Source organism: Streptomyces sp. NPDC006510, from assembly GCF_040611955.1.
GTDB lineage: Bacteria > Actinomycetota > Actinomycetes > Streptomycetales > Streptomycetaceae > Streptomyces.
In genome coordinates this window covers 1-87,136 of sequence record NZ_JBEXPH010000012.1, presented here as the reverse complement: position 1 = coordinate 87,136, position 87,136 = coordinate 1, and the positions used below count along the sequence as shown (strand labels likewise).

The window sequence follows — 87,136 nt, the reverse complement described above, 5'->3', positions numbered from 1 at the left end:
CGCCCGCCGGCGGGGCCCGGACGTGGGCCGGGGCCGGAGCGCGGGCCGCGGCCGGGCGAGATCTGGTGGGCCGAGGTGCCGTACGAGGACGGGCCCGGGGCGAAGGACCGGCCGTGCCTGGTGCTGTCGGTACGGGGTGATTCGGCGCTCGTCGCGAAGATCACCAGCAAGCATCACGAGGACCGGCCCGGGGTGATCGCGCTGCCCGCGGGAACGGTGGGGGATGCCCGGGGCCGGGTGAGCTTCCTGGAGACGGACGAGTTGCGGGAGGTCGCCGTGCGGGGGTTCCGGCGACGGGTGGGCGTTGTGGACGCGGGGGTGTGGGAGCGGGTGCGGGGGCTCGGGTGAGGAGCGGAGGGGCGGGGCGGAGTGCGCTCGGGCGCGGGCGGGGGCCGCAGGACCGCGTACGGCGTCGCATCGGAACTCGGCGCGCCCCGGGCGCGGGCGGGGGTGCCGTCCGCGCCCGGGGCGCACTCGTGAATCGGGCGGGCCCTACGCCCAGAGCTGGCCGTGCAGCGTCTCGATGGCGGCTTCTGTCGTCGGGGCGGTGTAGACGCCCGTCGACAGGTACTTCCAGCCGCCGTCCGCGACGACGAAGACGATGTCGGCCGTCTCCCCCGCCTTGACGGCCTTCTTTCCCACTCCGATCGCCGCGTGGAGCGCGGCGCCGGTGGAGACGCCCGCGAAGATGCCCTCCTGCTGGAGGAGTTCGCGGGTACGGGTGACCGCGTCCGCCGAGCCGACGGAGAAGCGGGTGGTGAGGACCGAGGCGTCGTAGAGCTCGGGGACGAATCCCTCGTCGAGGTTGCGGAGCCCGTAGACCAGGTCGTCGTAGCGCGGCTCGGCGGCGACGATCTGGATGTCCGGCTTGTGTTCGCGCAGGTAGCGGCCGACTCCCATGAGCGTCCCCGTGGTGCCGAGGCCGGCCACGAAGTGGGTGACGGACGGGAGGTCGGTGAGGATCTCCGGGCCGGTGGTCGCGTAGTGGGCGCCCGCGTTGTCCGGGTTCCCGTACTGGTAGAGCATGACCCAGTCGGGGTGTTCGGCGGCCAGTTCCTTGGCGACGCGTACCGCCGTGTTGGAGCCGCCCGCCGCCGGGGAGGAGATGATCTCGGCGCCCCACATGGCGAGCAGGTCGCGTCGTTCCTGGGAGGTGTTCTCCGGCATGACGCAGACGATGCGGTAGCCCTTGAGCTTGGCCGCCATGGCGAGCGAGATGCCGGTGTTGCCGCTGGTGGGCTCCAGGATGGTGCAGCCGGGGGTCAACCGGCCGTCCTTCTCCGCCTGTTCGACCATGTGGAGCGCGGGGCGGTCCTTGATCGAGCCGGTGGGGTTGCGGTCCTCCAGCTTCGCCCAGATGCGGACGTCGTCCGAGGGTGACAGCCGCGGCAGGCGGACGAGCGGGGTGTTGCCCACCGCGGCGAGCGGGCTGTCGTACCGCATCAGTTCATGCCCGCCCGTCGCCCAGCCACCGCCCCTGCCGGACGGGGCCTCGCCCCGGCAGCTCCTCCGGCGACGGCCGGGAGGATGGTGACGCTGTCGCCGTCGCTGAGCTTGGTGGAGATGCCGTCGAGGAAGCGGACGTCCTCGTCGTTGAGGTAGACGTTCACGAAGCGGCGGAGTTCGTCGCCGTCGACGATGCGCTCGCGGATGCCCTTGTGGCGGCTCTCCAGGTCCGTGAAGAGGTCGGCGAGGGTCGCTCCGTTGCCCTCGACGGCCTTGGCGCCGTCGGTGTAGGTGCGGAGGATGGTCGGGATGCGGACCTCGATGGCCATGGCGTGGGCTCCTGTCGGAAGCGGAGAGGTGACGTGGGCGCGCGGCTCGGCCCCCGCGCGGGGGTTGGTGCGTTACGTGTGGTGTTCGGGCCGCGAGCCCGGCTCAGGCCTTGCGGCCGGCGGGCAGGCGGCTCGTACAGATCGCGCTGGAGAGCCTGCACAGGTCGACGTGCAGCCGCGCGACGAGCAGCATGCCCGGCGTCTTGTCGCTCACGTCATGGGGAACCATGCGGTCATCGTATCGATTCCCGGTCCCTGATCCCGAGTGTGATCTCACCTGGTGGATGTCGGGTGTTCGACAGGTGGACGGGACCGTGATGGGCGCGGCCCCGTCCGGCCGGTGGGCGGCCTGCCGGTGTCCGGCGGTGCGGCGGGGTCAGGCGGGTTCGTACGCCTCGACGACCTCGACGTCCTCCTCGGTGATCTCGCCGTCCACGATGCGGTACGAGCGGAACTGGAAGGGGCCCGCGTCGTCGGTGTCCGCGGTGGAGACGAGGACGTAGTGGGCGCCGGGTTCGTTGGCGTAGGTGACGTCGGTGCGGGAGGGGTAGGCCTCGGTCGCGGTGTGGGAGTGGTAGATGATCACCGGCTCCTCGTCGCGGTCGTCCATCTCGCGGTAGAGCTTGAGGAGGTCGGCCGAGTCGAACTCGTAGAAGGTGGGCGAGCGGGCGGCGTTGAGCATCGGGATGAACCGCTCGGCGCGACCGGTTCCGGCCGGGCCCGCGACCACGCCGCATGCCTCGTCGGGGTGGTCGGCGCGGGAGTGCGCGACGATCTGGTCGTAGAGCGCCTGGGTGATGGTCAGCATTTCGCCAGGATAGGCATGCGGGCCTCCTCGTACCGAAGTGTGGTACGAGGAGGCCCGCATGGTGGACACGACGGGTAAGCGGCCGGTCGGCGGCTCAGTTCTTCGCGAAGGCCCTGTTCTCGGGGTTGCGGGCCCTGAGGACCACGTAGGAGATGCCGAGGAGCGCGGCCCAGAACGGGGCGCAGTACAGCGAGATCCTGGTGTCCTTGTCGATGCCCATCATCACGACGACCACGGCGATGAAGCCCAGGGCGAAGACGCTGGTGTACGGGGCGCCGGGGGCCCGGAAGTCCGACTGCGGGAGCACTCCGCGGTCGGCGAGGCGCCGGTAGCGGATCTGGCAGATCAGGATCATGATCCAGGCCCACATGCCGGAGATGGTGGCGAACGAGACGACGTAGGTGAAGGCGTCACCGGGCCACTGGTAGTTGATCCAGACGCCGACGAGCATCAGGGCGGCGGAGAAGGTGGTGCCGATGAGCGGGGTGCCGCTCCTGGTGAGCCGGGTGAAGAACTTCGGGCCCTGTCCGTTGAGGGCGAGGTCGCGCAGCATGCGGCCGGTGGAGTACATGCCGGAGTTGCAGGAGGAGAGTGCCGCGGTCAGCACGACGAAGTTGACGATGCCGGCGCCGACACCGAGCCCCATCTTCTCGAAGGCGGCGACGAACGGCGGGATGCCGGGCTGGAACTCGGTCCACGGGACCACGGAGAGGATCATGACGAGGGCGCCGACGTAGAAGACGGCGATGCGCCACGGCACGGTGTTGATGGACTTGGGCAGGACGGTCTTCGGGTCCTTGGACTCGCCCGCGGTGACGCCGACGAGTTCGACGGCGAGGAAGGCGAACATCACGATCTGCAGGGTCATCAGGGTGCCCTTGATGCCGTGCGGGAAGAATCCGCCGTCGGACCAGAGGTGGGTGACGGATGCGGTGTCCCCGGCGTCGGAGAAGCCGAGGGTGAGAATTCCGGCGCAGATGAGGATCATGCCGACGATGGCGGTGACCTTGACCATCGAGAACCAGAATTCGAGTTCACCGAAGAGTTTCACGGAGATCAGGTTCACGCCGTACAGAATGATCGTGAAGATCAGTGCGGACACCCATTGTGGAATGTCGAACCAGAACGTCATGTACTGGGCTGCGGCGGTGACTTCGGTGATTCCGGTGACGACCCAGAACAGCCAGTAGGTCCAGCCGGTGACAAAGCCCGCGAAGGGGCCGACGAATTCGCGGGCGTACTCGGAGAAGGAGCCCGAGACCGGGCGGTACATGAGGAGTTCGCCCAGGGCCCGCATGATGAAGAAGATCACCAGGCCCGCGACGGCATAGGCCAGGATGAGGCTGGGCCCGGCCTTGGCGATCGCCTTTCCCGCACCGAGGAAGAGTCCGGTGCCGATGGCTCCGCCGATGGCGATCATCTGGATCTGGCGGGCGCCGAGGGTCCGCTGGTATCCCTCGCCCGTCGTGCCGGCATCCGCGACCTGTGCGGCCTGCCGGCCGCCCTGCCCTTTGTCGACCTGCGCCGATGTCATGTGCTGCGCCTTTCTCCACGCCGATCCGCGCCGTTGAGGCTGCGGATCAGGTCCTGATCCCCCCGGATATGGATGGAGTGCCGCCGGCGGTTGCCGGCTCGTAGCGCCCTCGGGAACAAGGGTGGCGTCCCCGAGTGGTCGTGAAGATTTATCACGGGCACTCGGGTGATCCACCGGACATCATGTGACGCATGTCACAGGAAAAAGCGGACAAGAGTTTCTGTCCGCCGCAAAAAAGGCCATTCAGGTGACGCGATCGTTATCCGGATTTGAGGGTCCATTGAGCGAACGATCGACGCGCCGCTACGGCATCAGCGTCTCCACGAGCGTCTCCTGGAGCGCGCCGAGCCAGAGGTAGGCCATGACCATCGGCTTGCGCGGGTCGCTGTCGGGGAGCCGGTAGAGCGAGCCGGCCTCGCCCTCGTCCTCGTCGGAGACCTCCAGGCGGGTGCCGATGGTGAGCCGGAGGTCATTGAGGGCGCCGAGCCAGTGGCGGCATTCGTCGCCGGTCAGTTCGAGCACGGCGGAGCCGTTCCCGGCGACCGTGAGTCCGTCCAGGGTGCGTACGACGGCGAGGGCGTCGTCGCGCTTGCGGGCGCGCAGGTCGTTCTCGGTGAAGCGGCGGAACTCGGCGGAGGCGGCACGCAGTTCGCTGTCCTCGTTGCCGTACGCCTCGGGGAAGAGGCGGGCCAGGGCGGGATCGGTGGGCGGTTCACTGGGTCCCTCGGCGAAGAGGGCGGCGAGCGGGTCCTCGCCCTCGGCGGGTTCGTCGCCGGGGCCGATCAGTTCCAGCAGTTGGACGGCGAGGGAGCGCAGGATCGCGATCTCCACCTCGTCGAGCGCGACGGCCGCGCCGCCGCCGGGGGTGGCCTCGAAGTGGCCGGCCATGGGTTTTCTCCGATGGTGGGTCGGGCGGGGCAGGGGTCGGCGGGGCGGGCGGGGACCGGACCGGTCTAGTTGCGGTCCTGTGTGAGGGTGGCCCACAGCCCGTAGCCGTGCATGGCCTGGACGTCGCGTTCCATCTCCTCGCGGCTGCCGCTGGAGACGACCGCGCGCCCCTTCTGGTGGACGTCCAGCATCAGCTTGTGCGCCTTGTCCTTGGAGTAGCCGAAGTAGGCCTGGAAGACATAGGTCACGTAGCTCATGAGATTGACCGGGTCGTTGTGGACCAGCGTCACCCAGGGGACGTCGGGCTCGGGGACGACAAGACTCTCCTCGGCCGATTCGGGACGCTCGATCTCTGTGGGGGCGACGCTCACCCACCCCATGCTGCCACTCGGGAGGGTGCATCGCACAAACGACCCGAGATCTCGTCACTCTGACGAAATAGGGGTAGCATCCGGAACATGAACTCTGCGGACCTTGGGCGACGGGTCGGTGTGCCGTCGACCGCGCTCTTCACCGACCAGTACGAGCTCACGATGGTGCAGGCCGCGCTGAAGGCCGGCACGGCCGACCGGCGCTCGGTCTTCGAGGCGTTCACGCGCCGGCTGCCCGAGGGGCGGCGCTACGGCGTCGTCGCGGGCATCGGACGGGTACTGGACGCGGTGGAGAACTTCCACTTCGACGACGAGATGCTGACCTTCCTGCGCGAACAGCAGGTCGTGGACGGGCCGACGCTCGCCTGGCTGGCCGATTACCGCTTCAGCGGTGACATCTGGGGCTACCCGGAGGGCGAGGTGTACTTCCCCGGCTCCCCGATCCTGCGGGTCGAGGGCTCCTTCGCCGAGTGCGTGCTGCTGGAGACGGTGATCCTGTCGATCCTCAACCACGACTCGGCGATCGCCGCGGCGGCGTCGAGGATGTCCGCCGCGGCCGGCGGGCGCGGCCTGATCGAGATGGGTGCACGACGCACCCATGAACTGTCGGCGGTGGCCTCGGCCCGTGCCGCGTACATCGGCGGCTTCAGCACCACCTCCGACCTGGCGGCGGGCTTCCGCTACAACATCCCGACCGTCGGGACGAGCGCCCACGCCTTCACGCTGCTCCACGACACCGAGCGCGACGCGTTCCGGGCCCAGGTCGACTCGCTCGGCCGGGGCACCACGCTGCTGGTCGACACGTACGACGTCTCCGAGGCGGTCCGTACGGCGGTCGAGGTCGCCGGGACCGAGCTGGGCGCGGTACGGATCGACTCCGGCGACCTGCTCCTGGTCGCGCACCGGGTGCGGCAGCAGCTGGACGAGCTGGGCGCCACAGAAACAAAGATCGTGGTGACCTCGGATCTGGACGAGTACGCCATCGCCTCGCTGGCCGCGGCGCCGGTCGACGCGTACGGGGTGGGCACGCAGCTGGTGACCGGCAGCGGGCAGCCCACCTGCTCGATGGTCTACAAGCTCGTCGCCCGTGCCGGGTCCGCCGACCCCGCGGAGCCGCTGCGTCCGGTCGCCAAGAAGTCGCTCGGCGCGAAGTCGTCGGTGGGCGGTCGCAAGTGGGCCGCGCGCCGGCTGGACGAGCACGGAGTGGCCGAGGCCGAAGTGATCGGCACCGGCGCCGTACCGCCGGAGCTGGCCGACCGGCAGTTGCTGGTCGAGCTGATCAGGGGCGGCGAGGTGATCGCCCGGGAGCCGTTGGACGCGGCGCGCGAGCGGCACATCGCGGCACGGGCGGGGCTGCCGATGTCGGCGGTGCAGCTGTCGCGCGGGGAGCCGGTGATTCCCACGGAGTACATGTGACAGGGCCGTGCGCCGCGGTGGGCGGGCGCGCCCGGTCACCGCGGCGTCCCCGGTCGCCGTAGCGCCCCCGGTCGCCGCAAGGGCTCCATTCCGTCCCCTCCCTATCCGGCTCCGGAGTCTCTAGGCTCGAAATACACCCGCGTGACAGGCTCGAAATACCCCCGACCGCCGACCGTCCCCCACCGAAGGACACCCGCCATGCACCGCGCCTTGATCGTCGTCGACGTTCAGAACGACTTCTGCGAGGGCGGCAGCCTCGCCGTGGCGGGGGGCGCCGATGTCGCCGCCGCCGTCACCGACCTGATCGGCGAGGCCCAGGCCGGGTACCGCCATGTGGTGGCCACCCGCGACCACCACATCGACCCGGGCAACCACTTCTCCGCCGAGCCGGACTTCGAGCACTCCTGGCCGGCGCACTGTGTGGCCGGCACCGAGGGCGTCGGCTTCCACCCGAATTTCGCCCCCGCGGTCGCCTCGGGAGCGATCGACGCGGTGTTCGACAAGGGCGCCTACGCGGCGGCGTACAGCGGCTTCGAGGGCCTCGACGAGAACGGTGTGGGGCTGGCCGACTGGCTGCGGGAGCACCGGATCACCGAGGTGGACGTCGTCGGCATCGCGACCGACCACTGCGTGCGGGCGACGGCGCTGGACGCGGTCCGGGCGGGCTTCACCACGCACGTGCTGCTCGACCTGACCGCGGGGGTCGCCGAGACGACCACGGAGCGGGCGCTGGAGGAGCTCCGCAGGGCGGGCGTGAAGCTGTCCGGCAAGCCGGTGGTGTAGCGGGGCGGGCCCCGCGCCTCAGGCCGGCCGTCGGACGGGTACCGCCGGGCGGAGCAGAGCCCGGATCGGGTGCCAGAGCTCCTGTGCCTGTTCCGGTCTCGCGCGCCAGAGCAGCCCGTCGGGGTGGTGCAGCACGGCGGTGATCTCGTCGGGTGTGGGCGGCTCGGCGTTGCCGCGGAGGTAGACCGCGCGCAGGCCCACATTGCGCAGCCGGGTCAGGGCGCGGGCCCGGTTGGCCGCGTGCACCAGGAACCGGACCGGGTTGCCGGAACCGGCTCCGTCCATCGGACTGGGCAGGGTGATCGCCACCACCACAGTGCCGTTCGGCAACTTGCAGAATCCTCCGCCTGCCATGCTCCGCGCTCCCCCGTGAGACGTCGTGTCAATAAGCATCTGAACAAGACGCACCTAAACACGATCGGCCGCCGCCCGCTAGAGGGCGACGGCCGATCATGCTCTGACCTGCGGTTATACGGACCTACTTGTTCGAGGGACCGACCTTGACGGTGATCGTCGAGCCGCTGCGGGGCTCCTTGACGATCTGGATCCGGGTGTTCGTGTCAGGAACCTGAACACTTCCGGTCGGGTTCTCCTTGTACCAGTACGTGCCCTTGCGGTCGTCAAAGACCGGGACACCGTGCTGCGACTTGACCCGGACCGGTGCGTCCGCGTTGTGCAGCGTGAAGGCGTCGGTCGCGTACCAGCTGAACGGCGCGTCGAACGGCTGGATCTTGTTGCGCATGATCGTGCCGTCGGCCCACTCCAGGGGCTTGGCGTGCGCGTCGACCGGCAGGATCAGGCCCCGGCCCGGGTGGTTCGAGACGTTGTTGTCCTTCTGGGACTTGTCCCAGAGCCAGACGAGCAGACCGTTCTGGTACGGGTAGTGCTCGACCCAGTCCGGACGGGTCTTGGAGAAGCCGAAGTTGTACGGGCCGACCTCAAGGGTCTTGTCGTAGCTGACGTACTGGCGGTTCTCCGCGATGTAGTACTGCGGGTAGTTCTTGGTGAACGACTCGCCGACGCGGGAGAAGCCCTTGGCGGTCCAGCCGTTGTCGTCGCCCTCGGCGTTGTCCGAGAAGAGCACGGCACCGTCGGCGTTGACCGCGATGGTGTCGGCCGCGAAGCCGAGGCCGCCCGCGCCGCCGTCGGTGGCGTAGCGGAAGCGGATGTCGATCTTCTTGCCCGCGTAGGCGTCCAGCGAGTAGGAGAGCTTCTGGTACTTGCCGGAGACGTCGGTCAGGGCCGGCTTGTCACTGGCGTCGCGCGGGATCGCCTTGCCGTCGGCCGTGCCGTCGATCGCGGTCCAGCTGGTGCCACCGTTCTCCGACACCTCGGTGTAGAGGTAGTCGTAGTCCTTCTCGATGTCCCACCAGCCCGAAAGGTCCAGGGATGCCTTGGACTTGCCGGTCAGGTCGACCGAACGGGACAGCGTGTTGCTGAGGTTGTCGCCCATGTCGCTCCACCACTGCTTGGAGCCCTCCGCGGGCTTCGTGACATCGGTGGTGACGGGCTTCTCGGGCAGCGTGACGACGAGCGCCTGCTTGTTCTTGGTGTTGTACTCGGAGACGCCCAGCTTGTGGGTGGACTTCGTCGCGGCCTTGGCCTCGGCGTAGTCGAGCCAGCCCAGCTGGAGCTTGTCCCAGGCGGTCATGTCGCCGGGCAGGTCACCGATCGAGTCCTTGCCGGTACCGAGCCAGGAACCGGCCGACATCAGGGACCAGAAACCGACCGAGTTCTCGGCGGTGTTGGTGGTGTCGTACAGGTCCGGCAGGCCCAGGTCGTGGCCGTACTCGTGGGCGAAGACACCCAGGCCGCCGTTCTCGGGCTGCGCGGTGTAGTCGCCGACCCAGATGCCGGTGTCACCGATCTCGGTGCCGCCCGCCTTGTTGTCGGCCGGGCCGGTCGCGCCGGCGTTGGTGCCGTAGGCGTACCAGCGGTGGGCCCAGATGGCGTTCTTGCCCTCGGCGCCGCCACCCGCGGACTCGTCCTCACCGGCGTGGACGATCTGGAAGTGGTCGATGTAGCCGTCGGGCTCGTTGAAGTTGCCGTCGCTGTCGTAGTCGTAACGGTCCCACTGGTCGTACTTGGCGAGATCCGTCTTGATCTGCTCGGGCGTACGGCCCTTGGCCTTCTGGTCGGCGGCCCAGGCGTTCACGCCGTCCCGGATCATGTCCCAGGCGTTGGCGCAGTTGGTCGCGCCGCAGTAGTTGGAACCGTAACGGGCCTCGTTGTACGGCACCTTGACCCAGTCGGAGACCTCGCCGTCGACCGAGTAGCGCCCGGAGGACGTCTTCTCGTAGTACGTCTTCAGCGAGTCCTTGCCGGCGCCCTCACCGAAGTAGAGGTCCTGGAAGTGCGCCTGGTTGTAATCGGCCTGCCAGGCGGTGCTGTTGTCCTTCTTGGGGTCCGGCTTGGCTATCTTGTTGTGCAGCGGGCCGGGCGTGCCCCCGTACTTCGGGACGGCCGGCTTCGGGCCGTCGCCGTCCGGGTCGAACATGGTGGTGTTGTCGACCTTGTCGCCGAACTCCACCAGGATCGTGAAGATCTTGTCGGTCTTCTCGCGGCCGAGCTCGACGTACTTCTTGTCGTCGAGCTTGACGACCTTGGAGCCGTCGCGCTGCGAGACCTTCTTGTCGCCCGCTATGACCTGCTCCAGGGCGGCCTGACGCTGAGCGTCCCGCTGCTTGCTGAACGGGCCCTGGAGGTCGTGCTCGTTGCCCTTGGCCGACCCCGGGTCGCGGCGGTCGACGGTGGTGCTCTTGGCTCCCGATGTCTTGTCATCTGCCTGAGCCGTGGCGAAAGCTGACGCCGTGGCGGCAGTGGCGGCCATGGCCACGACAACCGCTGCAGCGCGAAGCGCCCGTCTGTTTGTGGTCACTTGATGTAGTCCTCCCCGGCACTCGCCGCTGCGGCCAGGGGTGATGTGGGGCCGCGCGCGAATACGCGTCACAAGTGACGACATTCGACCGGAGTTACGCGAGAAAAGACAGATCTTGACTTGAACAGGCCAAGTGCACTATGCAGGAGATCGTTTCCGTTATCCGAACGTTCATCAAACGGGTAACCGGCGCGTCATGGACCACGGTTGAAGCGGGGAATGACTCCGTGCGCCCCCTGTGCACCGGAACCGTGGGTTAGGCCACGCTTACCAGTGGCCCCTCTCGGGCATCCACCGTCGTAGAGTCGATTGACAGTGCGACCGTGTTGAGAGACTGCCCATCCGATGCCCCGAGGACGGATACCGCCATGCCGCGTCCCACTGCCGCACAGCTCTCCTACGGTTCGGTCACCGTCATCTTCTCGACCCTCGCCATGCTGCTGCTTTCCCGTACGGGTTCGGGCGTCGGTATCGCCGTCATCGGAACCGCGGCGCTCGCACTCGGCCTGCTGGTGGCCGTGACCGTACCCCACCCGTCACGCGCGAAAACCGCGCAGCCGGCGAGGGCCCGTTCCGCGGTCCGCGTGAACCAGGACGCGGTCTCCGCGGCCGTCGAGGCCGAGGGCCTCGCCCGTGACGGCGTCCGGGCCGCCCCGGTCCCCGCGCCCCGCGAGGCCGTACAGCGTGCCGCGACGCCCGCGGACGAGCGCGTGGGCCAGCACTCCCTTCGGCACTGACCCGACGTACGCGACAGCTCGGCGTACGGCGGTTCAGGACCCGGCCCGGTCCGTCGTCCGGGCCGGGCGGTACGGCTACGGCTACGGCAGGGAAGGGGCCGATGTGCCGGGGCCGTTCTCGTACGGAGTGGCGAACAGATCCCCCCAGGCGCCGGCGCCTGCCACGGCCTTGACCCGCCGGTCGTTCGCAGAACCGGGCCGTCGCCTACGGGACGCTCTCAGTTGGTCTGGACGACCACCGTCTTCGCCGCCTTGTCCTGCAGGCCCTGCCGGTACGGCTTGTCCGTGAACATGAGCACGATGTTGATCAGCCACCACAGGCACGGGCAGCACAGCAGCGCCGGCAGCCACAGCACCACGGCCCGCAGGAACGACGCACCGGTGTCCGGCACCCGGCCGTCGTTGAGCATCGCGACACGCAGCTTCAGCAGCCGCTTGCCGATGGTCCGCCCGTCCTTGTGCGTGAAGTACGTGTCGTAGGCGACGTACGCGACCAGACCGATCAGCGACCACACCAGCTGGTGCCCGCTGTACGTCTGGCTGAAGACATCGCTGACGCCGTTGCCGTTGCCGTTGTTGTCCGACACCTCGACGGCGCCGCCCCACGGCAGCGAGATCAGATAGAGCGGGATCGAGATGATCAGGAAGTCGATCAGCCGGGCCAGGATGCGCTTGCCCGGCTCCCCCAGCGGCGGCATGCCGGCCAGCGGATCCACACCGCCGTACGGTCCACCGCCGCCGTAGGGTCCCGGATCGTACGGCGGCGGAGGCGGGGGCGGGGGCGGCGGAGCGCCGTCGTTCGGCGAACCCGATGACGGCGGCGGCTCGTGCGGCTTCTTGAGGAACGGGTCGTCCTCGGGCGGCTGACCGGACGTCGGCTGATCGTTGCTCATGGGGGCAGTGCACCCCGGCCCGGAGGTGCCCGCAACGGCTCAGGTGCGTTCGGGGGAACGGGCCGGCCCCGACCGTCCCTCACCCGATGGGACGTCAGCCGAAGGGGTGCGGTCAGTCGGCCACGAAGGTGTGGGCCGCCTTGTCGTGCCAGCACTGGCGCCACGGCCGGTCGAACAGGCACCACAGCACATTGACCACCCCGATCACGAGGACACCCAGCACGCCGTAGACCAACCACCGGCGCAGCGCGGCGCCGAAGGACGGGGCGTCGTGGGACTCGATGTCCCGCACTTCGAGTCCGCAGAGCTTCTTGCCGAGCGTACGTCCCCACTTGGCCGTGGGCAGCGCCTCCAGCAGGACACCGAGCACGAGGAAGGCACCGAGCACCGCGCCGAACAGACCGGCCGTGGTGGAGTCCACCAGCCAGACGGTGACCGTCTCGCCGGACAGCTTCGCCGCGCTGATCTTCTCGTCGATGTGGTCCAGTGCCTGCGAGACGAGCGGGAAGCCGATCGCGCCGACGAGCGCCAGCAGCACGACGCTGTCGATCAACCGGGCGGCGAACCGCTTGCCGAGCCCGGCGGGCCTGGCCGCCGCCTGGGCCTGTGCGAGCTGCTGGAAGGGGTCGTCGACCGGGGGCTTCCAGGGGACGACGGGCTGGTCCGGCTGGGCCCCCTGCACACCGGACTGCGGGCGGGGCTGCTGGAACTGGGCCTGAGGATGGGGCCGGGGCTGGGGCTGGTGCTGCTGGACCGGAAGTTGGGGCTGGGACTGGGGTTGAGGCTGGAGCGGGGGCTGCGGCTGGGGCCGGGCCGACTGGGCAGGCTGGGCGAGTTGGGCAGGCTGAGAGGGCTGGGCGGGCTGGGCGGGCTGATTGGCCTGCTGCGCCCAGGGGGCGGGATTCTGTGCCGGGGCGGCGGGCTGTGCGCCCGTGCCGGGGGCGATCGCGCGGATCGCCATCGTCCCCTCCGCGGTCGCCGGTTCCGTCGTCCGCCGGGCGGGCGGGCGGCCGCCCTGGCCCACGGCCCGGATCGTGACCGTCCCGTCGGCGGGCGGGCGCCCCGCGTCGTCCGCGCCGGCATCCGTTCCGCCATCGCTGCCCGTACCGCTGCCGCCGGGACGGCCCTGGCGGCCGACCCGGATCGCGACGGTGTGCTCGGGGGCCTGGCCACCGGCATCACGCGCGCCCGGCAGCGCACCGCCCGCCGGGTCCGGCGCGGGGGAAGAGGACGAAGGAGAGGGAGAGGGTGAGGCGGCGGGCTGTCGCGGGTCCGCGGGGGCACGGTCGACGGGGGTACGGACCGCCGGGGCGCGGTCGTCCGGCACCTGGCCGGCCGGGGCGCGGTTCGCGGGCGTACGCGGATCGTGGCCGGACTCCGAACCGGCCCCGGACTCCGGCCCGGACGGCCGGGCCGGATCGCCCGGCAGGCCCTGTCCGCTCTTTCCGTCCTGTTCGCCGGGCTGCCCGGTGCCGCCCCAGGAGACCCGTCGGTCGCGTTCCCCGCCGAATCCGGTCTGCCGGGAGGCGTCGGCCTGCCAGGCGGTGGCCGGTTCGGGGCGGTTGCCCGCGTAGGGCTCCTCATCCAGGAAGACCGGACCGGTCTCGTCCACCGGCGCCGGGACCGACGGCTGCGGCTGCGGCTGCGGCTGCGGCTCGGCGGCCGGTTCGGAGGGTGCCGCTCCGGAAGGCGCCGCAGGCATCGACTCGCCCTGCTGAGGGGCGGGACGGCTCGTGCCTGGCACCCACGAGGCCCCGTTCCAGTACCGGACATATCCGGGAATGGACGGGTCGGGGTAGTACCCCTCGCGGGGGCTTTCGTCACCGGGTGCCGGGGTTGGGGCGCTCATCACCGTGGTCCCGTATCTCTTCGAGGCCTGAATACAACGGGTCCACATCTACCAGACGCCCGCGTACCCCTGGGCCACTCCAGGGGTTTGGGCCACTTTCCCGTCGCCCAGAAATTTTTTCGGAAGTCGCGTAATAGATGGCGGGGAGGGCGCTCTCTCCCTGTGCGGACCGGTCATGAGGCCGGCCCACAGGCACCGGAAGGACGCACTCATGCACACCGTCGTGGAACGCGAGCTGGAACTCAAGCTGGTCCTGTCGCCCGAGCGCAGCATCCCTGTCCCCGCCCGTCTGACGTACCGCACGGAGGACCCGTACGCCGTGCACGTGGCCTTTCACATCGGCTCCGACTACCCGGTCCACTGGACGTTCGCCCGCGATCTGCTGGTCGAAGGGGTGTTCCGGCCGTGCGGTCACGGGGATGTCCGGATCTGGCCGACCAAGGTCGACCGGCGCAACGTCATCTTCGTCGCGCTGAGCTCGCCCGACGGAAACGCGCTCCTGGAGGTGCCGTCCGCCGCGGTGGCCGCCTGGGTGGAGCGGACGCTGCGGGTGGTCCCGCCCGGCACGGAGGCCGAGCGGCTCGGGATCGACGAGGGCCTCGCCGAACTGCTCGCGCCGCTGCCGGCCGACGACCTGTGGCTGCGCGACCCGTGGCCGTCGGACGAGTCGCAGGACGGCGAGGCGTGAGCGGGCGCGGTTCCGCCCGGCCGTCAGAACACCTTGCCGGGGTTGAGCAGCCCCAGCGGGTCGAACGCCTGCTTGATGCCCCGGTGCAGTTCGACGCTCACTTCGCCCAGCTCGCGCGCGAGCCACTCCTTCTTCAGGACGCCGACGCCGTGCTCGCCGGTGATCGTGCCGCCGAGCTCCAGGCCGAGCGCCATGATCTCGTCGAACGACTCACGGGCCCGCCGGGACTCGTCGGCGTCGGTGTGGTCGAAGCAGACGACGGGGTGGGTGTTGCCGTCGCCCGCGTGCACGCAGACGCCGATGGTGAGGTCGTACTTCTCGGCGACGGCCGCGGTGCCCTCCAGCATGGCGCCGAGCTTCGAGCGGGGTACGCAGACGTCGTCGATCATCGTGGCCGACTTGACGGTCTCCAGCGCCGTGAGCGACATCCGCCGGGCCTGGAGCAGCATTTCGGACTCGGCGGCGTCCTCCGCGGGGACCACGTCGGTGGCGCCCGCGGCGGTGCACAGCTCGGCGACGGCGGCCAGATCGGCCGACGGGTCCGGGGTGTCGAAGGCGGCGAGCAGCAGCGCCTCCGTGGTGTCGGGGAGGCCCATGTTGGCCATCTTGTTGACGGCCTGGACCGTAGTACGGTCCATCAGTTCGAGGAGTGACGGAGTGTGACCACGCTCCATGATCCGGCAGATCGCGTCGCAGGCGGTCGCCGCGCTCGGGAACTCGGCGGCCAGGACCAGCTGCTCCGGCGGCTGGGGCTTCAGCGCGAGCACGGCCTTGACGACGATGCCGAGGCTGCCCTCCGAGCCGACGAAGAGCCGGGTGAGGTCGTAGCCGGCGACGCCCTTCGCGGTGCGGCGGCCGGTGCTGAGCAGGCGCCCGTCGGCGAGGACGACCTCCAGGCCGAGTACGTATTCGGCGGTGACGCCGTACTTCACGCAGCACAGGCCGCCGGACGCGGTGCCGATGTTGCCGCCGATGGTGCACATCTCCCAGCTGGAGGGGTCCGGCGGGTAATAGAGACCGTGCTCGTTGACCGCCCGGGACAGCACCGCGTTGATGACGCCGGGCTCGACCACGGCGATCCGGTCGACCGGGCTGATCTCCAGGATCCGGTCCATCTTCACCAGGGACAGCACGATGCAGCCGTCGGAGGCGTTGGCCGCGCCCGACAGGCCGGTACGGGCTCCCTGCGGGACGACCGGGACGCGCAGGGCCGTGGCCGTGCGCATCACGTGCTGGACCTGCTCGACCGTGCGCGGGAGCACGACGACCGCGGGCGAGCCCGCTTCGCAGAAGCTCGCCATGTCGTGGGCGTACGAGGCGGTGACGTCGGGATCCGTGATCAGGGCCTCGGCGGGCAGACCCGCACGCAGTTGTTCGAGAAGACCGTTCATGATCCAAGCGTGACACCCGGGCCCATTGGTGTGAACCCGTCTGCGGCGGCCTTCGCAAGACATAGTGGGCTCTTAGTGCTGACGCAGAGTGATCGGCATGGATGTCATGCCGCAGCAGCCTCCGCAGCCCCCCGATCCGAGCCGCCCACCCCATAAGACTTCCGATAATTCCAGCCCCTCCGACCCCTCCAGCCCCTCTGATCCCCCTGGTCCCTCCAGCCCTTCCCGCGCCTCCTGTCCCTCCGGCGCCTCCGCACTCTCCGCGCTCTGTGACCCTGCGTCACTGGCCGAGCCCCCGCCCGTCTCGCTGCGTACGACGCTGCGCAGGGCTGCCGTGGGCGTGGTGGCGGGTGCGGTGCTGGTGACGGGTGCGGTGGTGGCCGTTCCGGACGACGGGAAGAAGGCCTCGCCGCCGCCCGCGCCCGGCTCGGTCTCGCGTGCGCTGACGGCGACGGCCGACGGCTCACCGGCCTCGCTCTCCGATCTGACGGCGCTGATCGGGGACCGGCAGCAGTGGGTGGGCACGCATCCGTCCGACGCTCGGTCCTGGGCGGTGCTCGGTACGGCCTACGTGGAGTGGGGGCGGCGTTCTGCGGACGCGGCGTACTACGGCCGGGCCGAGCAGGCGCTGAAGCGCTCGCTGGATGTCGAGCCGGGCGAGAACGGGAACACGGCGGCCTGGGTGGGACTCGCGGCGCTCGCCGATGCCCGGCACGACTTCGTCACGGCGAAGAAGTGGGGCGAGACGGTACAGAAGCGGCAGCCGACGCAGTGGGCCGTGTATCCGGCGCTGATCGACGCGTACAGCGGTCTCGGGGACTACAAGTCGGTGAACAGGGCGGTGGAGAAATTCACGGCGCTGCGTGCGGGGGTCCCGGCGCTCATGCAGAAGGCACGGATGTACCTGGACCGCGGCTGGCGCGAGGACGCGCTGGCCAACGCGCAGGACGCGGCGGACCGGGCGACCACACCCGCGCAGAAGGCGGAATGCCTGTACCTGCTGGGCGAACTGGCCTGGGAGCGGGGCGAGCCGGAGGGGGCGGTCGCGCAGTACGGCGCGGCGCTGCGGACCGACCGCGCACACCATCCCTCGCTCGCGGGCCGGGCCAGGGCGCTGGCTGCGCTCGGCCGCACGGACGAGGCGCAGCGCGACTACCGGGCGGCGCTGGAGCATCTTCCCCGGCCCGAATACCTGCTGGAACTGGGCGAGTTGTACGAGTCGCTGGGGCGGGGCGGGGAGGCCGCAAAGCAGTACGCACGGCTCCGCGAGGCACTCGCCCATGACGACGGCCAGGGCGTGGACAACGCGCTCCTGCGCGGCCGTTTCGAGGCCGACCACGGGAATCCGGCGAAGGCGGTCGAGCTGCTGAACGCCGAGTGGGCGCGGCAGCACCGCAGCACGGCGGTGGCGGACGCGCTGGGCTGGGCCCTGCACCGCTCCGGCGACCCGGCCACCGCCCTGAAGTACGCGGCCCGCGCGGTCGACACGGGCGGGCAGAACGCCTCGTACGCGTACCACCTGGGCGTGATCCAGAAGGCGTTGCGGGACTACGGTCCGGCGCGCCGCAATCTGGAGGAGGCCCTGCGCACCAACCCCCGGTTCTCGCCCCTGGCCGGGCCTGCCGCCCAGCAGGCCCTGGACCGTCTGCCCTCTCCCCCGGCGGGCGGCCCCCAGGACATGCAGCCGGACCCGGAGCCCGAGCCGGTGCCCCCGGCCGAAACAGCCCCTCAGGCACCTCAGACACCTCAGGCCCCGCAAGCCCCACAGGCCTCACAGGCCTCACAGGCCTCACAGGCCTCACAGGCACCTCGGGCCCCAAAGACCTCAAGCAGCCGCTGACGGGCCCCGGAGCCGGTCACGCCCATCGCCGGACGGCCGATGTTTTTGGCCGTCCGGCGACTGTTCGCCATCGCACTCCGAGGAACCAAAGGGCTCGGAGTGCTCAGAGGGCTCCGAGGACTCAGAGGTTGCCGCGCTTCTCCTGCTCGCGCTCGATCGCCTCGAACAGGGCCTTGAAGTTGCCCTTGCCGAAGCCCATCGAGCCATGGCGTTCGATCATCTCGAAGAAGACGGTCGGGCGGTCCTGGACCGGCTTGGTGAAGATCTGCAGCAGGTAGCCGTCCTCGTCGCGGTCGACGAGGATCTTCAGCTCGCGCAGGGTCTCCACGGGCACGCGGGTCTCGCCCGCCCACTCGCCGAGGGTGTCGTAGTACGAGTCGGGCGTGTCCAGGAACTGGACGCCCGCCGCCCGCATCGCCCGGACCGAGGCGACGATGTCGTTCGTGGCGAGCGCGATGTGCTGGACACCGGCGCCGCCGTAGAACTCCAGGTACTCGTCGATCTGGGACTTCTTCTTGGCGACGGCCGGTTCGTTGATCGGGAACTTGACCTTCAGGGTGCCGTCGGCGACGACCTTCGACATGAGCGCGGAGTACTCGGTGGCGATGTCGTCGCCCACGAACTCCTTCATGTTGGTGAATCCCATGACCTTGTTGTAGAAGCCGACCCACTCGTTCATCCGGCCGAGTTCCACATTGCCGACGCAGTGGTCGATGGCCTGGAAGGTGCGCTTGGCGGGCGGCTCGACGATCGGCGCGGCCTGGACGAAGCCGGGCAGGTACGGGCCGTCGTAGCCGGAACGCTCGACGAGGGTGTGGCGGGTCTTGCCGTACGTGGCGATCGCGGCGAGCACCACGGTGCCGTGCTCGTCCTTGACCTCGTACGGCTCGTCGAGGCCGTGGGCGCCGTGCTCGACCGCGTACGCATAGGCCGCGCGGGCGTCCGGGACCTCGATGGCCAGGTCGACGACGCCGTCGCCGTGCTCGGCCACATGGTCGGCGAGGAAGCGGCCGTGGTCGGTGGCGGCCTTGATGACGGAGGTGAAGACGAAACGGGCCGATCCGTTGGTCAGTACGTAACTCGCCGTCTCGCGGCTGCCGTTCTCCGGTCCGGAGTAGGCGACCAGCTTCATGCCGAACGCCGTCGAGTAGTAGTGCGCGGCCTGCTTGGCGTTGCCGACGGCGAAGACGACCGCGTCCATTCCCTTGACCGGGAAGGGGTCGGCCTGCCGGGCTGTTTCGGGGGTGGTGTGCAGAGTCTCAGTCATGTCCGAAGGCTCTCGCCGCTTCGCAAGGTGCGCAATAGTTCATGGATTTGCTGGGCAATCTGTACAGCGGATGGGGATGATGAACGGGCTATCTGTACATGATGACCATCACGTCGACCTTCCGGAGAAGACCATGGCGATCGATCATCTGGACGGGCGGCTCATCGTGCTGCTGGCCCGCGAGCCCCGCATCGGTGTACTGGAAGCATCGCGCAGGCTCGGCGTGGCCCGCGGGACGGTGCAGGCCCGCCTCGACCGGCTTCAGTCGAATGGAGTCATCCGCGGATTCGGCCCGGCGGTCGATCCGGCGGCGCTCGGCTACCCCGTCACCGCCTTCGCCACGCTGGAGATCAAGCAGGGCCAAGGAGCCGATGTACGGGCTCACTTGACCGGCGTACCGGAAGTGCTGGAGCTGCACACCACCACCGGGCACGGCGACATGCTCTGCCGACTCGTCGCACGTTCCAACGCCGATCTTCAGCGGGTGATCGACCGGGTTGTCGGTTTTGATGGCATCGTCCGGGCCTCCACGGCCATCGTCATGGAGAACCCGGTTCCGCTGCGGATCATCCCGCTCGTCGAGCAGGCCGCGGAGGACAACGACTGAGCCGAGGAGGGGTGCGTGAGCTTCTGGGAGTACCTGGCCAACCAACACCAACAGCTGCTCACCGACGCGTACCAGCACGTCAGTGCCGTGTTCCAGTGCATGGTCATCGCCACCGTGCTGGGCATCCTGATCGGCGTCGTCACCTACCGCAGCGGCTGGGCGGGGTCACTGGCCATCACCTCTACCGCGACGATCCTCACCATCCCCTCCCTCGCCGCGATCGGTCTGCTCATCCCGCTCGTCGGCCTCGGGGTCGCGCCCACCGTGATCACCCTGACGCTGTACGGGCTGCTGCCCATCGTCCGCAACTCCATCGTGGGGCTGCGCGGCGTCGATCCGGCGCTGGTCGACGCGGCGAAGGGCATCGGGATGTCGCGTCCGGCCCGGCTCTGCCGGGTGGAACTGCCGCTCGCCTGGCCGCCGATCCTCACCGGCATCCGGGTCTCCACACAGATGCTGATGGGCATCGCCGCCATCGCCGCGTACGCCTCGGGCCCCGGCCTGGGCAACGAGATCTTCCGCGGCATCGCCTCGCTGGGCAGCGCCAACGCGCTCAATCAGGTGCTCGCGGGCACGCTCGGCATCGTCATCCTCGCCCTGATCTTCGATGCCGCGTACGTACTGCTGGGGCGGCTCACCATTCCGAGGGGGATCCGTGTCTGAGACCGTCACCGGGAACACGACCGCCGACGGCGCCGGAACGAAGAGAACCACGTCAGGCGCCACCATCCAGCTGGAGGACCTGACCAAGCGCTATCCGGGCAATCCGAGCCCGGCGGTGGACAGCGTCTCGATGGACATCAAGGCCGGCGAGACGGTGATCTTCGTCGGCCCGTCCGGCTGCGGGAAGTCCACCACCCTGAAGATGATCAACCGGCTGATCGAGCCGTCGTCCGGGCGGATCAGGATCAATGACGAGGACGTCACCGACATCGACCCGGTGAAGCTGCGCCGCAAGATCGGATACGCCATCCAGTCGTCCGGTCTCTTCCCGCACATGACGGTCGCCGAGAACATCGCCCTCGTGCCGAAGATGGTCGGCTGGTCGAAGTCGAGGGTGAAGGACCGGGTCGAGGAGATGCTCGATCTGGTGGGGCTGGATCCCCGCGAGTTCCACGGGCGCTATCCCCGCGCACTCTCCGGCGGCCAGCAGCAGCGGGTGGGCGTGGCGCGGGCGCTGGCGGCCGATCCGCCGGTGCTGCTGATGGACGAACCGTTCGGCGCGGTCGACCCGATCACCCGCGACCACCTCCAGGACGAGCTGATCCGGCTCCAGCACGAACTGCACAAGACGATCGTCTTCGTCACCCATGACTTCGACGAGGCGATCAAGCTGGGTGACCGGATCGCCGTGCTGCGGGAGCGTTCGCACATCGCGCAGTTCGACACCCCGGAGGCGATCCTCACCAATCCGACGGACGACTTCGTCTCGGGCTTCGTCGGGGCCGGCGCGGCGCTGAAGCGGCTCAATCTCACCCGAGTACGGGATGTGGAGATGGCCGCGTTCCCGACGGTGACGGTCGACGACCCGCTCCAGTCGATCTTCAACAAGCTGCGCAGCGGCATGCACAACGAGCTGTTGATGCTGGACCGCAGGAACCGCCCGTACAAGTGGCTGCGGCGCGGCGACCTGATGCGGGCCCGGGGCTCGCTGGCGCGTGCCGGGCAGCTGGTCCACGACACGGTGACGCGCGACGCCACGCTGCACGACGCGCTGGAGGCGGTACTGACCGACAGCGGCGGGCGGGTCGCGGTGACCGGGCGGCGCGGCGAGTTCATCGGGGTCGTCGACATGCAGACCCTGATGAACTCCGTCCATGAGCTGCTGGAGGCCGACCGGCTCGCCGCCATCGAGCACCAGCACGACCTGGAGGAGCTGCGCAGCCACCAGACCGAGGCAGAGCTGGAGGGCGGTCCGGGCTCATGACTCCCAACTCCCCGTTGAACCGTGAATCCTTCCGCCGGGCGCGCTCCGGGCCCCCCACACCCTCCTCCGACAAGGACCGCCCGCCCGGCGAGCACGACGTCAAGGGCCATGCCTTCCGGGACGAGGAGGAGGAGCCCGCCCCGCCACCGGCAGGTCCGCCGCGCCGGTTCACCTGGCGCAAGCTGGTGCTGATGCCGGTCGGGCTGGTGATCGTGCTGGTCATCACGTATCTGTGGATCACCAATGTCCAGCTCGACTCGATCGCGCGGAACTCACTCACCGGCGGCAATGTGCAGCTGCGCTGGTGGCAGCATGTGCGGCTGACCGCGATCTCGACGTTCTGGGTGCTGATCATCGCCATTCCGCTGGGGATCGCGCTGACCCGGCGCGGGCTGAGCAAGGGCGCCCCCGTGGTCACGGCGGTCGCCAACATCGGGCAGGCGACACCGGCGATCGGTCTGCTGGCACTGCTGGTGATCTGGCTGGGCATCGGTCCGTCGACGGCGATCATCGGCATGGTGATCTACGCGGTGCTGCCGGTCTTCTCCAACACGGTGGCCGGCCTCAAGGCGATCGAGCCGAACCTGGTCGAGGCCTCGCGCGGCATCGGCATGTCGGCGACGGGGACGCTCACCAAGGTCGAACTGCCGCTCGCCGTCCCGCTGATCCTGGCCGGTGTGCGCACGGCGCTGGTGCTCAATGTCGGCACGGCGACCCTGGCCACCTTCGTCGGTGGCGGCGGCCTCGGAGACCTGATCACCTCGGGCATCCAGACCCAGCGGATGCCGGTGCTGGTGCTCGGTTCCGTACTGACGGTGGTGCTGGCGCTGCTGGTGGACTGGCTGGCCTCACTGGTCGAGGTGGCGCTGACGCCGCGCGGACTGGAGGTGGGGTGATGGGTCCGCGGAAGCTGCGTACCGCTCTGGTGGGTGCGGTGGCGTTGGCGCTGCTGCTCTCCGGGTGCGGGCTGAAGAGCGGCTCGCCGATGGTGGACGACGTGGAGCCGGGCTCGGTCGGCCGGGGGAAGCCGCTGGACGGTGCCTCGCTGACCGTCACCTCGAAGAACTTCAGCGAGAACATCGTCCTGGGCCAGATGATCGGTCTGGTCTTCAAGGCCGCCGGCGCGGAGGTCCTGGACCGGACGAACCTGCCCGGCTCGATCAGCGCCCGCGAGGCGATCATCAAGGGCGACGCGGACGCGATGTACGAGTACACGGGCACCGGCTGGATCACCTACCTCGGCCACGCGAAGCCGATCCCCGACCCGATCGAGCAGTGGGAGGCGGTCCGGGACGAGGACCGGAAGAACGGGGTGACCTGGCTTCCGCAGTCCACACTCAACAACACCTACGCACTCGCCATCAGCCGGAAGAACAACGCGAAGTACCACCTGAAGACGCTCTCCGACGTCGCGGCGCTGGCGAAGAAGAACCCGTCGGCGGTGACGATCTGCGTGGAGAACGAGTTCGCCTCGCGCGACGACGGGCTGCCGGGCATGGAGAAGGCGTACGGGATGTCGCTCCCGGCCGCCAACATCAAGAAGATGGACGCCGGGATCATCTACACCCAGGTGTCGAAGTCCGACTCCTGCCTGCTGGGCGAGGTGTTCACCACGGACGGCCGGATCAAGGCGATGGACCTCGAAGTGCTCGTGGACGACAAGCACTTCTTCCCCAACTACAACGCGGCGCCGGTCATCCACACCAAGACCTTCGAGAAGTATCCGGAGATCGCCGGGCTGCTCGACCCGGTCAGCAAGAAGCTGACCACCGAGGTCGCCCAGGTGCTCAACTCCAAGGTGGACGTGGACGGGCAGGACCCGCACCAGGTGGCGAAGGACTGGCTGATCCAGGAGGGGTTCATCAAGGAGGGGTGAGCCGAGGAGTCTCCTCGCAAAGGTTTTGTTGCAAAGAATCTGTTGCAAAGAGAGTTTTGCAACTCTATGGTTTACCCATGCCCGCAACAGAGGACGGCGCCGAGACCCCCGCCGAAACCGAGAACATCCACAAGGTCGACGCCCGCACCCTGCGCGGGCTGGCCCACCCCCTGCGGCTGCGCCTGCTGGCCGCCCTGCGGGAGTACGGTCCTGCCACCGCCTCCCGCCTCGCGGACCGGCTCGGCGAGTCCAGCGGCGCCACCAGCTACCACCTCAGGCAGCTGGCGGCGTACGGCTTCGTCGAGGACGACCCGGAACGCGGCAAGGGCCGCGAGCGCTGGTGGCGGGCCGCGCACCGGGGCACCGTCTTCGACAGCGGCAGCTTCCTGAGCCACCCGGACCCCGAGGTGCGCGGTGCGGTCGACGTCGTACTCCACGAGATGGCCACCACGCACGCCCAGGAGCTGAACACCTGGATCGGCACCATGCGCGAATGGCCCGAGGAGTGGCGCCACGGCTGGGACGTCAGCGACTTCAAGGTGCGCCTCACGCCGGATCTCTCCGAGGAGCTGATCGGGAAGATCCACGAACTCATCGAGAGCTACCGGGGCCGGGTTCCGGAGGGCACCGAGGGATCGGCCAACGTCCGCAGCCATGTGCACCTCTTCCCGCGTCCCGCGGAGTAACCAGCCCCGCGGGCAACGAGCCCCTCCTGACCGGAAGGAAGGACACTGTCATGCACTCCGACACGCACCTGCTCCTGCACAACATGCGCTCCACCGAACTACGGCAGTACGCAACGGAGTTCGACCTCGCGCAGACCGCTTCGCGCACCGGGCTGCGCACCCGACTGGGCTGGGGTCTGGTCGAGTTGGGACTGCGCATCCTGCCCCGCCACTCCGGCCGTGGCCATGCCGCAGCCGGTACGGCATGACCGGCCGGGGGAACCGCAGCCGCATACCGCTCGCCGCCGTACTGGCCGCCAACTCCGTATCCAGGGCCGGTAGTTCACTTACCCTGATCGGCGTTCCGTGGTTCGTGCTGGAGACCACGGGCAGCGCGGGCCGGGCCGGTGTCGTGGCCTTCTGCGCGACCCTGCCGATCGTCGTCTCCGCCCTGATCGGCGGTCCCGTCATCGACCGGATCGGACGGCGCCGGGTCTCCGTCGCCTCCGACCTGGTGTGCGGCCTCTCCGTCGCCGCCATCCCGCTGCTGCACCACGCGGACACCCTGGCCTTCTGGATGCTGTGCGCGCTGATGGCGGTCGGCGGGCTCGCGCACACCCCGGGCGACACCGCGCGCTATGTCCTCGTGCCGGATCTCGCCGAGCACGCCGACACCACCCTCACCCGCGCCGCCAGCCTCTTCGACGCCGTCTCGCGCGGCGCCCGGATGGTCGGGGCGGCGCTGGCCGGCGTGCTGATCGCGCTCGTCGGCGCGGAGACCGTGCTGCTGCTGGACGCGGCGACGTTCCTGACGTCCGCGCTGCTGATCGCGGCAGGCGTACGAGGGGTGCGCGCGGCCGAGCCGCACAAGGCCGCGGCGCCGGTCTCGCTGCGGGCGTACCGCACCGAACTGCGCGAGGGATTCGCCTACTTGCTGGGCAACCGGCTGCTGCTGGCGGTCGTGGTGATGGTCCTGTTCATGAACGGCACCGACCAGGGCTGGAACGCCGTCCTGCTGCCGGTGCACGCCTCCGCCGAACTGGGCGGGGCCGGGGACATCGGACTGCTCACCGCGCTGTTCGGCGCGGGCGGGCTGGCCGGTGCGCTGCTGTACGGGGCGGTCGGGCACCACTTCTCGCGGCGGGCCGTGTTCACGGTGTGCGTGCTGCTGTGCGGCGCGCCCAGGTACGTGGTCGCGGCGCTGACCGGGACGACGTTGCCGCTCGCCGTGACCATGGCGCTGAGCGGTCTCGCGGGCGGGGTGCTGAACCCGATCCTGACGACCCTGATCTACGGAACCGTGCCCGACGAACTGCGCAGCCGGGTCTCCGGGGTCCTCACCGCGGGCGGCGAACTGGCCATGCCGGTGGGCGGTCTCGCGGCCGGCCTGCTGGTCGAGAGCGCGGGCGCGAACGGTGCGCTGCTGGCGATGGGCGGGGTGTACCTGCTGGCGACGCTGAGCCCGCTGGTGTTCCCGGTGTGGCGCACGATGGACGGTACGGGGGCGGGCGGGGCCGCAGTACCGTCACCGGCCGGCGAGGTCAGCAGCTCGGGACCTTGTGTCCCTGTTCCAGCGCCCGGAGCGAGGACACCGCGCCCTTCAGAGTCGTGACCGGGATCAGCCGCAGCCCCTTGGGAAGCTCGGCGCCCGCCTCCCTGCACTCCGCCTTCGGCACGAGGAAGACGCTCGCTCCGTCGCGGTGCGCGGCCTGGGTCTTCAGCGACACCCCGCCGACCGCGCCGACCTCCCCGTTCGCCTGGATCGTGCCGGTGCCCGCGATGGTGCGGCCACCGGTGAGATCGCCGCCGGAGCCGTCGCCCTCCAGCTTGTCGACGATGCCGAGCGCGAAGAACAGACCGGCGCTGGGGCCGCCCACGTCGGCGAGATGCAGGGTCACATCGACCGAACCGGGCTTCTTCCCGAGGTAGTTCAGGGCGGCGTCGACCGCGGAGTGCTGCGACTTCCGCATGTCGTCGAGGTTGTGCTTCTCGATCTCCTTCTCGGAGCCACCGCTCGGGTAGACGGAGTCGCGGGGCAGCACCGCCCGGTCCGTACGGAACCAGCTGTCGATCACATCACCGACGCCGACATCGGCGGTGGGCCCGGTCGCGACGATCGTCGTCATCCGCAGCTCGCCCTCGGTGGGGCGGGTCGGCGCACCCTTGATGCTGATCACGGGCGTGCCGTGGTCGTCCCCGAGCACGTTCGCGGTCGAGCCGGGCTGCGCCAGGGTGAACGGCAGCGGCGCGAAGGCGGCCACACCGAACAGGGCGAGGACGGGCACGGCGCACAGGGTGAGGGCACGGGGGCGCGAGAGACGAGAGAGCACCCGCCCAATCTAACCGGCCCCTGCCACGACCCGGGCACCCGCGCCGTCCGCCTCTGCCCGCGGGCGCCGGTCCGGCTCGCAACGCGCTACCGGAGCGCGTCCGCGACTTCCCGGGCGGCGTCCACCACGCGCGGGCCGACGCGCTCGGGTACGGAATCCGCGAGCATCACCACGCCCACGCTGCCCTCGACCCCGGTCACCCCCACCAGTGCCGCCGCGGCCCCGCTCGCCCCGGCCTCCAGTTCGCCGTGGGTGAGGGTGAAGGCGGTCTCGCCGACCGGTTTCTGGCGGGCGGCGAGGATCGCCCGGCCGGCGGCGCCCCGGTCCAGCGGATGGCGGAAACCGGCCCGGTAGGCCACGTGGTAGTCGGTCCAGGTCGGCTCGACGACCGCGACGGCCAGCGCGTCGCTGCCGTCGACCAGCGTGAGATGGGCGGTGGCCCCGATGTCCTCGGCGAGCGAGCGCAGCGCGGGCAGTGCGGCTTCGCGGACGAGCGGGTGCACCTGGCGGCCCAGGCGCAGCACACCCAGCCCCACTCGGGCCCGGCCGCCCAGATCACGGCGTACCAGGGCGTGTTGTTCCAGGGTGGCGAGCAGACGGTAGACCACGGTCCGGTTGACACCGAGTTTGTTGGACAACTCGGTGACGGTCAGGCCGTGGTCGGTGTCGGCAAGCAGTTTGAGGACCCTCAGGCCCCGGTCGAGCGTCTGGGAGGTTTCCGCGGTCACGACGCCCTCTCCTCTTTGATGAGCGGCAGCGGCTGGTTCCCACGGAATGTGCGCCGCCGGTCCCAGCGGCGACGCACGGAGAGGCCGCCGGCCTGGCCAGGCACCGGCTGCGCCCCGCGGCGGCTCTGCCACGGGGCGTTCATTTTTTGGGACAGTAGCGAGGGAGTCCGCTCAGCGGAAGACCTCGTCCAGAATCCGGGCGTCGCCGGGGGCAGGGTTGTCTTGAAGCAGCATAAGCGCCGGTCAGCGCGGCGCCGGCCGGAGCCCGGGGATCTACGCGCGTCCAGGTCGGCCGACGCCTTCACGGCGGTTCGCGCACCGGAAGTGAACAGCCGTTAACTCACGGTGAATGACTGCTGCACAATTTTTCCGTTCACGAGCACCTCACAGGCCCGGATCGCCTTCGTCGCCGGGTCGCGGACGGTGAAGACGAGGGCGAAGGTGCCGTCGAGGCCGATGACCCGGGTGACGTACGGGTCGGCGGTCTGCTTCCCGTCCGCGGTGCGGCCGGTCACCGAGACCGTGGCGACGGGGGCGAATCCGCGCCCGGTCACCTGGACCGCCGTGCCGACGGGCCCCTCGGACGGCGAGAGCGCGAAGGACGGTCCGGCGGGGACGGTCCCGTCCTGGACGGTGAACGCCGCCGTCTCGGTACGTGGGTTGACGAGTACCTCCCGGACCCGGATGGCGACGGTGTCGGCGGCGTCGACCCGGAAGGTCTGCGAGAACGCCCCGTCCAGCCCGACCACCTTGGTCTTCGCCGGGTCGGACGTCTGCGAGCCGTCGGCCCGCAGCCCGACGATGGAGACGGTCGCGACCTTCGCGAAGCCCTGCCCGATGACGGTGACGGCGGTGCCCTTAGGACCGGCCGACGGGGTGAGCACGACGAAGGACGGGGCGACGGTCAGCGGGGTGAGCGCCTGCGCTCCCCCGGCGGTGACCCGGAGCGCGTACACGGCGCGCGGCGTGGATCCGGCGACGGTGACCGTACCGGCGAGTGTTCCGTCGGCGCCGATCCGGAGCGTGGAGCCGCTGATCCGGGCGCTGTCGCAGGAGCCGCCGTCGGCGGCACAGAGCGCGGCGGTGGGTGTGGTGCCGCTCGGCCAGTCGCCGCCGGAGAGGGCGATCGTCCCGCCCGGCTTGACCTTCGCCGCGCCCGCGGAGAGCGTCGCGGAGGCGTCGGTCACGGTGAACGGTGTGGTCAGCACAGTGGCTGGATCGTTGCCCTCGTCGACCTGGATCGAGGCGATGGCCGGGTCGGAGACGGTGAACTCGGCGCTGAACGTGCCGTCGGGGGTGCTCTTCACATAGACGGCGGTGTCGTCGAGCGTCGCCCCGCTCGCGTCCAGGCCGATGATGTTGATCCACCGGTCCTGGAAGTAGTTGCTGCCGGTGACCCCGATGACGCTGCCGACCGGCGCACCGGCGCGGGAGAGCGCGATGGCCCGTGGCCCGTCGGGCTGATACGCCTTGACGGTCAGGGGCGCGGTCGCCTCCTTCGTACCGTCGCCGACCTTCACCAGGTACGAGCCGTCGGGCACGGCGCCCGCGGCGGCGAGCACCGCGCTTCCGGTCAGCTCCCCCGAACCGCTGATCGCGAGCGTGCCGGAGACGAACTTGCCGGGGTCGCAGCCGCCGCCGTCGGCCGCGCACAGCGACGGTACGGGGGTGGCGCCCGCGGTCCACAGACTGCCGGACAGGGCGACACCGGTGGACGGCCGGACGGCGGTGGTGGGCGCGGTCAGGGTGGCCGGATGGCCCGCGGTGCCCTCGGCGGTCACCGTGCCGATGGACCCGCCGCCGCTCACCACGTCGCACGGGGTCTCGTAGGTGGAGCCGAGCACCTTCGTACGCGTCAGATTGCGTACCGGGGTGAAGGAGATCGGGCCGCTCGCGTCGGCGGGGATGATGAAGTCCCCTTCGTACGGCGGGATTTCGATGGGCTTGCCGGACGGGATGTCGAGGTTGATCCGGGGGCCGGTCACGGTGACCGTGCCGGTGGCACCGCCGGACATGGCGAAGTCGATGCTGGGCGTGGTGGGCACATCGCTCAGGCTGAGGCCGCTGGTGGCGGGGGACGGACCGAGGGTGACCTTGGCGTGCACCTTGCCGCCCGGGTCGACGATGGCCGGCGAGAGGTCGACGCTCATCTGCTGCGGCCCGGTCGCCTCGCCCTGGCCCGCGGGCAGGGAGCAGTGGACGGTCGGGGTGACGGTGCCGGCCTCGGCGGCGGGCGCGAGTGCGACGGTGCCGCCGGTCCAGACGAGCACGGCCCCGGCGGTGAGGGCCACGGCACGGCGTAACACCGCACCCGGTCTTTCGGTTCTTCTCGATCGTCGGGCGGGCATGCGGCTCCTCCATGGGTGTCGTCCGCGGCTGCGGAAATTCTCCGAATCCGGAATGGCGGGTCCGGAATGTCGAGCGCCCGCCCGCTCCGATGCGATACGGAGCGGGCGGGCGCCTCCGGGACTTTTCCTGACGGTTCTCAGAGAAGGGTGAGGGTGAGAGTGGCGCTGTAATCTCCGGGCCGGGTGAATCCGGGAACGGTGAGGGTGAGATCGGCGTCGGCGTCGAACCGGCCGCCGGTGAACGGGCGGGAGCCGTCCGGATCCATCCGGCACAGGCTCGCCGCCCCGCTTCCGAGCGCGGCGGGCGATCCGGCCACCGGCACCCCCACGCTGCCGCTCTGCGCCGTGCACCTGGGTGTCCACCGGACGGCGCCGGCCGGGATGGTGCCTCCGCCGGTGCTGGTGAAGCCGGTGAGGGTGGCGGTCAGGGACCAGCCGCTGTCGACGCCGCGGGCGTCCTCCACCTCGACCCGGTTGAGCCGGGAGCGCTGCACACCGCTGCCGGTGCCCAGGACCGTCGTACCGAAGTCGACGATGTCACCGTCCTGGACCATGGACAACGTCCCGGCCCTGACCGAGGTGTTCAGCTTCTGGTCGGCGCTGCCGCCGCCTCCCCCGCCCGTGGAGACGGTGAACGGGGCGGTCCGCACGGTCGCCGGGTCGTTGCCCTCGTCGGCCTGGACGGCGACCACGGCATCGGAGATCACGGTGAACTCGACGGCGAAGGTGCCGTCCGAACCGCTCTTGACGTAGACCGCGCTGTCATCGAGCCCGGTGCCCGTCGCGTCGAGACCGATGACGTTGATCCAGCGGTCCGGGTTGTAGTTCTTGCCGTTGACCGTGATCACGCTGCCGACCGGGCCGCTGCTCTGCGAGAGCGAGATCTCGCGGTCGCCGGCCGCGACGGCCCTGACGGTGAGGGGGGCCGTGGCCTCCTTCGTACCGTCGTTGACCTTCACCTCGTACGCACCGTCCGGCACCGCACCGGCCTCCGCGAGGGTGGCCGTGCCGTGCAGTGTTCCGTAGCTGTCGAGGGTGAGCGTGTGGCTCTTGAACTTCAGCGGATCGCAGCCGCCACCGCCCACCGCGCAGAGCGAGGGCACCGGCGTGCCGCCCGGCGCCCAGCCCGAACCGCCCAGTGTCACGGCGGTGTTGGGGCGTACGGGGTCGGCGGGCGCGCTCAGGGTGGCGGGCTCGGAGCCGGTGCCCTCCACCGTGACGGTGCCGATGGAGCCGCCGCCGTCGACGACGCCGCACGGCGTCTCGAAGACCGAGCCGAGCACCTTGGTCTGCGTCAGCGTACGGAGCGGGGCGAACGAGATGTCCCCGGAGGCGTTCGCGGGGACCAGGAAGTCGCCCTCGTACGGGGGGAGTTCGATGGGCTTGCCGGCCGGGATGTCCATGGTGAACTCGGCACCCCGCACCGTGACGGTGCCGGTCGCCCCGCCGGACATGGCGAGGTCGAGGCTGGGGATGGTCGGCACGTCCTCCAGGGCGAGGCCGCTGGTGGCGGGGGACGGGCCGAGCGTGACCTTCGCGTGCACCTTGCCGCCCGGGGCGACGACCGCGGGCGACAGCTCGACGGTCATCTGCTGCGGCCCGGTCGCCTCGCCCTGGCCCGCGGGCAGGGTGCAGTGGACGGTCGGGGTGACCGTACCGGCGGCCTGCGACCCGGCCGGCGGCGCGGCCTGGGCGGTGGCCCCGGCGCAGCTCAGCGACATCACGAAGCAGGCAGCGAGCAGACCGGTCACGCCGGGTCTTCGTCGTCGTATCACCAGACACCCCTCCATGGCCCATTGATTGCGCACATTGAGGAGGTCACGTGCGGAGAAGTCAAGAGAGAATTTAATGATCCTTGTCTGAAATGCTCGAAAAGCATTTCCGCAAGAAATTCAAGCGTGCCGTTGATTCAAGTGTGCCGGTTGACATCTCTTGACTTCTCTGAAGATCACAGTTTCACTGCACCCGACATGCCGGGCCCGGCAACGCGGATCCGCCTCTTCGGTGAATCTGCGGAATTCAGAACCGGAAGGAGTTCCCCCCGTCATGTCGTCGAATCGAAGACGCATCCCGCTGGTACTGGCCGCGGCCTGTTCCGTGGCCGGCGCGCTCGCGCTGGCTCCGGCGGCCCATGCGGTGACCCCGCTCACCGCGACGGCCACGTACGACTGCGGCGCCTGGGGCAGCGGTCTCGCCACCCTGACCGCCACCGACTCGGGCACGTCCAAGACCATCAAGATCACGTCCACCGCGATCACCATGCCGGCCGGTACCAGTGCCGACCCGAACAGCATCACGACGACGCTCAAGCTCACCAAGACCTCGGGCGGCGTCACCAGTCAGGTGCAGTTCTCCGGGAGGACCAACCCCGGCATGAGCGGCGGCAGCCCGATCACCCTGGGCCCGCTGAAGCTCACCTCCGGCACCCTGGCTGCGGGTGACAGCACGAATTCCGTGGTGCTGCCCGCTCCCCCGAGCGCCACCAACTGGTCACTGCAGATCGTCGCCTCGTCCCCGACGTCGGCCACGGTTCCGTGTGTGGCCACGGCCAACCAGTCCGCGCCGTTCGTCTGGTAGCCGCCCCCCTCATCCGCACCGACGACGCCGGCCCGGGGCGAGGACCGCTGTCCCCGCCCCGGGCCGGCATCCGAACGCCCCGCCGACTCACGTCATGCGGGTGGCCCACTCCTGGACCTTCTTGATCCGCTGCTGGATCTGCCCGGCCGTGGCCTCCGCGCTCGGCGGCCCGCCGCACACCCGCCGTAGCTCGGTGTGGATCACTCCGTGCGGCTTGCCGCTCTGGTGCGTGTACGCCGACACCATCGTGTTGAGCTGCTTGCGCAGCCCGAGCAGCTGCTTGTGCGTGACCACCGGCCGCGCGTCGGCCGGCTTCTCCAGCAGGTCGGCCTCCCCGGCCGGCTTCTGGCGGCTGTGCGCGATCTGCCGGGACTGCCGCTTCTGGAGCAGCAGCTGCACCTGGTCGGGTTCCAGCAGCCCCGGAATCCCCAGGTAGTCCTGCTCCTCCTCGCTGCCGGGGTGCGCCTGCATGCCGAATTCGGCACCGTCGTACAGCACCCGGTCGAAGACCGCGTCGGATTCGAGGGCCTCGAAGGGCAGCTGCTCCTCGGTCTCCTCGTCCTCAAGCTTCTCGGCGTCGGCGAGGAGCTTGTCCTCCTCCGCGAACGGGTTCTCCTCGTCGCTGCCCTTCTTGGGCTTGTCGAGGACGTGGTCCCGCTCGACCTCCATCTCGTTGGCGAAGTCGAGCAGCATCGGAATGGTCGGTACGAAGACCGAGGCGGTCTCACCGCGCCTGCGCGAGCGCACGAAGCGCCCGACGGCCTGCGCGAAGAACAACGGCGTCGAGATGGTGGTGGCGTACACGCCCACGGCGAGGCGTGGCACGTCGACGCCCTCCGACACCATGCGGACCGCGACCATCCAGCGGGATTCGTCCTCGCTGAACCGGTCGATCTTCTTCGATGCGGCCTTCTCGTCGGAGAGGACGACCGTGGCCTTCTCACCGGTGACCCGCTTGAGGATCTTGGCGTACTCGCGCGCCGACTCCTGGTCGGTGGCGATGACCAGTCCGCCCGCGTCCGGAATCCCCTTGCGCACCTCGCTCAGCCGCTTGTCGGCGGCGGCCAGCACATTGGGGATCCACTCGCCGGTGGGCGACAGGGCGGTGCGCCAGGCCTGCCCGATGGCGTCCTTGGTCATCGGCTCACCGAGCCGGGCGGCGATCTCGTCACCGGCCTTGGTGCGCCAGCGCATGTTGCCGCTGTAGCTGAGGAAGATCACGGGCCGGACGACGCCGTCGGCGAGCGCGTTGCCGTAGCCGTAGGTGTAGTCGGCCGAGGAGCGCCGGATGCCGTCGTTGCCCTCCTCGTACATGACGAAGGGGATCGGGTTGGTGTCGGACCGGAACGGCGTACCGGTGAGCGCGAGCCGCCGGGTGGCCGGGTCGAACGCCTCCTGGCACGCCTCGCCCCAGGACTTCGAGTCACCGGCGTGGTGGATCTCGTCGAGGATGACGAGGGTCTTGCGCTGCTCGCAGCGGTTGCGGTGCAGCATCGGCCGCACGCCGACGCCCGCGTAGGTGACCGCGACGCCGTCGTACTCCTTGCTCAGCGGACCCGCGCTGTAGTCGGGGTCGAGCTTGATCCCTATCCGGGCCGCTGCCTCGGCCCACTGCTTCTTCAGGTGCTCGGTCGGCGCGACGACGGTGATCTGCTGCACGACGTGGTGGTGCAGCAGCCATGACGCGAGGGTCAGCGCGAAGGTGGTCTTCCCCGCGCCGGGGGTGGCGACCGCGAGGAAGTCGCGCGGCTGCTCCTGGATGTACTTCTCCATGGCGCCCTGCTGCCAGGCTCGCAGCTTGCCGGCCGTGCCCCAGGGGGCGCGGCCGGGGAAGGCGGGTGAGAGGTGGTGGGAGGCGGTAGTAGTCACGGTCTCCGGTTCGGGTCTCTCGGGTACGTGGGGCGCTGTCCGCACGGGCCGGGACGGACCCGCACGCGATACGACAACCGGGCCACCTTACCGGGGGGCGGCGCGGAACCCCGTACGGACGAACGGCGGTTCGGCGCCGCTGAGACCCTCTTCACAGATCGTCTTCACAGATCGGCGTCACACGGCGAAAGCGGGAAGCCGTTCGGCGATCTCGGGCATGTCGAGAGCGCCCTGGCACACATCCAGCACGAACTTCTCGGCTGCGTCGACATCGAAGTCCGCGCTCAGGCGATGCCCATTGATGTGCAGGAAGACCCAGGTGGCATACCAGGCGATGCGCTTGTTCCCGTCGACGAGCGCACGGTTGCGGGCCAGGGACTCCATGAGCGCCGCGGCCTTCTGCCACACGTCCGGATAGGCGTCCTGGCCGAACACGCTCGCCTGCGGGCGGGCGAGCGCCGAGTCGAGCAGCCCGTAGTCGCGCACCTCTGCGGCCCCGAGGCGCTCGGCGAGGTCGAGCAGCTCGGGCAGCGTGAGGTAGTTCATCAGGCGAGCCTCCGGTTGAGCTCCTCACTCACCTTCAGCACGTGGTCCGCAGCCTCGTTGAAGAGGCGCGAGTGTTCGTTTATGGCGGTGATCACCGCGTCGTGGGCGAACGACTGCATACTCCGCCCTTCCGACTCGGCGCGCGCACGCAGTGCGTCCAGCTCTTCTTCGGTGAACCGCAGATTCAGACCAGCCATGCTTGGACGGAACCGCGTGGTACCACGCGGTACTAAGCCCTTGTCCGCACCCGCGCCGCCACCCAGGCCCCCACCAGCGCCACCCCCGCCATCGGCAGGAAGACCACCGCGAACGCCCCCGGATGAGATCCGGCGGCCCCCGCCTCCGCCACCCCGTGCACGGCCCCCACCGCACCGCCGCCGAGCGCGGCGAAGGCCGCTCCGCCCGCGGCCAGCAGCAGGACGTTCGACAGCCCGTCGGAGATCTGGAGGGCGGCCGAGTTCGCGCCCGCCTCTTCCGGCGCCGACAGCTTCAGCAGCAGCACGCTCGTCGATGCGATCACCATGCCCATGCCGAAGCACCCGAAGGCCCACGCCACGGCCACGGTCCAGACCGGCACCCAGTCGATCAGCACGGACGGCGCGGCCGCGATCGCCGCGGCGACCAGCACCATGCCGCCCACCATCAAGCGCTCCCGGTACGGCTCAAGGCGCGGCCGGGACTGTACGTACGAACCGAGCGCCCAGGTCGCACCCCCGGCCGCGAGCGAGAGCCCGGCCATCGTCGGGCTCAGGCCACGCTGGGTCACCAGCATCAGCGGTACGAACGACTCGGCGGCGATGAACGACCCGGCCGCCACCCCGCGCAGCAGCACCACCGAGGGCAGCCCGCGCGCCGCCCGCGCGGTGCCCGGGGGCAGCAGCCCGCGCACGGCGGGAACGAGCAGCCCGAACCCGACAGCGGCCGGAAGCACCGCAATCCAGTTCCGCTCCTGCCCGGCGTACTGGAGCAGCCCCGCCCCCAGCGAGATCCCGAGCGCGAGCAGGATGCGGCGCCGGTCGTACGGCTCGACGGGCGCCGTCGGATCGGCCGGCCCCGATGCCCGGCGCCGGATCGCGGGCAGCGCGAGCGCCAGCGGGAACACCACCAGCACGGGGATGCCGATGAAGACCCACCGCCACCCCAGGTGCTCGGTCACACTCCCGGCGGCGAGCGGCCCGACGACGGACGGGATCACCCAACTCGCGGCGAACGCGGCCATGATCGACGGCCGCAGATGCTCCGGATAGGCCCGGCTGATCACCACGTACAACGCCACGATCACGAGCCCGCCGCCGAGCCCCTGAACGGCGCGCCCGGCGATGAACGTCCACATGCTGCCCGCCGTACCCGACAGCAGCAGCCCCGCCCCGAACGCACTGATCCCGGCGGCGAGCGGCCCCAGCGGACCGCGCCGGTCCGCCCACTGCCCGGAGAGGACCATGGCGAAGAGGCTGGTCGTGAAGTACGCGGAGAACGCGAACGCGTAGAGCGGGATGCCGTGCAGCTCACGCGCGGCGACCGGCATCGCGGTCCCCACGGCGGTCGCCTCGAAGGCGATCAGGAACACGACGGAGACGATGCCGACGCTGAGCGCCCGGTAGGTACGCCCGAGCACCCCTCCGGATTCGACGGCGACAGGAGCCTCCGCGGCAAGCGGCGGGGCATCGATGTCGTCACGCGGTTCCAGGGCACTCATGAGCCCAAGAGTAAGGGGCAAGATCTCATTTGAGCCCTGTCGCGGGACGGTCCGCCGCTCGTCCGTTGGTCGTAGGACCGCGAGGCCGATCGTGAACGCGGTATGGCAGTCGCATTGCACCCCGCCCCGCACTCTTGAACACCCGGAACACCCGCCCCTACGGTCGAACCACGACGAGGAACACACGGCCGTGTGCCCGAGTGGTTCAGGGGCTCGACTGCAACTCGAGTTACACCGGTTCGAATCCGGTCACGGCCTCCACAAGACCTTGCGGCCTCGCCGCAGGCGCTCCAGACCCCACCGCACGAACGATCAGCACGGACGCAGCTCAAGCATGCTCGTCGTTGTCGGCTCGACCAGCGGACCGCTTGCGGGCCGGCTTTCACCACCCTTGACCCCGCGTGCCTCTCCCCCAGTGAGAGGAGAGGCACTCACTACCTCCCCGGCAACCCGGCCGACGGCCGGCCCCCACCGTGTCGAAGCTGTGAGTGCTGTCGCCGTACGGGTTCACTCGATGCTCCAGCGCGCTCGGGGCACAGACCTGCTCGACGCTGGAGACCGTGGCGTCTGGATCCGGGCGCCGACCCAGGGCGCTGAGAAATTGGCGGGCCAGTCGTCCGTTGCCTCACTCCCCACTTCATCCAGGGAGTACTGATGGAATCTTCGGCGTATCGGCGCATGCCAACTCGCCCATAACGATGCGAGCGAACGCCGTCAGCACCTTCTGCCGCAGGCTGACGTTCAGCCCGGGGTCGGCCACTTCCATTTCGAGAGGAAGCCCCACCCCTTGCCCCGACGGCGCTCCGGACACCTCACACCTGACGAGAAGCCTCATACTCGGCCGCCCCGTCTCCTTCTCGACGAAGACCTGGTCGTTCACCTTGCGCCAAGACCGGGCGTACTTTGGCTCGCTCATCGACTTCATGGTCAGAACCGACCACTTGACCGTGGCCTCAGTCACCTGGGCGCCGCCATCCTTCCCCAGGACACTGATGCGGCAGGCGCTGTAGGAATCGTGAAGCAGATCGTTCTCGGTCCACGCCTCTGCCTCACTCGTCAGACGCCCGGCCAGATCTCTGAGCCCGAGGCGGGCGGAGACGTTCGAGTCTCCCTCCCCCATCGCGTCGACCACCGCCCCCACGTTCTGCTTGCCCAGGTACCGATGGCAGCGGGCAAGGTCCTTGGATACGTCCGGCTGGCCTTTCGCTTCCGAACACCCGGAAAGCACAACAGCGCCTACAAACAGGGTGCAGACCAGCATCGACAACGACGCACGATTCGTCACTATTTGACCTTCATCGGCTGGCGGGCGGCAAGGACACCATTGTTGTATTGCGTCTCGGTGTCCGTCAGGAGTTGGCGCTTCTCCCCCAGGGACATCCCGACAGAGTCCGCATAGTGGAGTATCGGAGCAACAGCACTTGCCTGCCCTTGGCTGTCATTTCCGTCAATACTGCCAAGCGCCTCGTCATCATTGTTGTACTCGGCATCCTTCAAGTACTGAAGAGTATCGTTGCCATATTTCGTGTCGACGGCCCCTCCTACCGTTTCCATGATGAGAGGCACCGCTGTGGTTGCAACCACACCCGCGGCCGGGCCGAGCACCACTGCCGACCCCACGCCGACAACACTGCTAACGGCGCTACTGACGCCATATTTCCTCCATTCGGCTTTCTTCTCCATCGCCAGATTCCTCAGGTCTTCTTCATCCTTGAACTCCTGACTGATTCCGATATTACGCGACTCGTCAAGAATTCCGTGGACCTTCGTACCATTCCCCGCAAAGGTCAATGCTTCTTCCTGACGCCCATCCCCGAAAGCCCTCAATCCGCTCGCTTCGTAAATCTGCTGCGCCGAACTCAATGCCTTGTAGCCCTCGTCATCCATGGCGATCGAAGCCATAAACCTGCGGGCTGCGACCTCCCCGAAGTCGGTCCTGTGCGAACCGTCACTACTCCTGGCAAACAGACTGTCCCGCTCTACGGAATCTCCAGCTCCACCGAAGTTGTATGTGGAGTAGTTCAAATCATCAATGTATGCAGCACCCATTCGCCCGAGGCTGTCCTTCAGGGCGGCATGCCGTTCCCTCAGGCCCGAGTCTCCGCCGTACGTGTTGATGACGTCCTTCATAATGGCCGCCGTCGCTTCATCCCTATTCAGCACCGGCGTGGCATCGTCCCAACCGTGTCCGGTAGTTGCGGCCTCCAAGGCGTGCCCGAAGGCATCCGGCATGTAGTCGGCCGCCCCCTTCACTCCCTCCGGGGCCCCGCTTTCGGCATCCGGGAAGGAATCCCACTTGTCGTTCGCGAAGAAGTCGAGGTAATTCTCGACAGGATAGCCGTCCTTACTCTTGCCCAGGTCCGCCTGCGCGTCCCTATTGATCGTGCCGTCCTCGTTGTAGGCGGTCGGTTCATCAGTGAAGAAGTGCTTGGCCGCGTCCGGACTGTTCCCCAGCGCCTCCAGCATGGCAATGCTCGGGTCATAGCCCGCCCCATTGACGCCGGAGGGGTTGAACGGATTCACGAGGAGACCGTTCATGACCCTGGTCCCTGCGAACATGCGCGGATCCTTCTGGTGCAACTGAGCCACATGCTCGGCGATCGGGTTGAGGAACTTGGCGTCGTAGTTCCCGTACCGCATGATGCCGCCGAGCAGTTGGTAGCCGTATGCGGTGTCGTACCCATAGCGACCGGCACCAATTGGGATGCGTTCCGTACCAAGCCCCCGCAGCTCGGGGCCCCACTTCGCGGTGAACTCCTTGTCCTGGGAGGCCATTGCCAGGTTGAGGCCGAGGTTTTTCTGGAGATCCTGGACGTCCTTGAGGCGCTTCTTGTCGACCGCTCCGTGGCTTTGTGTGTCAGTGGAAAGCTGACCGAAGAACGACAGTGACTTCTCCGGGGTCAGCTTCTTGTAGAAGTCCTTCGCGAACTCGGAAGAATTACTGTTGTCGTGAAGCAGTTCATTGAGCGCTTGGAGCTCGGTGTGTGTGATGTCGCGACCCTTGGCAGCGAGTGCGGCTGCGCGGGCCGCCTCCTCCTGGTCCAGGTTCTCGTACTTCGGCGCGGTGAAGTCGCGCCCCTCGGTGACGTTGGCCTCAAGGGCGTTCTTGAAGGCGACATCGGTGTCATTGCAGTTGTCGACGATGAGGTCGATCTTCTTCTGCCATGCCTCGATCGCCTTCTTCTGCTGGCCCAGAATTTCGAAATAGTCGGGATCTTGGTTGGGCGAGACTCCTGACTTTTCGTAAGGATGCCGAGCCGTGACCTTGCCCTTGGCGTCTACATGGATGCCGGCCGAGGGTCCATCGTCGTCGCGAATTCTGATCAGCGCATCCTTGGCCTTCTTGATGGCCGCGCACGCGTCTTCGAGGATCTGCTTGACCCCCTTGGCTTCGGCAGCAGCGTCCTTGAACTCTTTGGCCGTCTTGCCGATGAACCCCTTCGTGACCCCCGCGTTGACACCCTCCCACTCGGCCTTGTCAGCTTTGGCCTTCATACCGTCACGGGCATCCTCGGCCAGCCGGTCCAATTTGGTGACCATCTCCGACCAGTCGTCAGCCGCCGCCTTCAGCTTGGCCACGGGCGCGTCGACAATGTCCTCGAACTTCAGCATGTTCCTGTTCCCCCACGCACTACTTCAGGTACTGATTGAGCTTGGAAACAGAAATCAGATCGCCACCGATCTGCACATCGTCCTTCGCATGGGCGGACTTGGTGTAGTCGAGATGGTTCGAGATCTGCGCACAGGAATCGAGAAGGGTCTTCAGGTGGGTGTTCCACCGATCATGGACCTTCAACAGCGCAGACCCACTCGAAAAGTTCCCATTGGTGAGCGCGATCGCCGCGTCGAAGGTCGAGGGCCGAGCATGGTCACCCTCCTTGGAAAGCCGGGTACGCAAACCGTACGCATCATGCCCAATGGCACCCAAGTGGTCTTGATTGACCGCCAGATCGGCGTTGACGGGACCGGCTTGGCCACCAGTGCCGCCCTCAACCCCGTTGAGCCGCACATCGACCCGTTGCGTCGATTCCGCGCGAAGCGCCGCCCACTCTGCGTCGAACGTCACGAATTCCCCCGTTACCCATCCCTGGTTGCCGTCGAAGCCATTTTCACCGACGCTCACGCTAGCCGCTCGGTTTCAGCCGATGCACCCCGAGAGGTCCTCACTTTTCTCACGAAACCGAATAAAGTGGAAACCAAGGGCAGCCATGTCTACCGTTCGTCGGCTCGTCGCCGCACCCCACCAGGGCCGCCGACACACTCGAAATGAGAGCCACTCCGCAGGTCGAAGTACGCCCCGACCACCCCCAGTCGTAGGTGAGTTGTAACCGGAATGGCCCAGCAGGCAAAGCGTAGGACGTTCGGGTTGTTGAGGAGCGGCGTATCAACTGGGCTGGCAGGTAGGACAGTTCGCTCCTACTGCCCGAGAGGCTCTCTACTGTGGACGGGATGGCTGATCGCACAGACCACGGCGTCGACCCGCAGACCCACCTCGACCTGCTGGCCTGGCTGACCGAACGCGCCCAGAGCTTCGAGCACTGGGCCGAGTCCACCAGCACAGAGGAACGCACGGCCGCGTGCCCGAGTTGTTCAGGGGCTCGCACTGCGACTCGAGTCACACCGGTTCGAATCCGGTCACGGCCTCCACGCAGTACGCCCGCCCAGCACGCGTCATCTGTCGCGCCGGGCGGGCGTCTGCGTTTTTCAGGAACACCCCTGGGCCTTGAGCGCGGACGGTGCGAAACCGTTGATGAATTGCTTCAGCGCTTCGCAGCGATCGACGACGTCTTCGGGTACCGGCTTGGATTCACCGAGTTCGACAAGGACGGGGTACTTCCGCGGGGAACCCTGATCTGCACCGGGTCCCCACATACGAAAGGCGACCACCCTGCGCACGGCGCGGGCAGTCGCCTTCTCTCGTACGGTCCGGAGATCAGGAGGCGATCGTCGTCTCTGCCTTGAGCGCTTCCTTCACCATTTCCCGCAGGTGTGCCTCGTCCTCCTTGCTGAGCGAGGTCTGGACGAGCTGGCCGCCGAACTTAACGATCTCGGGGACGACCTTGTCGCGGGCGGACGTCCTGACGAGCACGAAGACGGCGGCGGCGCCGGGCCGGAGATTGGCGCTCAGCTCCTTCATGAAGTCGTCGTTGACACCGGTGTCGACGGCGGACCCTCCGGCGGCGCCGGCCGCGGCGCCCACCGCGGCACCGAGGAACGGCACGAGGAAGAGCAGCCCGATGACGCTCCCCCACAGCGCGCCGCCCGCGGCACCGGTACCCACGTGGTTGACGGCCTGATGCAGCTTGATCTTGCCGTCCTTCTCGCGCCGTTCGACGACGACGACGTCCTCCAGCTCGACGAGGTGCTCGCGGTTCATGGACAGCAGCTTGTCCCGGACCTGGTCGGCGGTGGCGAGATCGTCGTAGGCGATGACGAACAGATTGCTCATACGGCTGACTCCTCCTCGTGGTGCTTTACCGCACCAACCATAGAGGAACTGTTGTTAAATAAGACATTAGGTTCGAATGCATCGGCCCTCCAGCCTCTTCAGCTCTCCGCTGCTCCTACCACCCGCGCCCGGTCGAGCCCCGCGAGAACCGCGTCGACCGTCTGCCCCACGGTCTGCCCGGTCGTGTCCAGCCAGAGCCCGATCCGCGGCGTCTCCTCCCGCAGCACCCGGTCCAGCGCCTCGACCGTCCACCCGGCCCCGTAACCGCTCTTGCCCCGCCCCGCCTCCCGCTCGGCAACGACCCGCGGATCGGGCGCGAGCACCACGACGTACAACGGCCGGGTCCGCACGCGCTCGACATACGCGGCCAACTCCTCCCCCAGCACCACGTCCTGCACCACCGCGGTCCATCCCTCACCCGCGTACGCATCGGCCGTCATCGCGGACAACCGGTACCGCAGCCGGAGTTGAGCCTCGGCCTCCTCGTACGCCCCCGGCACCATCTCGGCCCGCCCGGACACCACCATCCGCCGGAACACGTCCCCCCGCACATGAACAGCCCGCGGCAACCGCTCGGCGAGGGCCTGGGCAACGGTGGACTTCCCGGACGCCATCACACCGGTGATGAGGACGACGGCGGGGCCGGGATCAGCAGCTCGCAACACGTTCGCGATCAGCCCGTGACGGCGCCGGCCAGGAAAGCGGTCCAGGCAGCGGGGGTGACGGCGAAGGTGGGGCCTTCGGTGACCTTGGAGTCGCGGACGTGGACGGTGTGGGGGCAGGTGGCCACCTCGACGCAGGCCTCGCCCTCGTTGTTGCTGTAGCTGGACTTGCGCCAGTCGTAGGCGACTTCGACGCAGGCGCCGCCCTCATTGCCGCTGTAGCTGGACTTGAACCAGGAGAGCTCGGGCCCGGTGGTGGTCACAGTTGCCTCGCCTTCGTTTCGATGATCTCCGCCGACTTCCAGGGGTTGAGCGCCTGGGCCCGCAGGATGCCGAAGAGGTCGAACGTATCGGCCACCTTCTCCGGCCTGGAGATCAACCTATCGTCGCCCTGCGCCTCCACGTACACCAGATTGCGGCCTTCCGCCGTACACATCAACTGCATCGGCCCCATCAATCCCGCGTGTGTGTGCTGATCCGAGGGCATCACCTGCACCGTGAGGTGGTTCATCCGCCGCATGCACTCCAGCAGATGCAGCAACTGCTCCTTCAGCACCTCCGCACCGCCGAGCGTCCGCTCCAGGATCGACTCCTCGATGACGAACCCGACGTACGGCGGAGGCGTACGCATCAGCACGGCCTGCCGTTCCAGCCGCGCCCCGACGTGCCGGACGATCTCGTCCTCGGTGTACGCGGGTTTACGTGACCGGTACAGGGCGTACGCGTACCCCTCCGTCTGGAGCAGCCCCGGAATCAGCATCGTCTCGTAGGCGCTGATGACCCGCGCCTGCCGTTCCAGCCGCGCCCAGTCCAGGAACTTTGCCGGGTACTTCTCCTCGTCGATCAGCTCGATGCACGCCTTCAGCGCACCGCCCGCGACGAAGACCCGGTCCGCGTCGGCCAGCAGCTCCAGCGACGGAATGCGCTCCGCCCGCTCGACCGCCCCCATCAGCGACTCCGAGATCAACAGCTTGTCCGCCGCGTCCTTCTGCGTGAGCCCGGCCCGCACCCGATGAATACGGATCAGTTCGCCCACGAGCCGCCGCACCTGCGACGGCTCACCACTCGTCCCCACAGCCACCACCACCCTCACCACATCCCGTCGATGTGGACCGCGTCCTCCTGGTCACGCTATGCAGCCGCCGGGATGCTTGGGGTCATGACGAGCAAGAAACTCCCCGAATGGGTACCCGCCGCCGGACTCCAACTCCACCTGACCGGCATCCACTTCGACGCCATCCGGCTGCGGGGCGTACGGGGCGAGGCAGTTCTGCAGCACCTCGGGACGCTCACCGAAGGCGAACCGGGCCCGGTCGTACGGGAGATCGCGGGTGCCCGGTGGACGTACTTCCTGATCCCGCCCGGATCGAGCAAGGAGTACGACTGGCCGCCGGGCGCCAGGTGCTTCGGGCCGGCTGCCCGGGACCAGTACGTGGGAATCCCCGCACCGGACGGCAACACATACCCGCTGAGCTGGCGATGCGGGGCACCGGAAGAGGGGGAGTTCGTGGACGTGGAGCTGCTGTACGGGCTGGTGATGGCGCAACTGGCCCCGGAGGAGGGGTGAAGCCGACGCAGGAAAGGCCGCGCGACCGATCACGCCTCGCCCCGGATGACTTCGACATACCCCGACCCTGGCCATCGACCGGTTCGACGAGAACCGCCGGGTCCGCAGCGCAACGCCGGGATCTCACCACACGGACATCTGTCAGCGCGCCGCTGGGCTGTGTCGACGCCTTCCTCCCGCCGCACAGTCCCGCCCCTATCGCGATGTTCATCAACAGTGGCCACAACCGCAGCCCTTGGGATCAGCCTCTGGGGAGCTGAGTAGGCTTCCCTTGTTCTGATGACGTCCGGGGGGATTTCCGCTACATGCAACAGCCGCGCCGCACCTCCGCCCGGCAGATCGGCCCCTACACCGTCATCACGAGGCTGGATCCGACCGGCCCCGGTGCGATGCCCGTCCCCGAGCAGCGTTTCATCGCACGTACTGCGGACGGCGACCGGACATCCGTGGTGAGCGTCCCGCCCGACGGCGTCGACTCCGCCCGATTCCTCGTGGAGGCACAGGCCGCCAGGTGCCATCTCGGCCCCTGGTTCGCCCCCGTCACCGAGTACGCGCATCCCGGCATCCCCGCCTGGTGTGCGCGCCCGTACGTGCCGGCCGTCCCTCTTCCGACGGCTCTGGCCGTCCATGGGGGGCCGTTCACCGGAGACACGCTGCGGGCCCTGGGCGTCTGCCTGGCAGAGACGCTGGCCACCGCCCACGCCTCCGGATTGACCTACGCCGGGGTGTCCCCCGCCGCTGTGCTGCTGGCCGGAGACGGGCCGCAGCTCACCTGCTTCGGCGCAGTACGGGCCGCCGCCGAGGACGGACAATCACGCTCAGGGCTCCCCGGCCTTGAGCGCGGCAGCCTCCCGCCCGAACAGGCCACGGGCGGGCGCCCCCGGCCAGCGGGCGACGTGTACGCACTGGGCGCTGTGCTCGCGTACGCGGCAACCGGCCACACAGTTCCCGACCGGGACGAACTGCCCGGCATGCTGCGCTCGCTCATACCGGCGTGCCTGGCCCGCGACCCCGCGGCCCGCCCCCGGGCGATCGACGTACTGCAGGCACTCTCGCCCGCGTCACCTGCCCCGCCCACATCGCCTGTCGCCACCGTCCTGGACTCGGGATCGGAAGCGAACCGGATGCAGCTGCCCGGCCGGGTAATCGCGGCGATTGCGCGCCAGTCCGCGGAAATCCTCGCAGCCGACGTTCTCCCGCCACTCGGAAGCTGACCGATGATCAAGCCTCTGCTCCACGACGACCCCCAGCACATCGACGCCTACCGGCTGGTCGCCCGGCTCGGCAGCGGCGGAATGGGAACCGTCTATCTAGCGCGCTCCCCCGGCGGACGTACGGTCGCTCTCAAGACCGTGCACGCGCACATCGCCGCCGACATCACCTTCCGCACCCGCTTCCGCCTCGAGACCGACGCTGCCCGCGTCATCGGGGGCCTGCACGGCGCACAGGTCGTCGATGCCGATCCGCTCGCCGAGATGCCCTGGCTGGCGACGGAGTACGTGCTCGGCCCACCCCTGGACGACGCGGTCTCCCTGTGCGGACCGCTTCCCGAGGCCACCGTGCGGGCTGTGGGAGCGGCGCTCTGCGGAGCGCTCGGGCAGCTGCACGGATCGGATGTGGTGCACCGCGACCTGAAGCCGTCCAACATCATGATCACCGCGTACGGACCGAAGGTGATCGACTTCGGCATCGCCCGCGCGATCGGCGACGACCGCCTCACCCGTGTGGGAGCAGCCGCCGGCACACCCGCCTTCATGTCCCCGGAACAGGCGACCGACCAGGAACACACGTCGGCCGGTGACGTCTTCGCCCTCGCCGGTGTCCTCGTCTTCGCCGCCTCGGGCCACGGCCCCTTCGGCAGCGGCCAGGCGGCCGATCTGCTCTACCGGGTCCGATACGCCGACCCTGGCCTGACCGGCGTCCCGACCACTCTGGCCCCGATCCTGACCCGGTGCCTGGCGAAGGACCCGTCCCTGCGCCCGACCACGCAAGAGCTGGCCGCCGAACTCCACGATGGGCACGGCGAGTTCGCGGACCATCTGCCCGCCAAGGTGCTTACGGAGATCGCCCGCCTCGCGGCGGAAGTCTGGCAGTTCCGGCCCGAACGCCTTCCGGCGGTATCGCCGGAGCAGCCCGTCCCAGGGTCCGAACCGTCGGCGTCCGGGCGCGGTACTGGCATGTCGCGGCGGAAGGCCCTGTCCATCACCGGGCTGGCGACGGCCGGAGCGGCGGTGGCAGGCACTGGATTGTGGTTCCGGCCAGGGCAGTCCGAGGCAAGGAAATCGGGCCCACCGACCGAGGCAGAACCCACCGCCCGACCGACGGCCCGGGATGCGGAGGGTCCGTGGCGCGTCCTGTGGACGAACAAGTCGGTCTCGGTCGACAGCGACACTCCGCCACTCTTCGTGGGCGACAGAGTGGCCGTGGCAACCTCGACGGGGCTGAGTGGTCTGGATCCGGCGACTGGCAAGGAACGCTGGTGGTACCCCCCGGAGCGGTTCGACCCCTCGGGGCCCGCCACCTCTTCCGAGTGGATCAGTCCCTCACCCGTCACTGACGGAACTCGGCTCTATTGCCTGGCTCCCGACGAGAAGAAGCGAGTGTCACTCATCACCCTCGACCCGGCTACAGGTCTGCCGCACCGCACAATCACCACTCTGCCCAGCATCAAGGCGTCGTTGGTATCAGCCGTCGCCGTGCTGCTCGCGGCATCCGGTGGAACTGTCTACCTGGCGGTCGAGAAGACCGGCTCGGCCGAGCCGCGCGACTGGGACTTGCTCGCCGTGAATGCCGCGTCCGGGAGGGTACGTTGGCGTGTCCCCTTCAGCCATGACGATTCAAGAATCGGCTTCGCCAAAGTCATTGGGAACCGGCTCGTCACGGGCCGGGTGACATCCGATCTCGTACTCAGCGCTCACGACACCGGTTCAGGCACGAACCTGTGGACGACGACGTTGCCGAACTGGGACTACAGGGTCAACACCAGCCCGGTGACCAGCGGTGGGCAGCTCGCGGACGACGGAACACATGTGTATGTCGCGACGGATGTGCTTCGGTCGATTAGCCTCTCCGACGCCACGGTGATCTGGGAGTTCGGTCGCGATCGCATCTTCGGCAACCGCTCGGTCATCGGGGGGCACCCGTACGGAGCCCCTGCCGTGCGCGGCGGTGTGGTGTACGCGGCCGAGGGCGACCGGGGAATCGTCGCGCTGGACACGAAGCGCGGTGAACTGCTCTGGGAAGCTCTCGCTCCGGAGGGCAACGCCAGCATCGCCGTCGGCCCGCCCGTCCTCAGCAGAACCCACCTCTACTACAAGGATGAATCCGGGCTGGGTGCAATCGACCTCAGGACCCGGAAATACGTGCGGTCGTTGAAGACACCGATCTGGCGCTTTGCGTTCACCGCCGACAAGACCCTCCTCGGCACCGGCGACAGAACGGTGGAGGCCCTGCGCATGGACTGACGTCTCCCCGCCTCCACCAAGGCAGAACACCGCGACCCTGCAAGGAAGTTACCTCACATGAAACCGCTCGACACTGGAGATCCGCTCCGGCTGGGCCCCTACCGCCTCTTCGGTGTGCTCGGCGAGGGCGGGATGGGAAAGGTCTACTTCGGCCAGGACAGCAACGGCCGCCGCGCCGCGGTGAAATCGCTCCGGCCCGAGCTGTCGCACGACCCGCAACTGGCGCAGCGCTTCGTCCGCGAGGCGCAGGCGGCACGGTCCGTCACCGGCAAGGGAGTGGCCCGGGTACTGGACGCGCAGGTCGAGGGCGGGCGTCCTTGGATCGCCAGCGAGTTCCTGGCCGGCCCCAACCTGGAGGAGACAGTCGACGCCCATGGCCCGCTCGACGGCCAGACCGTGTACGTCCTGGCCGCGGCCCTGGCCCGCGCCCTGCACGACATCCATGCCACCGGTCTCGTGCACCGCGACCTCAAGCCGGCGAACATCGTGCTGACTTCGGGTGGACCCCGCGTCATCGACTTCGGCATCGCCCGACCGGAACACGGTCTCACCCTGACGACCACGGGGCAGATTCCCGTCACCCCCGGATACGGCGCGCCCGAGCAGGTGCTCGGCCACCGGGTGGGCCCGGCCGCCGATGTCTTCTCCCTAGGTGCTGTGCTGGTATACGCCGCAGGCGGGCAACGCGCCTTCACAGGCAGTCATGTCGCCGCCGTACAGTACGAAGTCGTGCACGGCGAGCCTCAGTTGTCGCACGTCCCGGAGCCGCTGCGTGCCCTCATCGCTCCCTGTCTCGCCAAAGAACCCGGACTGCGCCCCGGACCGGAACAGATCGCCCAGGCGTTCACGCCCTCGCGGCAAGCAGAGAGGGTCTGGCGACAGGGCGGCCTGGCGCCCCTGATCGACTGGTACGAGACCGAGGCACGGCGACTGCTCCCCGCCGGCGGTCCGCCCGCGCCGATGAGTCATGCACGGCGCAGGTTCCTGACAGCGCTCACCGCTGGAGGTGCTGTACTCGCCGTGGGCGGCGGCACGGCCGCCTGGCGGCTCAAGGACGACTGAGCCGCATACGGCGCCGGTCGGCCAGCAGCAACGGGCCCGCGGCGACGACGCAGAGCGCTCCGACCACACACACTGCGAGAGCCGCCCAGAAGGATCCGCTGTGTCCGACGTCCGTCGCGGACGCCACAGAGCTGCCCGGCGCGGGCGCGGCACTCGCGTCGTCGGGATGCTTCGTCGTCGGCGACAGCTCGGAGGGAGCGGGCGACGCGGTGCGGTAGTCGGGGATCGGGTCCCGGTCGGCCGGTCCCGGGTCGCCCGGCGTCTTCAACGCGACACGAGGACGGACGATGCCATAACCGATGTAGTCATTCCGCAGCGCTCCGCTGGTGGGACCGCCCGCCGTGTTCACCATCACGCGCAGAACCTGGTTGGCCGTCCACTCGGGGTGCTCGGCCCAGATCAGGGCGGCGGACGCGGAGACAAGAGCGGTGGCCACCCCGGTGCCCCCGCTCTTGCACAGCCCGGTCCCACCGGCGCACGCGCTGATCACGTCCTCGCCGGGGGCACTGAGATCCACTGTGATCCCCACGCCGGCCTTCTTGATCGCGTGCAGGTTCTTACCGATGCCGGTGACGCCGACGACGCCGGGCGTTGCGGCCGGGTACTCCACCAGCGGGTCATCAATGCTCGAGTCACCGACAGCCGCGAAGATCAGCTTTCCCTTGCTCCGCGCGTACTTCACTGCATCCCGCACCGGCTGGTCGTCCTCGGACGCACCGAACGACACGCTGATGATCTTCGCCTCGGAGTCGGCCGCATAACGAATAGCCGGAGCCATTCCCGTGTTGATCGCCTTGTTCTGCTCAGCAGCGTTGTCGGCGCCCTGGCCCTCGGGGATCACCAGAGGAAGGACCTTGGCCCCAGGAGCGAGCCCGTATGCGCTCTCCTGGCCACCGGGCCCCTTTCCGCTGCCGGCGATCACGGAAGCTGCCGTGGTGCCGTACTCGTTCTGCTCCATGGGGGCCGCCCGCGCGAAGTTCTTGCCCGGAAGAAGCCGCCCTGCCAACTCGGGAACCTCACGCACCCGCGTATCGATGAGAGCGACCGTGACGCCCTTCCCGGTGCTGGTCCGCCACATCTCCTCGGCTTTCATCTTGTCGAGGTGCCACTGCTGGGACAGAACGGTATCCGCCTGTGCCGAAGAGGCTGTAACACCGATCAGCAACAAGGCCAATGCCGACGGAACTACCCTTCGGCGCCGCTTCCTTCTCCGCGGACCGGTGTGCATTGCGCTCTTCCTCTCAATACTTCTCCAGAAGCCGGTCCGGGCACGGCTCCCACCGCGCTGCCTGGCCGAGCGATACGGCGCGGAGGGTCCATCCCACCGATGAGCGGAGGATCATCCCTGCTGATGCGGTCCGGGCCCCTGTCCCCCGCTGTACCCGGAGTTACCCGTATGACCAGTCGGAGGCGGGCCGTAAGCGGGGTACGAGGACTGCTGATACGGCAGAGGTGTCGGGTATGAGTGCTGATAGGGGTTCGGACTCATAACTACAGCCGCGGCTTTGAGGCGGCGGGAACGGATGATCAGGGCGGCGGCTACTACGCCGATGAGCGCGACTGCGCCGATACCGATGCCGATCCAGAGGCCGTTCTTACTGCTGTCGTCGGATGCCGGAGCTGTAGCGGCGAGCTCGTCGTCCTCCGTTGAACCCCTGGCTGTCTTGGAAGGCTTGGCAGAGGGGCTGGGGCTGGACTTCTCGACCGCCGCGAGATCGGGGAGCGGGTAGACGTCGGCCGGGCCGGGGTCGCCGGGGGTCTTCAGGGCGATGCGGGGGCGGACACCGCCGTAACCCACATAATCGTTACGCTTGGCACCATCGGCCGGACCGCTGGCGGTATTGATCAGGACACGCAGAACTTGATTGTTCGTCCAGTCCGGGTGCTTGGACCAGATCAAAGCTGCGGACGCGGAAGCAATTGCAGTCGCGTCACTGGTTCCGCTTGTCTCGCAGAGCTCGGACCCACCACCACATGCGTGGATCATTCCCACTCCGGGAGCCGAAAGATCAATCTGTGGCCCGTGCTGCGACGTCTTGTCCGTCGTGAGATTCTTGCCGATCGATGCCACTCCCACAACACCTGGGGTCCCCGCCGGGTACTCAAGCAAGTTGCCCTTGTCACCACTGTTCCCGGCAGCCGCGAAGATGAGCGAGCCCTTGTCGAGCGCATATTTCACGGCATCCGAAAGCTGTCGCGTTCCAACCTCGTTTCCTAGCGAGACATTGATGACCTTCGCCCCGTTGTCCGCGGCATAGCGAATTGCGACGGCGAGATCCCTGTTGAAGTGGGCGCTGCCCGTGGCACCATTGACCCTACCGGCGTCATCCTGCATTCGAATCGGAAGGATCTTCGCGCCGGGCGCGAGGCCGAAGGCTCCGTCCCCGCCCCCGGATTCGCCTGTTCCGGCAATAAGACCCGCAATTCCGGTGCCGTGACCGTTGTAGTCAACGCGTTCATCACCAGAAGAGTCCGGCGCCAGGTCCTTCCCCTTGAGTACTTGCCCCAGAAGGTCTGGGTTCGAAGAGTCCACACCGGAATCAATGACTGCGACGATCACCTTCTCTCCGGTGCTGACTGCCCACATGCCCTCGGCCTTCATGGCGTCCAAGTGCCATTGCCGGGAACGCACGGAATCCGCCTGCGCGGACAAGGGCGTGACACCGACCAGCATCAGCCCCAGAGCGACGGAAACCACGGTTCGACGGCGAGTGACTCCCGAGCTGCTGCTACGCATCCGATTCCTTCACATCTCTCTTCGTGATCAGTCGATGACCGGAGGCACGACACGCCGGTCACCCGTATGCCAGGTCTCCTCGTCCTCGGTGAGATAGTCCGGCCGCTCACCCGAATCCCCGCGATGTGTCCCATGCCCGCCTTCGGCCGGCTTGGCTGCCCTCGCCAGGCCAGAGCCCCCAGGCGTGAACGGACGTGTGCCGGTAGGCCCCGATCGCTGGGGGCGACCTCCTACGACTCCACCCGATTCGCCCGCCAGTCGGCGGCCGCCGTTCACACCACCCTGGCCGGCTCCTGTGCCCATGCCTGTTCCGGCACCCATGCCTCCCATACTCGGGACCCGGCCCATGGGCGTGCGTCCCTGCGTACCCTCGCCGCCGATCACCGTCCCGCGGGGAAGGCCACCGGTTGAACGTCCCGAAGTCGGCGGAACAGGCCGTCCTCCGGTAATGCCATCGCCCCCGGACTGGCGGCCAACAGCAACAGGATTGAGCGGCCCCGGCCCGGCATTCGGCAGACGTGGAACCCCAATTGGCTTACCGGCACCACTTGGGCCGGGCGGCATCCCAGGGCCACGAAAGGTAGGTGGCAGTGGAACTGGTGTTGAGGGAAGTCCAAGGTCCGGCCTGCCCAAGCTCGGTTGTCCCGGTGGCGATGCAGCCGGAACCGGCGGGGCCTCCGGCAACGTGGTGGCTCCGTCGATCTCCATGTCCACCGGTCGCAGGGTATGGGAACCCACTGAGGGCGGGGGCATCGTCACGCCCACGGAAGAGGCTGCTCCACGAACCGAGGGATCGAAGCCTTGCCCGTGTGCCGTCGTTCCGCCCAGCACACCGCCTTCGCTTCCTCCCCCGGCTCCCGCACGAGCGATATCCCGACGGGAAGCGTCTCGCTGCACTTCGGCATCAGGCAGAACGCCCTTCGGTGGCGTCGGGAACGTCGGCTTTTCCAAACCGTCCATCTGCAACGACGAGAAGGCGTAGGACTGCGCCAGCCTACGCATCTCCGCCGCCGCGTCCTGACGATTCGACTCCTGCTTTGCCATCAGCGTCTCCGCCGACTTCTTGGCGACCGCCGACGCATCCGGATCGTTACGAGCCACCCGCGCAGCATCCAGGTTCGCCTTGGCGCTCGCATCAGTTCGAGGAACTGAAGCCTGCGCTGCAGCAATGGCGTTCGATGCCTCGGTCAGCCATCTTGAGGCGCTCTCGCTGTAGTCGCCCAGGCGCAGTGTCGAGTTGGCCAGGTCTGCGCTCCAGGTGCGGAAGGCGTGCGCACCATCGCCCTCCCACTCGACCCATTGCGGGCGCACCTTCAAGTCCTCCGCGATCTTGCGGATCTCCCCCGCAGCGTAGCGAAGCTTGTCTGCCGCACCCTGCACCGCGCCGCTGTTGGCCTTGTCCAGCCAGCTCAGCATGTCCTCGTGGGACATGTCCTCAAACGGCGTGGTTTTACGATTTCTCGTGTACCCCATACCGAGGCTCCCCCTATCTCCGTCGCTCTTGAACTCCCCAGCCACCGCTCTCCGCCGTCAGAGATCACGGATCTTCTTGTGCACACCGCCATGTGGCTGTTTTGACCCGCCATCGCCGACCGGCTGCTTCTCCGGCGTGTCTGTGACGTCGTCGTGGCGACCGTGGTAATCCACCACATCGTTCTTGATCGCGAGCATGCGGTCGCGGATGTCCAGGTCGAGGTTCTCGTAGCCCTTGTGGGATGCGAGAACTGCGATGCCCAACCCCTCAATGGAGTCTGACAGCAGCTTGGACAGCTGCTCCAGGTTCGTGATGACGTCGCTGTACACTCCGTGCAGATCATCGGCCTCGTGCCATCCACCGTGCTCACCGCCGCCGAACTGCGAACGCCCCACAGTGTCTTCGCCAAGCTTTCCCGGCCCGGCCGGCGACGCCTTGAGGTCGCGCAGAAGCTCGTCGACGCGTTCGCGGAACTTGGTGAACGACGAGAGTTCGGTGAATAGTTCGTTCGCGGCGCCCGGGGCCACCGCCCCCACGGCACCCACGGCACCCACGAAACTCAGTGGATACGCCGGTGATTCCGCCCCCGGATCGCTCTGGCCCACAGTGCCCTCCCCCGATTGGCAACAGCCCTTTGCCGCTTCGGGGTTCACCTTAGTCAGCAGTGGTGACACTGTGCATCTCCGGGTTGCAAGTGCAACCCGGATCACGCCATCCGTGCAGGGCTCAGGAGTTGGGGGCCGCCACTGCCGCCTGGGGCCTGATGGGGAGGCGGTTGATCGGGCGGCCGGTGGCTGCGCGTACGGCTGCGGCCACTGCTGCCGGGGACGTCACCACGGGGACCGCCGAGGCGGGCTTGGCGCCGAAGGGGGCCACCACGTCGCGCTCTTCGATGAGTTTGACGATGCGAATTTCGGGTGTGTCCAGAGTGGTCGGGAGGGCGTAGCCGGTGAGGTCGGGGTGGCGGATCAGACCGCGGGCGCTGCGGAGGTTCTCGGTGAGGGCGGCGCCGATGCCCTGGGTGATACCGGCCTCGATACGGGTCGCCAGTTGGGACGGGTTGAGGATCCTGCCGACGTCCTGGGCGATCGCCATCTCCACGACCCGGACGGAGCCGAGTTCGATGTCGACATCCACCACCGCGCGGATCGCGCAGAAAGCGAGGCCCACGAAGGCATCGCCCTGGCCGGATTCGTCGAGGGGTTCGGTCGGGTGGGGGCGGCACTGGGCGGTGGCCCAGAGTTCCTTGCCGTCCATCGCTTCCGTCACCGTCGTGGACAGCACACCGTCGTACGAGGTGATCTTGCCGTCGGCGATCTGCAGCAGCTCCGTCGACATGCCGAACTTGTGGGCCAGGGGCTGGAGCAGCTGGGTGCGGACCATCTTGGCGGCGCGTTCCACCGCACCTGCCGACACCCAGGTGTGGCGGCCGTGCGTCGCCGGGCCCGCCGGGGGCTGGTCGGTGTCGACGGACGCCACGCGGACCTCTTCGATGCCCAGGGTCTCCTGGACGACCTGGCGGGCGAGGGTCGAGAAACCCTGGCCCGTCTCGACCGCCGCGCAGATGACCGTGGCGATGCCGTCGTGGACCCGGACCGTGGCCGTGGAGACCTCGTCGGCTCCCTCCGCGCCGAGCATGTGGACCATGCCGAGGGCGTAGCCGACCCCTCGGCGCACCGCACCGGGTTCGCCCGCGCCCTCGGGGCCGCCGGGGAGCAGCCAGTCGTCCTCCGGGGCGTCCTTGGGGAGGGCGGGGAGGGGGAAGTCCCGTACGGCGGTGAGGAGTTCGGAGACGGGTGCGGGGCAGGTCACCGTCTGGCCGGTGGGCAGGATGTCGCCGGTGGACAGGGCGTTGCGCAGGCGCAGTTCGGCCGGGTCGATGCCGAGCTTGGCGGCCAGCTTGTCCATCTGGCCCTCGTACGCGGCGCAGACCTGCATCGCGCCCTCGCCCCGGACGTGGCCGGACGGCGGGTTGTTCGTGCGGACCGCCCAGCCCTCGATGAAGGCGTGCGGGACGACGTACGGGCCGCAGGCGAACGCGACCGCGGCGGCCAGCGACTCGGACGAGGAGTCGGCGTACGCACCCGCGTCGAGCAGGATCTGCGCCTCGACCTTCACCAGCCGCCCGTCGGCGTCCGCGTGGTGGCGGTAGCGCAGCAGCGTCGGGTGCCGGTGGGAGTGGCCGAGAAAGGACTCCTCGCGGGTGGCGGCCAGTTTGACCGGGCAGCCGGTGCGCAGGGCGAGCAGGCCGAGCGGGAGCTGGAAGCCGGGTTCCTCGCGGTCGCCGGTCGCGCCGGGGACACCCGTGACGACGACCTTCACCCGGTCCTGTTCGAGACCGAAGCAGGCGGCGGCGAGATCGCGGTCGGTGTGCGGGTCGGTGGAGGCGGTGTAGATCTCCACTCCGCCGTCGGGGCGGGGCACGGCGAGCCCGGCCTCGGCACCGATCGGGGCCGGGTCCTGACGGCCGATGCGGTACAGGCCCTCGACGACGACCTCGCCGGTGACGTCCGGGTCTCCGTAGCGCAGCGGGATGTGGCGGATCAGATTGCCGTCGGGGTGCAGCGGTTCGGCGGCGAAGGCCTTCTCCGGGTCGGTGACCGGTTCGAGGACCTCGTACTCGACGGCGACGGCCGCGGCGGCGAGCCTGGCCGTGTCGGGGTGGTCGGCGGCGACCGCGGCGATCGGCTCGCCGTGGTGGCGGACCAGGTCGGACGCGAAGACCGGGCGGTCGACGATCCTGCGGCCGTACGCGGTCTCCCCGGGGATGTCCTCGTGCGTGATGACGGCCCGTACCCCCGTCATCCCGACGGCGGCCGAGGTGTCGATGGACAGGATGCGGGCGTGCGGGTGCGGGGAGCGCAGGACGGCCGCCCAGAGCAGGCCCTCGGCCCAGAGGTCGGCGGCGTACGGGAAGGTGCCCTCGGTCTTGGCGCGCGCGTCGGCGGGCGGCAGCGAGACGCCGAGGCCGAGTGCGGGCGGCTCGGTGTCGGGGCCCTCGGCCGTCGGGGTGGTGATCCGTGTGCTGGTCGCGTTGGCAGCGGTGGCTGCGTCGTTGCTCACGCCATGCCTCCGTCCTGCGGGTGCGACTGGATTCCGCCGGCGCCGGGGGCCGCCTGGTGCGGGATGCGGGCCTCGTCGGGCTCCGGGGGCGTGGAGTCCGACGAGGCGGGGTCGAGGGTCGCCTCGCGGCCCGCGATGACCTCGTTGACGGCGTCCAGGACACCGCGATAGCCGGAACAACGGCAGAGGTTTCCGCAGAGCGCCTGGCGCGTCTCCAGCTCGCTGGGGGCGTGGTTGCCCTCCAGCAGGTCGTGGACGGTCATGGCCATCCCCGGGATGCAGAAGCCGCACTGGACGGCACCGCACTTGGCCAGGGCGCGCTGGACGTCGGACGGTTCGCCGTCCACGGCGAGGCCCTCGACCGTACGGACCTCGCTGCCGGCCGCGGTCGCCGCGGGGACCAGGCAGGAGGCGACCAGCCTGCCGTCCACCTGGACGTTGCACGCGCCGCACTCGCCCTGCGAGCAGCCGTCCTTGGCGCCGGCGAGGCCGAGACGCTCACGGAGCACGTAGAGGAGCGACTCGCCGATCCAGGCGTCGGTGACGGGGCGGTCGGCGCCGTTCACGTGCAGGACGTAGGAGGCGGCGGGATGCTCGTCGGGGACGCCGAGCGGGCGGGATTCGAGCGGCTGGGATTCGAGAGGCTGGGATTCGAGCGACTGGGATTCGAGGGACCCGGCCTCGGGAGGCTCGGATTCCAGGGGCGGGGCGGGGGGCGTGTCGGGATCCGCCGCCGCCACCGGTGCCGTGTCGGCCGACGCTGCCGAGTCAGCCGAGTCGGCGTCGCGGGCCGCCTCCTGCGCGTCGGTGTGCGCGTCGTCGTGCCCGTCGGTGTGCGCGTCAGTGTGCGAATCGTCGTGCGCGTCGTCGAGGGATGTCTGCGGCGACTGGCCGGCCGGGAACTGCTCGGGCGCGATCTCCGGCGCGGGGGTTGCATCAGCGGCGTGCGGGTCCTCGGCAGCGGGTACGGGGCCGGCCTCGGCGGGCTCCGTCTCCGGTGCCGCCTCGGGGGCCGGTCCCGCCGCTACGGCCTCGGGTGCTCGCAGGGCGTCCTCGTACGCCACGGACGACGCCTCGTCGGACGGCCGCTCGAACTCGGCTCCCGGCTCGTGCTCCGGCGCGTGCTCCGGCTCGATGTCCGCCAGGAGTGCCGGCTCCGCCGCGAACTCGGGCTCGGGCTCCGGGGCCGGCTGCTGCGTCGCCCACGGCGCGGGCGCGCCGCCCGGCAGCGTGGCCGGCGGGGTCCGGTCCCCGTACCACTGGGCCGCCAGGGCCGAGGCCGCGAACTCGCCGGACTCCTCCGGGAGATCACCGTCGGCGACCGGAATCGTCCACTGGCCGGTGTGGCCGGTGGGGCCACCATGGCTGACGTGACCGGTGTGGTCGACGTGGTCGGCCTGACCCGCGTGCCCCCCGTGCCCCGCATGGTCGGCCTGACCCGTGTGCCCCCCGTGCCCCGCATGGTCGGCCTGACCCGCGTGCCCCCCGTGCCCCGCATGGTCGGCCTGACCCGCGTGGACGCCGAACTCCGCGGACTCGGTGAAGTTCCACTGCCCCGTGGCCGCCGGCGTCTCCCGGTACTGCTCCTGCGAAAACGCATCGTGCGGGACCTGCGGGGCGTCAGGAGCCTGCGGGTACTCGTAGTCGTACGGCCCCTGCTGGTGGTTCGGGTCCGGCCAGTGCACCGCCTCGGGTGCAGGCTGCCCCGACCCCGCATCGCGCTCCTGCTGGCTCTGCGTCTGCACGACCCAGCTGCCCGTGGCCGACGGGTCGAGCCCGGCCGCGGGTGTCAGCGGCAGGATCATCGGCGGTACGTAGCCCTGGCCGGGTGCGGCCAGCGGGATGTTCGCCAGGTCCTCCGGCGGCAGGTGGACGAAGGCGGTCGCCTCGGCGTCGTACTCGCCGCCCTGCGGCGTCGGCTGCCAGCCCCCGTGCCGCAGGTGCTCCTGCTGCCCGTGCTGATCGTTGTGGTCCTCGTTGCTCACGACAGTGCCCTCCCCAGCGCGCGTCGGGCCAGCGCGGCGACGGTCCGCCGCAGGTGCAGTACGGCGGGGGGCAGCGGTGGCGCCTCTCCCCCGTCGGCGGGCGGTGCCTGGTCCGGGATGCAGGCCGCGGCGACGTACTCGCCGAAGGCGGCCAGCGCGTCGGGGGCCAGACCCCGTTCGCCGTCCCAGTCGATCAGTGAGGCGATCCAGCGCTCGGCCTCCAGCGGCCGCAGCGGCATCGGTGCGATGGCGCCGACCGCGCAGCGCACTCCGCGCCGGGCCGGGTCGAGGACGATCGCGACGGATGCGGTGGCGCGGCCGGGGCCGGTGCGGCCGGTGGCCTTCAGGAAGACCTGCGGGGCGTGCAGCAGCGGTACCCGGACGAAGCCGATGAGTTCGGCGGGTTCGAGCATGTCGCGGCCGGCCAGCAGGTGCGAGACCGGGATCTCGCGGCGGGCGCCGCCCGGACCCGCGATGACCAGCTCGGCCTCCAGCGCGGCGAGCACCGGCAGGGCGTCGCCGGTCGGGGCCGCGGTGGCGATGTTGCCGCCGAGCGTTCCGGCGTTACGGATCTGGGGCGGGCCCGCGGCACGTGCCGACGCGGCCAGCGCGGGGATGAGGGCGGCGAAGTCGGGCCGCCCCATGCGTGCGTGGGTGAGGCCGGCGCCGAGCAGGGCGTGGCCGTCCTGGTAGTGCCAGCCGCGCAGCTCGCTGATCCGGCCGAGGCCGACCAGGCCCGAGGGGCGCAGCAGCCCCTTGTTGACGGCCGACATCAGGTCTGTACCGCCCGCCACGGGAACGGCGGCGGGCATGGCGCCGAGCGCCGCCACGGCCTCGTCGAGCGAGGCCGGCAGCGTCACGGACTGCGTCGCCTGCGGTGCGTGCGTGGTCAACCCAGCTGCCCCTTCCCGGTGTCCCGGCTGTCCGGCTGTTTCGCCGTACGGTACGTGCTCAAAGCCTGGACGTGGCAACTCTGGCACATCTTCGGATCGGACCGACGCGAGGGTCCGCGAAGGGCGCATCCATCCCTGATCAGGGGAATGTTCCCGTTTCACCCCGCTTCGACGCAGAGTGTGAATTGCAACTCTTCGGCATGGCTCGTGGGTGATTGTTCTGTTCTGGTGTCCGGCAACAGTGGCCGCTGCTGTACCCGTTCCGCGGCCCGTTCCCGCGTCGCGTTCCCGTCCCGTTCCCGCGTCCCGTTCCCGCAGGGCGAGTTCCGGACAAAAGACTGCCGGCCGACGCACTCCCTCGGAGCGCGCCGGCCGGCGATCGGGTGCGGTCGGGATCACACGTTCGGGGGCGCTCCGTCGATGGGTCGTCCCAGCACCCCCGGGCGCTGCTGCCGGGGCAACGGGCCGCCCGGTGGCCGGTAGTCGACACCGAGGGCGTCAAGTCGGGCGTAGTGCGTGGTCATTCGGCGTTCGAAGGCGGCGAAGTCCCGCTCGGCGGGGGCGGGCAGCGGCGACCAGGCGACCTCCGCGAACGCCGCGAGGCGCGGGAAGACCTGGTAGTCGACGCGGGCCCGGTTCTGCATCACCTCGGTCCAGACATTGGCCTGGGTGCCCAGGACGTGACGGGTCGCCTCCTCGGAGAGGCCCGGCGGTACGGGCTCGAAGCGGTAGACGTCCTCCAGGGTGCGGACGAAGCCGATGGGCATCGGCTCGTCGGGGCCGCCGTCCTGACGGTGGTCGAGGTACACGTGCTGCTCCGGGCACATGACGACGTCGTGGCCGGCCTCGGCGGCGGCGACGCCTCCGCCGTAGCCCCGCCAGGACGACACGGCGGCGCCCGCCGGGAGGCCGCCCTCCAGGATCTCGTCCCAGCCGATCAGCCGGCGTCCGCGCGCGGTGAGCCAGGTGTCGAAGTGCCGGATGATCCAGGACTGCAGTTCGTCCTCGTTGGCCAGGCCGAATTCGTCGATCCGGGCCTGGGCGACCGGCGACTCCTTCCACTGGTCCTTGCGGCATTCGTCGCCGCCGATGTGGATGAACGGCGAGGTGGCGGCGGGGAAGAGGTCGAGCACCTCTTCGAGGACGCCTTCGAAGAAGCGCAGGGTGTTGTCAGTGGGGGCGAGTACGTTCGTGTTGATGCCCCAGGTGTCCCAGACGGAGAGGGTGGTGGTGTCGATGACGTCGGTGTTGCCCAGTTCGGGGTACGCGGCGATGGCGGCCTGCGAGTGGCCCGGTACGTCGATCTCGGGGACGACGCGGATATGCCGCTCGGCGGCGTACGCGACGATCTCGCGGATGTCGTCCTGCGTGTAGTAACCACCGTGCGGGGTCTCGTCCCACAGCTCGGAGGCCCGGTGGCCGTGCTTCGTACGGGGGCGCCAGGAGCCGACCTCGGTGAGCCGCGGGTAGCGCTCGATCTCGATGCGCCAGCCCTGGTCGTCGGTGAGGTGGAAGTGGAAGACGTTCAGCTTGTGCGCGGCGAGGAGGTCGAGATAGCGCAGGACGTCGTCCTTGGGCAGGAAGTGCCGTGCCACGTCGAGCATCATGCCGCGCCACGGGAAGCGGGGGCTGTCCTCGATGTCCGTGAAGGGGATCGCGCGCCGCGTGCCGCGGCCGACGGGTGCGCGGCGGAATGCCTCGGGGCCCAGGAGCTGACGGAGGGTCTGCGCGCCCCAGAAGACCCCGGCGGGGCTGCCTCCGGTGATCTCGACGCGCTCGCCAGTCCCGGTGCTCAGCCGGTAGCCCTCCGGTTCGAGCGCCGGGTCGATGCCCAGCCGGATGGTGTTCGTGGCGTGCTCGCCGCCCGGGGCGAGCGGCAGGCCGAAGGCGGCGCCGAGCGTGGCGCGCAGCCAGCGTTCGGTGTTCTCGGTGCCGGGGGCCGCCGTGATGGTGGTGGCCGGGTCGAACAGGAAGCCGCACCGCCCTTCACCACCGACGTGCACGGGTGCCGGAATCAGGCCGGGGGTCGGATCGGGGATCAGGTCCTTGTCCATGTCCATGGCGTCAGTCCTTTACCGCTCCGCCGAGTCCCGAGACCAGGCGGCGCTGTACGAGTACGAAGAAGACCAGCACGGGAACGGTCATCACCGTCGAGGCTGCCATGATCCCTCCCCAGTCGTTCTCATCGGGTTTGAAGAAGACCAGCAGCGCCATGGGGAGCGTCGACTGGGAGGTGTCGCTGATGATGAACGACTTCGCGAACAGGAAGTCGTTCCAGGTCGAGATGAACGAGAAGACGCTGGTCGCCACCAGGCCGGGGAAGACCAGCGGGAAGAGGATCTGCCACAGGAAGCGGGTGCGGCTCGCGCCGTCGATGCAGGCCGCCTCCTCCAGCGCCTCCGGGACGGCCTTGACGAAGCCGCGCAGCATCCAGATCGCGAACGGCAGCGAGAAGGCGAGATGCGGCAGGATCAGCGAGCCGAGCGTGTTCAGCTGGCCGAAGTCCCGCATCAGGAAGAACAGCGGGATGGTCAGCGCCTCGACCGGCACCATCTGCGCGACCAGGAACATGATCAGCAGCGTGGTCCGGAAGCGGAATCTGAACCGGGTCACGGCCGTCGCCGCCAGGAAGGCAATCAGCGCGGAGACGACGACGACCGTCCCGGCGACGAGCAGGCTGTTGAGGAAGTACCGCCCGAAGTCGTTCTGTTCGAAGACCCGGCGGAACGAGTCCAGGGACGGCGACAGTGTCCACGGGCGGGGGTCGGTGGACTGGATCTCGCCGGCCGGTTTGAGCGCGGAGAGCACCATCCAGTAGAGCGGGAAGGCGACCGCGGCGGCGATCAGCAGGGTCGCGGCCTCGGCGGCCAGCCGGCCGGGCCGGCGGATGCGCAGCATGCTCCGTGCGCTCACAGTTCCTCCCCCTGGCGCCGCACCAGGCGCAGATAGACGAGCGTGACGGCCAGCAGGATCACCAGCATCACGACGCCGATCGCCGAGCCGAGGCTGTACTGCGAGGACGCGAACGCCTTCTGGTACGCGTACACGTTGAGCACCAGGTTCTGGCCGGCGATGCCGCCGCCGTTGGTCATGACGTAGATCTGGGTGAAGACCTTGAAGTCCCAGATGATCGACTGGATGGTGACGACGACGAGGATCGGCCGCAGCATCGGGGCCATGACCGACCGCCAGATCCGCCACTGCGAGGCGCCGTCCAGCGCGGCCGCCTCCAGCACCTCGGTGGGGATCGCCCGGATTCCCGCGTACACGGTCACCATGACGAACGGGAACGAGCACCACAGGACTTCCAGCAGTACCAGGGCGAAGGCGCTGTAGCGCCCGTACGTCCAGGAGAAGTCGCCGAGCCCCAGCACCCGGTTGACCGGGCCGAAGTCCGGGTCGAAGAGGAACACCCAGACGGTGGACCCGGTGATCGCGGGGGTCGCCCAGGCGCCGAGCGCCGCCATCATCAGCGCGAGCCGCGGCAGGGCCCGGACGCGGGTCAGCAGGACGGCGAGCGCGCAGCCGACGAGCAGGGTGGCCAGTACGCAGGTGGCGGCGAAGACCACGGTCGCCAGGAGCACCTGCCAGAACTGGCTGTCGCCGAAGAGCGTCGCGTAGTTCCCGAAGCCCTGGAAGGTGGTCGGTTCACCGCCGCTGACCTGGGCCTGGGTGTACTCCAGGAAGGAGATCAGGCCGAGTTGGTAGATCGGGTAGACGAGCAGCCCGCCGAGCAGGACGAGTGCGGGCAGGAGGTAGAGCCAGGGGGTCCAGCCGGAGCGGCGCGCGGGCGAGGCCGGGCGGCGGCGCCGGAGCGGGCGGGCGGAGGTGCCGCCCGCTTGGGACGTGCCGGGCGCTTTGTACGCCGTACTGTTCGCGGTCATGATCAGCCCGCGTCGGCGAACGCCGCGTCCATCTTCTTCGCCGCGTCGTCCGAGGCCTTCGCCACGTCCTTGCGGCCGCTGACGATCTCCTGGAACATCGTCGGCAGGATCAGCGAGGAGTCTATCCGGCCCCAGCCCGGCGAGGCCGGGACGAACTTCGCGCCCGCCCCGAGCGTCTTGACGAACGGCTCGACGAACGGCTCCTTCTTCGCGGCCGCGGCCCGTACGTCGGTGTACGTCGGCAGGAAGCCCATCGCGTCGAACATCTTCGTCTGGGTCTGCTTGCCGGTCAGCGACTTCATCAGGTCCCCGGCAAGGGTGCGGTGCGAACTGCTCTTCAGTACGCCGATGTTGTTCCCGCCCGCGAACGCGGGGGCCACGGAGCCCGCGGCGAGGCCGGGCAGCGGCACCACCGCGTACTTGCCCCTCACCGAGCCCGCCTCGACGGCCGCGTGGCTGAAGTCGCCGCCGATCGCCATGGCGGCCTTGCCGGAGGCGAAAGCGGTGACGGTCGCGTTGCCGCCCATGGCCGCGCACTTGGCGGCCGGGCAGTTGTCGTCGCCGAAGAGCGAGGTGTAGGCCTCGATGCCCTTGCGGGCCTGGTCGCTGTTGATGGCCGCCTTGTACGTACCGCCGTTCTCGTCGGCGAGTTCGCCGCCGCCCGCCCAGATGAACGGCATCGCGCCGTAGGTGTACGCCCCGCCGACCGCGAGCCCGTACAGGTCCGGCTTCTTCTTGTGGATCTTCTTCGCGGTGGAGATCAGCTCGGCCTGGGACTTGGGGGCCTCGATCCCCAGCTCCTCGAAGACGTCCGTGCGGTAGTACAGCGCCCGTACGCCGACGAAGAGCGGGGCTCCGTAGATCTTGCCGCCGACCGTCACGGACTGCTTGGCGGTCGGGTCGGTGTCCTTGGCCTCGTCCCAGGCGGCGAACTCGGCGCTCACATCGGCCAGTCCGCCGTCCTTGACGTATCCGGCGGTGTCGGTGTTGCCGTACTCGATGAGGTCCGGGGCGCTCTTGGGGTCGTTGAACGCTGCCTTGATGCGCTGCGCCCGGGTGTCGACCGGTATGTACTCGATCTCGGCCTTCGCACCCTTGTGGGCCTTCTCGAAGTCGGCGACCGCCGCGTCGACGACCTGCTCCTTGGGCTTGTTGCCGACCTCCTGGAACAGCCAGACACGCAGCGTGCCGGTCTTCTCGTCCCCCTCGGCTCCGGTGTCGGAGGTCTGCGGCGCACAGGCGGTGGCGGTGAGACCCGCCAGCACAAGCGCCGCGACCGGGGCGGCAATTCGGGCAGACAGCTTCATCCTGGAACCCCCTACCGATAGGCGTTGCAACATGCGCAACACACGTTTCGTTCCGCACAACTGGCAGGAGAGTAGGTGCGCCCACAGACGCCGACAAGTGGTCTCTACCACTCTGTGACCCGGTGGAGCAGCCCGTGCAACGCAGAGGGCCCCCGGGGCGCGCGTCGAACGCGCGCCCCGGGGGCCCGAAGCAATGATCGCCGGACGGCTCCGGACTACTTCTTGTCCTTGCCGCCCTTGCCCTTGTCCTTGTCGCCACCGGCGCCCATGGACTCGTAGATCTCCTTGCACATGGGACAGACCGGGTACTTCTTGGGGTCGCGCCCCGGTACCCAGACCTTCCCGCACAGTGCGACCACGGGGGTGCCCTCCAGGGCACTCGCCATGATCTTGTCCTTCTGGACGTAATGGGCGTAGCGCTCGTGGTCGCCGTCGCCGTTCGACACCTGCGGCGTCGGCTCCACGAGGGTTCCGGTACCTGCCCCGCGCTCGGGCTCAAGAGTGCTCATAACCGCCAAGGGTACCGACAGCCGGGAGCTTCAGTTCAGCGAAGGGTCGTCCGGATACGTGGCGATCATCGCCAGTTCGCTGCGCTGACGGCGCAGGACCGCGCGCCAGAGGTGTTCCGGACGCGGGGAGGAGACGTCCCCGGGTTCGGACTCGACCACGTACCAGGCGCCCTCGGTCAGTTCGGTCTCCAGCTGTCCGGGTCCCCAGCCCGCGTACCCGGCGAAGATCCGCAGCGAGCCGAGCGCCGCGGCCAGCAGCTCCGGCGGCGCCTCCAGGTCCACCAGACCGATCGCCCCGTACACCCGGCGCCAGCCGAGCGGCCCCTCGTCACCGGGGATCACGGCCACCCCGAGCGCCGAGTCGAGCGAGACCGGGCCGCCCTGGAAGACGACGTCCGGCTCACCGGCCAGGCCGGCCCAGGGCGTGAGGATGTCACCGACGCCCACCGGGGTCGGCCGGTTCAGGACCACGCCGAGTGAGCCCTCCTCGTCGTGGTCGAGGAGCAGCACCACCGCGCGGTCGAAATTCGGATCCGCGAGCGCGGGTGTGGCCACGAGCAGTCGCCCTGTGAGCGAGGACACCTCGGTCATGGCAGAAATGATCCCGCATCTCCGCCCGCCGCGGGGACCAAGTGGACCGCCCGGTCATCGGGTGGGCCGCAGCGCAGCTCAGGGCGCACGGGGGCACGGGGAGCGCGCCATCCGGAGGGCCTAGCGGACGGTAACCCTCCGCAAGACCGGGGAAGCAGAGCGTGTTGTGGCGGATTCATGACGTTCGTACACCCCCTGTTCTCTTACGGAACGGGGGCGGTGGGCCATTACTCTTTCGTTTGGCCCCCTGCCCGACCACTCCGGAACGCGAGATTCATGACCGGCACAGACGATGTCCTGCTTGTCCACGGCGGAACCCCGCTGGAGGGCGAGATCCGCGTCAGAGGCGCCAAGAACCTGGTGCCGAAGGCGATGGTCGCCGCGCTGCTCGGCAGCGGGCCCAGCCGGCTGCGCAATGTGCCCGACATCCGCGACGTGCGGGTGGTCCGGGGGCTGCTTCAGCTGCACGGTGTGACGGTCCGGCCCGGTGACGAACCGGGCGAGCTGATCCTGGACCCGACCCATGTGGAGAGCGCCAACGTCGCCGACATCGACGCCCACGCGGGCTCGTCGCGCATCCCGATCCTCTTCTGCGGCCCGCTGCTGCACCGGCTCGGCCACGCGTTCATCCCGGGGCTCGGCGGCTGCGACATCGGCGGCCGGCCGATCGACTTCCACTTCGACGTGCTGCGGCAGTTCGGCGCGACCATCGAGAAGCGGGCGGACGGCCAGTACCTGGAGGCCCCGCAGCGGCTGCGCGGCACGAAGATCCGGCTGCCGTACCCCTCGGTGGGCTCCACCGAGCAGGTGCTGCTGACGGCCGTGCTCGCCGAGGGTGTCACCGAGCTGTCCAACGCGGCCGTGGAGCCGGAGATCGAGGACCTCATCTGCGTGCTGCAGAAGATGGGCGCGATCATCTCGATGGACACCGACCGGACGATCCGGATCACGGGTGTCGACCGGCTGGACGGTTATACGCACCGGGCGATCCCGGACCGCCTGGAGGCGGCCTCCTGGGCGTCCGCGGCGCTGGCCACCGAGGGCAACATCTACGTACGGGGCGCACAGCAGCGCTCGATGATGACGTTCCTCAACACCTTCCGCCGGGTCGGCGGCGCCTTCGAGATCGACGACGAGGGCATCCGCTTCTGGCACCCGGGCGGCGCGCTGAACGCCATCGCCCTGGAGACGGACGTGCACCCCGGTTTCCAGACCGACTGGCAGCAGCCGCTGGTGGTGGCCCTGACGCAGGCCACGGGCCTGTCCATCGTCCACGAGACGGTGTACGAGTCGCGGCTCGGATTCACCTCCGCGCTCAACCAGATGGGCGCGCACATCCAGCTCTACCGCGAGTGCCTGGGCGGCTCCGACTGCCGCTTCGGCCAGCGCAACTTCCTGCACTCGGCGGTCGTGTCCGGGCCGACGCGGCTGCAGGGCGCGGACCTGGTCATCCCGGACCTGCGCGGCGGTTTCTCGTACCTGATCGCCGCGCTGGCGGCGCAGGGCACGTCGCGGGTGCACGGCATCGACCTGATCAACCGCGGCTACGAGAACTTCATGGAGAAGCTGGAGAAGCTGGGCGCGAAGGTCGAGCTGCCGGGCGGGGCGCTGGTCTGAGACCGGGCGCCGGACGGCTGCTGACGGGGGTTCGGGGCGCTGCCCCGGGCCCCCGTTCCGTCGTTCCCGGGTCCCGGTCCCTCGATACCGGGCCGTAGAGGCCCAGAACGGGGCCTCTCGGGCCGGTACACCGAAGGGCGGTCACCCTGGTGGGGTGACCGCCCTTCGGTGCGCCTGTGGGGCTTACTTGCCCTTGGCGGCTTCCTTGAGCTTGGAGCCCGCGGAGACCTTCACGCTGTAGCCGGCCGGGATGTTGATCGGGTCGCCGGTCTGCGGGTTACGAGCGGTGCGAGCGGCACGGTGGGTGCGCTCGAAGGTCAGGAAGCCGGGGATGGTGACCTTCTCGTCGCCCTTGGCGACGATCTCACCGACGGTCTCGGCGAGCGCGGCCAGCACGGCGTCGGCGTCCTTGCGAGTCACCTCGGCGCGGTCGGCCAGGGCGGCCACCAGCTCACTGCGGTTCATGTTGTTACTCCCGTGTTCTTCTTGCCTGTGAGGCGTGAGATCGAAGCCGATGCTGCCAGGGCCCTCGGACAGTCCCCGGACCCGGGTCTGTCGTCAGACCCTCGCGCCCGATTACGCATCCTGCCCCCACCTGCGGCGGTAACGCCAATCCGGCACCCTCCGGAGTCACACGAAAAGCGCCACCGCCTCCTCGTGGTGACGTTCCGTCGACTCCCCGAAAGCGTTCCGCAGTGGATGCGAGGCTTGAGCGGGACGCGCCGCCCGCCCACCCTAAAGGGGCGTTTGGGGCGCCGCGACCCGCGACGCGCCGTAGGCCGGACGGACATGGGGCGCCGCCGGTGCGGACGGCGCCGGCAGGAGCCGTGCCGGGTCCTGGGGGCGGAGCCGGGTCAGCCGAGGTCGCCCGAGGGCGCCACGGCACCACCGGCCGCCTTCGCGGCGTCCCGGACGGCGCCGGCGACCGCGCCCGCGACCCGGTCGTTGAAGACCGACGGGATGATGTAGTTCGCGTTCAGCTCGTCCTCGGCGACCACATCGGCGAGGGCGCCGGCCGCAGCGAGCATCATGTCCGTGTTGACGGTGCGGGACTGGGCGTCCAGCAGACCGCGGAAGACACCCGGGAAGACCAGCACGTTGTTGATCTGGTTCGGGAAGTCGGAGCGCCCGGTGGCGACAACTGCCGCCGTCTGGCGTGCGATTGCCGGGTCCACCTCGGGGTCCGGGTTCGCGAGCGCGAACACGATCGCACCCTCGGCCATGGCCGCGACATCGGCGCCGTCCAGCACGTTCGGGGCGGAGACGCCGATGAAGACGTCGGCGCCCACGACCGCCTGCTTGAGGGTGCCGGTGACGGACTCCGGGTTGGTGTTGTCGGCGATCCAGCGCAGCGGCGAGTCGGCGTCGGCGGAGACGAGGTCCTCGCGGCCGGCGTGCACCACACCGTGGATGTCGGCGACGACGGCGTGCTTGACGCCGGCGGCGATGAGGAGCTTCAGGATGGCCGTACCGGCCGCTCCGGCGCCGGACATGACGACCCGTACGTCCCCGATTCCCTTGCCCACCACGCGCAGTGCGTTGGTCAGCGCGGCCAGCACGACGATCGCGGTGCCGTGCTGGTCGTCGTGGAAGACCGGGATGTCCAGGGCCTCGCGCAGCCGTGCCTCGATCTCGAAGCAGCGGGGTGCGGAGATGTCCTCCAGGTTGATGCCCGCGAAGCCGGGAGCGATCGCCTTGACGATCTCGACGATGGCGTCGCTGTCCTGGGTGTCCAGGCAGATCGGCCAGGCGTCGATGCCGGCGAACCGCTTGAAGAGGGCCGCCTTGCCCTCCATCACCGGGAGGGCGGCCTTCGGGCCGATGTTGCCGAGGCCGAGCACGGCGGAGCCGTCCGTCACAACTGCGACGGAGTTGCGCTTGATGGTGAGGCGGCGTGCGTCCTCGGGGTTCTCGGCGATCGCCATGCAGACCCGGGCCACGCCCGGGGTGTAGATCATCGAGAGATCGTCACGGTTGCGGATGGGGTGCTTGGACGCCATCTCGATCTTGCCGCCGAGGTGCATCAGGAACGTACGGTCGGAGACCTTGCCCAGGACGACGCCCTCGATGGCGCGCAGGCCCTCGACGATCTCGTCGGCGTGCGAGGTGGAGGTGGCCGCGATGGTGACGTCGATCCGCAGCTTCTCGTGACCGGAGGCGGTCACGTCGAGGCCGGTGACCGATCCGCCGGAGGACTCCACGGCCGTGGTGAGCTGGGAGACCGCTGTGCCGCTCGCGGGCACCTCCAGCCTGACCGTCATCGAGTACGAGACGCTGGGCGCCGTTGCCATGGCCGAGTCCTTCGCTTTCCTTAGCTTCATTGCCGCGCGACCGGGGCGCTCACCTCGGACACGCTTCCCGATCGTCGCACCTACTGGCCGGTAGCCGGTAATGACTGCCACTGTTCGGAAAATTGTTTCCACCATACGAGATATGACCGCTGCAGCGGAACCCCCGAGCGGTCCAGGCCCGATTCGGTATCGGCCACGTCCGCGTCTACGCCCGCGGGCGGGGGCGCCCGTACCGCCCGTGCGGCCCCGTGCAGAGGAACAGGCTCCGGAAACAAGAACGGACCCGCGCCACCGGAAGGTGACGCGGGTCCGTCTTCTTGGTCGAACGGCACCGACCCGCCATGCTCGCCTCGCGGCAAGTGGTCGCTCGTAGCGACGAAGGTTGGGCCCGGGGGCTTGGATCGAGCCGGTGCCGACACCAGGCTAACAAAGACCCCGAAGAAGTGATTCCCCACAGCACAAGTTGACCCGGAAATCAGTTCCGCCCGCGGTCCTCGCCGGCTCCGCCCGCCCCGTGTCAGTCCCTCAGCAGGTCCGGGACACCGGCCTCGTCGGGCAGGTCCCGCTCCCCCGAGACCACCGTGAGCTGCTGCGTCGCACGCGTCAACGCCACGTACAGCACCCGCAGGCCGGCCGGGGACTCGTCCGCGATCTCCGCGGGCGAGACGACCACCGTGGCGTCGTACTCCAGGCCCTTCGCCTCCAGGCTGCCCAGCGCCACCACCCGCTCGCCGAGCTCGGCGAGCCAGGCGCGGGCCTGTGCCCGGCGGTTCATCGCGACGACCACACCCACCGTGCCGTCGACCTCGGCGAGCAGCCGCCGCGCCTCCTCGCGCACCGAGGCGGCCAGATCGCCGTCCCGTACGGTCTCGAAGCGCGGCTTCACACCGGTGGAGCGGACCGCGGACGGCGACTCCATCCCGGGCATCGCCAGCGCCAGGACCTTCGAGGCCAGCTCGGCGATCTCCGCCGGGTTGCGGTAGTTGACCGTGAGGGTGAAGCGGCGGCGCGGCCGGTTGCCGAGCGCCTCGTCGCGCGCGCGGACGGCCTCGTCCGGATCGGACCAGGAGGACTGCGCCGGGTCCCCGACGATCGTCCAGGTGGCGTGTCTGCCGCGGCGGCCGACCATCCGCCACTGCATGGGCGTGAGGTCCTGCGCCTCGTCGACGATGACATGCGCGTACTCCGTACGCTCCGCCGCCAGCCGCTCGGCACGCTCGCGCTGGGTCTCCTCGCGCTGCGGCATCAGCTCCTCCAGACCGGAGAGCTGGTCCAGCGGGTCGAGTTCGCGCTTCTTCTTCGGCCGGTGCGGTGTGCCCAGCAGCGTCTGCAGCTCGTCGAGGATGGCCACGTCGTGCACGGACAGCGGCCCGTTCCCCTCACGGTCGAGCCGCTTCAGGGAGCGGGCGAAGCGGCGTACCTCGCCCTGGTTGAGGACCCGGCGGGCCCAGCGTCCGAGCCGCTTCTCGTCGGCCATCGCGGCAAGCACCCCGCGCGGGGTGAGCTCGGGCCACCAGGCGTTCAGGAAGTCGAGGAAGACCGTCTCGGTGGAGACGTCCTCGTCGAAGGAGGAGCGCAGTTCGGCGGCGAGTTCGGGGTCGGTGTAGCGGCCCCGGCCCGAGGACTTGTTCCACAGGGCGTCCAGGAGCAGTCTGCGGGCGCGCGGGCGCAGCAGGTTGACCGGTGCGGTGCCGCCGAGGACGGACTGCCGGATGCGGTGCAGTTCGTCGGCGTTCAGCTCGACGCGGGCGCCGAACGCGACGACCCGCAGCCGGGTGGGGGTGACCGGGGCCCCTTCCGGTCCTTCCGGTCCCTCCGGTCCTTCGCCGAAGGACAGCTGGCCGTCCCGGTCCGCCGCTGTACGGGGGGTGCCGGGCTGTTCCAGCGCGCCGCGGGACGCCCTGCGCAGCACCTGGAGCATCCGCGAGGAGCCCTTGATCCGGGCGACGGCGGGTTCGTCGTAGGTGGTGGCGCCCTCGACGCCGGCCGCCTCGTCGGAGAGCGAGCCGACCGCGCGGATCGCGACCTGCCCCTCCTCGCCCAGCGAGGGCAGCACACCTTCGGTGTACGCGACCAGGAGCGGGGTCGGCGATACGACGAGGATGCCGCCCGCGTAACGCCGCCGGTCCTGGTAGAGGAGATACGCGGCGCGGTGCAGGGCGACGGCGGTCTTGCCGGTGCCGGGGCCGCCGGAGACCTCGGTGACCGAGGCGGCGGGGGCCCGGATCACCAGGTCCTGTTCGGCCTGGATGGAGGAGACGATGTCCCGCATGGTGTGGCTGCGGGCCTGGCCGAGCGCCGCCATCAGGGCGCCGTCGCCGATGACGGGCAGCGTGTCGCCGCCCAGGTACGCGGTCAGCTCGGGGCGCATCAGGTCGTCCTCGACCCCGAGGACCTTGCGGCCCTTGGAGCGGATGACCCGGCGGCGTACGACCCTGCCGGGCTCCTTCGGCGTCGACCGGTAGAACGGTGCGGCGGCCGGTGCGCGCCAGTCGATGACCAGCGGTGCGTAGTCGGAGTCGAGGACCCCGATCCGGCCGATGTGCAGCGTCTCCGCGATATCGGCCGCACGGTCGGCGCGTACCGCGTCGTCGGCCGGTTCGACGGAGGTGTACGCGCCGTCCGGGCCGCGTTCGCCGTCCTTGCCGAGCAGCAGATCGATCCTCCCGAAGAGGAAGTCCTCGAACTCGCTGTTCAGCCGGTTGAGATGGATTCCGGCCCGGAACACCTGGGCATCGCGCTCGGCGAGCGCGCCCGGGGTACCGACCTGGCCGCGCTTGACGGCGTCGTTCATGAGAAATTCCGCCTCGTGGATCTTCTCCTCAAGGCGGTGATAAACACGGTCGAGATGTTCCTGCTCGACACCGATTTCCCGGTCCCGCAACGAATCGACAGCGGCATCCTGCGCGGCCACCGAGGCCCCCTTCTGACGTGCATTGGGCAGCCGTCAACCCTATGCGAAAGGGGACCCGCGGCGCACCTGCCACGCATATCGAAATGGTCCGCCGGGGATCTCGGTCAGGCATCGATCTCCACCAGTCGCCTGCCCCCGAACGTGCGCACCTCGAAATGGTCGATGTCGCCCCGGTCCATGGCCGCGCCGCCGTGGACACGGAGCGGGTATTTCGCGCCCGGGTACGGGGAGTCCTCGATGCCGTATCCCCACTCCGGTACGGACCAGGAGGTGACGACCTCCTCCTCGCCGGCCTTCGACACCGCGATCAGCCGGCATTTCTGCGGGCCCGTGACATTCCTGAGCTCCAGTACGGTGCTGGTGCCCCAGGGCTTCTCCGCCATGCCGATCGTGGCGTCGACCCCGGTGACGGGGTCGGTGGCCCGCGCCCGCTCCGCGAAGGCGTCCTCGGCGGGGCCGGTGGGGTACGGGCCGGCCGCCCGCGTCGGCGGGCCGTCGTCGCCGCTCGCCATGACCGCGACCACCGGGCCGCCGATGATCAGCGCCGCTGCCGCCGCCACCAGGAACATGGAGCGGCGCCTGCGCCGGGCCCGCCCGGCCGCCACCTCGTGGACCAGTCGCTCCAGCACGCGGGGGCCGGGCTCCCCCGGTACGTACCGGACGGGGCCGGCGCCGGGTCGCGCGGCCGGGAACCCGGAGACCGTCGCCAGCACGGGTTCCAGGCCGGTGAGCTCGTCGAGCCGGGCGGCGCAGAGGTCGCAGTCGGCCAGGTGCGCCTCGAAGGCGGACGCCTCGGCGTCGTCGAGGACACCGAGGAGGTACGCACCGACGGCGTCGTGCCCGGGATCGCTGAGGCGGGAGGGATCGCTGAGGCTCCGGGGGCCGCTGGGGTGGGAAGATCCGCCGGGGTGGGAGAAGCCGCTGGGGCGGGAGGGATCGCTGGGGCGGGAGGGATCGCTGAGGCGGGAGGGGTTGGTCGGCCTGAGTCCGAAGGGCTCCCACTCGTGGTCGTCGTTCATGCCGTGATCCCCCTCTCCTCCAGTGCCAGCTTCATCGAGCGCAGTGCGTAGAAGACCCGGGACCGTACCGTCCCGCTCGGGATACCCAGCACTTCGGCCGCCTCGCTGACCGTGCGGCCCTTGAAGTAGGTCTCGACGAGGGCCTCCCGGTGCGCGGGGGTCAGATCATCGAGGGCGTCGGAGAGCGTCATCAGCCACAGCGCCTTTTCCATCTCGTCCTCTGCGGGAACGGCCTCCAGCGGTGCCGGATCGACCTCGGGCGGCCGGGCCTGCCGGCTGCGGTGGCCGTCGATGACGATGCGCCGGGCTACCGTCACCAGCCAGGGGCGGACCGATCCGGTGGCGCCGCCGAGCCGCCCGGCGTTCTTCCAGGCGCGGATGAGCGTTTCCTGCACCACGTCCTCGGCGCGCTGCCGGTCACCGGCGACCAGGCGGAGCACGTACGCGAACAGGGGCCCGGCATGCTCGCGGTAGAGCGCCCGCATCAGCTCCTCGTCCGGGACTGCGGAGGGCGACGAGGACGTGGACGGGGGTGGGGGCTGGGACGTGGACGCGTACGTGGACGGGGGTGGCTCGCCGCGATGTCGAGCCCTGTGCGGACGATCCTCGGCCACGGCCGCATCCTTGCGCACCCGTACCTCCCGGTCGAGACCCTGTGGAGCTCCTCGGTCATCGAATACGGGGGCGGGCCGCGATCCGTTCAAACCGGCCCCAGGTTTCCTTACGGCACGGCCGCGTCCGGCGTCGGTACGGCCGCGTCCCGCACCGCGGCGGCCGTGTCCGGCACCGCGACCGCTGTGTCCGGCATCGCCACGGCCGCCGCCCGGCGCCGGTGCCGGGCAACCCGCTCCCGGTTCCCGCAGACCTCGCCGGAGCACCAGCGGCGCCGGCGTCCGCGCGAGGTGTCCAGGTAGACGCGGCGACAGTTGTCGGCCTCGCAGCGGCGCAGTCCGGCTCGCGCCACGGGGTCGGTGAGGAGTTCCACCGCGTCGCGGGCGACGGCGGCCAGCAGTGCCCCGCACTCGGGATCGGCGCTCAGCGTCCGTACCAGCTTGCCGTTCCTGCCGCGCACGGCCCGCAGGCCCGGTGGTGCCTCGGCGGCGAGCGCGTTGACCCGTTCCAGGGCGCTCCCGGCACCGCGACCGCCGAGCTCGGCCGTCAGCAGCCGGTCGACGCCGGTCCGCAACTGCCGGAAGCGCACCACCCAGGTCTCATCCACGACATCGAGACGGGTGCCGCCCGGTACGAGTCCGGCGGCGACCAGCCAGTCGGCGAGCCGCTCGGCGCAGTCGAGCAGTTCACATGCGCCGGTGGTTCCGATCCCGGTCGCCACCAGGTCGAGGCAGGGCCGACCGGAGTCGAACCGCCAGTCGCAGGAGCTCTTGCCGGCCGCCATGCGCATGTCACCGCCTCGGGTCACCGGTCGGGTCTCCCCCAGGGTGCCCCTCGCGGGGCCCGCCCGGAACCCCTGCCGCCCCACGGGTCGTCGCGCACGGGGCCGTGGCGTACTCCAGGTGGGCGGGGCCGTACGGTGTCCGGATGAACGGCGATCCCGTCACCACCACCCTCTCGGCCGGCCCGCTCCTGCTCCGGCCCTGGCTGCCCGAGGACGTCCCGGCACTGATCGAGGCGTACCGCGATCCCGGGATGCGCGCCATGCTGCGGACGCAGGTCACGGACGAGGCGGGGGCGGAGCAGTGGCTGCGGGTGCAGCAGGAGGGCCGGGAGTCCGGCAGCCGCTTCAGCTTCGCGGTGGTGGACCGCGATCTCGGCGGCGAACCGGTCGGCAATGTGGCGCTCAAGTACCCCGCACCGGGCTCCGGCAGCGCGGAGGTCGGCTACTGGACGGCGGCGCCCGCCCGCGGCCGCGGGGTCGCAGCGCTGGCGCTGGAGGCGCTCGGCGACTGGGCGTTCGAGGCGTTCGCCGGTGACGGGCTTATGCGGCTGGAGCTGCTGCACCGGCTGGACAACGAGGCGTCCTGCCGGGTCGCGGAGAAGAGCGGATACGGCTTCGTGGAGGTGCTTCCGGCGCGACCGCCGTGGCCGCTGGACGGGCACCGCCATGTGCGGGTGCGTGCCGGGGGTGCCCGGTGACCGCCCATGGGGTCCGGCGGCTGTCCGCCCCCGGCCGATAGCCGTCCGCCCCCAGACCCGTCGTTCAGCCGCCCCCGGCCGGTGGCGCCCCCGGCCCGTCGTTCAGCCCGTCGGCGGGCCGTCGTGCAGGATCCGCTGGAACAGGCAGTGGTCGCGCCATTCGCCGTTGATGTGGAGGTAGCGCGGGGCCATCCCGAACTGCTCGAAGCCGCACTTGGCGAGCACCCGCTGCGAGGCGGCGTTGTCCAGCACCGTCCCCGCCTCGACCCGGTGCAGGCGCAGCCCGTCCCTGGCCACCTCGCAGATCCGCTGCACGGCGGCCGTGGCCAGACCACGGCCCGCGTACTCGGCATCGACCCAGTAACCGAGCGTCCCGCTGCGGAACGGGCCCAGCACAATGCCGTTCAGGTTGAACGCGCCGATCGCGCGGTCCTCCTCGTCGGCGAGCACCCACGACATCGCCCGCCCCGCTTCGCGGTCCGCGAGCAGCCCGGCCAGCCGCTCCCGCTGCCCCTGCTCGGTGTAGAAGAAGTCGGGCCGCACGGGCTCCCAGGGCTGCATGTACGCGCGGCTGCGGGTCAGTGAGACGGCGAGGGAGGCGGCGTCGGCCGGGGCGACGGGACGGAGTCGTACCTCCGCGTCGAGCCGGTGGCTGTCATGGATCATCCCGGCACGTTATCCCGGTACGGTTCCGGCCCCGCGCCTGCCCCGCGCCCCCTCAGTGCGCCGCGTGCTCCTGCTCCGCCAGGGCCGCCAGCCGGTCGAAGGTGCGGATCAGCTCCGCGCGTCTGTCCTCCTTGTACTCCTGCTTGGGCTCCAGGCCGTCGATGGTCCGCTCCCACACGTCCATGAACGTCTTCTTCCAGCCCTCGACCACCGCCGGCTCCGGAACGCTCGCGCCGACGTGGTTCTGCTCCACGATCAGGCACAGCAACTCGACGTTGCACGGCACGGTGACGCCGTAGTACTCGTCGGGCTCCAGTCCGACCGGATCGCCGGCCATCGCCTCCTCGATCTCCGAGACGAGCCGTCCCGTGATGCCCGACAGATGATCCGCAGCCGCGTCACTGTCGAAATTCCCGCTGCCCCAGGTACCCACGGGACCCCCTTCCACCGGTCTTTCCTGTCTGTCCCCGTTCTAACAAACGGGACTGACAACGAGACCGGCAGCAAGATGGGCAGCACGGCCCCAGCTAGCAGTCCTCGCCGTCCGCCGCCGGGTCCAGCGCCAGCCGGTAGCCGCGTTTGACGACCGTCTGGATGAGCCGGGGTGCGCCCAGTGCCGTACGCAGCCGCGCCATGGCCGTCTCCACCGCGTGCTCGTCGGTGCCGCCGCCGGGCAGTGCGCGCAGCAGGTCGGCGCGGGCCACCACCCAGCCCGGCCGGCGGGCCAGGGTGTGCAGCAGCGCCATACCGGCGGGCGGCACCGGGCGCGGCTCGCCGTCGACGATCACGACATGGCCCCGGATCTCGACCCGGTGTCCGGCGACCGGCAACGCGGGGGCCCTGGCGGGCAGTTCCTGGCACAGCAGCTGGACGAGCGGGGCGAGCCGGAAGCGTTCCGGCTGGACGGTGCCGATGCCGCGGGCCCGCAGTGGCAGGGCGGTGACCGGTCCGACGCAGGCCACCAGGACGTCGTCGCGCAGCGCGCTCAGGAGTTCCGGGAGCAGCCCGCGTTTCTCGGCCCGGCCGAGCAGTGAGGCGGCGGCCGGGGCGCTGGTGAAGGTGAGGGCGTCCAGGCCCCGGGCGAGGGTGGTGTCGAGCAGCCGGTCGAGCGGGGCGATGTCCTCGGGGTCCGTCCAGCGGTAGACGGGTACGGCGAGGACCTCGGCGCCCGCGGCGCGCAGCGACTCGATGAAGCCGGGGAGGGGTTCGCCGTGCAGTTGGAGGGCGATGCGGCGGCCCGCCACGCCCTCGTCCAGGAGCCGGTCCAGTACCTCGGCCATGGACTCGGAGGCGGGTGACCACGCCTCGGTCAGCCCGGCGGCCCGGACGGCACCCTTGACCTTGGGGCCGCGGGCCAGCAGTTCGGCGCCGCCCAGGGCTGCCGACAGCCGGTCACCGAGGCCCCAGCCCTCGGCGGCCTCGATCCAGCCGCGGAAGCCGACCGCGGTGGTGACGACCACGACGTCGGGGACGGAGTCGATGATTCCCCGGGTGACGGCGAGGAGTTCGCCGTCGTCGGCGAGCGGCACGATCCGCAGGGCGGGCGCATGCAGGACCGTGGCGCCCCGTCGTTCCAGCAGCGCGCCGAACTCCTCCGCGCGCCGTGCGGCGGTGACCCCGACGGTGAAGCCCGTGAGGGGCCCGTGCTGTTCGTCCTCGTGCATGTGGTCTTCCCGGCTCTCGTCCGCTGCTGCCCGATGATGCCGAGGGGCGAGCTTGCCAATGATGCGTGACGGGACTGGTTCACCCGTATTTCCCACCCGTTACGTCGGCCGGCACCGGGCGGTCATGAGCATGATCCGGCGCAGCTGAGCAGCGGCTTTCCGGGCACGGGTACGGCGCAATCCGGTCCGGCGAAGCACAGGTACGGCGCCATCCGGTCCGGCGAAGGTATACCGCGCGGGTGACGGTCCCCCGGCCGTTGACCGGCGGTCGCGCTCAGGCGGGCCTCAGCATCAGGGACGCGTCGGGCCCGGGTAGCCAGCTGCCGTGCGGACGCACCATCCAGCCCTCCTCGGCCCCCAGCCGGGCCGCGGCCTCACGCAGGGCGTCGAGGCCGGGGTGGCGCAGCCCCTTGCGCCAGACCAGCAGGAGCGGCGAGAGCGGTACGGGCCGGACCAGCGGACGCACCACGGTGCCCGGCATCGGAGGGAAGTCGACCACGGCGAGCACCGGGTTCCGGTCCTTGGCCATGACCCGCTGGAACTCGGCCACGCCTATCGCGAGCGGGACGGGCGGCGCCAGTTCGATGCCCCACTCGGCGAAGAGCAACCGGGCGAAGTCCGTCCACTCCTTCGTGCGCGCGTTCCCGTCGCCCGCGTAGACGGTCTCCCCGGCCAGGTCGTCGAGCGCGACGGCCTCGCGCGCGGCGAGCGGGTGGTCGTCGGGGAGCAGTACGGCCATCGGCTCGTACCGCACCGGCTGCATGCCCAGCCGGGCCCGTACCGCGGGGTCGAGTCCGGCGGCGCGGCCGAAGGAGACATCGAGCCGCCCGGCGAGGATCTCGCCCGCGGCCCAGGTCAGGCCGCTCTCGAAGCGCGCCATGAGCTCGCACGCCGGGGCCAGTTCCCGGGCGCGGGCGAGCACCCGGGCGGCCGCCATGCCGTCGGTGTTGAGGTCGACGAAGAGCGGCCGGGCCGCGGGGTCGGCGAAGGCGGCGGCGAGATCGGCGTGCGCGTCCAGCACCCGTCGCGCGTACGGCAGGAGCCGTTCGCCGTCGGAGGTGAGGGCGACCTGCCGGGTGGTCCGTACGAACAGCTCCGCGCCCAGTTCGCGCTCCAGCCTGCGGATGTCGCGGCTCAGCGCCTGCTGGGCGATGTAGAGCCGGGCGGCGGCGCGGGTGAAGTGCAGTTCCTCGGCCACCGCGACGAAGGCGCGGAGCAGCCGGGGGTCGGTGTGGGTATGGGCGGTACGCGTCTGGGTGCCCGGATCGGCAGCGGAGGAGGCCACACCGGAATTTACAACACAGATGCGTCAATCGCTACGGAGAAGGTGTTGGACCGCGGGGACCGTGCGCCCCGAGGCTTGGCCCATGCCGTACGAGAGAACCCCCGCCACCGGCCCCCTGTTCGCCGTCTCCGGTGACCTGCTGGTCATCGCCCCGCGCACCGCCCCCGCCCGGCGGGCGTCCACCAACCCGTACCGCAGGCTGCTCGCCACTCCGGGCGCCCGCGCCTTCACCGCGGGCAATCTCCTCGCCCGGCTGCCCATGGGCATGTTCAGCGTCAGCGCGGTCATCATGATCGCCGGGTCGCGCGGCTCGTACGCCCTGGCCGGAGCCGTCACCGCGACCGGCCTCGCCGCCACGGCGGTGGTCGCCCCCTGGACGGCCCGGCTCGTCGACCGGTACGGGCAGGCCAGGGTCGCGGTGCCCGCCACCGCGATCGCCGCGCTCGGCTCGATCGCCCTGCTGCTCTGCGTGCGCTACGACGCCCCGGCCTGGACCCTCTTCGCCTCCTACGCCGCGACCGCCACCACCCCCAACACCGGTGGGATGTCCCGGGCCCGCTGGGCCCACCTGCACCGGGGCGACCCGGCCGCCCTGCACACCGCGAACTCCTTCGAACAGGCCGCGGACGAACTCTGTTTCATGCTCGGCCCGGCCCTCGCCGCACTGCTGTGCGCGGCGCTGTTCCCGGAGGCCGGAACACTCGTCGGGGCGATCCTGCTGATGACCGGCGTGCTGATCTTCGCCGCCCAGCGCGCCACCGAACCGCCGGTGGCGCCCCGCACCCAGGCAGGCTCCCCGCTCCGCACCCGGGGCATGCCGGCGCTGCTCACCGCCTTCCTCGCCACCGGCGCGGTCTTCGGCGCGATGGAGGTCGTCACGATCGCCCACGCCGGGGGCGCGATCCTGGCGCTCCAGGCGGCCGGATCGTGTGCGGCGGGGCTGCTGTACGGATCGCTGCGCCCGGCCGCGGACATCCGGCGCCGACTGCTGGGCTGTCTGGCGGGAATGACGGCGCTGATGTCGCTGCCGCTGCTCGCCGCCTCCTCGGCCGACTCGCTGCTCGTCCTCGCCGGTGCGCTGCTGCTGGCCGGTGCGGCGACGGCGCCGACCATGGTCACCGGGATGACGCTGGTGCAACGCCTCACTCCGGAGGGCCAGTTGAACGAGGGCATGACGCTGGCCGTGACCGCGCTGCTGGGCGGGATCGCGGCGGGTTCGGCGACCGGCGGCTGGATGGTGGAGCACGTGGGGGAGGTGACGGGTTACGTCGTACCGGTCTGCGCGGCGGGGCTGGCGCTGGCCGTCGCGGCGGCCGGGGTCCGGACGCCCCGGACCCGATGACCGGCACAGGGACGAGGACCCCGCTGCCGGTGGGCAACGGGGTCCTCGTTCACATGGGAATTGTGGAGATGGCGGGAATCGAACCCGCGTCCAACGGTGCAGAATCAGGGCTTCTCCGTGTGCAGTTCGCTGCGCTTTTCTCGGCCCCGGAGATCACGCGAACAAGTCTCCGACGGGCTCAGTCACTGTTTGATTTCCTTCCAGGCCCCGTGACCGGGTCTAGAAGTTTAGATCCCTTGATGATGCCAGGATCCGGGTCGGGATCACCCCCGGGCTGACACTTCGCAAGTCGCTACTTAGGCAGCGAGGGCGAAGGAATCGCGCTTGGTGTTGGCGATTATTGGTTGCGACATATGGTTTACGAGATCATTGCCGCTTCCTCGACACGCTTCCCCTGCTTCGACATCCGCTGTCGAAACCGATCATCCCCATGTTGTTTTATCAATGCGCGCACCCGCTGTGAGGTGCAGTGCCATCGTACGTGACCAACGCACGACGATGCCAGCCTATTCCTGCCGTCGCCCGGTGGCGCCGCGCCCTACGCGCTCCGCTGCCGCCTGCGCGCCGCCGAGATCGCACGGTTGGTCTCCCGAAGGTCCTGCTTCTCGCGGAGGGTCTGCCGCTTGTCGTACTCCTTCTTGCCCTTGGCGAGCGCGATCTCGACCTTGACCCGGCCGTCCTTGAAGTACAGCGCGAGCGGCACGATCGTGTGACCCGTCTCGCCCGACTTCGACTCCAGCTTGTCGATCTCGGCCCGGTGCATCAGCAGCTTGCGCTTCCGCTTGGCCGAGTGGTTGGTCCAGGTCCCCTGCACGTACTCGGGCACATGGATGTTGTGCAGCCATGCCTCGCCCCGGTCGATCTGGACGAAGCCGTCCACCAGGGAGGCCCGGCCCAGCCGCAGCGACTTGACCTCGGTGCCCATGAGCACGAGGCCGCACTCGTAGGTGTCGAGGATGTGGTAGTCGTGCCGCGCCTTCTTGTTCTGCGCGATGAGCTTGCGCCCTGTGTCCTTTTCCTTAGCCATAGTGCGGCCATTTTCGCACTACGACCCACCCCCGAGGCCACTCAATACTGTCTCGGCCCGCTGCTCGGCCCCGGAGCCGACCGCGAGGTCCGGGGTTATGCCCCGTTCGTCGACCGTCCGCCCCGCCGGAGTGCGGTAGTGGCCGACGGTCAGCTCGGCCACCGAGCCGCCCGGGAGCTTGCTCGGCATCTGGACCGAGCCCTTGCCGAAGGTCCGCGAGCCGACGGTGACGGCGCGGCCCCGGTCCTGGAGTGCGCCGGTGAGGAGCTCGGCGGCGCTCATCGTGCCGCCGTCGACCAGGACGACGAGGGGCCGGTCGGTGTCGCCGCCCGGCTGCGCGTAGAGGGCACGCTGCTCGCCGTGCACGTCGTACGTGGCGACCAGGCCGCCGTCCAGGAAGGCGGAGGCGGCGGTGACGGCCTCGGTGACCAGTCCGCCGGAGTTGCCGCGGAGATCGAGGAGCACCCCGGCGTCCGAGGGCGCGCCCCGGACCGCGTCACGGACCTTGGCGCCCGAGCCCCTGGTGAACGAGTCGACCTCGATCATGACGGCCCCTGACGAGGCGGTGGAACCGGAGGCGGAACGGTCCGGTCCGATCCGCCGCACGGTCACGGCCTCGGTGGTGAGCCTGGCCCGGCGCAGCGTCTCGGTCCGCAGCTCGGCGCCGCGCCCCACCCCCAGGACGACGGTGCTGCCCGCGGCAGCCTCCGTACGGTCCCCGCGCAGCAGGGCGACGACCTCGGCGACGGGGCGCTTGTCGACCCGGTGGCCGTCGATCGTGCGGAGCAGGTCGCCGGGCTCGATGCCGGCCCGGTCGGCGGGGCCGCCGGGCTGCACCCGGGCCACCTCGACCTGCCCGTCGGCGGAGCGCTGTGCGGCGAGCCCGACACCGGTGTACGAGCCGTCCAGGGCCTGCTCGAACTCCTCGTACTGCCGCTCGTCGTACACCGCGCCCCAGCGGTCGCCGCTGCGGCTGACGACCTCCTCGGCCGCCTCCTTGCCGGACTTGCCGTCGGCCACGGCCCGCGCGGCGGCGTCGGCCACCTCGTCACGGTCGACGGTGGAGGCGACGGAACGGGTCGCGAGGGCCTCGGACTTCGCGCTGCCGCGCGGCAGCGAACCGGTGACCGCCCCGGTGGCCAGCACGCTCGCGAAAACCAATGTCAGAGCCGCCCCGCGGCGCACGCCGCGGGGCCCGAAACACTGCGTGGGGCCCGACATGCCGCCGAGTCTAGGACAACGCCCCCTGGGCGCACGGCCGGTTGGCCGCGCGCCCAAGGGGCGCATGTCACACCTTGAGGTACTTGCGAAGCGCGAAGAGCGCGGCAACGGCGGGCATCAGCAAGCCGATTGCCAGGACCAGGGGCAGCTTGGTGAAGACCGCGTCCCAGCCGATGAAGTCGATCAGATTCAGCTTGCTCTGGAGTGCCAGGCCGCCGTCGATCAGGAAGTACCGGCCCGCCAGCAGCATCACGCAGGCCAGAACACCACCGATGAGACCGGCGAACGCGGCCTCCATGATGAACGGCATCTGGATGTAGAAGCCGGAGGCCCCGACGAGCCGCATGATGCCCGTCTCGCGCCGCCGGCTGAACGCGGACACCCGGACGGTGTTCACGATCAGCATCAGCGCGATGACCAGCATCAGCGCCATCACGAAGAGGGCGGCCACGTTCATGCCGTTCATCAGCTGGAAGAGGTTGTCCAGGATGCTTCTCTGGTCCTGGACGGACTGCACCCCGTCACGGCCGGCGAAGGCGGTGGCGACGACCTTGTACTTCTTCGGGTCGTGGAGCTTGACCCGGAACGACTCCTGCATCTGGTCCGGCGTGATGTTGCTCGCCATGGGCGAGTCGCCGAACTGGTCCTGGTAGTGATCGAACGCCTCGTCGGCCGTCTCGTGCGTGACCGTCTGGACGGCGTCCATCTTCTCGAGGTCGTCCTCGATCTGCTCCCTCTGCTCCTTGGTGACAGCACCCTTGGCACACTTGGGAGTCGAGGTCACATCACTCTTGCTGCAGAGGAAGATCGAGACGTTGACCTTGTCGTACCAGTAGTCCTTCATCGTGCTGACCTGCTCGCGCATGAGCAGCGCGCCGCCGAACAGGGCGAGCGAGAGGGCGACGGAGACGACGACGGCGAAGGTCATCGTGAGGTTGCGACGGAGGCCGACGCCGATCTCCGACAGGACGAACTGGGCGCGCATGGCGTCCTTTCAGTGCTCGATGCTCAGTGCTGGTAGCCGTAGACGCCGCGGGCCTGGTCGCGTACGAGACGGCCCTGCTCCAGCTCGATGACGCGCTTGCGCATCTGGTCGACGATGTTCTGGTCGTGGGTCGCCATGATCACGGTGGTGCCGGTCCGGTTGATCCGGTCCAGCAGCTTCATGATGCCGACGGAGGTCTGCGGGTCGAGGTTGCCGGTCGGCTCGTCCGCGATCAGCAGCATGGGGCGGTTCACGAACGCCCGCGCGATCGCCACGCGCTGCTGCTCACCACCGGAGAGCTCACCGGGCATCCGGTCCTCCTTGCCGCCGAGGCCGACCAGGTCGAGAACCTGGGGCACCGCCTTGCGGATCTCACCGCGCGGCTTGCCGATGACCTCCTGCGCGAACGCCACGTTCTCCGCAACGGTCTTGTTGGGGAGGAGCCTGAAGTCCTGGAACACCGTGCCCAGCTGGCGGCGCATGTGCGGCACCTTCCAGTTGGACAGGCGCGCGAGGTCCTTGCCCAGGACGTGGACCATGCCCTGGCTGGCGCGCTCCTCGCGGAGGATGAGTCGCATGAAGGTGGACTTGCCGGAGCCGGATGAGCCCACCAGGAAGACGAACTCGCCCTTCTCGATATCGAGAGACACATCCCGTAGAGCGGGACGGCTCTGCTTCGGGTAGGTCTTGGAGACGTTGTCGAATCGGATCACGGATGCACCACGGTCGGCCGGGAGTAGGTGTGCGTGACCATACGCGACCTGGACTGAGGCGTGCAGGCGCGCGTCCGAGGATGGGCGATTTATGGCGGAACGGTACCGGCCGGATGCGGGTCCGAAGCACGACGGAACAGGCGATGTCCGGCGGGCCGCGCCGAAATCCGCGCGAGCTGGCACAGTGGTAGGGGGAACGGTTGCGTTTCCCTGAGCGTTGTGCGGAGAGCAAGCGTATGCGGCTCCGCCGCGCGGGAGGAGGAAAGCGCATGACCTATGACCGACTGGTGTGCGCGAACTGCGCGGCGCCCGTCAACGAGGGCCGCTGCCCCGTGTGCCGGGCCAGCCGTGCGCGGCTGCAGCAGGAACAGGAGCAGGGAATGTTCGCCGGGCTGAACCCGGCGATGCTGGTGGCCCTGCTGGTGGTGCTCCTGGGCGCGCTGGCGCTGCTGGCGCACCAGACCGTGTAGCCGCACGCTCCGCCTGCCGGCCCGCAGGCACCGGACGTGTACGCGGAGGGGCCCGGGATGCCGATCGGCGTCCCGGGCCCCTCTGTGCGTATCTGTGTATCTGTTACCGCGGGTGACCCTTAGGCGACCGTACGGCCGTTCATCAGGCGCGGCAGGAACCGGAAGCCGATGCCTCCGGCGATCATCGTCGCGGCGCCGACCAGCAGGAACGTGGTCTCGGCGGCACCGGTCTCGGCGAGCTCGTCCTTGCCCTTGCCCTGCTCGACCGGCTGGTTGCCGGCGGAGTCGGGAGTGGTGTTGTCCGCGCACTTCGCGCCGTCGAGGTCGACGGTGCAGGTGCCGGCGTCGCCGCCGGTGGTGGAGCCGGAGGAGGCGTTACCGGTGGTACCGCCGTTGCCGGAGGTGCCACCGTTGCCGGAGGTGCCGGAGGAACCGTTGCCGCCGTTACCGTTGCCGCCGTTGTTGCCGTTGCCACCGGACTGGTGGCCACCGTTGCCGTTGCCGCCGTTGTTGCCGTTACCGCCGTTGTTGCCGTTGCCACCGTTGTCGTTGCCGGCGTCCGTGCCCGCGTCGGTCCCGGCGTCGGTCCCGGCGTCGGTACCGGCGTCCGTGCCCGCGTCCGTACCGGCATCCGTGCCCGCGTCCGTACCGGCATCCGTGCCCGCGTCGGTCCCGGCGTCGGTACCGGCGTCCGTGCCCGCGTCCGTACCGGCATCCGTACCGGCGTCCGTACCGGCATCCGTGCCCGCGTCGGTCCCGGCGTCGGTACCGGCGTCCGTGCCCGCGTCCGTACCGGCGTCGGTACCGGCGTCCGTGCCCGCGTCGACACCGCCCAGGTCACCGCCGTCCGTCTCGCCGTCGGGAGACTTGATGTCGGCGTCGATACCCAGACCGCCCTCGTCGACCTCGGCCTTCGCGGACACAACGCCGAGGTCGACACCGATGCCGACCGCCGAAGCCGCACCGGCGGCGGTGAGCGAGGCGCCCGCGGCGATGACCGCACCTGCGGCGATCCGCGCGACGCGGACTCGCGTCTTCTTCGTCATGTGCTGCTACCCCCAGTAGCTGATCTCGTCAGTGGAGCAGCCATATGCGGGCCCCGGCTCTCCGGGGTTCGCTCCGAGCGGCGCCACATAGAGCCGTGGTCATGCCGCCCGCCCCCGTTCGCACCCGTCCCAGACATACGCATGCTGCCCTAGCACCCTGTCCACAGTTAAGGACTACGTCAAGGCCGTTCCGTGCAATATGCACTGGTTCGTTAGCAGTTGACCTTCATTCGGAATCACGACTGTGACGCACTCACCACAGCACCCGCGCAACCAGGAGCCCCAACTCCCCTTCGGTGGAGAGCCCGTGCCCCGGCCGCCCCCGACAAAAACGGCGGTGCCGGAGACCCCGTGGGGTTTCCGGCACCGCCGTGGACGCTTGTTCCTGCTACTTCTCGCGCTGCTTGCGCCAGCGGATGCCCGCCTCCAGGAAGCCGTCGATCTCGCCGTTGAAGACCGCTTCCGGGTTGCCCATCTCGAACTCCGTACGCAGGTCCTTGACCATCTGGTACGGGTGCAGGACGTACGACCGCATCTGGTTGCCCCAGGAGTTGCCGCCGTCCCCCTTGAGGGCGTCCATCTTGGCCTGCTCCTCCTGGCGTCGGCGTTCGAGGAGCTTCGCCTGGAGGACGTTCATCGCGGATGCCTTGTTCTGGATCTGCGAGCGCTCGTTCTGGCAGGAGACGACGATGCCGGTCGGGAGGTGGGTCAGACGGACCGCGGAGTCCGTGGTGTTGACGCCCTGGCCACCCGGGCCCGACGAGCGGTACACGTCCACGCGCAGCTCGGACTCGTCGATCTCGATGTGGTCGGTCTGCTCGACCACCGGCAGCACCTCGACGCCCGCGAAGGACGTCTGGCGGCGGCCCTGGTTGTCGAAGGGCGAGATCCGGACGAGCCGGTGGGTGCCCTGCTCGACGGAGAGCGTGCCGTAGGCGTACGGCACCTGGACGGCGAAGGTGGTCGACTTGATGCCGGCCTCTTCCGCGTACGACGTCTCGTAGACCTCGGTCTTGTAGCCGTGCCGCTCGGCCCAGCGGATGTACATGCGCTGGAGCTTCTCGGCGAAGTCGGCCGCGTCCACGCCACCGGCCTCGGCGCGGATGTTGACCAGGGCCTCGCGGGAGTCGTACTCGCCGGAGAGGAGGGTACGGACCTCCATCTCGTCGAGCGCCTTCCTGACGGACTCCAGCTCGGACTCCGCCTCGGCCAGCGCATCGGCGTCGCCCTCGTCCTGGGCGAGCTCGAAGAGGACCTCAAGATCGTCGATCCGGCCGCGGAGGGCCTCGGTCTTGCGGACCTCGGCCTGAAGGTGCGAAAGCTTGCTGGTGATCTTCTGCGCCGCCTCGGGGTCGTCCCAGAGGGAAGGCGCGGCCGCCTGCTCCTCGAGCGCGGCGATGTCCGCCCTCAGCGCATCGAGGTCCAGGACGGCCTCGATCGACCCCATGGTCGAGGAGAGGGACTTCAGCTCTTCGGAAATATCGACGACTGCCACGGGTCCAGCGTAACGGCTGTCGGCACGGACGTTCCTCGGGCCGCATGATCACGACTCCGCAACCGTGTGCCGAGCGCCTTCGCGGGCCGTACGGCGACGGGGCGCCCGAGGGGGCCGACGCCGCCCGGCGCCGTCTCACGGGCCCTGGGGTCAGGGCGTTCCCGGTGCCGAGTTCCCCGGGTCCTGGGCGGGTGCGCCCGGGTCGTCGTCGCTCAGTGCCAGCCAGCCGCCCACGGCCAGCGCCGCCACCAGGACCAGAGCGGCGGCGCCCAGCGTGAGGCGGCGCTTGCGGACGGCCGCGGACTTGTTGCGGGCCGAGCCGGGGCGGGGCGTACCCGGGGAGTGGGGGGCCC

Annotated in this window: 79 protein-coding genes, 2 tRNA genes, 1 other RNA gene and 2 pseudogenes; 25 read left to right on the top strand and 59 right to left on the bottom strand. The window is 69.7% G+C overall.

Features of this window, described 5'->3' with window-relative positions:
* On the top strand, positions 1-348 hold a 348-nt coding region (locus ABZY11_RS06635), incomplete at its 5' end, for a type II toxin-antitoxin system PemK/MazF family toxin (RefSeq protein WP_356478048.1).
* Positions 349-492: 144 nt separating this feature from the next.
* On the opposite strand, the gene ABZY11_RS06630 is transcribed toward ABZY11_RS06635, so the two are convergent.
* From ABZY11_RS06630 to clpS, 7 genes are all read right to left on the bottom strand, one after another.
* Positions 493-1,443 (bottom strand): cysteine synthase, encoded by a 951-nt coding sequence (locus ABZY11_RS06630; RefSeq protein ID WP_356478047.1) that lies wholly within the window; start codon positions 1,441-1,443, stop codon positions 493-495.
* Positions 1,443-1,775 (bottom strand): MoaD/ThiS family protein, encoded by a 333-nt coding sequence (locus ABZY11_RS06625; protein WP_356478046.1) that lies wholly within the window; start codon positions 1,773-1,775, stop codon positions 1,443-1,445. Before ABZY11_RS06625 ends, ABZY11_RS06630 begins: the two co-directional genes overlap by 1 nt.
* Positions 1,776-1,878: 103 nt before the next feature.
* On the bottom strand, positions 1,879-2,004 hold the full coding sequence (locus tag ABZY11_RS06620) for a putative leader peptide (protein WP_268250412.1): 126 nt from the start codon (positions 2,002-2,004) through the stop codon (positions 1,879-1,881).
* A 147-nt stretch (positions 2,005-2,151) separates the two neighbouring features.
* Positions 2,152-2,583 (bottom strand): M67 family metallopeptidase, encoded by a 432-nt coding sequence (locus ABZY11_RS06615; RefSeq protein WP_356478045.1) that lies wholly within the window; start codon positions 2,581-2,583, stop codon positions 2,152-2,154.
* Between the two features lie 94 nt (positions 2,584-2,677).
* Positions 2,678-4,117 (bottom strand): amino acid permease, encoded by a 1,440-nt coding sequence (locus ABZY11_RS06610; protein WP_356478044.1) that lies wholly within the window; start codon positions 4,115-4,117, stop codon positions 2,678-2,680.
* Positions 4,118-4,420: 303 nt separating this feature from the next.
* Complete coding sequence (locus ABZY11_RS06605; protein ID WP_356478043.1) at positions 4,421-5,005, bottom strand: DUF2017 domain-containing protein; 585 nt, start codon at positions 5,003-5,005, stop codon at positions 4,421-4,423.
* Between the two features lie 65 nt (positions 5,006-5,070).
* Positions 5,071-5,385: an ATP-dependent Clp protease adapter ClpS gene (gene clpS / locus ABZY11_RS06600; protein WP_327367665.1), complete on the bottom strand. Its 315-nt coding sequence runs from the start codon at positions 5,383-5,385 to the stop codon at positions 5,071-5,073.
* Between the two features lie 78 nt (positions 5,386-5,463).
* Here clpS and ABZY11_RS06595 point away from each other — a divergent pair, with 78 nt between their 5' ends.
* Entirely contained in the window at positions 5,464-6,792 is a 1,329-nt protein-coding gene (locus tag ABZY11_RS06595) for a nicotinate phosphoribosyltransferase (protein WP_356478042.1), read from the top strand.
* Between the two features lie 198 nt (positions 6,793-6,990).
* Positions 6,991-7,575, top strand: a complete 585-nt coding sequence (locus tag ABZY11_RS06590; RefSeq protein ID WP_356478041.1) for an isochorismatase family protein — start codon at positions 6,991-6,993, stop codon at positions 7,573-7,575.
* Between the two features lie 18 nt (positions 7,576-7,593).
* On the opposite strand, the gene ABZY11_RS06585 is transcribed toward ABZY11_RS06590, so the two are convergent.
* Together ABZY11_RS06585 and ABZY11_RS06580 are read right to left on the bottom strand one after the other, a co-directional pair.
* Positions 7,594-7,929 carry a hypothetical protein gene (locus tag ABZY11_RS06585; protein WP_356478040.1) on the bottom strand — a complete coding sequence of 112 codons (336 nt, stop codon included), beginning with the start codon at positions 7,927-7,929 and terminating at the stop codon, positions 7,594-7,596.
* 124 nt (positions 7,930-8,053) lie between these two features.
* Positions 8,054-10,453, bottom strand: a complete 2,400-nt coding sequence (locus ABZY11_RS06580; protein WP_356478039.1) for an immune inhibitor A domain-containing protein — start codon at positions 10,451-10,453, stop codon at positions 8,054-8,056.
* 368 nt (positions 10,454-10,821) lie between these two features.
* On the opposite strand from ABZY11_RS06580, the gene ABZY11_RS06575 reads away from it, so the two are divergent.
* Entirely contained in the window at positions 10,822-11,190 is a 369-nt protein-coding gene (locus ABZY11_RS06575; protein WP_356478038.1) for a hypothetical protein, read from the top strand.
* Between the two features lie 218 nt (positions 11,191-11,408).
* On the opposite strand, the gene ABZY11_RS06570 is transcribed toward ABZY11_RS06575, so the two are convergent.
* Together ABZY11_RS06570 and ABZY11_RS06565 are read right to left on the bottom strand one after the other, a co-directional pair.
* On the bottom strand, positions 11,409-12,083 hold the full coding sequence (locus ABZY11_RS06570; protein WP_356478037.1) for an RDD family protein: 675 nt from the start codon (positions 12,081-12,083) through the stop codon (positions 11,409-11,411).
* Positions 12,084-12,195: 112 nt separating this feature from the next.
* Positions 12,196-13,932 carry an RDD family protein gene (locus tag ABZY11_RS06565; RefSeq protein ID WP_356478036.1) on the bottom strand — a complete coding sequence of 579 codons (1,737 nt, stop codon included), beginning with the start codon at positions 13,930-13,932 and terminating at the stop codon, positions 12,196-12,198.
* A 211-nt stretch (positions 13,933-14,143) separates the two neighbouring features.
* Between ABZY11_RS06565 and ABZY11_RS06560 the strand changes: the two genes are divergently transcribed.
* Positions 14,144-14,620, top strand: a complete 477-nt coding sequence (locus ABZY11_RS06560; RefSeq protein WP_356478035.1) for an SsgA family sporulation/cell division regulator — start codon at positions 14,144-14,146, stop codon at positions 14,618-14,620.
* Between the two features lie 23 nt (positions 14,621-14,643).
* Here ABZY11_RS06560 and ABZY11_RS06555 read toward each other — a convergent pair whose 3' ends face one another.
* Complete coding sequence (locus ABZY11_RS06555) at positions 14,644-16,011, bottom strand: FAD-linked oxidase C-terminal domain-containing protein (protein WP_356478034.1); 1,368 nt, start codon at positions 16,009-16,011, stop codon at positions 14,644-14,646.
* 97 nt (positions 16,012-16,108) lie between these two features.
* On the opposite strand from ABZY11_RS06555, the gene ABZY11_RS06550 reads away from it, so the two are divergent.
* Positions 16,109-17,851, top strand: a complete 1,743-nt coding sequence (locus ABZY11_RS06550) for a tetratricopeptide repeat protein (RefSeq protein ID WP_356478033.1) — start codon at positions 16,109-16,111, stop codon at positions 17,849-17,851.
* Between the two features lie 121 nt (positions 17,852-17,972).
* On the opposite strand, the gene hppD is transcribed toward ABZY11_RS06550, so the two are convergent.
* On the bottom strand, positions 17,973-19,118 hold the full coding sequence (hppD, locus tag ABZY11_RS06545) for a 4-hydroxyphenylpyruvate dioxygenase (protein WP_356478032.1): 1,146 nt from the start codon (positions 19,116-19,118) through the stop codon (positions 17,973-17,975).
* 133 nt (positions 19,119-19,251) lie between these two features.
* Between hppD and ABZY11_RS06540 the strand changes: the two genes are divergently transcribed.
* From ABZY11_RS06540 to ABZY11_RS06505, 8 genes are all read left to right on the top strand, one after another.
* Entirely contained in the window at positions 19,252-19,725 is a 474-nt protein-coding gene (locus ABZY11_RS06540) for an Lrp/AsnC family transcriptional regulator (protein WP_356478031.1), read from the top strand.
* Between the two features lie 15 nt (positions 19,726-19,740).
* Positions 19,741-20,388, top strand: a complete 648-nt coding sequence (locus ABZY11_RS06535) for an ABC transporter permease (RefSeq protein WP_356478030.1) — start codon at positions 19,741-19,743, stop codon at positions 20,386-20,388.
* Positions 20,333-21,652: a betaine/proline/choline family ABC transporter ATP-binding protein gene (locus ABZY11_RS06530; protein ID WP_356478029.1), complete on the top strand. Its 1,320-nt coding sequence runs from the start codon at positions 20,333-20,335 to the stop codon at positions 21,650-21,652. Before ABZY11_RS06535 ends, ABZY11_RS06530 begins: the two co-directional genes overlap by 56 nt.
* Positions 21,649-22,548: an ABC transporter permease gene (locus tag ABZY11_RS06525; RefSeq protein ID WP_356478028.1), complete on the top strand. Its 900-nt coding sequence runs from the start codon at positions 21,649-21,651 to the stop codon at positions 22,546-22,548. Before ABZY11_RS06530 ends, ABZY11_RS06525 begins: the two co-directional genes overlap by 4 nt.
* Complete coding sequence (locus tag ABZY11_RS06520; RefSeq protein ID WP_356478027.1) at positions 22,548-23,528, top strand: glycine betaine ABC transporter substrate-binding protein; 981 nt, start codon at positions 22,548-22,550, stop codon at positions 23,526-23,528. Before ABZY11_RS06525 ends, ABZY11_RS06520 begins: the two co-directional genes overlap by 1 nt.
* A gap of 77 nt (positions 23,529-23,605) precedes the next feature.
* On the top strand, positions 23,606-24,214 hold the full coding sequence (locus tag ABZY11_RS06515; RefSeq protein ID WP_356478026.1) for a winged helix-turn-helix domain-containing protein: 609 nt from the start codon (positions 23,606-23,608) through the stop codon (positions 24,212-24,214).
* A 50-nt stretch (positions 24,215-24,264) separates the two neighbouring features.
* The gene (locus ABZY11_RS06510; protein ID WP_356478025.1) at positions 24,265-24,462 is read left to right on the top strand and encodes a hypothetical protein; all 198 of its coding nucleotides are present in this window, start codon (positions 24,265-24,267) and stop codon (positions 24,460-24,462) included.
* Complete coding sequence (locus ABZY11_RS06505) at positions 24,459-25,805, top strand: MFS transporter (RefSeq protein ID WP_356478024.1); 1,347 nt, start codon at positions 24,459-24,461, stop codon at positions 25,803-25,805. The genes ABZY11_RS06510 and ABZY11_RS06505 overlap by 4 nt, the downstream gene beginning before the upstream one ends.
* Here the strand turns inward: ABZY11_RS06505 and ABZY11_RS06500 are convergent.
* From ABZY11_RS06500 to ABZY11_RS06485, 4 genes are all read right to left on the bottom strand, one after another.
* Complete coding sequence (locus ABZY11_RS06500) at positions 25,735-26,523, bottom strand: S16 family serine protease (RefSeq protein WP_356478023.1); 789 nt, start codon at positions 26,521-26,523, stop codon at positions 25,735-25,737. The genes ABZY11_RS06505 and ABZY11_RS06500 overlap by 71 nt on opposite strands.
* An 86-nt stretch (positions 26,524-26,609) precedes the next feature.
* The gene (locus tag ABZY11_RS06495; protein ID WP_124723277.1) at positions 26,610-27,251 is read right to left on the bottom strand and encodes a helix-turn-helix domain-containing protein; all 642 of its coding nucleotides are present in this window, start codon (positions 27,249-27,251) and stop codon (positions 26,610-26,612) included.
* Positions 27,252-27,586: 335 nt separating this feature from the next.
* A complete protein-coding gene (locus ABZY11_RS06490; RefSeq protein ID WP_356478022.1) occupies positions 27,587-29,557 on the bottom strand; it encodes a hypothetical protein in 1,971 nt (656 codons plus the stop codon).
* Between the two features lie 179 nt (positions 29,558-29,736).
* Complete coding sequence (locus ABZY11_RS06485) at positions 29,737-31,350, bottom strand: hypothetical protein (RefSeq protein ID WP_356478021.1); 1,614 nt, start codon at positions 31,348-31,350, stop codon at positions 29,737-29,739.
* 295 nt (positions 31,351-31,645) lie between these two features.
* On the opposite strand from ABZY11_RS06485, the gene ABZY11_RS06480 reads away from it, so the two are divergent.
* The gene (locus ABZY11_RS06480; RefSeq protein WP_356478020.1) at positions 31,646-32,176 is read left to right on the top strand and encodes a hypothetical protein; all 531 of its coding nucleotides are present in this window, start codon (positions 31,646-31,648) and stop codon (positions 32,174-32,176) included.
* 87 nt (positions 32,177-32,263) lie between these two features.
* Here ABZY11_RS06480 and ABZY11_RS06475 read toward each other — a convergent pair whose 3' ends face one another.
* The 4 genes from ABZY11_RS06475 to ABZY11_RS06460 form a co-directional block, all read right to left on the bottom strand.
* The gene (locus ABZY11_RS06475; RefSeq protein ID WP_356478019.1) at positions 32,264-34,045 is read right to left on the bottom strand and encodes a DEAD/DEAH box helicase; all 1,782 of its coding nucleotides are present in this window, start codon (positions 34,043-34,045) and stop codon (positions 32,264-32,266) included.
* Positions 34,046-34,222: 177 nt separating this feature from the next.
* Positions 34,223-34,591, bottom strand: a complete 369-nt coding sequence (locus tag ABZY11_RS06470; protein ID WP_356478018.1) for a Fic family protein — start codon at positions 34,589-34,591, stop codon at positions 34,223-34,225.
* A complete protein-coding gene (locus ABZY11_RS06465; protein WP_114249050.1) occupies positions 34,591-34,788 on the bottom strand; it encodes an Arc family DNA-binding protein in 198 nt (65 codons plus the stop codon). Before ABZY11_RS06465 ends, ABZY11_RS06470 begins: the two co-directional genes overlap by 1 nt.
* 32 nt (positions 34,789-34,820) lie before the next feature.
* Complete coding sequence (locus ABZY11_RS06460; protein ID WP_356478017.1) at positions 34,821-36,287, bottom strand: MFS transporter; 1,467 nt, start codon at positions 36,285-36,287, stop codon at positions 34,821-34,823.
* A gap of 186 nt (positions 36,288-36,473) precedes the next feature.
* Here ABZY11_RS06460 and ABZY11_RS06455 point away from each other — a divergent pair.
* Positions 36,474-36,548 (top strand) — tRNA-Cys (locus ABZY11_RS06455).
* A 376-nt stretch (positions 36,549-36,924) separates the two neighbouring features.
* On the opposite strand, the gene ABZY11_RS06450 is transcribed toward ABZY11_RS06455, so the two are convergent.
* From ABZY11_RS06450 to ABZY11_RS06440, 3 genes are read right to left on the bottom strand one after another with little or no spacing between them, the layout of a single operon-like run.
* The gene (locus ABZY11_RS06450; protein ID WP_356478016.1) at positions 36,925-37,554 is read right to left on the bottom strand and encodes a hypothetical protein; all 630 of its coding nucleotides are present in this window, start codon (positions 37,552-37,554) and stop codon (positions 36,925-36,927) included.
* Positions 37,555-37,571: 17 nt separating this feature from the next.
* Complete coding sequence (locus ABZY11_RS06445; RefSeq protein ID WP_356478015.1) at positions 37,572-39,899, bottom strand: hypothetical protein; 2,328 nt, start codon at positions 39,897-39,899, stop codon at positions 37,572-37,574.
* A 19-nt stretch (positions 39,900-39,918) separates the two neighbouring features.
* Positions 39,919-40,353 (bottom strand): hypothetical protein, encoded by a 435-nt coding sequence (locus ABZY11_RS06440; protein ID WP_356478050.1) that lies wholly within the window; start codon positions 40,351-40,353, stop codon positions 39,919-39,921.
* Between the two features lie 505 nt (positions 40,354-40,858).
* Here ABZY11_RS06440 and ABZY11_RS06435 point away from each other — a divergent pair.
* Positions 40,859-40,934, top strand: a tRNA-Arg gene (locus ABZY11_RS06435).
* A 286-nt stretch (positions 40,935-41,220) separates the two neighbouring features.
* Here the strand turns inward: ABZY11_RS06435 and ABZY11_RS06430 are convergent.
* The 4 genes from ABZY11_RS06430 to ABZY11_RS06415 form a co-directional block, all read right to left on the bottom strand.
* On the bottom strand, positions 41,221-41,736 hold the full coding sequence (locus ABZY11_RS06430) for a DUF1269 domain-containing protein (protein ID WP_326765842.1): 516 nt from the start codon (positions 41,734-41,736) through the stop codon (positions 41,221-41,223).
* 98 nt (positions 41,737-41,834) lie between these two features.
* On the bottom strand, positions 41,835-42,401 hold the full coding sequence (locus tag ABZY11_RS06425) for an AAA family ATPase (RefSeq protein WP_356478014.1): 567 nt from the start codon (positions 42,399-42,401) through the stop codon (positions 41,835-41,837).
* Between the two features lie 8 nt (positions 42,402-42,409).
* Positions 42,410-42,661: a DUF397 domain-containing protein gene (locus ABZY11_RS06420; RefSeq protein WP_356478013.1), complete on the bottom strand. Its 252-nt coding sequence runs from the start codon at positions 42,659-42,661 to the stop codon at positions 42,410-42,412.
* A complete protein-coding gene (locus ABZY11_RS06415; protein ID WP_356478012.1) occupies positions 42,658-43,434 on the bottom strand; it encodes a helix-turn-helix transcriptional regulator in 777 nt (258 codons plus the stop codon). The genes ABZY11_RS06420 and ABZY11_RS06415 overlap by 4 nt, the downstream gene beginning before the upstream one ends.
* Positions 43,435-43,557: 123 nt before the next feature.
* Between ABZY11_RS06415 and ABZY11_RS06410 the strand changes: the two genes are divergently transcribed.
* The 4 genes and pseudogenes from ABZY11_RS06410 to ABZY11_RS06395 all read left to right on the top strand — a co-directional run.
* Positions 43,558-43,965 carry a hypothetical protein gene (locus ABZY11_RS06410; RefSeq protein WP_356478011.1) on the top strand — a complete coding sequence of 136 codons (408 nt, stop codon included), beginning with the start codon at positions 43,558-43,560 and terminating at the stop codon, positions 43,963-43,965.
* Positions 43,966-44,270: 305 nt separating this feature from the next.
* Positions 44,271-45,179, top strand: coding sequence for a serine/threonine protein kinase (locus ABZY11_RS06405; protein WP_356478010.1), 909 nt, complete (start codon positions 44,271-44,273; stop codon positions 45,177-45,179).
* 3 nt (positions 45,180-45,182) lie between these two features.
* Positions 45,183-47,429, top strand: coding sequence for a PQQ-binding-like beta-propeller repeat protein (locus tag ABZY11_RS06400; protein WP_356478009.1), 2,247 nt, complete (start codon positions 45,183-45,185; stop codon positions 47,427-47,429).
* Between the two features lie 57 nt (positions 47,430-47,486).
* A pseudogene (locus ABZY11_RS06395) lies at positions 47,487-48,473 on the top strand (serine/threonine-protein kinase); the annotation flags it as partial.
* A gap of 4 nt (positions 48,474-48,477) precedes the next feature.
* Here ABZY11_RS06395 and ABZY11_RS06390 read toward each other — a convergent pair.
* From ABZY11_RS06390 to ABZY11_RS06330, 13 genes are all read right to left on the bottom strand, one after another.
* Positions 48,478-49,584, bottom strand: a complete 1,107-nt coding sequence (locus ABZY11_RS06390; RefSeq protein ID WP_356478008.1) for a S8 family serine peptidase — start codon at positions 49,582-49,584, stop codon at positions 48,478-48,480.
* A 246-nt stretch (positions 49,585-49,830) separates the two neighbouring features.
* The gene (mycP, locus tag ABZY11_RS06385) at positions 49,831-51,228 is read right to left on the bottom strand and encodes a type VII secretion-associated serine protease mycosin (RefSeq protein WP_356478007.1); all 1,398 of its coding nucleotides are present in this window, start codon (positions 51,226-51,228) and stop codon (positions 49,831-49,833) included.
* A gap of 27 nt (positions 51,229-51,255) precedes the next feature.
* On the bottom strand, positions 51,256-52,701 hold the full coding sequence (locus ABZY11_RS06380; RefSeq protein ID WP_356478006.1) for a hypothetical protein: 1,446 nt from the start codon (positions 52,699-52,701) through the stop codon (positions 51,256-51,258).
* A 57-nt stretch (positions 52,702-52,758) separates the two neighbouring features.
* Entirely contained in the window at positions 52,759-53,307 is a 549-nt protein-coding gene (locus ABZY11_RS06375) for a hypothetical protein (RefSeq protein WP_356478005.1), read from the bottom strand.
* Between the two features lie 121 nt (positions 53,308-53,428).
* Positions 53,429-55,765, bottom strand: coding sequence for a xanthine dehydrogenase family protein molybdopterin-binding subunit (locus tag ABZY11_RS06370; protein WP_356478004.1), 2,337 nt, complete (start codon positions 55,763-55,765; stop codon positions 53,429-53,431).
* On the bottom strand, positions 55,762-57,750 hold the full coding sequence (locus ABZY11_RS06365; protein ID WP_356478003.1) for a 2Fe-2S iron-sulfur cluster-binding protein: 1,989 nt from the start codon (positions 57,748-57,750) through the stop codon (positions 55,762-55,764). The genes ABZY11_RS06370 and ABZY11_RS06365 overlap by 4 nt, the downstream gene beginning before the upstream one ends.
* Positions 57,747-58,643, bottom strand: coding sequence for an FAD binding domain-containing protein (locus tag ABZY11_RS06360; RefSeq protein WP_072484141.1), 897 nt, complete (start codon positions 58,641-58,643; stop codon positions 57,747-57,749). The genes ABZY11_RS06365 and ABZY11_RS06360 overlap by 4 nt, the downstream gene beginning before the upstream one ends.
* A 395-nt stretch (positions 58,644-59,038) precedes the next feature.
* Positions 59,039-60,703: a beta-N-acetylhexosaminidase gene (locus tag ABZY11_RS06355; protein WP_356478002.1), complete on the bottom strand. Its 1,665-nt coding sequence runs from the start codon at positions 60,701-60,703 to the stop codon at positions 59,039-59,041.
* Between the two features lie 4 nt (positions 60,704-60,707).
* Positions 60,708-61,556 carry a carbohydrate ABC transporter permease gene (locus ABZY11_RS06350; protein ID WP_356478001.1) on the bottom strand — a complete coding sequence of 283 codons (849 nt, stop codon included), beginning with the start codon at positions 61,554-61,556 and terminating at the stop codon, positions 60,708-60,710.
* Positions 61,553-62,527, bottom strand: a complete 975-nt coding sequence (locus tag ABZY11_RS06345) for a sugar ABC transporter permease (protein ID WP_356478000.1) — start codon at positions 62,525-62,527, stop codon at positions 61,553-61,555. The genes ABZY11_RS06350 and ABZY11_RS06345 overlap by 4 nt, the downstream gene beginning before the upstream one ends.
* Before the next feature lie 2 nt (positions 62,528-62,529).
* On the bottom strand, positions 62,530-63,834 hold the full coding sequence (locus tag ABZY11_RS06340) for an extracellular solute-binding protein (RefSeq protein WP_356477999.1): 1,305 nt from the start codon (positions 63,832-63,834) through the stop codon (positions 62,530-62,532).
* A 215-nt stretch (positions 63,835-64,049) separates the two neighbouring features.
* A complete protein-coding gene (locus ABZY11_RS06335) occupies positions 64,050-64,343 on the bottom strand; it encodes a DUF3039 domain-containing protein (RefSeq protein WP_072484142.1) in 294 nt (97 codons plus the stop codon).
* A 30-nt stretch (positions 64,344-64,373) separates the two neighbouring features.
* On the bottom strand, positions 64,374-64,934 hold the full coding sequence (locus ABZY11_RS06330; protein ID WP_356477998.1) for a YqgE/AlgH family protein: 561 nt from the start codon (positions 64,932-64,934) through the stop codon (positions 64,374-64,376).
* A 276-nt stretch (positions 64,935-65,210) separates the two neighbouring features.
* On the opposite strand from ABZY11_RS06330, the gene murA reads away from it, so the two are divergent.
* Positions 65,211-66,551, top strand: a complete 1,341-nt coding sequence (murA, locus tag ABZY11_RS06325) for a UDP-N-acetylglucosamine 1-carboxyvinyltransferase (RefSeq protein ID WP_326765864.1) — start codon at positions 65,211-65,213, stop codon at positions 66,549-66,551.
* 183 nt (positions 66,552-66,734) lie between these two features.
* Here the strand turns inward: murA and ABZY11_RS06320 are convergent, their stop codons facing one another.
* From ABZY11_RS06320 to ABZY11_RS06295, 6 genes are all read right to left on the bottom strand, one after another.
* Complete coding sequence (locus tag ABZY11_RS06320) at positions 66,735-67,016, bottom strand: HU family DNA-binding protein (RefSeq protein WP_003968811.1); 282 nt, start codon at positions 67,014-67,016, stop codon at positions 66,735-66,737.
* Between the two features lie 389 nt (positions 67,017-67,405).
* Complete coding sequence (locus tag ABZY11_RS06315) at positions 67,406-68,842, bottom strand: NAD-dependent malic enzyme (protein ID WP_356477997.1); 1,437 nt, start codon at positions 68,840-68,842, stop codon at positions 67,406-67,408.
* Positions 68,843-69,359: 517 nt separating this feature from the next.
* Complete coding sequence (locus tag ABZY11_RS06310) at positions 69,360-71,756, bottom strand: UvrD-helicase domain-containing protein (RefSeq protein WP_356477996.1); 2,397 nt, start codon at positions 71,754-71,756, stop codon at positions 69,360-69,362.
* A gap of 104 nt (positions 71,757-71,860) precedes the next feature.
* Positions 71,861-72,775, bottom strand: a complete 915-nt coding sequence (locus tag ABZY11_RS06305; RefSeq protein WP_356477995.1) for a zf-HC2 domain-containing protein — start codon at positions 72,773-72,775, stop codon at positions 71,861-71,863.
* Positions 72,772-73,407 (bottom strand): sigma-70 family RNA polymerase sigma factor, encoded by a 636-nt coding sequence (locus ABZY11_RS06300; RefSeq protein ID WP_356477994.1) that lies wholly within the window; start codon positions 73,405-73,407, stop codon positions 72,772-72,774. The genes ABZY11_RS06305 and ABZY11_RS06300 overlap by 4 nt, the downstream gene beginning before the upstream one ends.
* An 89-nt stretch (positions 73,408-73,496) precedes the next feature.
* A complete protein-coding gene (locus ABZY11_RS06295) occupies positions 73,497-74,171 on the bottom strand; it encodes a CGNR zinc finger domain-containing protein (RefSeq protein WP_356478049.1) in 675 nt (224 codons plus the stop codon).
* A 143-nt stretch (positions 74,172-74,314) separates the two neighbouring features.
* On the opposite strand from ABZY11_RS06295, the gene ABZY11_RS06290 reads away from it, so the two are divergent.
* Positions 74,315-74,869, top strand: a complete 555-nt coding sequence (locus ABZY11_RS06290) for a GNAT family N-acetyltransferase (RefSeq protein WP_356477993.1) — start codon at positions 74,315-74,317, stop codon at positions 74,867-74,869.
* Positions 74,870-74,971: 102 nt separating this feature from the next.
* Here the strand turns inward: ABZY11_RS06290 and ABZY11_RS06285 are convergent, their stop codons facing one another.
* The 4 genes from ABZY11_RS06285 to ABZY11_RS06270 all read right to left on the bottom strand — a co-directional run bounded on the left by ABZY11_RS06285 (position 74,972) and on the right by ABZY11_RS06270 (position 78,484).
* A complete protein-coding gene (locus ABZY11_RS06285) occupies positions 74,972-75,535 on the bottom strand; it encodes a GNAT family protein (RefSeq protein WP_356477992.1) in 564 nt (187 codons plus the stop codon).
* A gap of 52 nt (positions 75,536-75,587) precedes the next feature.
* The gene (locus ABZY11_RS06280) at positions 75,588-75,968 is read right to left on the bottom strand and encodes a DUF4259 domain-containing protein (RefSeq protein WP_356477991.1); all 381 of its coding nucleotides are present in this window, start codon (positions 75,966-75,968) and stop codon (positions 75,588-75,590) included.
* Between the two features lie 94 nt (positions 75,969-76,062).
* Positions 76,063-77,199, bottom strand: coding sequence for a uroporphyrinogen-III synthase (locus tag ABZY11_RS06275; RefSeq protein ID WP_356477990.1), 1,137 nt, complete (start codon positions 77,197-77,199; stop codon positions 76,063-76,065).
* A 274-nt stretch (positions 77,200-77,473) separates the two neighbouring features.
* Positions 77,474-78,484, bottom strand: coding sequence for a LysR family transcriptional regulator (locus ABZY11_RS06270; protein WP_356477989.1), 1,011 nt, complete (start codon positions 78,482-78,484; stop codon positions 77,474-77,476).
* Positions 78,485-78,566: 82 nt separating this feature from the next.
* On the opposite strand from ABZY11_RS06270, the gene ABZY11_RS06265 reads away from it, so the two are divergent.
* On the top strand, positions 78,567-79,826 hold the full coding sequence (locus ABZY11_RS06265) for an MFS transporter (protein WP_356477988.1): 1,260 nt from the start codon (positions 78,567-78,569) through the stop codon (positions 79,824-79,826).
* Between the two features lie 60 nt (positions 79,827-79,886).
* Here ABZY11_RS06265 and ssrA read toward each other — a convergent pair.
* The 5 genes from ssrA to ftsE form a co-directional block, all read right to left on the bottom strand.
* Positions 79,887-80,256, bottom strand: a transfer-messenger RNA (tmRNA) gene (ssrA, locus tag ABZY11_RS06260).
* 108 nt (positions 80,257-80,364) lie between these two features.
* On the bottom strand, positions 80,365-80,853 hold the full coding sequence (gene smpB / locus ABZY11_RS06255; RefSeq protein WP_356477987.1) for an SsrA-binding protein SmpB: 489 nt from the start codon (positions 80,851-80,853) through the stop codon (positions 80,365-80,367).
* An 18-nt stretch (positions 80,854-80,871) separates the two neighbouring features.
* Positions 80,872-82,074: a S41 family peptidase gene (locus ABZY11_RS06250; RefSeq protein WP_356477986.1), complete on the bottom strand. Its 1,203-nt coding sequence runs from the start codon at positions 82,072-82,074 to the stop codon at positions 80,872-80,874.
* Positions 82,075-82,141: 67 nt separating this feature from the next.
* Positions 82,142-83,059 (bottom strand): permease-like cell division protein FtsX, encoded by a 918-nt coding sequence (ftsX, locus tag ABZY11_RS06245; RefSeq protein WP_356477985.1) that lies wholly within the window; start codon positions 83,057-83,059, stop codon positions 82,142-82,144.
* A gap of 23 nt (positions 83,060-83,082) precedes the next feature.
* Entirely contained in the window at positions 83,083-83,772 is a 690-nt protein-coding gene (ftsE, locus tag ABZY11_RS06240) for a cell division ATP-binding protein FtsE (RefSeq protein WP_124723233.1), read from the bottom strand.
* A 269-nt stretch (positions 83,773-84,041) separates the two neighbouring features.
* Here ftsE and ABZY11_RS06235 point away from each other — a divergent pair, with 269 nt between their 5' ends.
* The gene (locus ABZY11_RS06235) at positions 84,042-84,242 is read left to right on the top strand and encodes a hypothetical protein (RefSeq protein ID WP_072484166.1); all 201 of its coding nucleotides are present in this window, start codon (positions 84,042-84,044) and stop codon (positions 84,240-84,242) included.
* Between the two features lie 119 nt (positions 84,243-84,361).
* Here ABZY11_RS06235 and ABZY11_RS06230 read toward each other — a convergent pair whose 3' ends face one another.
* The 3 genes and pseudogenes from ABZY11_RS06230 to ABZY11_RS06220 all read right to left on the bottom strand — a co-directional run.
* Positions 84,362-85,288, bottom strand: a complete 927-nt coding sequence (locus ABZY11_RS06230) for a hypothetical protein (protein WP_356477984.1) — start codon at positions 85,286-85,288, stop codon at positions 84,362-84,364.
* A 388-nt stretch (positions 85,289-85,676) separates the two neighbouring features.
* On the bottom strand, positions 85,677-86,783 hold the full coding sequence (gene prfB, locus ABZY11_RS06225; RefSeq protein ID WP_124723230.1) for a peptide chain release factor 2: 1,107 nt from the start codon (positions 86,781-86,783) through the stop codon (positions 85,677-85,679).
* A 150-nt stretch (positions 86,784-86,933) separates the two neighbouring features.
* Positions 86,934-87,136: pseudogene (locus ABZY11_RS06220) on the bottom strand (serine/threonine protein kinase); the annotation flags it as partial.

Excerpts from the sequence above, each read along its gene's own strand:
- ABZY11_RS06630 (WP_356478047.1), bottom strand. The coding sequence starts at position 1,443 with ATGCGGTACGACAGCCCGCTCGCCGCGGTGGGCAACACCCCGCTCGTC.
- ABZY11_RS06625 (WP_356478046.1), bottom strand. The coding sequence starts at position 1,775 with ATGGCCATCGAGGTCCGCATCCCGACCATCCTCCGCACCTACACCGAC.
- ABZY11_RS06620 (WP_268250412.1), bottom strand. The coding sequence starts at position 2,004 with ATGGTTCCCCATGACGTGAGCGACAAGACGCCGGGCATGCTGCTCGTC.
- ABZY11_RS06615 (WP_356478045.1), bottom strand. The coding sequence starts at position 2,583 with ATGCTGACCATCACCCAGGCGCTCTACGACCAGATCGTCGCGCACTCC.
- ABZY11_RS06610 (WP_356478044.1), bottom strand. The coding sequence starts at position 4,117 with ATGACATCGGCGCAGGTCGACAAAGGGCAGGGCGGCCGGCAGGCCGCA.
- ABZY11_RS06605 (WP_356478043.1), bottom strand. The coding sequence starts at position 5,005 with ATGGCCGGCCACTTCGAGGCCACCCCCGGCGGCGGCGCGGCCGTCGCG.
- clpS (WP_327367665.1), bottom strand. The coding sequence starts at position 5,385 with ATGGGGTGGGTGAGCGTCGCCCCCACAGAGATCGAGCGTCCCGAATCG.
- ABZY11_RS06595 (WP_356478042.1), top strand. The coding sequence starts at position 5,464 with ATGAACTCTGCGGACCTTGGGCGACGGGTCGGTGTGCCGTCGACCGCG.
- ABZY11_RS06590 (WP_356478041.1), top strand. The coding sequence starts at position 6,991 with ATGCACCGCGCCTTGATCGTCGTCGACGTTCAGAACGACTTCTGCGAG.
- ABZY11_RS06585 (WP_356478040.1), bottom strand. The coding sequence starts at position 7,929 with ATGGCAGGCGGAGGATTCTGCAAGTTGCCGAACGGCACTGTGGTGGTG.
- ABZY11_RS06575 (WP_356478038.1), top strand. The coding sequence starts at position 10,822 with ATGCCGCGTCCCACTGCCGCACAGCTCTCCTACGGTTCGGTCACCGTC.
- ABZY11_RS06570 (WP_356478037.1), bottom strand. The coding sequence starts at position 12,083 with ATGAGCAACGATCAGCCGACGTCCGGTCAGCCGCCCGAGGACGACCCG.
- ABZY11_RS06565 (WP_356478036.1), bottom strand. The coding sequence starts at position 13,932 with ATGAGCGCCCCAACCCCGGCACCCGGTGACGAAAGCCCCCGCGAGGGG.
- ABZY11_RS06560 (WP_356478035.1), top strand. The coding sequence starts at position 14,144 with ATGCACACCGTCGTGGAACGCGAGCTGGAACTCAAGCTGGTCCTGTCG.
- ABZY11_RS06555 (WP_356478034.1), bottom strand. The coding sequence starts at position 16,011 with ATGAACGGTCTTCTCGAACAACTGCGTGCGGGTCTGCCCGCCGAGGCC.
- ABZY11_RS06550 (WP_356478033.1), top strand. The coding sequence starts at position 16,109 with ATGGATGTCATGCCGCAGCAGCCTCCGCAGCCCCCCGATCCGAGCCGC.
- hppD (WP_356478032.1), bottom strand. The coding sequence starts at position 19,118 with ATGACTGAGACTCTGCACACCACCCCCGAAACAGCCCGGCAGGCCGAC.
- ABZY11_RS06540 (WP_356478031.1), top strand. The coding sequence starts at position 19,252 with ATGGCGATCGATCATCTGGACGGGCGGCTCATCGTGCTGCTGGCCCGC.
- ABZY11_RS06530 (WP_356478029.1), top strand. The coding sequence starts at position 20,333 with ATGCCGCGTACGTACTGCTGGGGCGGCTCACCATTCCGAGGGGGATCC.
- ABZY11_RS06525 (WP_356478028.1), top strand. The coding sequence starts at position 21,649 with ATGACTCCCAACTCCCCGTTGAACCGTGAATCCTTCCGCCGGGCGCGC.
- ABZY11_RS06520 (WP_356478027.1), top strand. The coding sequence starts at position 22,548 with ATGGGTCCGCGGAAGCTGCGTACCGCTCTGGTGGGTGCGGTGGCGTTG.
- ABZY11_RS06515 (WP_356478026.1), top strand. The coding sequence starts at position 23,606 with ATGCCCGCAACAGAGGACGGCGCCGAGACCCCCGCCGAAACCGAGAAC.
- ABZY11_RS06510 (WP_356478025.1), top strand. The coding sequence starts at position 24,265 with ATGCACTCCGACACGCACCTGCTCCTGCACAACATGCGCTCCACCGAA.
- ABZY11_RS06505 (WP_356478024.1), top strand. The coding sequence starts at position 24,459 with ATGACCGGCCGGGGGAACCGCAGCCGCATACCGCTCGCCGCCGTACTG.
- ABZY11_RS06480 (WP_356478020.1), top strand. The coding sequence starts at position 31,646 with ATGTCGTCGAATCGAAGACGCATCCCGCTGGTACTGGCCGCGGCCTGT.
- ABZY11_RS06470 (WP_356478018.1), bottom strand. The coding sequence starts at position 34,591 with ATGAACTACCTCACGCTGCCCGAGCTGCTCGACCTCGCCGAGCGCCTC.
- ABZY11_RS06465 (WP_114249050.1), bottom strand. The coding sequence starts at position 34,788 with ATGGCTGGTCTGAATCTGCGGTTCACCGAAGAAGAGCTGGACGCACTG.
- ABZY11_RS06460 (WP_356478017.1), bottom strand. The coding sequence starts at position 36,287 with ATGAGTGCCCTGGAACCGCGTGACGACATCGATGCCCCGCCGCTTGCC.
- ABZY11_RS06445 (WP_356478015.1), bottom strand. The coding sequence starts at position 39,899 with ATGCTGAAGTTCGAGGACATTGTCGACGCGCCCGTGGCCAAGCTGAAG.
- ABZY11_RS06430 (WP_326765842.1), bottom strand. The coding sequence starts at position 41,736 with ATGAGCAATCTGTTCGTCATCGCCTACGACGATCTCGCCACCGCCGAC.
- ABZY11_RS06410 (WP_356478011.1), top strand. The coding sequence starts at position 43,558 with ATGACGAGCAAGAAACTCCCCGAATGGGTACCCGCCGCCGGACTCCAA.
- ABZY11_RS06405 (WP_356478010.1), top strand. The coding sequence starts at position 44,271 with ATGCAACAGCCGCGCCGCACCTCCGCCCGGCAGATCGGCCCCTACACC.
- ABZY11_RS06400 (WP_356478009.1), top strand. The coding sequence starts at position 45,183 with ATGATCAAGCCTCTGCTCCACGACGACCCCCAGCACATCGACGCCTAC.
- ABZY11_RS06390 (WP_356478008.1), bottom strand. The coding sequence starts at position 49,584 with ATGAAAGCCGAGGAGATGTGGCGGACCAGCACCGGGAAGGGCGTCACG.
- mycP (WP_356478007.1), bottom strand. The coding sequence starts at position 51,228 with ATGCGTAGCAGCAGCTCGGGAGTCACTCGCCGTCGAACCGTGGTTTCC.
- ABZY11_RS06380 (WP_356478006.1), bottom strand. The coding sequence starts at position 52,701 with ATGGGGTACACGAGAAATCGTAAAACCACGCCGTTTGAGGACATGTCC.
- ABZY11_RS06355 (WP_356478002.1), bottom strand. The coding sequence starts at position 60,703 with ATGGACATGGACAAGGACCTGATCCCCGATCCGACCCCCGGCCTGATT.
- ABZY11_RS06345 (WP_356478000.1), bottom strand. The coding sequence starts at position 62,527 with ATGACCGCGAACAGTACGGCGTACAAAGCGCCCGGCACGTCCCAAGCG.
- ABZY11_RS06340 (WP_356477999.1), bottom strand. The coding sequence starts at position 63,834 with ATGAAGCTGTCTGCCCGAATTGCCGCCCCGGTCGCGGCGCTTGTGCTG.
- ABZY11_RS06335 (WP_072484142.1), bottom strand. The coding sequence starts at position 64,343 with ATGAGCACTCTTGAGCCCGAGCGCGGGGCAGGTACCGGAACCCTCGTG.
- ABZY11_RS06330 (WP_356477998.1), bottom strand. The coding sequence starts at position 64,934 with ATGACCGAGGTGTCCTCGCTCACAGGGCGACTGCTCGTGGCCACACCC.
- murA (WP_326765864.1), top strand. The coding sequence starts at position 65,211 with ATGACCGGCACAGACGATGTCCTGCTTGTCCACGGCGGAACCCCGCTG.
- ABZY11_RS06320 (WP_003968811.1), bottom strand. The coding sequence starts at position 67,016 with ATGAACCGCAGTGAGCTGGTGGCCGCCCTGGCCGACCGCGCCGAGGTG.
- ABZY11_RS06315 (WP_356477997.1), bottom strand. The coding sequence starts at position 68,842 with ATGGCAACGGCGCCCAGCGTCTCGTACTCGATGACGGTCAGGCTGGAG.
- ABZY11_RS06305 (WP_356477995.1), bottom strand. The coding sequence starts at position 72,775 with ATGAACGACGACCACGAGTGGGAGCCCTTCGGACTCAGGCCGACCAAC.
- ABZY11_RS06295 (WP_356478049.1), bottom strand. The coding sequence starts at position 74,171 with ATGGCGGCCGGCAAGAGCTCCTGCGACTGGCGGTTCGACTCCGGTCGG.
- ABZY11_RS06290 (WP_356477993.1), top strand. The coding sequence starts at position 74,315 with ATGAACGGCGATCCCGTCACCACCACCCTCTCGGCCGGCCCGCTCCTG.
- ABZY11_RS06285 (WP_356477992.1), bottom strand. The coding sequence starts at position 75,535 with ATGATCCATGACAGCCACCGGCTCGACGCGGAGGTACGACTCCGTCCC.
- ABZY11_RS06275 (WP_356477990.1), bottom strand. The coding sequence starts at position 77,199 with ATGCACGAGGACGAACAGCACGGGCCCCTCACGGGCTTCACCGTCGGG.
- ABZY11_RS06265 (WP_356477988.1), top strand. The coding sequence starts at position 78,567 with ATGCCGTACGAGAGAACCCCCGCCACCGGCCCCCTGTTCGCCGTCTCC.
- smpB (WP_356477987.1), bottom strand. The coding sequence starts at position 80,853 with ATGGCTAAGGAAAAGGACACAGGGCGCAAGCTCATCGCGCAGAACAAG.
- ABZY11_RS06250 (WP_356477986.1), bottom strand. The coding sequence starts at position 82,074 with ATGTCGGGCCCCACGCAGTGTTTCGGGCCCCGCGGCGTGCGCCGCGGG.
- ftsX (WP_356477985.1), bottom strand. The coding sequence starts at position 83,059 with ATGCGCGCCCAGTTCGTCCTGTCGGAGATCGGCGTCGGCCTCCGTCGC.
- ABZY11_RS06235 (WP_072484166.1), top strand. The coding sequence starts at position 84,042 with ATGACCTATGACCGACTGGTGTGCGCGAACTGCGCGGCGCCCGTCAAC.
- ABZY11_RS06230 (WP_356477984.1), bottom strand. The coding sequence starts at position 85,288 with ATGACGAAGAAGACGCGAGTCCGCGTCGCGCGGATCGCCGCAGGTGCG.